This is a genomic window from Vibrio sp. 1167, from assembly GCF_033340375.1.
In the GTDB taxonomy this organism is placed as follows: Bacteria; Pseudomonadota; Gammaproteobacteria; order Enterobacterales; family Vibrionaceae; genus Vibrio; species Vibrio alginolyticus.
The window spans coordinates 1-115,343 of record NZ_JAWOWK010000010.1; the positions used below are offsets into that span (position 1 = coordinate 1).

Here is a 115,343-nt window from a genome sequence, read left to right on the forward strand (position 1 = left end):
AATACCAAAATTACATATCGGCTTATCAGAAACTTTCCAAACTAAATATTAGCCCACGAAGAGGTATAGTTTTTGGGCATGGTTGTACAGACTCAGATATCTCTTCAATTTGATCTGCTCCAGTCAGAGTGGACACTTAACTTAAGTGAATTTTCCATACTTGAAGTTATTCATGTTTTGCTACTTTAAAGTAGAAGCTCTAAGTAACTTCTGTCCAGAGACGTGCCAGAACTATCACTGCTGGCACACTTATGCCCCAAAGTTGTTTAGATTAAATACCCTACAAAATCTAGGGGCAGGCGTTTTCCCCTACCAAATCTAATCCGATTCATGAAGACTAGCATGTGTCTTTTTTGCGTGTGAATAGGCTAAAGTGTGTTCTTGGTGGAAAGTGAACCCTCCAGCTCCACCAACCGTTTGGAAGCAACATATTATCAATTAGTTAGTGCTTTTTTGAAAATGCTATATTTGTATAAGCGCTTCGTAAACGCCATGTGGGTTCATGGCGGCTCATAGTTGAAGTGCTCAGTTCTCTAATTTTAGTCAAACCATCCTCTCAATCTATCTTTACAGGGGACGGTCACTTGATGTACCCCATTAAGCATTCTCCCGCTTGCTGTTCTGAGAAATAGACTGCTAACGACTGTTTTTCATTTTTATTAGTCAAAATAGAATACTCAAAAGCTTTTTCAAGCACCACAAGCCCACGCATGTAATCAGAAATATTACTTGTTGTGGATTTCAATGTTTCCTTAGCTAAATCATAAGACATTCCCATTTGACGAAACGTCATAAAAGATTGAGCCACTTCTCCAACACCTCTACACTCTTCCAGAATATCACGGGATTCACTTACTTCTAGATTAACGCTAGACATAGCGTTCGCATTCAAAATCAAGGTACAGAATAAAAATATCGACTTTTGAAATTTCACAATATCACCACTTAATCGAAATTTATCACACCAACAACCGACCAACCTTCTTGACACCGCGGACACCTGAAATCACTCCTACCAGAAATCAAGCCATTAAGAGATTCGATTGGAATCAAATAATCACTAAATGGTAAAAATCTCACACTACTTTGTAATGTTACTAGCTCTAGGTTCTTATCTATTGTGATGTATTCAAACACTGTTTTCGGTAGCGCATCTGACTCTCGTAACCTCAAAAAAAGCTCAGCTTCCGAAAAACCAAGCGAGATGCTGCCATTGACACCACAAGCACAATTTATTCTGATAATTTCACCAGGCAAACTTATTTCCTTTATCATGAAGATAGATAGCTACATAGTAAATGCGACACTGTATTACTTTTAGTTAAATCATAATTGCCCTGAAACGTGTTTAGACAGCATTTACCTATACAAGATAAATTTAGCCAACAAGCGGTTGACCATTTGTGCAACAAGCCTTTTGCACAAATGAGCTAACGCATCTTTGCCCCATTTCGGATTAAATTATTTACTCAGTATCAGAGAGTACTCGCAGTTTTCCCTAGAATAGGTAATGTGACTAGCCATAGATGCAGGTAATACCAACTTATAGGATTTCATCGTCACCCCAATCCACTAACGAGGTGAACAATGACAAGTAAGAGTAAATAAGCCACCAGAAATTTTGATTAAGAGGTATTTAAATTGAAAAGAGATGTCGCGTTACTAGTAGCCGAAGCGCCTTGGTTTTCTTTCAAAAACAACAGAGATCAAGCGAGTGGACTCCGTTTTTTACAGGGATAAAGCAGTATGTGAACAAAAATGCTAAGAAATTACAGCGTAATATTTATTCATGTGAATATTACGATAATAACTCCTTGGGGTATGCGTTAAATCACCTAGACATGGAAGAGAACATACAAATACTTTACATCGGTGGGCAGTACTACTAGAAACTGCAATAATCAAAGAGTTCACTGAAGGGTATATTAACGAGGGTAAGTTGAACTCTAAACAAGACATTATCACTTGCTTTCATAATGCTCTTTTTCCATTTGATTTGAATATCCCTTTTGCCAATGGTGACGATGGAAGTCCTCAAACTCTTGGTGAATCAATACGTTTTTGGTCAAGACCACAAGGGAGCAGGTCATCCTGTAAACGTCACAAAAGAGTTACTTACTGGCTTGATGACTTGAGTATCGGGCAAAATCGTGAGATTTCTTTCTTAGTTTTAGGTATAAGCGAGTTTAGCTAGTTGTTAGCACATACTACTTTATTAGTTAAACAACAGGATGAAACTAACTATGCCTATTAAAAGAAGAGTTAAAAATAATCATATCAATTATGAGCATGTGGCGAAGCTGATTCTTTTGTGTTCTAAAAAACACTGTTCAGATGCTGAAGCAGGTCAAAATAGGTTCAAAGTTCGTGAAGGTCTCATCCAGAAGATAACGGGCATACCTTTATCTCATGATGACCGCTTTTCCATTATCAGAGAGTTTAATTATCTAGGCTGGCAGGTAGCCATTAACCCTGATTATTGGCTTGTATTTGCGGTGGATGAAGATCAACTATTTAAGTGGGATGAGGCTAGTTACCTGTATGGGCTGGAGCAAAGCATCAAAGCAATACAGCAGGGATATGAGCCGCAACTGGGAGAGATTTACGATTACTATCCACTTAGATCAAACCTAACTGCAAAGTTCTTAGGTTGGTCGGACGAAGATATTCAGGAAAAGCTTGTGGAAGAGGCTTTAAGGGAAGCAACAGATGAAGTTGAAGAAGAGTATGAAGAAACAGGTGATAAATCTCTTCTAGGTATCGGACAGAATGATGAAATCTGCTTAACGAACTTCACTTTTTGGGAGTATCTAGACTTCGAACTGGCTAGAAATGGACTAGTTTTCAAATCTAAATAAGACTGGCGCAGGTGTGTGGTTACTCGATAGTAGCCACTCATCCTCCAAGGAGGTTTGTGTTGTTAACCCCTCAAATACCTATCGTGATCAATACCAGTAATCTTCACAAATGCCTAGAAGATGCGAAGTTAATATCGAAAAAGGTTGGAGAGCAGAACATTCTCTTAGAGCTACAAATTTATCTTTTAAGGATAGATTTATTAATAGCCAATAGCCGTATCCAGAGTGATTGGCAAACCAATGCATTAACCCTCGATAAAATTCTTCGTAAACTTTTAGGGCTCTCAAAGCAGATAGAGTCGTTGATAGATAACCATGTTTTTTCAACTCAATATTGCCTTGATAGTGCTTTGGAACAAGTGAAGGTATTGATTACCGTAACCTGTAAAGATATAGACGGTCGGTAATATTCTTGGTGTAATTTGGTGCTTGATATGATGGTTATGTTCTAAGACAGACTGAGTGATTATATGTCACCCCGACAATTACAAAGGACTGTTTACCGTCTCTCCAGAAATGATTTGTGCAGTTTTTGGGAGTGCCCGTATCTGCTTAATCCTGATTCGTCACAATTCAGTGTGTGTTTCTTCCAACTCTTTTTAGATCACGAATTGCTTTCTCTTTATTAGCAATTCGCAGGGGCCGATCTGAAGTTATGGTATTGTTGATAATGTCAATATTATCACATTTCGTGTGTGTGAACTCGATAACGCCATATGAGGTCCTAAACTCCCCCCTTGCGTCCAGTCGTCATGATCGTAATTCGGTCAATCATCACTTGGGAAATGACACTGTATGGCAATCTGGTTAATAACTTAAAAGTGAACGGCCTACCTAGCGATTTTGGTGTTATAATATTGATAATTAGGAAAAAACTCTTCAATATTGACGCTGCGAATAGCTAAGAAGCTCAAAGCCTATTTTTCAAGCTTTGAGCTTACCTTACGATTTGCTCAGATGATGGCTACAAATTTAACTTTAATGAATACCAAAATTTTTTAAAAGGAACTAAAGATGGCAAGACATAGTGCCAATCGGGGAATACTGGTGCTGGAAAGTCCATGGGAATTGGATGATAGTGACTCTAACCGTTCAAGTGTTGTGCCTTTTATTGAAGGTGTTGCAAAATTAGCAGGGGATACAGAAGTTTACCATGCTGATTTTTATGACAAAAAGAGCTTTGAATATGCCTTAGAATGTCTTTGTAAAGTCAGGTTTTCTAACACTATTGTCTATATTGCAGCTCATGGGTACAAGAAGAAAATAGGTAATATGAAGTTAGAGGATATTCTTTTCGCTATTGGCATGAAATCAAAACAGTACAACATAACAGGGGTTATGTTCGGTTCATGTTTCGTCGGGGGGAATACTGAGTTAATCGAAGTCTTCACCGCTGCCAATAATTTACGTTGGTGTGCAGGTTATGCTTCGACATCTAACTGGCTAAGTGGCACTTTCATCGATAGTGCAATCATTGCGCAGATGATCAATTTAGAAGAAAGTGAGTTCTCTAATCGAGATACACTTGTCGAACATCTTGCTTATGCAATATCCCCTTTCTCAGACCAAATGTACATTGGTGACGATTATGAAGAGAATCCTGTAGCTTTGTCGGACTCATTGCAGTTTATCGTGCAACCTAAGGGACAGGGTTATCATCCAAAAACAGTTTCGTCGGAAGTCTTCATAGCTAAGAAACAGTATGACGTATAAGATCTCCGCCACATGACGGATTAACTCAAACTGTAGTGGATGAGTTGATTTGGCCAATAGATAAGAGGTATTTACAATACCTCAGATTATCCGCTAAATGCTAATTTAGGGAAAGCACTGACAAACTTTTGTCCAGAAGTGAGCTGTGTGGGGGCGAGTACAGGTGCATGACCAACTTATATAATCAAAACTGTCGGAGCGTGTATGAGTCAATACAGCTAATGTCAGCAAGCTCCTCCAAATCATTCGGACTCTCTTAACCGATATGAATCAAGAGTTTGAAATTCTCCTTGGGAGGGAGCTTTGATGCTTGGTCTTGCTATGTACACCAGTGCCTAGGTTAGTCCATATCCACTATTACTTAGAACTAAGATTGATTACTTCTGGTTAAACAAAGCACTACATTGAAAACGATTTTCTACGATTTCATCTGCTACCTCTTTTAAATACTCAAACCATTCGTCATTGACGATGTTAGTCACTAATACATACTCTGTATCAGCAATGCAGAGTAATTGGTTTACTAACTTAGTAAAAAAACCGTTCCCTTGCAGAGCAGGGTGCAAATCTAATCTCTCAATCTGAGCTACTTTCTGCATGGAAAAATTCATTAATAACTGGCACCACGCTTCAGAGTCAGCATTGTTTTTGCAAATAACTAATATCTCACCGTTAGGTAGAACTAATTCCTTGGTAGGTATGCTTTTTTCGTTAGCATATTTAATAATGTGAGTTTTGGTTTTATCAAATTGCGTTAGATAAGTTATGTCACTACGATAAGCAAGATGAATTACTTCCTCTCCATTGCTGTCATGAATTAGTAAGCCGAACTCCCCATTTTTTCCTTTTTCTAATGAGGAAATATATTCTTTTGTTGCAAGCTCAATTAACTGCTCAACTAGATTCTGCCCTGGAACGTTTGGAACTAGAAGTGCTGTAGATGCTTGAAGCTCATGAATAGGGGAATCTAATTTAAATGTGAATGCCATAGGTTTTTCCAAAAAGTTTAATGATGTTTATCCTTACAAGGTCTAAGCCGCTTTTGACATATAACTTGTACTCTACTCGGATGCTTGTAAGGAGAGTCTTTGAAGCATTTTCAATGCATTGTCGAAAATAAGGCTAGAGATATGTTCTGGAAAGTCATTTGGCAATCTCGTATTTAAACGGTCTATAGCTTCTGGAAGCTCGTTGTTCATATGTGCAGTGAGCGTTTCCATTACCAGTGAGCCTTTTTTGCTATATGGTTCTGTCTTGTTTATCAAACATAGTGTTGGCAAGAGCCACTTAGCGAGTGATTTGACTAACGACGTCACCGAACAAGACTGGTCTAAATTGAGTCTGATCTACTGATACATTGATATAGCGGAGATCTGGTTTGCCAGCATCATCTAGAATGATACTGTCATGTATATGTCCATGAACATTGATCTTTCCATGTAATTTCTGAGGATGTATAGGGCAGTGTGTAAACCAGGTATTTCGTTTAGATAGCATCGAGTGAATTTCATTGAAGCCATCTGCGAGCATCTTGCCGCTGACCTTCATGTTTGTACATTGATTGCCAAGTACGAGTACTTTCTTCGTACATTGAATACTTGCAACCTTCTCTAGCCAAAACGGGGTCGTTGCAATATCTCCTAGCAGGATTAACGTGTCACGACGTTGTACAAATGATGCAAGGTTATCAAATAGAATATTATGGTGCTCTTCAGGAGAATCGAATCCTGAACGATATTTCAATATAGTATCATGTCCTAGGTGTAAGTCTGCGGAGAGTACAAATCTACTCATAAGAATATTCTCAATAACGATATTATGAATAATATACACTTGAACTGTAGTATTGTTCAAATAAATATTTTTCTTTACCTTGAATATAATATATAGAAAATAATAAACACAAAGTTTTACTTTTTATTTATTAAAATAATGCACTGTATGTTTGCCTAAGTTTTTAAACCAAAATTGAGTGGCATATTTTTTTGCCAAGATTGGCAACGAAACTGCCAGTAATGGCAGAGGAAGTGTCAGGATTGGCAGTGAATGTGCCAAGTATGGCAGAAGAAATTTAGCAGAAAAAACGATTTTCTATCTTTTGTTAAGTGATTTTAAATAATGTATCCTTATATTAGAACTATAACTTTATAATAATTATAACAGTTATAACATGAAAAAATAAACAAGTAAAAACTATTTTATTGCCATAATTATCTTGGTTCAATTTAATAATCAAATTATTCGTAATTATATTTATGATTTTTATTTGATTTAATAATTAAAAATGTAAAATAAATTTGATTGTTTTTTGCACCGTTACTTTGCTGCTTAGGAGATCAATTGATGTTTTTTAATGATCTGGTGTAGCGTTGTCTGCTAAGCCCAAGCGTTCTGGCGATATCACTTAGGTTAGTTTTGCTATTCGTGGCTAGTTGTTGTTTTAACAGCTCTTTGATCAACTGGTGTTGTTCTAGATTAGCTCCATATCCAACGTCTGGGCCACGCTTAGTTTCAATGCTATTGATTCGTTCTACACATTCGAAGCGATGCAAGATCCCAATCAGTGTGGTCCAAGTATTCAACTCATTGAAAAGCGCCGAGCGTTAGGCACTCTTTATCACTCCACGCGTTTGGTTCTTTAGGATCTAAACATCTCACTATCGCGATACACCATGATGACCATTGACTAAAATCATCTGACTTGATCTGATTTATTTTTTTATAGCTCGCTGGGTAGTGTACTTTACATGTCTGAACAATGTTCTTTGATAGCGAGAGCCAGTCTCCTGCCTTCGCGCTATCTTTACAGTGGCGCAGAAATACTCGTGGATGCGGCGCATAGCCGCTGACCAGGTCATACAGTTGTCGTCCCAGATTTTTCTGTTTGTTAGGTTGTACTAGGTACTTTTCGTAAACAGTGTTGTTCTGGTTGGGCAGACGTTTCAACGCAGTGATAGCTGCGTATTTTGGCTGTTTATAAAGTTTAGTGGACTTGATGGGGTGGTGTTTTTCGCTGTAGTAGTGAGAGCGGCTGCGTAGACGCCAGCATAGTGCGCAGTATGGTAGAACACTGTTCCGAGCGGCATCAACAGCGTGTAAATACCCAGAACGACGTCGCTGAGCAATTTTACAACCTCGAGATTTGGCCTGGTTTTTTAAGTCATTGATTGCTGTTTCTATCTGTAGTCTCAACAGCATTGCGTTTTTGATCTAAGTCCATTAGTCATCATGTCAATATGGTTTGTTGCTTATTTTATATTACGAGCCAGGTGATGAGAATCTAAGATACGACTAAATAATAGAGAAATAAAGGTAATAAAATGTTTGTAAGACAAGAGCAGTTAGCTAAAGAGATCGGGGTAAGCGTAAGTACTTTGTGGCGTTGGCGTAGAAAAGGAAAAATGCCGCCCGTCGTAGCACTTAGTTCTAGAGTGGTAGGCTGGCAGAGAAAAGACATTGAGCGCTGGCTAGAAGAACAAAAATAGATTGCGACTTGTTACTGCGAGAACAGTGTTCTCGCTTAGCCCTCGTAAATATAAGTATGTCATTGTTTATATGATTAATAACACGAATAAAAAATGCTCTTGCAGGAACCTTGTTCCTGCTTTTGTCTATCTCAGGGATCCAATTTCTGCTCGAATCTTCATTAGTTGAACGGAGAACAATGTTCTCCGAAATGACGAAAGGCAGAGTCAGGTTTATCCGATTAGTGTCTGGGTATATCAGGCAAAGGCTGATAGCTTTCAAACGCTTTTGCGAGAACACTGTTCTCGCTCACATCATCAAAAACTGAAGTTTGGTCATTTAATTAATAAATAAAAATGCTCTTGCTAGAACTATGTTCTAGCTGCTTGTAATCCCAATAAATACATGATTTACCTCTTTGTATTAGACCTAGTAATTGTGCTTTAATGCACTTTGATGCTTATTTGGAGGGGTTATGGCTCGGAAGAATGATGGAATTATTTGGCATTTGATGGATGCGCCGTGGTGGGTGAGTATCTTGTTCTCAGCAGGCATTTATGTTGGTTTATCTTTCCTATTGCCAGGGTTAGCGGCTCGCAGTGATAACTTCATCTTCAATGCCATTGGGCCGAATCTTCCGCAAATGGCACCGTATTTTGCTTTTTTGTTTTTAATTCCAGCTCCAATTTCGTTCTTTAAGCAGTATCAGCGAAAGCATAATTATCTTGCGACGACATCTCAAATCAGAGCACACAAAAACACGACTCCGCTTAATTCCCTCAGTTGGATTGAATTTGAAAGCTACATTGGCGAGTACTTTAAACAGCAAGGCTACGACGTTAAACAATCTTTCTCAAAGCAGGCAGATGGAGGGGTTGATATTTGGTTAACTAAAGACGGTGAGTTGAGTCTTGTACAATGTAAGCACTGGAAAGCTAGAAAAGTCGGAGTTCAAGTCTTAAGAGAAATGTATGGTGTGATGATCGACAATCGTGCTAGCAAAATGATCATCGTAACATCGGGAGATTTTACTTCTGAAGCCATCGCCTTTGCTCAAGAGAAGCGCCTCTGGTTGGTTAATGGTAGCGAGCTAGTCCACATGATTGAAGATGGTCGCAGCTTTATGAATAAGCCTGTCATTGATGAGCCTACACCCGATCCTCATTCCAAGGTTTGCCCAAACTGCCAGTCTAGCCTTGTAATCCGTGTTGCTAAAAAAGGTCGTAATGCGGGTAAAAGTTTCTATGGTTGCTCTGCGTATCCTAAGTGTCGCTACACTTGCGACTGTTGAATGTGAGGAGGGTTCAAGCAGTCTAACCGTATAGAAGGGTGTACTCAGAACATAAAAGTTAACCTTTTAAGCCTAATTTTCAACTGAAAATGCTATTGCGAGAACATTGTTCTCGCTCAAATCATCAAAAACTAAAGTTTGCTCATTTCATTGATAAATAAAAAGCCCTCTCAGTGCAGAACTCTCTGGTGAAAAATGTGTTACCCATTATCTTTCATAAGTGGGTTTGTCAGAACCAATGGGGTAATGAACGTAAGCTCTGAAACACTTTTGCCCCATTCCTGTTTAGAATTGTTACTCTTATCATTTCTGAACAATCCCATTTGAACAAATATTACTAATACCGATATAGTGCAACTAACTACATAAAGGATGGTCACGCACGGATTATGGGTAACAGAAAAATCGCTGTATTAATTGATTCAGAAAACACTCCGCACTCAAAGCTAAACCTGATTATTGAAGAGCTTTCTAGTTTTGGGCAGATCATCGTTAAACGTGCATATGGTGATTTTTCTGCTGAGCAACTAAAAAACTGGAAGCAGCCTTTAAATGAGTTAGCTATTCAAGCCAAACAGCAATTTGCCTATACATCTGGAAAAAACTCCACGGATTCTTTAATGATTATTGATGCAATGGATCTCTTATACAGTCAACGGTTTGATGCTTTTGCTTTGATATCCAGTGATAGTGACTTTACAAGTCTTGCTACGAGGTTAAGAGAGTCAGAGATACATGTTATCGGTGTTGGAAAAGCGATGACTCCTACTTCTTTTAAAAACGCTTGTGACGACTTTGTTGCAATAGAGAACTTAAACGCTGATGTTGATCTTGAGGAAGCACAATCAAGCTCTAATCAAGACGCAGAACGCGAACTATGGCGATTAATGCATCAAGCTTGGCAGAACTATAGAGATGAATCGGGTTGGGCAAAACTAGGTGAAATTGGCAAATATTTAAAAAGATTGAAGCCAGATTTTGACCCTCGAAACTACGGCTTGAAGAAGTTATCTGACTTTTTTGATAAATATCCAACGCGCTATAGAACCCGTAACACTAAGCGCTCTGGTATGGAGTTTCAGTTGATAACAAAGGCTAGCAAACAAAAATGATTTGCAGCTTCGCTGACGTTATACGGCAATTAGGTAACTCAAAATTGCCCCTTTCCCATTTAGATTTATTACTCATAACAATTTTTGGTATCAATGTCTGACCAAATAATTTTAATGATTCGATCTGGTTCTGACTAGCTCATAATGTGAACAATTCCCTGTCTACAGGCTTGTTGGCGCTTTAGGATTTCTTTTTGTGTGTTTGTCATCATTTTGATGTGAGTAGACAAAGGGTTGTGAGATATAAATAGTCAATTCAATCCTTTAAGCGTATAAGTATTTGTGCGATTATGATTTGTTGAAGACGTGGGCTTGGTGGATAAAATGACAATTCAAACAAGAGAATCAAATATAAAAAAGATGCTTTATTCATGCTTGTTACTAGTTTTTGTAGTCGTGATGGCAATAACATTCATATTTAATGAATATCAAACTCAAAGAGAACGAATTTTACTTGGTTCTTCTCATGAACTACGTTCTAAAGTTGAGTCTAGCTTAGGCGTTTATAAAGATTTTTCAAATTACGTATTTAAAGAAATTGAGGATGACCAAGATATTTTTAGGTTGATGAGTGAAGCCTATTTTGGTGATGAGAGCATAAGAACATCTAATAGAAATTCAATATACTCGATGCTGGAAGAAAAGTATAAAACTCTTACAGATTTTAACTTTCGACAGTTACATTTTCACTTTAAAAATGGTGATAGTTTTTTACGTGTCCACAAACCTGAAAAATTTGGTGATAATTTATTCTCTATAAGAGAATCGGTAAGGATATCCAATAAAGAAAAGCGATTTGTACAGGGATTTGAAGAAGGTAGAATATATAACGGTTATCGATTCGTTTATCCAGTAGTATATAATGACATTCAGATAGGCACTTTAGAAGTATCCCTATCAATGGGTAGTATCGTCAATTTATTGTTTAATCTATATCCTGAACAAGATTTTTTCTTCTTGATGAATAAGGATGTTGTGAATTACAAAGTGTTTGATGATACGAAGAATAACTACATACATAGTAAAATAGCCAGTGATTACTATGTAGATAAAGACGTGCTAAATAAAAGCCTGAAAAACCTGAAGTTTACTGAACTTGAGGGTGATACTGAACTATTTAAAAAACAGCTTGATCCTCATATTAAAACTGGTAATACTTTTTCAAAAGAGTTCAATGTGAATGGAAAATATCTGATTGTATCTTTCTTATCAGTTGAAAATTTTAAAAGAGAGCACGTGGCCTATTTAATTTCAATATCAGAAGACGATACATTAATGCTTATGAAAAGAAACTATCTGCTGTTTAATTTTATGATATTCATAGTGTTAATCTCATTTTTTGTAATTGTTTTTCAAAGTTATCGAAATCAAAATAAACTACTTAAAATGTCAACCATAGACTTTCTAACTCAAGTGCTAAATAGAAATAAGATGGTTGAACTATTGTCACAGGAATACGTTAAAGCAAAAAGGTATAATTCCATATATACCGTAATGATGATTGATATTGACTACTTTAAAAGCATCAATGACGAGTTTGGTCATGCTGTTGGCGATGATTATCTAGTTCAGTTTAGTAAATTAATCCATAGAAACATAAGAATTAGTGACTCTTTTGCTCGTTGGGGCGGTGAGGAGTTTGTTCTATTGCTTCCCAACACAGATGAAGACAGCTCGATGCTAGTTGCCGAAAAATTGCGAAGTTTAATAGAAAAATATATTTTTTCAGGCCCTAAAAACATAACTGTAAGTATCGGTATCTCTGAGTTCCAATTAGATGACAGTAGTCTAGAAGATGCCATAGAAAGAGCTGATACAGCACTTTATCACTCGAAAGAAAATGGCAGGAACCAAGCGACACGCTGGAGTGTGATTAAGTTTTAATCTTAATCGCCTAAAATCAGACCAAATTGGCATATGACATGTGCCAATTTGATTGGATACATCATCGAGCGACCGTTCAGTGCCTGAAGTTATTAGTGCTTTTTAAATCAATGAAAACAATTACTTGGTGATACAGAAACATTGCGACCGCTACTTTTTGCTTTGTACAGAGCAGAGTCGACCTGCTCTAAATAAAACTCAATTGTACTCTACGTTAAGGAACATAACTGTATACTTCGACAGAAGTTGTGATTTGATGGGAGATGCCAATGATTTCACAAGAGATAGCGATGGTTTCAATATTCCTTCGAATTCTTTCCGCTAGCTCAAGGATTTCAAAACTAGATGCTCCAGATATGACCACTAAAACTCTTCGCCTCCCATCCTGAAAGCGAAATCACCAGAACGTCGACTAAACACATGCTTTAACACACAATGTCAGGAACCTAAGCTATGCACTAACACTGCAGACCATTTGGCATACCTGAGCTAATCTATGAATCGCTAAGTTAGTAAAATAGCTAAAACACTTTTGTCCAAAAGTGAGTCAGTGGTTTTTGGGAGTGCCAGCATCTGCCTACTCGTGATTCGTCATAATTAAGTGTGTGTTTCTGCCAACCCTCTTCAAATCTCGAATGGCAGTCTCTTTACTAGCAATCCGCAGGGGCCGATCTGAAGTTATTGTATTGCTGATAATGTCAATATCATCACGTTTCGTATGTGTGAACTCGATAACGCCGTAAGGGGTCCTAAACTCTCCTTTGCGTCCTGTTGTCATGATCGTAATTCTATCAATCATCACTTGTGAAATGACACTGTATTCTGAGAGTGCCGATTCTAGAGAGATGTAATTGTACTCTCCTCGTCGCAAGCATTTAGCAATATATTCAATGGTATAACTGCCCTTATGACGACTGTATGAGAATACATAAACACCGTTACACGTTCGCTCTATTACTCCTGCTTTTACTAAACGTGGCAGGCTTTGTTGGAATGCTGTAAGTGAATCATCAAAAAATAATCTTCTGAGATCACTCTTCCGATAAACATGTATGCCTTGCTTGTCAAACCTATGCAGGCGCTCCAATGCAGTCTTAATGTTCACTTCGATACTCATAAGTAGTCATAAAAAGTAAGTATGACATATATTTTTATCCACTTATAATTGAAGCTAAAGCATCGATAGTCGCTGATACCGTAGTGATGCCTAGCTTGTTTTTCTCGGTTAGGATCCTAACTCGGAATCTATGATGATGAATATGATTCTTTTAGGAGGGGAATAGCAGCACTAATAGCCCAGAATCCGATCTTTTTCATTTTTTTGTAGGAGTTTAACTAATTATTATTTCTCTAATTTAATAATTAAAAAATCAAACGGTTTTTATTTAATAATTAAATGTTAATGTGATTTTCAAAATAGTGGTCAAAGGTCCTTTACAAAGAGAATATTACTTGATAAATATAGTATTCATTGAATTTATCTATATATATCAAGAGGGTTGTCGATATGTCTCAAGTTTTGGTTTATTCTAAACGTAATCGTGAAATGAGTTATCTATCTACAAGAGAAGAACGTAAAAATAAGATTAATAATTTTAAAGTGGCTTACAATGAAATTTCAGATGAAGAAGCATTACGCAGAGCAAATTCTATTAATTTAGATGACAATAACAATGTTCAAAAAGTTCTTTTTAAAAGAAAAGATATTAAAGAAAGTAAAGAATGTCGAGTTCCTGGTTTATATGGTTGTAACCGTTATAAGTCAAGAAAAAATGAGACATTCAACGTGTTCTAACGTTGTTCTTTTTTTGCACAACTCTAAAGCCAGTGGACTTGTATCAGGCAAGTGATAAAAGCCTTGGAAATTCCGTAATTAAAGATGTTGGCAAGAGAATTTGCCAAGATTGGCAATCAATGTGCCAATGCTGGCATTGAAAGTGCCAGTAGTGGCAGAAGAATTCTTGTAATAAATTAAGCTTACTTTGGCTTAACCTTCACTTTTTTAAAATCTAACGTTATATTAGAATTATAACTTTATAATAGTTATAACCGTTATAATAGTTATAACATGAAAAATTAATAAAATAAAATTTATTTTTTATGTGTTAATTTTATTGCCAAGGAAAATTAATAGTAACTTTGTTTTTATTATAGATTAATTAAATTTAGAGTAATGTTTGTTGCTCACGGATATTCATTTATTTTCTAGGTTTTCTTAAGGCAAAGTTACTTTGTCAAAATTATCGACTTAAGTAGTCAACTTTAGCGAGATGTAAACATCCCAGGATAGTATCAACAAACATCCGTTTTCTGACACTAGAAGGGAGTGAGCTGTTTGCAGTCTCATAAAATAGGGTTTGGATTTTTATGATACCCAACTGATTGATGATACTAGTTGTGATACCAAAAAGGAGAGTATTGTGGAGAGTATGGGACGGACATTCGCTTATTGTCGTGTATCGACTAGCGAGCAAACTGTGTCAAATCAGATCTTAGCTATCAGAAATGCTGGCTACGATGTTCAAGAACACCGAATTGTACATGAAACAGTTTCTGGTAGTGTGCCTGCAACTGAACGATGTGAGTTCAAAATGTTGATTGAGCATAAACTAGAACCAGGGGACAAACTAGTTGTATTAAAGCTAGATCGACTAGGAAGAGATAACATCGATGTTCAGCATACGATTAGTATGCTGTTAGAGAAGGGCGTTACGCCAATATCTCTGGATCTGCCGACCGCTGATCTAAGCTCAGCGGAGGGCCGATTGATGCTGCAAATGTTCTCAGCATTTGCTGAGTTTGAGCGAAATCGAATTCGGGAGCGGACGCTAGAAGGGCAGGCTAGGGCTAAGTCTGAAGGTAAGCGGATTGGTAGACCAGAAGCACTAACCACAACTCAAAAAGTCCAAGAATGTAGGGCAAGAGGGCTGAGTCAATCTAAGACAGCAAATGCTCTTGGCATCTCGATCCCAACGGTTAAGCGCCATTGGAATAAGAAACTAACGGAAAGTGCTCAATGAGAACAATGTTCCATGATACTGAGAGGCGGAGAGCTACCAGATGTAGTTATTAGCTAAGAGGTTTAAACGATATTGCAAGAACCTTGTTCTTGCTTAGCTTATCGAATAATACCAAGTTCTCTCGCCGACATTCAGTAGAAGTCTTATCTTTTGCTAGTTTTGAATAAGCTGCTAATTGATGCATGATAACCATATCGAGAGTGAATTGCTCTTTACTCGGAACAATGTTCTTATCGCAATCTTAAAATAGTAAAGATTGGGTATTTGATTAATCAATAAAAAACTGTGGAAGAACAATGTTCCGAATGATAAGTCAGAGAACCTTTCTTTTAATAAGAGAGGCTTTCAGAGAGTAGTGCTTGTGGAGTTAATAATTAATACTCAACAACTAGCTTTCTAAAAATATAATTAATTAAAAGTCCTGAAGAGTAGTTTTGCAATTAATAATAAAAAGGCCGAGATAAACTCGACCTTTTTATCCAACGCTTAACCGCCAGTTGGCGCGGAAGTAACCATCTATTAGCGGATAAAATAGTGATACATTTACTTGTATTAAAACTAATTTTTCTTTAAGCCACCAGTGAGGTGGAAGAAATTACTTTTACTGTTAAAGATGAAGTAATATTAGTTTAAATATATCTTTAAGCCACTTTCTAGATAGAAGCTCTGCTTCTTGCTACGGGATTTAATATATTAGATTGTTTTTTCTTAATCAAGAGTTTTTTCAACTTGACTAAAAAGTTTTTTATGTATAATGAAAAACATTAAAAACTATATTGAATTAAAATTTTTTAGTTGAGTGGTTTTAATTGGTGTGTATGTATCATTAACCTATATGATCACCTAAGTTTGATACTGCGAGAACATTGTTCTCGCTAGGTTCCTAAAAGATGAAAGTTATTCAATTAAATTAGCGAATAAAAAGTCGTGAGTAGGGGGCGAGTGAAAGATTTAGAGCAATGGGCAGTGCCACCTGAGTTTTTCAAAGTGCAGTACACTCCGCTAGATCCCCATCCCAGAACGTTCTACCTCTTCATGCAGCTCTTTCCAGTCAGGACAATACTTGGCGACTAGTTTCCAAAAGTTTTTGCTATGGCTTTTTTCTACGGTATGGCATAGCTCATGAAGGATTATGTAATCCATCACCTTATTGGAAAACTCCATGCAACGAGGGTGGAACTCCAGAACATTGTTCTCGGTACAGTTAGCCCAACGTGCATCAAACTTTTTTATGTGGAAAGTTGTGGCTTGCATGCCCGTTTCCTGTTGCCAATAGCGTAAGCGAGAAGCAATTTTTTCTAAGGCTTTCTGTTTGTAGAAACGTTCTAAAGCTGGTTTGAATCGCTCACGGCTGACGAAGTGGCCTTCGGGAGAAAGAACTTTAAAACGGCTTTGGTTAAACTTTACTTCTACCGTCGATAACTCTGGCGCTGGGATCACTTCACAATAGAAAGAACGGCCACGATAAGGCGCTCGGCTACCTGTGACTATTTCTTCTTTTAACGGTCGATTGACTTCCGCTAAGCGCTCTTTAATCCATCTTGCTCTGTAACGAATCAGCTCACGTTGCTCATCCTCAGAGACACTTGGGCCTCTGAGAAGAACAGTCTTACCTCGTTCTACAGTAACGTAGTGGTGACTGAGTTTTGAGTCGAGCTTAAATTCCCACTCGATTTCAGTTGTACCGTATTGAAAAATTGGCATGTGTTTCTTTCGTCATTGATGAAGCAAAGGATCAGTTGTTCAGCATAATACTGAAAATTTCAGCAGAGTGCTGACGTGCTACTGTCATATCCCAGCCTCCAAGACCACGTAAAATCGTTCTGATTGTTTTTTTGATCTCATTATGAATATCAGTCTGCTTTTTCCATATCGGTGACAACATGACTTCAGCGATATCAGGGTGGCTAAAGATGCCTTTAGTCCATGCTAGAGCTTCAGCTTCCTCTACCTGTTTTTCCAGATAGTTGAACACGGCTCGCTCTGTTGCTGTACCCAAGCCCATTTCAGATGGCTTGGCATCTTTATCACGAACACGCTGAGCAAAAAGCTCTAGCTGTTCTAGGAATAGTGCTTGTTCAATACGTCCTTCACGTTCATCTTGGATAAGCTTTTCTAGCTCTTCTTCCAAGTCGCCAAAGAAGGCAGGATCTTTACCTTTACCCGTCTTAATGGTGTGCTTGAGTTTGTTCTTCATTATTAACGCCGCACTCCCCGCACTTTTTTGTTTGCGGAGTAGATCCATATCCGCAGCATCTAGAATTGAAATTTCACGGCCTAGCAAGCTCTTAACTTCACTTGCTTCTATATGCTCGTCGAGTATGTTTTTAAGCAGTTCAGATTCAGATGCGGTGATGCGAGCCGTATCAGCACTCTCAGGCATTTTGTTGCGCAGTTGGAGTTTTATCTCATTTAGCACTTTGAAGTAAGGCTGATATTTAGATGCGCGTTCGTCGGGTAACACGATATCTAAGCGGCTATTGAATCCAGCGAGAGCAACGAGGAAATCTTCAACAATATCTAGACGAGTATCTGGATCTAGGTAGAGTTCGGCATCCTCTTTGTAAGGTTCAGGTTGTTTCACGGGGTTGTGCTTTTTCGGAAGAATGTCTAACACTTTTGTCAAAGCAGATTGAAGGCGTGGTAACTCCGCTTCGACGTCCGTCCATACTTGATCGGGCTGTACGTCACCCCCATAAACTTTCAGCGCTTCATCTAGGTATTCAACCACACCGAAATAATCGACAATGTAGCCTGCTTTCTTGCCTTTTCGAGTTCGGTTTACACGAGCAATAGCCTGAAGCAAAGTATGTTCTTTTAGCGGTTTATCCAAATATAAAGTGCTAACAATAGGGGCATCCCAGCCAGTTAACAGCATGTCAGAAACGATGATTAACCCAATGTTGTTAAACTTGGTTTCTTCTTTGGTATTAGCGGATTCATCACCATAAGGCAGCTTAAATTCATCATTCACCAAGCTTGGGATCTTTTCAGACGGTACGGCTATCGGTGTTTGGCTTTGTTGGAGTTCCCGCTTGATACGCTCTTCGATAGTTTCAAGTTTTGAGGTTGAGCCTGATGCATAGTGAGCTTGTTGCTCACTAATACCTGTACGCTTATCTGTCATACTACCGAGAGAGATAACCACTCGGCTTTCAAAGGTCGGCAGACCTTTGTTTTTACGCTCCTGCATGATTTGGTTCAGTACGTCTTTATAGCGAACAGCCATATCACGCCCGTCACATACCAGCATGGCTTTAAAGCCGCGAGGCTTCACACTTGATAGAAAATGTTCGACGAGATAGCGAGCATTCTCCTCAATACGCCCGATAGCACCACGACGTTTTTTGAGTAACTCTTGCTTTAGCTTTTTCTTACGGGCTAAAGGCTCATTACCAAATTCATCCTCAAAAGCTTGTTTTAGCTTTCCGTCGCTACCCCATTGCGCCATACCTTCAAGATATTTAATAGGCAGCGTTGCACCATCTGCAACCGCCTCGTCGAGGCGGTAAGTATCGATGTACTCTTTACCGCCGAATGTACCCAGGGTTTCTTTATCGTCTTTAAAAAGCGGGGTGCCAGTAAATGCTATGAACTTGGCATTAGGTAAAGAAGCACGCATGAATGCAGCAAGGAATCCATACTGACTGCGGTGAGCTTCATCAACCATCACGAAAAAGTTTGGCTTGGTACTCAGAACACGAAAATCAACTTTCTCTTCGCTCACGAGTTCCCATTTGGCTTTTCTAGGATTGCCACTAGCATCGGTTTGACCGTGAAGAACATTGTTCTCCTTTAAAATCCAGCATTGTTCTTGTCCCGAATCATCCTTTCTCAAAACGCGTCTGACACGACTTTTAGAGTCTGCAATGGAATCCTCATCTTCAGACTCTTTTGCGGCCTGTATCTGCTTACCATCGCTCTCTTGAAACTTTTGAACGGTCGAAGTAAAAATGGTGCCGTAGTCATTGCTGAGCATAGCTTCTAGCCCAGCGACGGAATCTGCTTTAATCGATTCAAGGCCGACATTAGTAAAGGTATTATGGATCTGACGGTCAAGGTCAGTGCGGTCGGTAAGAATCAAAATACTTGGGTTATTGAAACCAGAAATTTCGGCTCGCATTAAACGGGCAAGTAGCGCCATCGTCAGTGATTTACCACTTCCTTGCGTATGCCAAACCACGCCGCCAAGTTCTTGGCCTAATAGCTGTGGGTCTTTACCCTGTAGACGGAGTAGCGTCTTCTCTACTGCACGCCACTGTTGGTAACGTGGCAGCTTCTTGATCATGACGCCTTTCTCGATTTCATACATAGGGTAGAAACAGACTAAACGCACAAAGCGGGAAGGCTCGAATAATGCCCACAGTAGCTTGTCTTGCTCTGTAGGTTTCTTTCCTAATTGGTTTTCTAATTCGGTAAGAACAATGTTCTCGTCAGGCTTTTTCGGATCAAATTTGTAAGTTAGATAGAACTGTTCTGACGCATAGATAGCGCCATACTTGGCTTGGCTGCGATTAATGGCGGCACAAACCATATTAAAGGCAAAGTGTTGAGTAAAAGTGCCTTGGTAGCCATCAATTTGTGCAATGCCTTTGCTGAGCTTAATTGAGCTGTTTTTACACTCAATCAAGCCAAGGGGTAAGCCATTAATGAATAACAGTAAATCGGGTTTAAAAAGTTCATCGTTAGCATTTTTGCCAACGTACTGATCAACCATATGGAATAAGTTACCCTCGGCACCCGTTTGGTTAATGAAGCGGATACTACGAGGTTGACCATTTTTGTCTTTTTGTTGCAGGTTCGATTGAAACAGAACATGCTTCCAGAACGCATGGTTAGCCAGCATTAAGTCGCTGTTATGCTCAAACCATATGTCTCTAAGCTGTTTAATCGCTTTGCTTGCTCCGTTCGGAACCTCGACCAGCCAAGGGTTAAGGGCGTGTAGTCTGTCAGTTAACACCGACTCTAGAATAACAGGCTCAGTCTTGTGTGTTTGCTCTACATCTCGACCTTTAATGTGCTGATAACCAAGAGTTTTTAACCATTCAATCGCTGGACGTTCTACCCCAACTAGCTCTGGACTCGATGATTCTGCCTGACCTGACATACCTTATTCCTTTATTTATTGTTATTCATTTTTTATTGTTCATTTAAATTACGTTTTTTGCTTTTTAGATGCCTTCGCTTGAAGGCATCATGAAGCAATCGCTAAGCGGCTTCAGTTTCCTCAACGGGAACTCGCCACTCACCTGTAAGTAGCTTCTGCATCAAGCCTTTTTTAAGTTGTTGAGTTTCAGACTTTTGTTTTGCCAATAGCGTTATCTTTTCGTCAACGGTCGATAGTACTAGAGCTATTTGCTCTTGTTCTTCTAAATTAGGGCAAGGAATCAAAATTTCTTTAATGATCTGACCATTTAAGTTTTTTTGAGAGCCTTCGTTCCCGATAGCGCGAATCTTTTCGTATTGAGAAGACAAGTAGTGATAGCAAAAATGGGGATTCAGCTTTTTGGAGCATATTATTGCGGCACAAGCTTGATTGGTTGACGCTTCAATTCCTAGCATAGCGACCCTTCCTCTAGTTTGACCTTGTCCGTACATAGCCATCAAGATAGTATCTGGCGGGAACATCTTTGCCGCGGAATTCTTTAAACCTTCATCTGTGATCTTTTGTGAAGAGTTAGTAATACAATTAAAATTCACTTCACCAGTAGTAATCCAAGGTATAGTTCCATTTTCCCAGAAACTAGCTTTTTTTCTAGACGGCGTACCTCCGCTAGTTACTTTGGCTACAGAACCAAGCTTTAGAAAGCCCCAATGCATTGGTAGCCCATTATCTTCAAACTCAGCATGCGGTTGCCAGTCCCCATTCTCGTCTTGAACACCTATACCCTCTGAAAATAGCTTTTGCATTAAGCCAGTTTTCAGCTTTTCGGTTTCTGCAATTTTCTGGTCGATAAGGTCGATTTTCTTATCAACTGTTGAAAGAACTTCCGCGATTTTTTGTTGTTCTGGATGTGGGGGGAGTAATATTGGTGTTTCTCGGACTTGCTTCAAGCTAATCTGAGGGTATGCTTGCCCCGTTAGAATACGCTCGTAATAACGATTATAACGCTCTTGTTGCAATGCCTGCGCTACGTAAGAACTAGAAACCCCATCAATCACACTTATTTTGGCAATATGTTGGTTAATATTGGCCTCTGGAATTTCATCTGGAAGAGTTGCAATGCGGCCAATATTCCCCGTAATCGTCATCAGAATATCACCTGATTTGATTTTCGAACGTCCCATCGTTACATGGGCTTTTTTCGATATGAAATTCATTCCTTTACGGTTAAATCCGTTAGCTGTAACACATTCACTTCGCAAGAAAGGAATACTATCACTACTTTCTTCTACCCACTCAAACCCATAGGTGGTTGGTGTCGCGCCTTTTGTTATGAACGTAGCAATATTCTCTAAGTTCTTTATGTCCCAATCTGATGGCTTACGAGTGATTAAATCAGTCATTGCTTTTCTCTCTTGTTAAAAGAGACATAAAAGATGAAAGTTGTTTGTCTACTTCTTTTAGTTGTAATTCAAGGCTATGCAAATTATCTAAGGTATTTTGAATGTTGATAATCTCTTCTTTCTCAGAAGTATCAATATAACGGCTGATATTGAGATTAAAGTCATTCTGCTTGATTTCAGCGATATCAACGACACGCAGGTACTTATCAATAGTGACAGCGTCAACTAGTTCCGAAAGTTTATCTTCTGTTTGCTCTTCTGTATCAACTAAAGTTTGTTTCGCTTTGTTGTACTCGGTAGAGATACGCTTAATGTCGCCTTCGCGAAGGAAGTTCATAGCCTTACCTTCCCCAAATTCAGCAGATGCATCAACGAAAATAACCTTGTTCTTCAGTGCAGCAGGTTTGTCTTTATTGATGATCAATACAGCAGCCGCAATGCCTGTGTTGAAGAAAAGTGCTGGCGGCAAACCAACTACACCTTCGATCAAGTCGCCTTTAAATTCATCGTTGCCGATAAGCATACCTTTACGAATTTTACCCTCATCACCTTCACGGAACAGTACACCGTGAGGAACGACAACGCCGATGCGACCATCATCTTTCGTTGAGGCAATCATATGCTGAACAAAGGCTAGATCTGCTTTCGTCCTCGGTGCAACGCCAAGGCCAAATCGACCATAAGGATCTTTAAGGTCAGTGCTGTATTTAACATTTCTCTCTTTGCCGTTATCACCAACTATCTTACCGCCATTCAATTCTAATGGTTCCCACCAGTTTTTGATTGAAAATGGAGGGTTGGCAATGACACGGTCGAACGTTTGAAGGCCTTCGCCATCTTTATGTAATGGGTTTACGAGAGTATCGCCGCGCTTGATGTCACCATCTAAGTTGTGCAAGAACATGTTGAGTTTGGCAATTGCCCATGTTCCTAGGTTCTTCTCCTGACCGTAAAGTTTACAGTTAGGCTTACCCATGATAGTGCCATTCTCGTAGTTTTCTTTAATGTGACGAGCTGACTCAACCAACATACCGCCACAACCACAGGTCAAATCGTAAATCTCGTGACCAGGTTGTGGGTCAATCAGCTTAACAATAAGCTCTACCACTTCGTGAGGGGTGTAGAACTCGCCACCTTTCTTGCCAGCATCATCAGCAAATTTACCAATCAAATACTCGTATGCATCACCAAGTAGGTCGGCTTTGTAGAGGTTTTTATTGCCCAGCTTGTGCTGGTTAAAATGGCGGAGTAGGCGAGTCAGTAGCTCATTGCTGAGCTTCTCTTTATCACCGAACTGAATAGCCGTGAGCACTTTTTCTAGTGATGGGTTTTGGTGTTCGATTTCAGCAAAGGCTTCATCGATGTACTCACCAATATTTTCCGTTCTTTCGATCAGCTTGTTCCAACGTGCATACACAGGAACGAACTGCTCTGGGTTATCTTCCTGAATGAGCGCCATTGCTTCTTCAGCGCTGCAACCTTCCTCTTCCATCACGGCTTCTACACGCTCGTCAAATACGTCTGAAAGACGTTTTAAGAACAGGAGACCAAAGATATAGTTTTTGAAATCTGAGCTATCTACGGTGCCACGCATGATGTTTGCGCTGCCCCAAAGCCATGTCTTTAGCTCTTCAAGGCTGATTTTTTCTACTGCGGTATTGGTTGTCATAAGAATCTCTTAAACGTTCACGGCTCGCTCAGAACCTTGGTTTGAGCGAAGAACAAAATTGTGGGCATTATAACGCAACAAGCGTTGATTGAGAGGCTTTAGATTCAGGAATTAAGCGCTGTAGTAAGGTTATGATTTGATGGGGGATACTCCCTGCTACCTTATGAGTGTCGTGGTAGCAGGGCAGTGTTGGTTGTTAAGCTGCGGACTTGGTAGTTTCAGATGGGGCTGTCTTAAAGTAAGCATAATTACGAGCGTTTTTATGCAGCTCTACTTTTGCTTTCTTGCTACTGCTACGGAATGTCCCAACTTCGAAGCCTAATGAGTTTAAGAGTCTTTTCAGGTATGACGTCGCCTTGTTTGGTTTCGCCTCTTGATGAAGAGGCTTGCTAATGTGTAAGCCATCTTTAAAAGCCCAGTTTAATACCTCTTGCTTCAAATAGCAGGCTTTTACAATCTGGCGAACATCGTCTTTGTGAATCCAAAAAGCGTCACGACCGACAGAAAACCCATACTTTCTCAAAATATTGTCATAGATGAACATCGCGGCAGAATGGTGCTTGTCTTCGATTTCCACTTTGTCACCAGAGCGATTAACGAACGGGAATGAATCAAACACACTTCGATTGGCTAAGAACTTGAAGTGGAAGTTAACGTCATCTTCTGTAACCTTCTTCACTCCGTAATCACGTTTGATCTGAAACTTAGTTAAAGAAGCGTTATCAGAAGACGTCCTTCTGTCTTTAGCCCATAACCAGGAAGCTTGTTCTTGAGTTAAATCAGGTGAGGATACAATCGCTTGCACTTCTAACTCTTTGTACGCTTTGGCTGCCAGAGTTGCACTCTTTTGAGCAAACAGTTGTGCTGTAAAAGAGGATGGGGCCGATGTAGTCATGAAACCGAGTTCTTCCAACGTTAAATGTAAATGCAAGGCTAAAGGAGCGAAGAAGCGCTTTTTAACGTTGTTGAATGCAATGTTTAACTTGTCAGTTGGTTGGACATGGAGTGTTGGTTTGTACGTCGTCTCTTTGGCATGTGGCGTAATGAAATCTTTGTATGCATCAACGGCAAACCAAATTTGTTTTGCTGTACGAAATCGACGTGCGAAATTAATCAGCTCTAAAGGTGTCAATGTCTTATCGCAGAAAACCACAACCTTGTTAGTAAAGTGCGTAGTAATTGAGAATCCTGAACTTAAGCAAGGAGATGCCATGATTGCGTTATACTTCTTAATCTCTTCGTTTGGATTCTCCAAAAAGGCTTTTTGAGCAGGCATGTCTTTATTGTGAGCGTGAATAATTAAGACCCCGTCTTTTAGTGCTTCTTCTTCACTATCTAGCTTATTAGAATCTTTATAGCCTAGTGATTGGGTAACCTGGCGAAGTGTGACGAGAGAGTCAAACAAGAACACCTTATCTTCATCAGTAAGCTGCTCTTTAAGATAAACGTTGGAGAGGTACTGGTTTTTATCTGTGATCACCGCTTTGATTGAAGAGTACGGATTTTCTTTACAATCCAACAGTGTCACTTCGTGTCTTAACTCTTTGATGTAACTCAAGCCAATATCTGAAAGATCAGCGTCACCCACAATCAATTGTGGGACATTACGAATGGCTTCTGACAAGCTTTCAAAAACGTTTTGCTTAGGTAACTGTTTACTTGGTTCAGAACATACGACAGTCGTCAGTACTTTTTCGAACTCATCAATGATAAGGATATCCGCCTGATTAAGCACCGAGCGAATATGAGATTTCCAAATGCTGTTTACAACAACCCCCATTGCATCCGCCTGTTCTAGCTCGCATAAATCTTGGTTGTAGCTGACTGCGAGATTGTCATTGCAGTATTGTTCGACCAGTGCAGTCAGGTAAGACAGGTAAACGATCTTCTTGTTTTTGCTTCGAGCCGCTTTCGCTAATGGACCAAATAGATGCTTGGTCTTCCCTGTACCTGTTGCCGCTCTTACTGCAAGAGTTTTGCTGTCGTTGATAAGCTGTGTGCACAGCGGAGAGCGCAATGAATCAACGGTGATGGTCTTAGTTTGAAGAGTCGGAGACATGAACTTTCGCACTCTATTGCGATTCTGTTCGAGTTGCTCATCAAGTGCTGATCTCAACAAGTCGATACTATGAACGCCCTGTAAATCAGATAGAAAGGTGTTAACACATGCCTCGGTTGTGCTGTTTGTCAGAGGAACAGTACGAATCAATTGCTTGGAAAGCCACTGCGATGTCTCTTTACATGGTGATAAAAAGTTGCAAAGGGTTAGATAAGTAACAGTGCTTCTAAAGTTCTCTAGGCTGTAGTAAATCCCTGTCGCGCTATCTAACATTGGAACACGACTTCCACAGTAGTTGCTTTTCATTAATCTAGCCGTTTGAGTCGGGAACAGCTTTGAATCGGCGACTAATGTAATCGTATAGCCAGCATCTAGATAATATCGGACGACATCCATCGCATTGCTTCTGTCGTTGCGTAGAGCAACGACTCGATCATCATTCGATCGATGCTGAAGACTCGGATCGAGCAGAATGAAAACCGACTTAGTTTTTGATGTTTGAAGTAGAGTGTGTTCTGTAGCTTGAGATTGCGCGATGACGTTCATTTATTCTAATTCCTGCTTGAACGTAAAAGTGCAAAATTTCTAGATAATATATATAACTAAAAAATTCTGCACTTTTACCAGCATGCTAAAGCATGCAGTAAACAATTGATTTATTTGTGCTTAGTGAGAGTTTTTAGTTATGCGGCTAGTGCATAGAGACTGTTGTCGAAAAGAGACTGTCTTTGCTCAACAAGATGAGAAACGGTTTGCTGTAGATCTTTGCCCAATGCCATGGCTGCGATAATTGCATCGACTTCATGAGATAAGAAACCAACAGAGTTTGCACCAAGTGGAATTGAAGGTGGGAATGTTCCATCATTGATTTTGCGATGGAGAGTCGCTCTTGAGAATGGAACGCGCTGTAGAACGTCAGATTTACGTACGATTTTTAGAAGAGGAGTTGTATTTACAGACATAACGATAACCTACATTAATTCATGTCTAGTACTAACTTTATATTCCAATACTTACACTGATCCACGGAAGTTTATTATCAGTGAAGGAACACCTAGATGGGACTGAAGCCTATTGGGTTACAGACTCATTCCTTAACAATTAAAGGAAGGTATTCGTATGTAATGGAATAGTGAAGACTTCAAAAAAGGCTCCGAAAGTTAAGTTAATACCAAAACAATAAACAAATAGTTAAACCGAAGTTTAACGGGAATAAGTTACGTCGCCGCGTAGCGGACTTTAAATGTCTGTTTCCTATGTAAAAATTAAATATTTAGACGCGATTTAAAATAATGTGGGTGATTCTCATCGTCAATACAAAATCACCCACATTTCGTTTATAGTGTGACTCGTGTCACTTATTTTGATGGTTTTGCAATAGTGTTAGCAGTTTTAGAAGCATCGAATATGAAGTTACTCCACCATTCCATGATCTTGCGGCGTTCTTCCAAGTATTCAGCATTGTTGTAGATGTCACGAATCGTGTTCTTGTCTACGTGTGCTAAACACAGCTCAATAGCATCTTTGTTGAAGCCCTGTTCGTTGAGCGCTGTACTGCCAATTGAGCGTATACCATGGCTCACCAACTTTCCCGCCATACCTGCACGTTTCATTGCAGCGTTGATACTTTGACTGTTCATGTGTTTGTCTGCTGAGCTAGCGCTTGGGAAAACATATTGTTGACCGAATGATATAGGCTTCATAAAGTTCAATAGCTGTAATGCAGCGTCTGAAAGAGGGATCTTATGGTCGCGTTTCATTTTCATTTTATCTCGACCAATGATCCAAAGCCTGTTTTCGAAATCTATCTCATTCCATTCGGCTCTAGCGCACTCATTTGGGCGGGTTAGCGTGTGAAGCTGAAACTCAAAGGCGCACCTAGTGGTAAGCTTGATATTTGCCAATGACATTTTTTGCATAAGAATATGTAGCTCATCAGGCTTTATCGTAAGCATGTGTTCACCTTTTGGCTTTTTGAAAGCTTTCCAGATGTTTTCGAACCGATTGAATTCAACTTTGCCGCAGTGTTGTGCATATGTCATAACTTCATTCAAGCGCTGACAGACGCGTCTTACTGTTTCTAAAGCTCCTTTCGCTTCAATAGGTCGTAATGTTTGAATCACTGTTTGAGTAAGTAATTCGTTAACAGGCATATTTCCTAAATTGGGGAAAACGTGAAGCTCAAGAGAGCGCCAAATGTCATCTGCATAATCATCTGACACATCGTGTTTCTTCACTTCAAACCATTCTTCAGCGACAGCTCTTAACGTGTGAGACTGTGCTACCTGAGCAGTAAAACGTTGGTTATCTCTGTGAGTTTTAGGATCAATGCCTTCAGCGACCTGGTGGCGCATTTCTCTTGTTTTCTCTCTCGCGGAAGCGAGAGTGATATCAGGAAATGCGCCGAGGCTGATGTTCTTGCGTTTTTTAGTTACTGGATGGATGTAGTTGAAAATCCAAAGTTTTGCGCCATTCGGCTTTATACGTAAGTACAGACCGTTGCCATCGGCAAGCGAATATTCTTTCTCTAAGGGCTTAGCTTTGGTTACTTGAGTTGATGATAAAGGCTTGATTTGCTTAGCCATTTTAATGGTTCCTTTCTGATGTAACACCAATTTGTGTTGTTATTGGTTAGTGTTACGCAGAATGTTACTAAATGACTGAGATTAAGTGAATCTCGATGAGACGCCCTGAACCACTTAAAGCTAGATATGACAAGGGTTTAGAAAAGAAAACGGGACGTCCTGAGACGTCCCGTTACTAGTGATTGGTGGAGCTGGCGGGAGTTGAACCCGCGTCCGAAAACCGTTCATCATTGGTACTACATGCTTAGTCGATCTTTAATTTCGCCATCCACCTGCGAACCGACACGCTAATGAATGACTAGCCTGAATTAAAATTCGCCGTTCATCTCTCAGGCGGGAGAATCCGGGCTAGCGCGTTTGGGTTTGATCCCTCGTTATTCCCCGTCTTACGTGCGGAAGCTAGGGCGAGAGAGCTCTTAGCAGGTTATTAAGCTGCTAGTGCGTAGTTTTCGTCGTTTGCGACTATTTTTTTGCGGTTTGTTAACGAGGCCTACCGCACCTCGGCATGCACCTCAGACTTCTGAATTCCCGTCGAATCCTAAATCAGCCCCAGGTAATATTCGCATAGTAACAGAAAAGCATTGGCTGTCCAGTACTATGCGTTTAAGTGGTCAAGATTAACGCAGCGCGCTCTTCATTACGCGTGCTTTTTCTCTTGCCCAGTCTTTTTCTTTTAGATCCGTACGTTTATCGTGCAGCTTTTTACCTTTTGCTACGCCAATTTTTAGTTTCACCCAAGAGCGAGACCAGTACAGTGAGAGGGCCGTTAATGTCATACCTTCACGGTTTACACGTCCGAATAGGTTATCCAGCTCACGACGACTCATTAGTAGTTTACGCACACGTGTAGGGTTCGCCACAACGTGTGTCGATGCCTGGTTTAAAGGAGTGATTGTCATGCCACTCACAAAGGCTTCACCGTCACGCATAAATACGTAACTTTCAGAAATATTGGCTTTACCTTGGCGAAGGGCTTTCACTTCCCAACCTTGGAGCTCCAAGCCAGCTTCGATTTCATCATCGATGAAATACTCGTGGCGAGCTTTTTTATTCAGCGCGATAGTATTGCTACCCGCTTTTTGTTTCGTTTTTTTCTTTGCCATAATAGCGTCATTATACGGGTTGGATATCGGATAGGAAATCCTTTTATTTGCGCAATCGTGGAATAAAAGTAAAATTGGCGAGTAGCTTTAAATCTGTACATGTATCGATAGGAGTATGTATGAAGCAAGTCAGCCGTTCTGCGCTTGTGTCTTTTAGCGCCGAACAGATGTTCAATCTGGTTAATGATGTTGCTAAATACCCTGAATTTCTGCCTGGTTGCTCGGGCTCTAGAATCATTGAGTCTTCGGGGAATGGTATGGTGGCTTCTGTCGATGTGGCGAAGGCTGGAATCAGCAAAACGTTTACGACTTCAAATGAGTTGATCCCCGGTCAGGCAATTATGATGAACTTGGTGGATGGCCCGTTTAAGACGTTGCGTGGTGGTTGGATTTTTACCGCGCTAGATGAGCAAGCTTGCAAGGTTGAACTAAAGCTTGAGTTTGAATTCTCAAGTAAAATGATTGAGATGGCCTTCGGTAAGATTTTTAACGAGCTTACTAGTAATATGGTAAATGCATTTACTAAACGCGCAAAACAGGTCTACGAGTGTTATGAGTATTGAGTCAGATATGATTCACGTTGAGGTTGTCTATGCTCTTCCTCATGAACAGCGTGTATTTAACTTAGTGGTAAATAATCACGCAACGGTAGAAGAGATCATTCGACAATCCGGTGTATTGGAGTTGTACCCTGAAATTGATTTGTCCAAGAACAAAGTGGGTGTGTTTAGTCGTAACGTGAAGTTAGATGCGACCGTTCGAGATCGAGATCGAATAGAGATTTATCGTCCGTTACTCGCCGATCCGAAAGAGATTCGCCGTAAACGGGCGGAGCAGGCTAAAGCCGAGGGGAGTGCAGACCCAGTCACCGGTGGCAAGCCTAGTTCTGTACGTAAAAATAAGCAGGATTAATATAAACCCAATAGCTCATGTGAGTTACTCAAAGTTTGACTAACGTGATTTCTATGTAATAAAAAACCTCCCAAACGGGAGGTTTTTTTGCAAAAGTCAGTTTACTGAATTTGCTCGTAAAATGCGTCACTTTTTGGAAAGTCACCACTGATGTCTGCGAGTGTGCCTTGGTCATTAAAGTTTACAATCAGATCTTTCTGTACTGGTTCGCCATGGCCAGGAGTATGATGATAGATGTAATACCAAGTGTTTGGATAGCCGTTTTCAATAAGCATTGGCGACCCTAATACGAAGCGAACCTGTGCTTTAGTCATCCCAAACTTTAATTTATCAACCGCACTTTGTTCTACATAGTTGCCTTGGTTGATATCAATACGATAAACCAGTCTTTCCAATACCGAACATCCTGTCAGCAATGTCATTGCTAATGGTACGGCAACTAACCACTTCTTTAATTGCATAATAATTTCTTAGTAACCTTTAAAATACTGCGCTGATAATAAACAAGCTCGACGCAGATGTAAAAAGCTATGCGTCGTATGGTAGACAATCTGACAACGAATTTTGAGTTGAGTTGCATTTATTCACCGATATTAGGCGGTAAATGTCACCACATGACGTATTAGTTAGGTGACGAAGAGCAAATTTCAATCGGAAGTAGGGTGATGGACGCTTTCAGCGGTGAGCAAAGCCTAGTGACTCGTTAGTCGGTTTTGGCGAATTCGCGTAATGCATCACCTGAAAAACGATAATACTCTTTTTCATGAATTAGTGTTGCACCAATTGAGCGGTAAAACTGACCTGCGGTAGGGTTACTACTTTCAGCTGTCCAGTCCAACCTTTGGCATCCACACTTGATCGCCAAAGATGCCAGATACTTCATTAACTTGAGACCAACCCCTTTTCCTCGAACCTTCGAAGATACGAACAGATCTTTTAAGTACATCTGCCCTGAGAGTTTTGGGGCAGGGAACATGACGGTATAAGATGCAAAGCCTACGACGTCATCATTATCGTAAACCGCAATGATATTAACACCAGAATGTTCAGAGAAGACTTGGCTCTTTAGATAATGGACCAGATCGTGTTTTGATGAAGCTTTTTCTTTGAAGTAGTAATGTTCTAACTCAATAAAAATAGGGATGAGATCTAAGCAGTTGGTTTTGTGTATTGCTCTGATATCCATATCTCATCCCTTGTTGATTTATTAAGCGGCGATAAGCAGTTCTTTTGCGTTTGCCAACGTTGAGTCGGTTATTTGACTACCACCAAGTAAGCGAGCTAATTCTGCCACACGTTGTTGTTCATCTAATGCGTGCATTTGGGTTTCGGTTTGGCCTGCTTTGGTTTGCTTAGCAACAAACATTTGTTGATGGCCGCATCCGGCAACTTGAGGGAGGTGAGTGACACACAATACTTGAGTAGATTCGCCAAGCTTGCGTAGCATTTTGCCCACTACGGCAGCTGTTGGGCCACTAATACCTACGTCCACTTCATCGAAGATTAAACTTGGTGTATCTACTTTCTGAGCGGTGATCACTTGGATAGCTAGAGAGATACGTGATAGCTCACCGCCTGACGCAACTTTTGCTATAGGTTGCAATGGTTGTCCCGGGTTGGTCGATACTAAGAAGCACACGCTGTCCATGCCAAGCGGCGATGGGTGCGTGTTGTCATTGCTAACTTCGATACTGAATACTGCTTTCTCCATGCTCAATTCGTGCATGCTTTGTGTGATCAGTTTGTTCAGTTCTTTTGCGTAACGGCTGCGTGATTTGTGCAGTTTTTCTGCTTGTGTTAGAAAGCTTTGGTACTTGTGTTCTACTTCTTGAGCAAGTTCATCTAAACGTTCATCGGAGCAATCTAACGCTTCTACTTGGGCCAGAAGATCTTGATGATGCTGGTAGAGTTCTTCTGGCATTACGTGGTGTTTACGAGCTACAGACATCACTTTAGAAAAACGTTCTTCTACATAAGCCATACGAGCTGGATCAACATCGATGCCATCTAAGTAGCTGCGTAATTCATTCTTCGTTTCTTCAAGTTGAATCATCGCTTCTGACAGCATGTTAGGTAGCTCAGATAGCTTTTCATCTAATTCGGCTAATTGAATTAGGGAGTGATTGGCCGATTGCAAAATACCAAGCGCATTGACTTCTTCACCTTCGTAAATAAGTTCGATGGCTTGCTGACAGGTAGTGGCGAGTTCACCACTGTTGGATAGTCGTTTATGCTCTTGCTCGAGCTCTGCAAATTCTTCTTCACCTAGCGATAACTCATTCAGTTCTTTGATTTGGTATTCAAGCAACTGTTTTTGCGCCTGGTTTTGCTGGCTATTTTCTTTTAGCTGCTTGAGGTTATTATCCGCCTGACGCCAATGCTGGTAAGCACTTCGTGTGCTTTTTAGTAGGTTTAAATGCCCAGCATATTGGTCGAGCATGGCCATTTGGTGCTCACTTTTCATCAATTGATGATGAGCGTGCTGCCCATGGATATTGATAAGTAGCTGCCCTAGAGATTTGAGTTGTGATAGTGGAACAGGGCTGCCATTAATGAAGGCTCTTGAGCGGCCTTCTTTTGTGATAATACGACGCAAAATACACTCACTGCCATCTAGCAGATCGTTATCTTCTAACCAACGTGTTGCATGTAAGTTGTTGTCCAATAAAAAAGCGGCGCTAACTTCGGTTTTCTCTTCACCTTGTCGCACCATGCCGGCATCGGCTCGTCCGCCTAAGCAGAGCCCTAAAGCATCGATAGCAATGGATTTACCCGCGCCTGTTTCACCTGTAATGGTGGTCATGCCCTTAGAAAGCTCGAGTTGTAAAGACTTAACAATCGCAAAATTATTAACACTTAGATGAGCCAGCATTTTATTTACCTGTATAACTGAACAATACTGTATAAGGGAACAGTATATACTGTTTCTTTATACAGTAAAGTCAGGTAGGGAAAATTTTCTTTGTAGGCTGTTTTTTTGTGATGAAGTGGGAAAAATGAGCCGATGTGATTACAACGACTCATTAAAATTGAACAGGTTACGGACGAGTTGGGTTAATCGTTAGTGGTTCTAGTGTGACGACTGCATTCACACCTGCACCAGGGTGATCCACGTATGAAGTGTCTTGCATTAGAGTGTAGTAAACGTCGACGAAGTCATCATCATTCGTGAGTACACCATCGGGGATAGTGTCGATGATCTTGTTCGTGATTTGCGGAATAATCGCGTAAGCCTGAACTTCTGGATCTGGAATCGCTTTCAATACTTCTTCGGCAACTTGAACAAGGAGTTTTGCCAATTGTTTATAGTCTGTGCCGTCATCTTGCTCCATGAGCACAATGTCTGCTGCACCCCAGCGGTAACGAGACCAGTGAATAATGATCTGATTTGGATAGTAATCTTGGTTATCGTAGTCTAAGTATGGAAGCTCCACCAAATCGAGAGTAGGTTCATCACGACTTGGATTGACGCCCGTTACGATAGCGTAGATTTCTGCCTTGCCAGAGATCCAAGGTTCTTTGTCATCGGCTAGACGGATCTTTTTCAACTGCGTGGTTTGAATTGGAGCCGCTTCGCCCACTGCGCTACTTGACAATAGCGGTGTATTTTGGCGTTGTTCATCAGCAATATATGGTTGAACTAAAGCTGGTTGACCGAGTTTTTTCATCTCAGCTTGCATAGCTTGCAAGCCTGCTTTTAGCTCTGCAGAGCTATTGTTATCAACGACAAGTACAGGTACCTCAGGGAGCTGGTAAACATCGAGTTGATGGATGTTGCCATAAACATCAAATGCTTCGATGTATTGCCAATTCTCATCATCACCACTTGGTTCAAATGCAAATAATGGCTCGACCTCGCCACTTTGCCATGCTGTTATCATGGCTTCATTTGCCAAGCGAACTTCTAACAACTGATCAGAGTATTCAGAAATACCTTTCCAGCTACGAATTTGAGTGTCAGCTTGTACAAGCTGGCGGCTGAACTCTGAGTTAGGGTTTTGCTTAACAAATGCTGATACAGACACGTTAGTCTGTTGCGGAGTAATATCTCTTCTCAGCATGGGTTCAATGGCAGCATAATTCTCACTCAATTGTTGAGCTAGGGCCCGTTTCGTCTTAGTGATATCTTCCGCTTTTGCATTGGACACACTGTTGACTTGCGTTTCCTCTGATTGGCAGCCAATAAGTGCTAATGTACTGAGAACAGACAGAATGATGGTTTTCTTCATAATATGTCCTTTATTGATTGTATGAAATAGAGTTAATACTCTATTCATGGTGAGAATATCACCGGACATAGATCATTGAATTTGCTTTTCTATCTTTTGTGTAAAGTTTGCCCACAGGATCAAAATTTATAAGCTTCTCTTTAATGATGACAAATATCGTGTCGCCTCACTACTTTGTGTCTATTTCTTGTCTAAGAAAGCCAAAAGCCAGTAGCAATTGAGCTGCTGGCTTTTTTATTGAAGTTATTACCCTGAGTAACAAGTGTTAGAACAATTTACTAGACCAGCCAAGCTTATTCCGTAAGACGTGATAGTAGCTGTAGTCTTTTGGATGGATGAGCTTTAGTACATTTGGACTTTGATAGATGTGAATTTCGTCGCCAGGGGTAACTGGAAGTGAGACTTGTCCATCACAGCTAACTTCTTGTGTTCCAAGGTTTTCTGGTGATACCACCAATTTAATTCGACGTTTTCCATCAACCACCAAAGGTCGACTCGACAATGTATGCGGGAACATTGGCACGAGTGAAATGGCATTCAAGCTAGGAGAAAGAATTGGGCCGCCGCCAGAAAGTGAATATGCCGTCGAGCCAGTCGGAGTGGAGACAATCAAACCGTCGGCCCGTAAAGAGAAGGCGAAGCTTTCATCTATGTACACTTCAAATTCAATCATATGGGCAATTTGTCCTGGGTGAAGTACGGCTTCGTTTAGCGCAGCGTTATGGCTCTTTATTTGTCCGTGGCGGTGTACTTCCGCCTCTAAAAGAAAACGCTCCTCTTCAATATACTCACCGTCGAGTACCGCTTGCAGAGACGCTTGGAAGTCGTCTGGGTTCAAGTCAGTTAAGAAGCCCAGATTTCCACGGTTCACGCCTATAACTGGTACATCAAATCGGGATAAAATTCTTGCTGCACCTAGCATGTTGCCATCGCCACCAACCACAATGGCTAGATCGGCATTTTTTCCTAGTTCAACTAAGCTAGCAAACTGACTCTGTGGGATATCATCCAGTATTGCGGCAAGGCGATCGTCAATGAATACTTTATAGCCCTCAGAGGTCAACCATTGGTACAACTCTTTATGAGTTTGAATTGCTTGTTGATCTCTTGGTTTTCCGATAATCGCGATCACGTTACATGGATTTTTCATAGCATTTCCGCATTAAAGAGGCTTGAATCAGGAATCTTCATCCCCATAATAATGGCAAGTCACCTAAATATGCGAATTTTTATGTGGTTAAAGCCCGCAAAAACGCGCATGGCTTTAAGGGCATTATGTTGAATTCTGGAGATATCATGAGCAACGAAGAAAACAAAGTTACAGAAGAAGAGCTTGATCAAATCATCGAAGAGGCTGAAAAAGTAGAAGCTGAAGCACAAGAAGTTGAAGCTGAGCTTGAAGAGCTTGGTGATGAGACAGACGCTAAGATTGCTCAACTAGAAGCGGCACTATTGTCTAGCGAGGCAAAAGTAAAAGAGCAACAAGATGCGGTGTTGCGTTCTAAAGCTGAAGTAGAAAACATGCGTCGTCGCACTGAGCAAGAGATCGATAAAGCACGTAAGTTTGCGTTGAACAAGTTTGCAGAAGAGCTGCTTCCTGTTATTGATAACCTAGAGCGTGCAATTCAAGCGGCAGATACAGAGAATGAAACTGTGAAGCCGTTCCTAGAAGGCGTTGAACTAACACATAAAACGTTTGTAGACGTTGTAGCGAAGTTTGGCTTGAAAGCAATCAACCCTGAAGGTGAAGCATTCAATCCAGAGTTCCATCAAGCGATGTCGATTCAGGAGAGCCCTGATCATGAATCAAACACTGTTATGTTTGTTATGCAAAAAGGTTACGAACTAAACGGCCGTGTGATTCGTCCGGCAATGGTAATGGTTGCTAAGTAACTTTAACTACCTGTTTTTTAAATATAAAAGCGCCCATCATTTTTGATGGGCGCTTTTTTGTTTTAAACATAAATGACTGCATCGAACTTCGTTGTATATCGATAAATGAAAATTTGATCCCCTTCATATTTTTTCCTATTGGTTAATTATTTTCCTATAGGAGATTTTCTCTCATCTCGCTGCGTGTTTATTAACGGAAAGGGCTATAAGTGATTGTAATCATTCGTTGTGTGAATATTTGTTCTGCATAGGAATGTAAATATAGTCATTTTTTCTAAAACAATGTCGTTAACAAAAATGTAAATTATCACTTTATTTTGTAACTTCGGTGTGTATGATTTGCGACTAATGCTTTAAAAGTAAGCATATATAACTACAAAAATGTAAATAGTAAACACAACATATCGGAGATTTATAATGGATAAATCGCTTTCTAGTAAGATTTTTATAGGCTTGTTTGCCGGCCTTGTGCTGGGGACAGCAATTCAGTACTTATTTAGCGGTATTGCGATTTTTGATACATACCTACTTGGAGCAGCAGAAGGTGTTGGCGGCATGTTCGTCTCACTGATCAAATTGCTTGTTGTTCCTTTAGTTTACGTTTCAATCGTATGCGGCATTGTTGACTTGAAAGACATCAGTGCATTTGGTCGTCTTGGTGGAAAAACTTTTACCCTTTACATTCTTAACACCATCATTGCGATTACGGCGGCTTTGACTGTCGGCTTGATCTTCCAGCCAGGAGCGGGCGCTAATCTAGCAGGAACGGTATCTGAGGCTGTACAGCTGACAACGACAGAGACGCCGGACATTTTCTCTTTAGTTGTTAACATTGTTCCTAGCAATCCTGTACAAGCGTTTGCTAGCGGCGACATGCTGCAAATCATCTTTATGGCAATTTTGACGGGGCTTGCAATTCAAGCTTTGGATTCTCGTGGTGGCCCAGCTATTCGCACATTCAAAATGGCAAATGAAATCATGATGAAATTGGTTGGATTAGTGATGAGTCTTGCACCATATGGTGTGTTCGCACTAATGATTCAACTAGGTGCAACGCTAAACGCCAATACATTAATGTCCGTTGCCGGTTACGTGGCTTTGGTGGTTGCGATGTTGGTGTTCTGGATCTTCTTCTTCTACCCAATGGCAGTGAGTATTGCGACAGGAACTTCTCCAAAGACTTTCCTACGTGCAACTCGTGAGCAGATTCTTTTCTCTCTATCTACCGCGAGCTCAAACGCGACTATCCCGGTAACGATGCGCACACTGACAGAAAAGCTTCAGGTCTCTAAATCGGTTGCTGGCTTCGGTGTACCACTGGGCGCAACGATGAATATGTCTGGTGTGTCTATCTATATTGCTCTAGCAACGATGTTTGTTGCGAACGCTTTTGGCCAGCCAATTAACACCGCAGACATCTTCACACTTGGCTTAACTATTCTTCTGTTATCTATTGGTGCTGGCGGCGTTCCTGGGGGCGGCGTGGTAATGGTAGGCGTTTTGCTTCACCAACTAGGTTTACCACCTGAAGGTTTAGCAATCATTGCAGCGGTCGACCGTATAAATGATATGTTCTGTACATCATCTAACGTTGTCGGCGACACGGCAGTGAACACCATTGTTGCAAAAACAGAAGGTGAGATAGGTAAAGAAGAAGGTGTTGATGCTGAGCCTGCTCAAGCGAACGCCTAATACCTTGAATAATTTATTTTAACCCTAATATTGAAGCGAGCTCTTATGAGCTCGTTTTTTATTTAGGAAGAGTCGGACATAAATAAATTTATCTGGGAAATGACGTTTTGTTGCGCTACAGCAGTGTGACGAGTTCCCAACTAATCAGAAAGAAACACATAAATTTCGAAAAAAGACGCTTTTTTTTAATTCTGCCCTTGAAAAGCATTTTGCCGCCCTTATCTATGTGGCATAGAGAAGCAAACATTGATTATTTTTGTTTGTGAGCAAGGGTTGAAACCCGATTCTCCTCCCCCCACATTGGGGTTATAACCAAACGAAAATAGAATTTATTCGGAGATAGCCAGATGGGTAAAATCATTGGTATTGACTTAGGTACTACTAACTCATGTGTTGCTGTATTAGACGGCGACAAACCACGTGTAATTGAAAACGCAGAGGGCGAACGTACTACTGCATCGGTTATTGCTTACACTGACGGTGAGACGCTAGTAGGTCAACCAGCGAAACGTCAAGCAGTAACTAACCCAGAAAACACGCTATTTGCAATTAAGCGTCTAATCGGTCGTCGTTTTGAAGACGAAGAAGTTCAGCGTGACATCGAAATCATGCCTTACAAAATCGTTAAGGCTGACAACGGTGATGCTTGGGTAGAAGCGAAAGGCCAAAAAATGGCAGCTCCTCAGGTTTCTGCTGAAGTTCTTAAGAAAATGAAGAAAACTGCTGAAGACTTCCTTGGTGAGGAAGTAACTGGCGCAGTTATCACAGTACCTGCTTACTTTAACGATGCTCAGCGTCAAGCGACAAAAGATGCTGGCCGTATCGCAGGTCTAGAAGTTAAACGTATCATCAACGAACCAACAGCAGCTGCGCTAGCTTACGGCCTTGATAAGAAAGGCGGCGATCGCACTATCGCGGTATACGACCTTGGTGGTGGTACATTCGATATTTCAATCATCGAAATCGATGAAGTTGAAGGCGAGAAAACATTCGAAGTTCTAGCAACTAACGGTGATACTCACCTAGGTGGTGAAGACTTTGATAACCGTCTAATCAACTACTTGGTTGATGAGTTCAACAAAGAGCAAGGCATCAACCTTAAGAACGACCCACTAGCAATGCAGCGTGTTAAAGAAGCAGCAGAGAAAGCGAAAATCGAGCTTTCTTCTACTTCTCAAACAGACGTAAACCTACCTTACGTTACTGCAGATGCAACTGGTCCTAAGCACATGAACATTAAAGTGACTCGTGCAAAACTAGAATCTCTAGTTGAAGACCTAGTACAACGCTCTCTTGAGCCATTAAAAGTAGCTCTAGCTGACGCTGACCTATCAGTAAACGACATCACTGACGTAATCCTAGTTGGTGGTCAGACTCGTATGCCAATGGTTCAAGCGAAAGTTGCTGAGTTCTTTGGTAAAGAAGCGCGCCGTGACGTAAACCCTGACGAAGCAGTAGCAATGGGTGCTGCAGTTCAAGGTGGTGTACTTGCTGGTGACGTTAAAGACGTACTACTACTAGACGTAACTCCACTGTCTCTAGGTATCGAGACAATGGGTGGCGTGATGACTAAGTTAGTTGAGAAGAACACAACTATCCCAACTAAAGCGAACCAAGTTTTCTCTACAGCGGAAGACAACCAGAGCGCGGTAACTATCCACGTTCTACAAGGTGAGCGTAAGCAAGCGATGTACAACAAGTCTCTAGGCCAATTTAACCTAGAAGGCATCCAGCCTGCACCACGTGGTATGCCACAAATCGAGGTTACGTTTGACCTTGATGCGGATGGTATCCTACACGTGTCTGCGAAAGACAAGCAGACTGGTAAAGAGCAGAAGATCACTATCCAAGCTTCTGGCGGTCTAAGCGATGAAGACATCGAGAAAATGGTTCAAGAAGCAGAAGCTAACAAAGAAGCGGACAAGAAGTTCGAAGAGCTAGCGACTGCACGTAACCAAGCTGACCAAATGATTCACGGTACTCGTAAGCAAGTAGAAGAAGCTGGTGAAGCGCTACCTGCAGAAGAGAAAGAGAAGATTGAAGCAGCAATTTCTGAGCTAGAAACAGCACGTAAAGGCGAAGACAAAGAAGCTATCGATGCTAAAGTTCAAGCACTAATGACTGCTTCTCAAAAGCTGATGGAAATCGCTCAACAACAAGCTCAAGCGCAGCAAGCACAAGGTGCTGACGCAGGTGCACAGTCTAAAGAAGACGACGTTGTAGATGCTGAGTTCGAAGAAGTTAAAGACGACAAGAAATAATATTTCTTAACCAGATGGCTGCATAGCCATCTGGGGTCGATAAGACTTCGTGTGCGGGCGTTTGGGGCAACTCTTACGCCCGTCTGTTTGTAAACGCTGTCTTTCTAGTTAAGTATGTTGCAGACAAGTGCACTTACCTAGAACGATACAAACACCAAGCGGTGAATCGATGCCGTTTGTAGTAATTAACTGGTGACGAAGAACATGTCAAAACGTGATTTTTACGAAGTATTAGGCGTAAGCCGTGATGCCTCAGAGCGCGATATCAAAAAGGCGTATAAGCGTCTAGCGATGAAATTCCACCCAGACCGAAACCAGGGTGATGATTCTGCGGCGGACAAGTTTAAAGAAGTAAAAGAAGCGTACGAAGTTCTGACCGACCCTCAAAAGAAAGCGGCGTACGACCAATACGGTCATGCAGCTTTTGAACAAGGCGGCGGTGGTTTCGGTGGCGGCGGCTTTGGCGGCGGCGGTGCTGATTTCGGCGACATCTTTGGCGATGTATTCGGTGACATCTTTGGTGGTGGTCGTCGTGGCGGTGGTGGCCAACGTGCCCAGCGAGGTGCTGACCTACGTTACAACATGGAATTGACGCTAGAAGAAGCGGTTCGTGGTGTAACGAAAGAGATCGAAGTACCGACACTAGTACACTGTGATACCTGTGATGGTAGTGGCGCGAAGAAAGGTTCATCTGCTGAAACATGTGGTACCTGTCATGGTCATGGTCAAGTACAGATGCGCCAGGGCTTCTTCGCAGTGCAACAAACCTGTCCTACCTGTCACGGCAAAGGTAAAATCATTAAAGACCCTTGTAATGAGTGTCATGGTCAAGGTCGTAAGCAGAAAACAAAAACACTTAACGTTAAGATCCCAGCAGGTGTTGATACTGGCGACCGTATTCGTTTATCTGGCGAAGGTGAAGCGGGAGAAATGGGAGCACCAGCGGGTGACTTGTATGTACAAGTGCACGTGAAAGAGCACCATATCTTCGAGCGTGATGGCAACAACCTATACTGTGAAGTGCCAGTAAGCTTTGCGATGGCAGCTCTAGGTGGTGAAGTTGAAGTACCAACCCTAGATGGTCGCGTAAGCCTAAAAGTGCCTTCAGAAACGCAAACAGGTCGTATGTTCCGCATGCGTGGTAAAGGTGTGAAAGGCGTTCGCGGTGGCGGTATCGGTGACTTGATTGTTAAGTTGGTTGTCGAAACACCAGTAAATCTAAGCTCACGCCAAAAAGAACTGCTCAAAGAGTTTGAAGAGTCTTGTGGTGGTGAAGCGGCAACTAAGCACAAGCCTAAATCAGAAGGCTTTTTCAACGGTGTGAAAAAGTTCTTTGATGATTTAACCAGCTAAGACGTTAGTGAAAAGCACAAATACAAAGGCCTGCTAAAATGCAGGCCTTTTTGCATCTCGGTGTTCTTCTAATTCCAGCAATCACTTGGTTCTTCGACATTTGTTGACGTTAAAGTAATCGTTTTAGCGCCAGTCAAGCACTCGTCGTCGTCTTGTCCCAGAGCCGATTTTGCTGTTGCTGTAATGGTATAGGCCGTACTTGCAGAGCTCGCAATATTGAAAGAAAATCTATCTGTGTCTGAATCGCATAGAGTGCATATGCCTCCAGAGATAATATGACTCCAGTCGTACCCACCATCATAAGATGTCTCTAGCTCTAGCTGAATTCGACTAAGATCGCTCAAGGCAACCGTCCTATGAGACTTGAGCACATGATTGGTGTAAGAAGGGTAGGCGACAGCCGCAATGATCCCGACAATCACTACAGCTACCAGTAATTCGATCAATGTCATCCCTCTCAATCCTTTTTTGTAGCCGTTACAACGAAAAATTCGAATCATCACGAGTAGTTTCCTTTTCACTTTTCCGCCTATTTTTGGCAGGTGATAGCATCTGTGCAAGATGAATTACGGCCCTTTTGCCGTTTACATAGGAATTTGGGAAATGCCTCGCGGGTTTACGTTGTTGGAGCTTCTTATTACTGTTGCTGTACTGAGTATTATATTGGCGTTTGCAGCTCCATCTTTCCAAAATGTTTTTGAAACCAACAAAATGCAGCGCTTAGCTAATGAATTGCATGGCTTTGTTATTGAAGGCAAGTCTGAAGCAGTATTACGGCGTGAAAGACTTTGGGCACACATCATCATGTCTGGGAGTTCATCTAGTGACGGAAACTGGCGTATTGATTTGACAGATAACGGAGCTGAGGGGGCTGGGACTGTGTTGTTCTCTTTATCAGGTAAGCCGTATGACGGTATTGTCGTTACACCTAGCTACGATTCAGACCAAATCAGTTTTGACGACGTTTATGGCCGACCATCATCAGGAAGCTTGAAGTTTCATCCTGTTGGTGAATCATCAAAAGTCTTAAAACTTATTTCTCACACTTTATCTGCTCGCGTGCGAGTGTGTAGTGATAGCAACAGTACAGAATATTACGGTTATTCAACTTGCTCTTAAAAGGATGATTATGTTTAAACAAAAAGGGGCAAGCCTTGTTGAGTTTATGATCGCATCGGCACTTGGGCTTATTTCTCTTGCTACAGTGGGGTCAATCTATGTGAGTGGTCAAAGGGTGATAATGGAACGGTCGAAAGAGCTAATGTTGTTACAGAACTCTGAAAGTGTTGTGCAAATGCTCAAGAGTGACATTCAGCGTGCTGGTTTTGATGGTAACGATGGCAATTCTATAAAAATATCTGGCTCATCAAACACAATTTACACTCTCGATGATGTTGATAGAGGGGTGATTGCTTATGCTTATTACATAGGTGTTTCTGGCGCTGGCGCTAGCTCTTTTCCTTTATATAAAAACGTAGCTTATGAGCAACGAGTTAGCACGCCAGAGTCGCTATTTGTTTGTGAAAAAAAACAAACAACGATATGGGATGTTGATGACGTGATTAACCTTGCAGGCACTCGCTCATGTAAAAATCTTTTTGATAAGAAAGTTATTCACGTTAATCGTTTTGACCTTACTAGTGAACTGTTAGAAAGCACTGATGCAAAAAGTGTACTGGTGACCGTTACATTGGGAACCGAATTGAAAGATGCGACTGATATTCGCACTCAGCAGTCGTTTACTGCGATGCAAAGGAACTGGCAGTAATGAAGAAACAACAAGGTGCAGTAGCGTTACTCGTTGTCAGTGTATTACTTGTCGCAGCGTTAATGATGTCGCTTGGTAGCTACAAGTCTCTTTTTTATCAGATCAAGCGTGCCAACAATCAAATTGAAGCACGACAAGAACATTGGCTTGCAGAAGGGGGATTGGAGTGTGGCTATGCGATAAATAAAGCGGATATGTCGATCGCACCAAATATGCAAGACTACTCTAGTTGTTTACAAAGTACTGTTGTCGCAACTCAATCTTTGGTGGATCCCAAATTCTACGAGCTATCTTCAAGCGTAAATAACCGAGTTGAGACCTTCAAAAGTATTGAAGTAGTTGGTAGACCAAGCGGAGCTATACAAGCCCGCTCAGATTTGAAGTTAATGGGCTCTTATCTTTTTACACCTGAATTTGTCGAGCAGGATACTTGTGTTTCTGTTCGATTTATGAAATCAGTAGTAATGGAGGGCGCTTTTGTTACTTCACACCCTTCTGGAAAAACGTGTAGTTCATCTCATATGACTAACACTGCCCGCTTAGGGTTATGCGTTTCTGGTGACGCTAACTGCGATGATTCTGGTGGCGTAAACGACTACAAAGTGAAAGTCATTGGTAACAATCAAAATTATATTGGCGACGAAAAGATGTTTGAGCATGATTTTGTTCATGACCCAAATCTTGACCCTTTTGAAGCTTTTTTTGGTTATCCTCGCTCCCAATTAACTCAAATAAAGAATGGATTTGTGGTGATTGATGGGAGTGTGGCAAGCAGCTCGTCAACAGTTAAATCTTGTGTTGATAGAATTGTTAGTTCATTTTCTGTGAGCGACAAAGTGTGGGTGGTTGGTGATTGTGACCTAGAAACTGGTATCGGAATCAGCCTCAATTCTAGCCCTAAGCTTCTTGTTATCGAGAATGGCTTATTGTCGGTTAATGGGGTTGACTCTTTTCCCGGAACTGTTTACCAATTGTTTACTTCTACAGTTAGTGACATGTCCGCAAGATGGACATCAGATGTCTCAGTCACTCCATTTATAGGAGGACTCTCTACAGACGAAATAAAGAAGCTTACTTTTTTTTCCCGTGGCGCTTTCAAGCCTGTAGGTGGATATGTTTTCGACACCCCAGGAGGGTTAAGTGTCTTTGGTGCTGCAGTTAATTTGGAGTTTGATTCAACATCTGTACCCAATGTTCACAAGAAAGTAAAATGGAAAAAGGGCTCCTGGAATGATCTCTAAACAAAAAGGTTTTAACCTTCTTGAAGTTCTAATTTCTTTTCTACTTATCGGTGTTGGGGCTCTAGGTTTAACGAAGCTAAACGTATATCTAGAACGCGAATCCGAATATGCCATAAAAAGTATTGAAGCACTTCGTCTAGCAGAAAACCAGCTCGAATGGTTCCGGACGCGTGGTGCTTCTGCGGCGATGTCTACCATCACACCTGCAAATTTTGCTTCTATTGCAACAGGCTCTTCTGTTACTGGATCTTATGTCGTCGAGTGGGAAGTTCCAGCTGCCACGGTTTCAGGAACACTGAAAACTATCACCATTACCTCTAGCTGGAAGGATAGAATCGGCGAGACGCGATCAGTTCAGCTTAAAACGATGATCTCACAATACAGTGAATTCGAAAACTAAGTTCAATTGCATACATGGGCTGAGACAAATGCGGATGTAACTCCTGTTTGATACCGGATTTGTCACGGTTAATAAATGGTTTTTGAACTGTTAATTGAGTTGATGTTCTACTGTTTTTATTATGTTTAATTGAAGTGGTGTTTTTGCAAAAAATGTCTCCAATTATGAAAAAAAATCTAGAACCTTGTGCTTTCTCCATTAGTGTTTACTAGAATACTCGTTGGATAGTAGGTCGTTATAATTATTCAAATAGGCCTTGGCACCAACATCATTCACTATGGAGTTACCATGAGTAACCAAGCTGTAAATAAGGCACCATCATCGAAGCCGAGCGGGATGGAGCGCTTTTTAAACTTTATCGAGAGGACAGGTAACAAAATTCCTGATCCTGCGATTTTGTTCTTCTGGGCATTGATCATTACTTGGGCGGCGTCAGCACTTTTGTCGAATGTATCATTCGCTCTTCCAAACCCTCGAACGGGCGAAGCTCTTACTATCACCAACTTACTTACGGGCGAAGCGCTAGCAAGTTTCCTTGCTAACATGGTGACGACGTTTACTGGCTTTGCGCCACTGGGTATCGTACTTGTCGCAATGCTAGGTGTGGGTGTTGCAGATTCTTCGGGTTTTATTACGACGGGTCTTAAGAAGATGCTGAACTTCACGCCAGCTAAGCTTCTTACTCCAATGCTTATTTTGGTTGCCATTGTATCGCATACTGCGGCAGATGCAGGCTATGTTCTGGTTATTCCTCTTGGCGGTATTATCTTCCATGCGGCAGGTCGTCACCCTTTAGCAGGTATTGCGGCAGCATTTGCAGGTGTATCTGGTGGCTTCTCTGCAAACTTTATCCCTTCAGGTATCGATCCGCTATTGGCTGGCTTTACGCAAACTGCGGCGCAGGTTCTTGATCCTGAATATGTGGTTAACCCATTAGCGAACATCTTCTTCACTGGCCTATCCTCTATCATTATTGTGGGGATTGGTTGGTACGTGACAGAGAAAATCATCGAGCCTCGTTTATCAAAAATGCCAATTGATGATGATGCGGAAACCGCGCCAAACCTAGGTTCATTTACTGAACTGGAATCAAAAGCATTCCGTTATGCAGGTTGGGCAATGATGGCGGGTATTGCTTTACTTGTTGCAGCGTTAATTCCAGAAACATCAGCACTTCGCTCGCCTGAAGGTGAAATTACAGCCTTCTCAGCACCGATAATGAAGTCTATCGTGCCGTTGATCTTTATTCTGTTTATCATTCCTGGTTACGTTTACGGTAAAGTGTCTGGAACGTTCAAGACCAGCAACGACATTATCAAAGCGATGGCTGATACTATGTCAACCATGGGCGCATACATTGTTATGTCGTTCTTCTGTGCTCAGTTCCTATCTGCATTTGCTCAGTCAAACATCGGTACGATGCTAGCGTTGTATGGCGCAGAAGGCTTAAAAGCGATGAACCTACCAGGTGAAGTGACCATCATCGGTATGATCCTTCTAACCGCATCTGTAAACCTACTTATTGGTTCGGCATCGGCAAAATGGGCTTTAATTGGTCCAATCCTAGTGCCAATGCTAATGGCGGTTGGTATCTCGCCTGAGCTGTCTCAGGCGGCTTACCGTGTGGGTGACTCTGTATCGAACATCATTTCGCCTCTAATGGTATTTTTCCCTCTTGTTGTGGTTTACTGTCAGCGTTATGTGAAGTCGGCTGGTATCGGTACGCTTGCGTCACTAATGATGCCATTCTCGATCGCAATGCTGATCGGTTGGTCTATCTTCCTAGTTGCTTATTGGATGGTAGGTATCCCGCTAGGCATTCAAGCTCCTTACACTTACACAATGTAAAAACGTGTAGGGTGTGAAAGCCGCTAATTGGCAGCCAAAAAGCGCAGGTCTTCGATCTGCGTTTTTTTGTTCTCGTAAAACGAACATCGATAGGTCTTGTAACTAGTTTTTTGGAGTTGCAGACTTTGTCCCGTGATGTGTTGCTGTAGTGAAACCGAAGTTGGTGATAAAATTCCTGACTTCAATCGTTTTTTGTTTCTTTGGAGCCTCCTTTGTCTAACCATCCGTTTTCCCCTCAAGATGAATTGTTTATGCGCAGAGCGATGGAGCTTGCTGAGCAAGCAGAAGCTGAGGGGGAAGTACCTGTTGGCGCAGTGCTTGTCAAAGATGGTGAAATTATCGCTGAGGGGTGGAATCGCTCTATTGGTACTAATGACGCTACCGCACATGCTGAGATCCAAACGCTGCGTAAAGCAGGCCAAAAGCTAGAAAATTACCGCCTTCTGGATACGACGTTATATGTAACACTTGAGCCATGCCCAATGTGTGCCGGAGCCTTATTGCATAGCCGCGTTAAGCGGGTTGTTTTTGGAGCGCCAGATTTAAAAGCTGGAGCAGCAGGAACAGTGCTTAATTTGTTTGAAAGTCAAGCCGCTTACCATTACGCCTTAATTGAAAAGGGGCTGCTAGAAGATGAGTGCCGTACTCAGCTACAAGCGTTTTTTAAGCGCCGCCGAAAGGAAATTAAAGCGAAGAAGCAAGCACAAAAAGCATTAGAAAATGGAGAGAGCGAACAAGGTAGTAGGAGTAGTGAGGGCTAGCAAACACCTACAACGTGGTAGATGTTTGCTTGGACGCACTAGTGATTGACTAAATGTACAAAAACACGATTACGTGAACTTACTTTCTTTTTCATACATGTCAGTTTACGTTTACGTCGGATAGCAGCTACTGTGTTATTTAAACGCTTTGACTGCACTCTACGTCTTCTCATATTCAAAACCTCCTGCAGACAAGACTTATACCAGTAAAGTGCGGCTCATCGATGCTTGGCAATAGGCTCGATAATCGCACTAAACATTGTATGGTTTAAACGTTCTTCATTTGACTTCTGCATTGCACAGAGCCAGCAAACAATTTCAATACGATGCTTAATAATAGGAGTGACGTTATTTCGGCAGAGTGTAGCCGAAAGCGCCGCTTCATCAAGTGAGCTAAACCATGTGGTTGTAAAGTAATCTGTTACAAAGCAATCAGTTTTACTAACGATGAAGAAAAGGCGACCAACCAAAGGAATGGTTGAGTGTGGTTGGTGTCACTCAGAATATTGGAGTCTAGATAAGTTTTCGTTAGGACTCAACAAAAATGACGAGCTTCATAGGCTCGTCATTTTTTAGTTTACCGCGGGTTTATTCTTCAATGCTTTCTTGTTCGGTGTCTTCTTCAACCGTGACGTCAGAAGCGCCAGAGACTTGTTCTACGACGGTCTCTACTGCGCCCGATATCAAAATGTCGGGGTTGAGCGGCGGAATCACTTGCAAGTCATCGCTATTCTCATCAATCGCTGGCTGTTGGCTGACATGACCAATGATGGATTGGTAGTAACGTCGAATATTTTCTACGTAATTACGCGCTTCATCGCCTCTGGCGTACCCATAGCGAGTTTGGCTGTAATAGCGCTTCTGACGCAGTAAAGGCAGCCTATCTTTTACATCGGCCCAAGCGTTCGGATCGCCACCTTGTGCTTTGGTGAGTCGTCGTGCGTCCATCATGTGGCCGTAACCAATATTGTATGAAGCTAACGCAAACCATATTTTTTCATGCTCGTTGATGCTATCAGGCACGCGACCTACAATGCGACGTAAGTACTCGACACCACCACGAACAGATTGCTCAGGGTCTAAACGGTTTGTTACCCCGACGCTTTTCGCCGTTGGCAGAGTCAGCATCATCATCCCCCTAACACCCGTTGGCGATTTTGCTGTTGGTTTCCAGTGTGACTCTTGATAAGCCAATGCTGCAATTAATCGCCAGTCGAACTCTTCGCTGTATTTTTGGAATAAAGGTGCCCATTTAGGCAATTTGTCATCCAGAGCTCGAATGAATGCGCGAGTATCAACGTAGTCAAATGCTTCAATATGACCAATGTACTTTTCTTCGAGGGTGGACAGTTCTCCTGATTGTTTGATGTTACCGAAAAACTCTATCAGCATCGCATACAAACTTTCGTCTTCAGAACGTCGAGTAAACCAAGACACTGGTTGATCTTCTGTAAGTTCAAATGCGAGCGCAAGATCGGGGTAAAGGCGTTGAGCTAGGGAAAGTTCTACCGAATCAGTCACAGTAAAACGTAACTCACCCGTCGATACGTATTTGAGTAAGTCTCTCGTGTCAGCATCACCAACAATTTCAAACTGAAGTTCTGGATACTGCTTCTTTAACGCTGTTAGGGTCGGAACATATTGCGATTGTTCAACGATCTTTAATGTTTGAGCGCCTGCATTTGTATCTTCGTCGGACTCGTCGTCTTTCGAGGCTTGGTATTCAATGAGTTGTTCGATATCACGTGGTCGAAGTTGCCCTTTTTTATATACCACTTGTTGGCTTACATAATAATAGGCAGGGCCTGGTCTAAATCGTTTGACTGCTTGTGACGTTTGATTTAAACCCGTAGCGATGATATCGATATCTCCTTTCTTAAGAGCAGGAAAAAGCTCAGCCTGGCGAAAGGCTGGTTTAATCTCGAGTTTGACGCCGAGCTGCTCCGCAAACTGACGCGCCAATTCGTAATCCAACCCTGCGGGACCATCGGGACCTATGTAGTAGGAAAGCTGATTGTTTAGCGTGCCAACACGAAGCACACCACGTTCTTGAATTTTTTCAAATTCACTTTTGGGCTCCGACTCAATCTGGCAAGCAGAGAGCAAAAGAACAGAAACTAAAATTAGAGCACTGCGCTTGAGCCGGTTGAAGTGACTTATTTGCATTAATAGGTACATCTTGGAAAATTTCTATTTGCCTTTATATCAAAGCGAGCTCATGGGGCAAAGTGAATCACACACTTATAACGTGACATTGTGTGTTTTATCGACATTTTAGTTGTAATTCAAATTTGACAAAAAAATGACGCAAACGGTTGCTTTTAGTGTTACATCACAAAAACAATTACTATATAATGCGCTCGCAATGACGAGGTGGAATCGGCATAGGTTCGACAGGGCTTATCTTAAGTGTCTGAATTTATTCCAATATCACCTTAATCAATTGCATAAGAGACCTAAGCACATGAGAATTTTGCGTGGCTCCCCAGCTCTTTCTGAGTTTCGTGTTAATAAACTACTGGAACTTTGTCGTGAACAAGATCTGCCTGTAACTGGCATTTATGCCGAGTTTATGCACTTTGCCGATCTAAAGTCAGACCTTGATGACCAAGAGTTAGAAAAACTTGAAAAGTTACTAACTTACGGCCCAACCATCGAAGAGCATGAGCCTGAAGGTCTTCTACTTCTTGTCACGCCTCGTCCTGGCACTATCTCGCCTTGGTCTTCTAAATCTACCGATATCGCTGTTAACTGTGGTCTGGATAAAGTGAAACGTCTAGAGCGTGGTACGGCTTATTATGTCGAATCTTCAGTTGTTCTATCAGAAGCTCAAGCTGACGCTGTTAAAGCGTTAATTCACGACCGCATGATGGAAAAAGTATTCACAGAATTTGAAGCCGCATCAACATTATTTACTGTTGCAGAACCTAAGCCTGTCGCACATGTTGATATCTTAGCTGGCGGTCGTCTTGCGCTTGAAGAGGCAAACGTTTCCCTTGGCTTGGCACTCGCAGAAGATGAAATTGATTACTTGGTAGAGAACTTTACTAAGCTTGGGCGTAACCCAAGCGACATTGAATTGATGATGTTTGCTCAGGCGAACTCAGAGCATTGTCGCCACAAAATTTTTAACGCAGATTGGACTATCGACGGGGTAGATCAACCTAAGTCTTTGTTCAAAATGATCAAAAACACTTTTGAAACGACACCTGACTATGTACTGTCTGCATACAAAGACAACGCAGCCGTTATGACAGGTTCTAAAGCGGGGCGTTTCTTCCCTGACCCTAAATCTCGTCAATACACGTACCACCATGAAGATACGCACATCTTGATGAAGGTAGAAACGCACAACCACCCAACGGCAATCTCTCCATGGCCGGGCGCATCGACTGGCTCAGGCGGTGAAATCCGTGACGAAGGCGCGACGGGTATCGGCGGTAAGCCAAAAGCGGGTCTGGTTGGTTTTACAACCTCTAACTTACGTATTCCTGGTTTTGAACAGCCATGGGAAACCGACTTCGGCAAGCCGGGTCGTATTGTAAATGCGTTAGACATCATGCTTGAAGGCCCTCTTGGCGGCGCGGCATTCAACAACGAATTTGGTCGTCCAAATCTATTGGGTTACTTCCGTACTTACGAAGAAAAAGTCACTTCTCATGCGGGTGAAGAAATTCGTGGTTACCACAAACCAATCATGATTGCTGGTGGTATGGGTAACATCCGCGATGAACACGTACAGAAGAAAGAGATTCCAGTGGGTGCGAGCCTAATCGTACTTGGTGGTCCGGCAATGAACATCGGTCTTGGTGGTGGTGCGGCATCTTCGATGGCATCTGGTCAGTCAGCAGAAGATCTGGACTTCGCTTCAGTACAGCGTGAAAACCCAGAGATGGAACGTCGCTGTCAGGAAGTGATCGACCGTTGTTGGCAGTTAGGTGACGACAACCCAATCGCATTTATCCACGATGTGGGTGCAGGCGGTATCTCTAACGCATTGCCTGAACTTGTCGACGACGGTGAGCGTGGCGGTAAGTTCCAATTACGCGATGTACCAAACGATGAGCCGGGCATGAGCCCACTGGAAATTTGGTGTAACGAATCACAGGAACGTTACGTTCTAGCGGTAGCGCCAGAAAACATGGAAGCATTCGACGCAATCTGTAAGCGTGAACGCGCACCGTATGCAGTGGTGGGTGTGGCGACAGAAGAGCGTCATCTAACGTTAGAAGATTCTCACTTCGACAATACGCCGATCGATATGCCAATGGATATCCTGCTTGGTAAGCCACCGAAGATGCACCGCGACGCAACCACACTAAAAGTGGAAAGCCCTGCCATTGTTCGTGATGGTATTGAGCTTAATGAAGCGGTGGATCGCGTACTTCGTCTTCCTGCTGTTGCAGAAAAAACATTCCTAATTACTATCGGTGACCGAACAGTAACGGGTCTGGTTGCTCGTGATCAAATGGTTGGTCCTTGGCAGGTACCAGTAGCAAACTGCGCAGTAACAGCGGCAAGCTACGACACTTACCATGGCGAAACAATGTCGATGGGTGAGCGCACGCCAGTGGCATTACTAGACTTTGGTGCATCGGCTCGCCTAGCGGTTGGTGAATCACTAACGAACATTGCGGCAACAGACATCGGTGATATTAAACACATTAAACTGTCTGCGAACTGGATGTCGCCAGCGGGTCACCCAGGTGAAGATGCGGGTCTTTACGAAGCAGTGAAAGCGGTTGGTGAAGAATTGTGTCCTGCTTTAGGTTTGACTATCCCAGTTGGTAAAGACTCCATGTCGATGAAAACCAAGTGGGAAGAAAACGGCGAGAGCAAAGAAGTCACTTCTCCACTGTCGTTAGTTATCACGGCATTTGGTCGTGTGGAAGACGTACGTAAGACCGTGACTCCTCAACTACGCACTGACAAAGGAAATACTTCTCTAGTTCTTGTTGACTTGGGTAATGGCAAAAACCGCTTAGGTGCGACAGCATTGGCACAAGTATACAAACAGCTGGGTGACAAACCAGCTGACGTAGATAATGCAGAGCAGCTAAAAGGCTTCTTTGATGCAATGCAAGCGTTAGTACGTGATGACAAGCTAGTGGCTTACCACGATAAAGGCGACGGCGGTCTGTTTGTTACACTGGCTGAGATGGCGTTCGCGGGTCACTGTGGCGTAAAAGCGAACATCGCAGAGCTGGGTGACGATGCGCTAGCCGTTCTATTTAACGAAGAGCTAGGTGCGGTTGTTCAAGTTAAGAATGATGATCTAGATTCAGTTCTATCTACTCTGGCGGCAAACGGCTTAGAGGCATGCTCACATGTGATTGGTTCTGTTGAAGCTTCAGACGACTTTGTTATCACTTCTGGTGATGCAGTTGTGCTTGAACGTTCACGTACCGAACTACGCGTTATCTGGGCTGAAACAACGCATAAGATGCAAAGTCTACGTGATAACCCAGCGTGTGCAGACCAAGAGCACGAAGCTAAGAAAGACAACTCTGACCCGGGTCTAAACGTTAAGCTCAGCTTCGACGTAAATGAAGACGTTGCAGCACCGTACATTGCGAAAGGTGCTAAACCTAAGATGGCAATCCTACGTGAGCAGGGCGTTAACTCCCACGTCGAAATGGCAGCAGCGTTTGACAGATCAGGCTTTGAAGCAACCGACATCCATATGAGCGATATCCTAACGGGCCAAGCGGTACTGGATGAATACCATGGCCTAGTAGCTTGTGGTGGTTTCTCTTACGGCGACGTATTAGGTGCGGGTGAAGGTTGGGCTAAGTCTATCCTGTTTAACGCACAAGCTCGTGAACAGTTCCAAGCCTTCTTCAACCGTGAAGAGACGTTCTCTTTAGGTGTATGTAACGGTTGTCAGATGCTATCAAACCTGAAAGAGCTGATCCCAGGTGCGGACTTGTGGCCACGTTTTGTGCGCAACGAATCTGAGCGTTTTGAAGCTCGCTTTAGTCTAGTTGAAGTTCAGAAATCTGACTCTGTATTCTTCGACGGAATGGCTGGTTCGCGCATGCCAATCGCGGTTTCCCACGGTGAAGGGCGTGTAGAAGTACGTGATGCAGAGCACCTAGCAGCGATTGAAGCATCAGGTACGGTTGCGGTTCGTTACGTGGATAGCCTCGGTAACCCAACACAACAATACCCGAACAACCCGAATGGTTCGCCAAACGCGATTACCGGTTTAACAACAGCAGACGGTCGCGTAACTATCATGATGCCTCACCCAGAGCGCGTATTCCGCACAGTTGCAAATTCTTGGGCTCCGGAAGGTTGGGGTGAAAATGGCGCTTGGATGCGTATGTTCCAAAATGCCCGTAAGAATATCGGTTAATTAACCAAAGGTTAATCTAGCTTAAGTAAAGCGTTGGTTGAGAGATCAGCGCTTTCTTTTTTCTTATCACTCTTTTTTCTTCGTCGCTCTTTCTAGTGACTTGGCGAAACGTTGCTTTGTTCTGCCTCTTCTTTGTCATCTATTATCTAGCGTAAAAAACTTGCAGCGTTTAGATTACTTTTATGCTCTAATACCGCGCTTACCAAGGGATGGTGTTAAACAGCTCAGCTTAGATGGAGTTATCAAGTTGACCGAATCCCTGATTGATCCCTAAATCCCTTAGGAAATGAAAGAAATGTCTAAGAATCCAAAATTTGCTATCCGCGTCACTGAAAAACGTAACGGCTGGAGCGCAGAAATCACTCGCCAAGTGACATCTCGTAAGACTGTAGTATCAAAGCGTGAAACAGGCTTTGACAGCGAAGAGAAAGCACAAGCTTGGGCTGAACAAGAACTGGCTGGGTTTATCCAAAACCAAGTGGTTCGTAACGAGCGTAAAGCAGCGCAACGTCAAGAGCGTGAAGCAGAACAACTAGCGGCAAAAGTTCGTAAAGAAGAAGCCCGCAAAGCACGTGAAACCGAAGTAGACACTGACGAAGAATAAGTTTAAATCGGTGAGATGGTGACGTTACCCATCAAACAAATAGTGAAAATGCCCTGAGTTTTGTCTCAGGGCATTTTTTATTTATATCGGCTAAAAACAATCCGATGATACGGACAGGCTAAACGTGCCGTCTTCAGGGGCTGAAAATTGTTTATTGCCAGGAAGAAGGTGAGGGTTATTAGCATAAGTGCGATGTGTCGATTTGACCTTTGCAGAATGTCTTTCCGGTAAATCAAAGTGTTGTAAGCCGTCAGATAGATCGTTTGCTTCACCGTAGTCGAAATGTGTTGCGACGTCTTTGGGCTGCTTGGCGTAACGACAGTGATCCGGCTTACCATCTTCGTGCCAAGTTAAAGAGTTAGTTTTTGCATCTAGATTCAGGTTATTTGCTGTTGGCTGTGCGTAAAAATCTTCTGAAACTTGGTGCTTGCTTTGTTCTTGTAAGTAGTCTGCAATGTTCTCAGAAGCTTGCGCTAGGCTACCTACAGGGAAGAAGCAAATCAGAAGAAGCCGTGTTTTTAGATTGTTCATAATGTGTATGCAAGCAAAAGGAAATGATAATACTGATAAATAAAACGGCGTGCAATTATGGCCATTGGATACGATATAACAGGGCAGTTAATGTCTGCCCTGCATCTTTTAGGTATGGTTAGTATTGATAAGTGAGGTGCAGTTTGACTTCGCGACCAGGCGAAGGCACGCCATTAGATAGGTATGCTTCGTAGTAACGATCGGTTAAGTTTTTCACAACCGCGCCAACGCTCAAGCCTTCGACTTGTTGTATTTCCCAAACCACGTAAGCGTTTTGTAGCGTGTATTGCTCACTTGGCGATTTCACTTTTAAATTGTTACCGCTTGCCTTGGTTTTGGTTTGCGCATCATACCAACGGACTTCCCAGCCCGTACGTAAACCAGGAATCCATTCGTAACCTAAACCCAGATTAATGTTTAATGGCGGTACATCAGGATGATCATCATCTGAACCTGTAGAGTCAGATAGGCTACCTTTGTTTTTGCCGCGAATGTAACTTGCTGAGAAATTACTGTAGAAATCTTCAATCCGGTATTGTGAAATTAGCTCAAAGCCATAGTTTTTAAAGCCATCTAGGTTTGTATTCCAGCTTTGTAACTCAGTAGTATTTTTGTCGAGGTTTTCGCCCGTTCGTATATCAACTGTGTCGCTAACATCGTTATAGAACATAGTTAACTCTGTTGCGAGGTTATCGCGAGAGTTCACCAGCCCTTCCGTTAAGTTGATAACGCTTGCTTGATAAGCATGGATACGAGACACGTCCAGATTCAAAGCAGTAGCCGTAGCGGTAGCTCGCGCATATTGCACTGAGTAGATGTTATCAACGGTTGGTGCTTTTAAAGCGTAGGCGTAGGAGGCGTTTAAACGCGTATTATTGCTCGCATCAAAGTCGATATCCAAACGTGGGCTAAAGCCTTTATGCGTCGTTTCACCGTAGTCATGTCCGGCAGCTGGATCATTATAATCCGGTGCTGCGTTCCCTTTTCCTTCACTCTTGATGTATTCGTAACGCAGAGAAGGTGTGATTGTTAGGCGGTCTGTTGCTTGATAGTGATCAGCAATGTAAGCGGCATAAATTGACTGCGTGCCAGATGGTTCGTAGTAAGGGGTGTACCAACCGTAGTTTTTCGCTTCATTACTGTCGTATGATGCGTTGAATACTAACGAGTCTCTATCGGTTTTTTGATATTGAAGCCCAGTGACTAGAGTGTGGTCTCCGAATTGCGCTTGGTTAAACACATCAACGTAATCACGCTCGTAACTCAGCCATGACTCATGACCGTAACTGCCAACAGAAACGAACATTTTCTCGAATGCTACGTCAGGGCGAACCCAATGACGATCGTTTTCGGAACGTGCCATTTTGATATTGAAATCAATATACGGGTTAGTCGGCATGTAGTGGTAAGAGATGGTCGTGGTGTTGTCCGTGTATTTGTTATCGACGGTGTAAGCGTATTGGGCTTTTTCTAATGAGCCGTATTTCTTGATATTGTATTCGGTGATGTTAGGCATTTTTCCGCGGCGGTTAGCCCAAGGTTTACGACCTTCATCTTTGTAGCGAGTGTGGCTAATTTCAAACTCGTGATCGTTGTTTTCATAACCGACCTTTACGAGCATGTTTTCTTGCTCATAACCTGAGTAATCCAGCGTTTCACCACCTCCGACTTTAATGTCATCAGAGTCTTTTACCGAGCCATTCGCTAGAAAATAAAAACCAGTATCGTTTTTACCATAGAGTGTTAGCGTGTAGGCGTTCTCATCGCCGTTGGTGTTGTATGCACTTGAGATGCGGGCACCAAAGTTTCTTTCGCCGTACAGGAGATCATCGACACTTTTGGTTTTAATGCGAATGGAGCCACCAAACTTCCCGTTGAGTGCTCGATAGTCGTGCGCGCCCTTGATAATTTCTGCTTCGCCAATTAAGAACGGATCAAAAAAGAAGGTACCGTAGCGGTATTGTTGAAAGCCAATTGGAGCGCCATCGACAAAGACGGCGATATCGCTTGGATCATCAAAACCACGAATGTTAATACGTTCGCCACCAGAACGACCGCCACCATCTATTGATGCACCGGGAACGGCATCGATCATTGAGGCAAAATTAGAGTACTGTTGCTCTTCAATCTCTGACCAATTAATGGTGGTTTGCGCAGGCTCAGCAATGGTAATAGGTTTGGCATAACGAACGCCTATGACTTCAAGCTCTTCATTTGGCGCTGTCTCGGCATATGAATAAAGAGGGAAGAGCAAAGCCAGTGAAATGAGATTTACTTTGAATGGATGACTTTTTAATCGTTTCATATTGATGATTTATAGTGTTTTTATGAAGCTCGGATTATAAGAACATTATTACGATTAATAAATGATAATGAGATTAATTATCAAATGTGTTTTTGCGATGGCTTGTAAAGTTTTTTATCCATTCGTGGAAACTGCGATGAGTATCGTTAGCTTACATAAAACAAAAAGCCCAGCATCATGGACGCTGAGCTTATTGGCTTTAAACAAGATAGTGCGAGCACTGTTGCTCCTTTTGAGCTAATCAGGCGCCTACTTGGTAGGAATTACTGAGTTTCTAACGGTATCTGTCCGGTGGTCAGCGGCTCGGCATCGAATTCAGTGAGGCCTTCAATATAGCTTTCGACTGCTTGCTCTAAAGCATTATCACCTTGGTTAAAATAGGCAAGGTGGAAAATTGCATCGCCTTCGTTCACCAATGGTAATGTTTGTTGACCGATAACCAAACCACGCTTCGGGGCTTTTAGTTCTATCTCATCATGACCAAGAGGAGAGCTAATATAAGCGAGCGTTTCCCCCTGTTCTACTTTATCTCCCAGATTAACGACAGTACGCAAAATGCCGTTACCTGACGCGCGAACCCAGCTGGTGGACTTCGCTATGATAGGCTCAGGCAGCTTTTTCCTGCTCGCACGCAACATACCAATGGCTTGCATTACGCGCCGAACCCCGAGTACACCAGCGCTTATCGAAAGTGGATCAAAACGCAATGCTTCGCCAGCTTCGTAGGTGAGCACTGGAATATCGCATTTTTCTGCTTCACTGCGTAAAGAGCCATCACGCAATGCTGAATCAACAATCACTGGCGTCGAAAATGCTTGAGCAATACGTAGAGTTTCTGGGTTGCTTAAGTTTGCGCGAATCTGTGGCAGGTTCGTGCGATGAATTGCCCCTGTGTGTAGATCCAAAATGTAGTCACAACGCTTGGCAATGTTGTTAAAGAACCCGTGTGCCATACGAGATGCAAGTGCGCCTTTTTCACTGCCAGGAAAGCAACGGTTGAGATCTCGTCGGTCGGGCAAGTAACGAGATTTATGGATGAAACCAAAAACGTTAACGATAGGTACTGCAATGACAGTGCCTTTCAGTTTTTGTGGATCCAGTTGGTTAATGATCTGACGAACGATTTCTACGCCATTAAGCTCATCACCATGGATAGCAGCATTCACCATTAACACTGGTCCTTCTTGTTTCCCATGGATGATTTCCACAGGAATAGATAAAGGCGAATGTGTATATAGCTTCGCTGCTTCAAATTCGATCTCTAATCGTTGTCCTGGTTGTATTTGATGTCCTAAGAGCTCAAACACTTTGCTTTTTTTACTTCTGGCCATAAACCATCTCTGTCAAATGCGTCACCAGCAATGTAACAATTGCTGCAAAATCGCACTAATCATTCTCATTAAGGACACGACAAATTACTTTAATCGTCATGCGTGAAATTTTGGTGTGTGTGAAGTTTTTGTTTTCAATATGATCTTTTCTATCAGTTTAATACATAACAAGACATAGAGATGAGAGCGCAATAATAGCCTTAAAAAATGTGACTGTATTAAAAATAATACTGTTCATGGAGGACAAAAAAACGGACTTTTAACCCTACTTTTTATCCGATAATATCCGCGCCGAATTTGAGGTTTCACACTTTCTAACTAGAGGTTTTGATGAAAAAGGTAATTGCTAAAATTGGTGCATTGACTGCGGTAGCAGTTTCACTTTCAGGTTGCGTAGGTAGTAATGCCGTGACAGGTTATGTCATGGGGTTTAACTTGAAAGCTGTTGACAACCGTTACGCTCGAGGTGGCCTAAATATGCTTTTAGCGCCTGTTTATGGTGTCGCGATCGCAGCGGATTATATCGTGTTTAACTCTCTAGAATTTTGGACGGGTAAGAACCCGTTAAATGGTAAGCCACATATCTTCGATACAAAGGTAGATACTTACATTGATGTCAATCACCAGTTAGATAAGTCGTTAACGACGGCACCAATCGCACCATTAGCGGATAACCGTGTCATTGAGCAGGGGCGAATGCAGCAAATCGATGAGAACACTGTTCAAATGGATATTACTTACAGTAACGGTGAAAAGGCGACACTCATGGGTGTACGCGATGGTGAGTTTGTTACTTACTACATTGATGGTGAAGTTGCTGCACAAACCTCAATGGATGAATTAGCCGCTTACGCGCAAAACCGTGTGTAGTTGGGTTCAACTAAACCAAAAAAAGGGTGCCGTATGGCACCCTTTGTCATTTTTCGTGATTGAATTATGCTTTCTCTGGAATCGCTTCTAAAAGCGCGACCATCTGATCCCAGTACAACTGAACAGTATCAATCTTCACTTTCTCATCTGGAGAGTGAGGGAATTTTATTGTTGGACCGAAAGAAACCATATCCATGTGTGGGTATGGTTCTTTAAATAGGCCACACTCAAGACCAGCATGGATGACCATGATGTTCGGCTTATGACCGTAAATGCCTTCATACATATCACGGAAAATTGCCATGATCTCGGAATCTGCATCTGGCTTCCAGCCAGGGTAAGCGCCTGAGAACTGAATTTGTGCGCCTGCTAGCTCAGTAATCGAGCGCAGCATGCTTTCCACTTGGCTACGGCCAGAGTCAATGAGAGAACGAATCAAGCAAAGCACGGTGACTTTATTTTCTTCTGTGCTGATCACACCAACGTTTAGAGAAGTTTCAACAACGCCTTCCACCTCATCACTCATACGGATTACGCCGTTTGGACAAGCGTTAAGTGCCGCAATGAATCGTTGCTGATCGGCGATTGAAAATACTTGCGCGTCAGTCGTGATCGCTTCATTAAAGGTTACGATACCTGTTTCGATTTTACCCAATTCAGTTTTAAGCAGCTCAGTGTAGTGGTTGAACAGCTCAGCAAGTTTGTCTTGGTTTTCGACAGGAAGCGCGACAGTAACAAACGCTTCGCGAGGGATTGCATTACGTAAGCTACCACCACGGAATTCGACTAAACGTAAATCAAGCTCTTGAGCATGACCGGCAAGGAAACGACCAAGTAATTTGTTGGCATTACCGCGACCTGTGTGAATGTCACAACCTGAGTGACCACCTTTTAGGCCTTTCAGCGTCAGTTGGCGTGTTACAAAACCTGCAGGCGTTGATTCTCGAGAAATATCGAAAGTCATGGTGCCATCAACGCCACCTGCACAACCCATGTAGACTTCGCCTTCTTGCTCAGAGTCTGTATTTAGAAGAATCTCACCCTCTAACCAACCAGCTTCAAGGCCAAATGCGCCAGTCATGCCTGCTTCTTCATCAATCGTCAGCAGAACTTCGAGTGGACCGTGCTTAATATCTTTAGATGCCAATACAGCAAGGCAAGAAGCCATACCAATACCGTTATCTGCACCAAGCGTCGTGCCTTTCGCAGTTACCCATTCGCCATCGATGTAAGGTTGGATTGGATCTTTGGTGAAGTCGTGTTCAGTGTCTTCGTTTTTCTGCGGCACCATGTCGATGTGTGCTTGAAGTACAACAGCCTTCTTATTCTCCATTCCTGGTGTCGCGGGCTTTTTGATGAACACGTTACCGGTTGGATCACGGCGAACGTCAAAGCCTTGCTCTGTTGCCCAGTTGATAATGTACTGTGCTAATGCTTCTTCATGTTTCGATGGATGAGGGATAGAACAAATCTTATCGAAAAACTGCCAAAGTGGAGCAGGTGATAAGGTACTGATCTCAGAATGGAACTCAGACACGGAGGACTCCTTTTGATGTGCTTTGCCAAATATATACCGTAAAAATATTATCAAGGTAGCATTAAATGCTAGACGATTTGGCCTTCAAATTGCCGTTAGCATACCACCAGATAAGGAGTACGAGTAGTCGCGATCACAAGGATTTCTCTCAGAACTGTCACAGTTTGTGAATACAATAACAAGCACTATGTGTTCTCTATCATATATTCTGAAAGTGGCTTTATTTTTTAATTCATAAAGTTGTAATTTAATTACACATAAACTTTGATAAAGGTCAATTTGTGCATTTTTTGTGATTCCAATCACTAAAATGCTTGTAATTAAATTTCTTGGTGGTATATTTGTAACCAGCTTCTGAGAGAAGAATGAAATGCTCAAAGGATGAGTCCGTTTTATCGCCTCCAAGGAACCGAGAAATCAACGAATGTTTAATTGATTTAAAAGGTGATAGTTATGAAAGGTTTACCAAGTACAATGTTCTGGAATAGCAAGTCTGTTTACACCGGTAACTTTGTATACCCAACAAGCTTTGGCTACTAAGTGAAGTCAACGCATGTGACTCGAACAGTTTGTTCACCCCTATAAATTGGAATTTTTTTTCAGTGATAGTGCTGACATGATTCACCGCCACCCAAATTGGGTGGCGTTTTTTTATCTCTATTTTCTCTTCCTGACTCACTTATTGTCATCAAAGCCTTCTTCTATTCCCCATTCTTCGGTTTTATCGACTTTTCCACCAAATCTGTTAGATACCATGTTAAAAATGGGCCTTTTTCATCTGAAAGTTTAGTACATTGCTCAGTTTTTATTCTCTTTTAGGGAACTGTGTTATCTAGGTTACCTATTGTTTTTTAAGAATATATTCCTTTGCCTACTTTGATAGGTTAGAGAATGTGTTTCATATCCAAAGAAAAAAAACGCATTAGAGTGAAGATTCTATCTAGAATTTGCTATTTGATAACTTTATAATTCCCGCCAATCGATTACGCAACCGTTTACTTTTTTACCTTTACAGGATTCGATCATGCTCGAGAGGCTTTTTAAACTCAGTGAAAATGGCACAAATGTGCGCACTGAGATCATTGCAGGTGTTACGACCTTCCTGACTATGGCTTACATTATTTTTGTAAACCCAGCGATCCTGTCGGATACCGGTATGGACCGTGGCGCCATTTTTGTCGCGACTTGTCTTGCTGCCGCAATCGGCTGTTTTATCATGGGATTTGTTGCCAATTACCCAATCGCACAGGCACCAGGAATGGGCCTGAACGCATTTTTTACTTACTCTGTTGTATTGGGAATGGGTTATACGTGGCAAGTTGCGTTGGCGGCTGTATTTGTTTCTGGCCTTCTGTTCATTCTTTTAAGCGTATTTAAGATCCGTGAGTGGATTATTAACTCGATCCCGCATTCTCTACGAACAGGTATTTCAGCTGGTATTGGTCTTTTCTTAGCGTTTATCGCATTAAAAAATGCAGGTATCGTCGTTGATAACCCAGCGACATTAGTTTCTATGGGAGAGATCACATCATTGCCATCTGTATTGGCCGCGATTGGCTTCTTTCTTACGATTGCACTGGTTCACCGTGGTGTGAAAGGTGCGGTGATGATCGCCATTCTTGGCGTTACAGCGCTTGGTCTTCTATTTGGTGATGTGCAGTGGGGCGGTATTATGTCAACGCCACCAAGCATTGCGCCAACTTTCATGCAACTGGATTTCTCTGGTTTGTTTGAAGTAGGCATGATTTCCGTCGTATTTGCTTTCCTATTTGTCGATTTATTTGACACCGCAGGTACGCTCGTTGGCGTTTCTCAAAAAGCTGGTCTAACTGATGAGAATGGCAACATCCCTCGTTTAAACAAAGCGTTACTTGCAGACTCAACAGCAACGTCAGTAGGTGCATTACTTGGTACCTCCAACACGACATCTTATATTGAAAGCGTTTCTGGTGTAGCTGCGGGTGGGCGTACTGGTCTAACAGCCGTGGTTGTTGGTGTACTCTTCCTACTTGCTCTATTGTTCTCACCACTTGCGGGTATGATCCCTGCTTATGCAACGTCAGGTGCGCTATTCTATGTGGCGATCTTGATGCTGTCTGGGCTAGTAAGCATTGATTGGCGTGACCTAACTGAAGCGTCCCCAGTTGTTGTGACTTGTTTAGTTATGCCGCTAACATTCTCGATTGCAGAAGGTATCACGTTAGGCTTTATCGCATACGCGGCGATCAAGTTATTCAGCGGTAAGGGCCGTGAAGTGTCGATGAGTGTATGGGTGATGTCAGCCATCTTCATCGTTAAATACCTCGTCGGTTAATTTCTCGAGCAAAAAGCCAGTGTGGATTTATTCACGCTGGCTTTTTCTTTTTTTACGTTGCTCACAGAAGACGGTTTTTCTGCGGAATAGGCAGAGAATTTTGATATCACCGTTGGTATTAGCGGTGTGTTTCGGTAGAATAATCGTTTGCGCAGCTTGAAATCCTCGTCTCCAAACATTTTGGAGAAGTTAGTGAGCATTCCGCTTTTGAGTGACTTCGCTAGATTTTGAGGATGCATATTTTCAAATTATTAGGTTATTACAATGAGTAAAAAATTCATTATCACTTGGGATGCAATGCAGACTTACTGCCGTGAACTGGCTGAAAAACAAATGCCAGCTGAGCAATGGAAAGGAATTTGGGCGGTAAGCCGCGGCGGTTTGGTTCCTGGCGCTATTTTGGCTCGTGAACTGGGTATTCGTTACGTTGATACAATCTGTATTTCAAGCTACGACCATGATCATCAGCGCGATATGACTGTACTAAAAGCACCTGAAGGTGATGGCGAAGGTTACCTAATCGTTGAAGACCTAGTAGACAGTGGTGATACAGCGCGCAAACTACGTGAGATGTATCCAAAAGCGAAAATGATCGCTGTGTGTGCGAAACCATCAGGCAAAGAGCTGCTGGATGATTACGTTGTAGATATTGCTCAAGACACTTGGATCGAGCAGCCTTGGGATATGTCAATCCAGTATGCTGAGCCAGTAAACCGCAAGCAAAAATAAGCGCGGTTAAAGAATATTGAGAAATGCCCCTTTATAGGGGCATTTTTTTTATTATGATATTAAATCATGCTAATAGCCTAGGGTTCTTCCTATGTCTGAAGACGTCAGTAAAAATCTTTCCGAAACTTTGTTCGTGAAACATAAGCAAGCAAAAGAAACCTCCGCGCTTACCCAGTACATGCCGACCAGTAAAAAAATACTTGATGAACGAGAAGCGCAGGGTGATCGTGCTTGGTATCGTCATTTGCGTCGCTTGCAATGGGCTTGGCAAGGATTGTCTCCGATCGAAATGGAAGGCGTACTGTCCAAAATTGCTTCATCATCTCACTCGCGAACCAATGATGATTGGTTAGACACTGTAATGGGTTATCACAGTGGTAACTGGACATTTGAGTGGATCAAGCTTGGTATGGATCATCAGAAGCGAGCAAATGAAATGCAAGGAGAAGAGGCAGCGGATGAACTCTTCACTGCTTCTTTGTGTTTTAGTATTGCAGGCTACCCACATTTAAAAAATGACAACTTGGCATCGCAAGCTCAAGTTCTGGCAAACAAAGCGTATTCTGACGGCGCAGAAAAAACTAAGTACACCATCAAGCAAATTGAAGTGCCTTACCAAAATCGCAAAATCATCGCGAACCTCCATTTACCAAGAACGGATAAACAGTTGCCTGTGGTAATGGTGAGCGCTGGTTTGGATACCCTACAAACCGACATGTGGCGTTTGTTCCGTAATCGTCTTGCACCGCGAGATATTGCGATGTTAACCGTGGACATGCCTTCGGTAGGGCATAGCTCTCATTGGCCCTTGACCGAGAATTCAAGTTGCCTACATCAAGCGGTATTGAATGAGCTTTACTCGCTACCTTGGGTTGATCATCACAAAGTGGGGTTAGTTGGGTTTCGTTTTGGTGGTAATGCAATGATCAGACTCTCTTTTGTCGAGCAGGAAAAGATCAAAGCTTGTGTCGCTCTAGGCGCACCCGTACATGATATTTTTACTTCCCCTCAGAAGTTACAAAAAATGCCGAAGATGTATTTAGATCTTTTGGCTTCCCGTTTGGGGAAAAATGCGGTTGATATTAATAGCATGGCTGGTCAGATGATGGCGTGGTCATTGAAGGTTCAGGGCTTCCTGAGCAGTCGAAAAACCAAAGTGCCTATTTTGGCTTTGAGTCTTGAAGGCGATCCAGTGTCGCCACACAGTGATAATCAACTTGTTGCTCTATTTAGCCAGTATGGTAGAGCAAAAAAAATCAGTTCCAAAACAATTACAAAAGGATATGAGCAATCCCTCGATTTAGCCATAAAGTGGCTAGAAGATGAATTATTAGGGTGACAATTCTCCTAAATTAGTTAAGAGTGATATATCTGAGCAAAAAATAAGCTCATGATAATTAAAAATAATAATCATTCTTGGGTGTTTACTTTTAACTATGAAAACGGAGATTCATATGTCAGAGACGACTCAGGGCCCGACTCACTTTCGCTTGATGTCAAAGTTGAAGGCGATAGGGCCTTACCTGCGCGAACCACAATCGCAAGAAGGGCGCTATTATTTTGATTGTTTATCTGTATGTGTAGACGACAAAAAATCGCCTGAGAAGCGTGAATTTTGGGGCTGGTGGATGGATTTGGAATCCATCGAGGGAGGCTTTACTGCTAAATATCATATTGGCAAGTACAACAAAGAAGGGCAATGGGTATCTGAAGCCCTTCCCAAAAAAGTGGTAGAGGAAGTGTATCTCACGCAGAGCACATTCCATCAAAAGCTGGTTGATACTTTAGAAGAACACTTCAAATTAGAAGTCGAATATCACACGGAGTCTTTCGATTTCGCTTAATTTGGTTGTTTTCATTTAATACCAAACAAAAAGGTGCGAAAACGCACCTTTTCTCTTGTTAATTCCCTATTTGATTGTTAAAACATCCTCTCTTTATTTGTTTTTCACTTCAGAAGACATCATGACAACGAATCAACAAAATGCAGTTGTTTCACAACCACAAACTGTCGTTGTGAAACTGGGTACAAGTGTGCTGACAGGCGGCACTCTGGCACTCGACCGTGCACACATGGTTGAGTTAGCACGCCAGTGTGCTGAGCTTAAAAAACAAGGCCATTCAATCGTAATGGTTTCGTCTGGTGCGATTGCAGCAGGCCGTGAGCATCTTGGTTACCCCGCATTGCCCAACGAGATGGCGAGTAAGCAGTTACTTGCCGCGGTGGGGCAGAGTCGCTTGATTCAAACATGGGAGTCTTTGTTTGGTATTTATGGTATCAAGATCGGCCAAATGCTACTAACCCGTGCCGATTTAGAAGATCGTGAGCGATTCCTTAACGCGCGTGACACTATTAATGCGCTCGTTGCGAACGATATTGTTCCTATCGTAAACGAAAATGATGCCGTTGCGACTAGCGAGATTAAAGTTGGCGATAACGACAACCTTTCCGCTTTGGTAGGCATTTTATGTGGTGCAGATAAGCTCTTGCTTTTAACTGACCAAAAAGGTCTGTTTACTGCTGACCCTCGTAAAGATCCGAACGCAGAGCTTATCAAGGAAGTAAAAACCATCGACGATACGCTGCGTAAAATCGCAGGTGGAAGCGGTACAACATTGGGTACTGGTGGTATGGCAACGAAGCTGCAAGCCGCAGACATCGCTCGCCGCGCAGGTATAGAGGTTATTATTGCTGCTGGTAGTGCGCCGAATGTTATCTTTGACTCTTTAAGTGCTGAACCTCAGGGCACGCGCTTCCTACCTTGCGCTGAAGCCTTAGAGAATCGTAAACGCTGGATTCTAGCGGGACCTGCGGCATCGGGCGACATCGTTATTGATGATGGTGCAGTCAATGCTGTGGTCGGCAAGGGCAGTAGCCTACTTGCTAAAGGGGTCATCAAAGTTAGTGGTGACTTCGCACGAGGCGAAGTAGCGCGTGTAACAAACGCTCACGGTAAGTTGGTGGCTCGTGGCATCAGCGCCTACTCAAGTGATGACCTAACTAAAATTACGGGTAAGCACAGTAAAGATATCATCTCTATTTTGGGTCATGATTATGGCTCTGAGGTGATTCACCGCGATGATTTGGTCGTCATTCAGGAATAGAATTAGAGGGAAGCAAAGTGGATTTAACGAATATGGGTAAAGCTGCTAAAGATGCAGCTTTCGAATTAGCGACAGCGTCAACTGCGCAAAAAAACCAAGCATTAGCCATCATTGCTGATGAGCTAGAAGCAAACTCTGCTGCTATTTTGGCGGCAAACGCTAAAGACATCGAACTTGGCCGTGAAGCGGGTTTAACCGATGCGCTGCTCGATCGCCTTTTGCTTAACGAAGAACGATTGACTGCAATTGCGAATGATGTTCGCAACGTCATTAGCCTGAACGATCCTGTAGGCAGCGAAATAGACAGTAAGGTACTGGAAAATGGGATGTCACTGTCTCGTCGTCGCGTGCCGCTTGGTGTCGTGGGCGTAATTTATGAAGCGCGTCCAAACGTAACCATTGATATCGCAGCGTTGTGCTTGAAAACCGGCAACGCAAGCATTTTACGTGGTGGCAAAGAGACCTTTTTCTCGAATATGGAATTAGTGAAGGTTATTCAGTCTGCGCTCGCAAAGGCGAACCTTCCTGCCGCTTCTGTGCAGTACATTGAAAAACCAGATCGTGAGCTTGTTTCTCAATTGCTTAAGTTGGACGATTACGTCGACATGATCATTCCACGCGGTGGTGCTGGCCTACACAAAATGTGTAAAGAAAACAGCACGATTCCGGTGATTATTGGTGGCTTTGGTATCAGCCATATCTTTGTCGACGAATCCGCTGATCTAGAGAAATCCCTGAATGTGGTTGAGAACTCTAAAGTTCAACGTCCATCTGCGTGTAACTCATTAGATACGCTGCTCGTGCATGAAAAAATTGCAGCGCAACTCCTACCAATGATCGTAGAGCGCATGAACGATAAAGTGACCTTCGTGACAGAGCCTAAGGCAAAAGCACTGATGGCTCAAGCAACACAAATTCGCGATGCTGTTGAAGGTGACTTTGATACGGAATGGTTGAGCTACACTCTTGGTGTAAAAGTTGTGTCTGATGTGAAAGATGCCATTGATCATATGCGTGTCCATAACGCGAGCCACTCAGATGCGATCATGACCAATAGTTTGGAAAACTCAGAACTGTTCATCAATTCTGTCGGTTCGGCGGCGGTTTATGTGAATGCTTCAACGCGCTTTACAGACGGTGCGCAATTTGGCCTTGGCGCAGAAGTCGCAGTATCTACACAAAAGCTACATGCACGCGGTCCGATGGGCTTAGAAGAGCTAACTAGCTACAAGTGGGTTGGTAAAGCGAACTACTTAGCACGCAGTTAACACATTCGACGAGATCTTGAGTGAAAAAGGGGCCTTTGCGCCCCTTTTTGTTTTGTCTAACATACCAATTCCGCTACACTACATGAGCTTTTATTTCGGTTTGAAAGCGTTATACCCAAATAGCTTTAATAGAGTCCGTATAACCATGAACGCGTGGTTATCCGTGATTGCTCATGAGGTTATTTTGGTATAGATATGGAGGTGATATGCATTGTCCTTTTTGTTCCGAGAACGATACCAAAGTTATTGATTCCCGCTTAGTGGCTGATGGCCATCAAGTTCGACGTCGCCGTCAGTGCTTGGCGTGTAGCGAGCGTTTCACTACGTTTGAAAGCGCAGAGTTAGTGATGCCTAAAGTGATCAAATCGAATGGCAACCGTGAACCATTTGATGAAGATAAAATGGTTGGCGGTATTCAACGCGCTTTAGAGAAACGCCCAGTGAGTGCCGATTCTATAGAGTTAGCGATCAGTATGATCAAATCACAACTGCGTGCGACGGGTGAGCGAGAGGTTCCGAGTGAAATGATTGGTAATTTAGTCATGGACCAGCTCAAAGAGCTCGATAAGGTGGCTTACATTCGTTTCGCTTCCGTTTACCGCAGCTTTGAAGATATTCGCGAGTTTGGCGAAGAGATTGCCCGCCTAGAAGACTGAGTAGCTCATGACTCAACACTCTCCTGAAAGAGCGTTTTCTGATTTAGATTTCGCCATGATGTCACGAGCTATTAAGTTAGCGAAACGTGGCATTTATACCACCGCCCCTAATCCAAATGTAGGGTGTGTCATCGTTCGTGATGAAGAAATTGTCGGTGAAGGCTATCACCATCGTGCTGGTGAGCCGCATGCCGAAGTGCACGCGATGCGCATGGCGGGTGAAAAAGCAGTTGGTGCAACCGCTTATGTGACGCTAGAACCTTGCTCTCATTACGGCCGTACACCGCCATGTGCCGAAGGGCTGATTAAAGCCAAAGTGGCACGTGTGGTTTGCGCCATGGTAGACCCAAACCCGAAAGTTGCAGGTCGCGGCATCCAGATGTTACGTGATGCCGGAATTGAAGTACAAATCGGCTTGTTAGAGCAAGATGCCCTTGCCCTTAACCCTGGTTTTATAAAGTACATGCGCACAGGCATGCCGTTTGTTCAATTAAAAATGGCAGCCAGTTTGGATGGGCAAAGCGCACTCAATAATGGTCAGAGCCAATGGATCACCTCCCCTGCGGCCCGCCAAGATGTGCAGCGTTATCGAGCGATGAGTGGTGGTATTCTCTCTACCAGCAAAACGGTGATTGATGATAATGCGTCACTCAATGTGCGTTGGGATGACTTACCTACCAGTGTTCAAGCGCAGTATTTACGAGAAGAACTTCGTCAACCAGTACGTGTAATCTTAGACCGTCAGAACCATTTAACGGGTGCGCTCAAGCTGTTCCACACCGATGGAGAGCGAGTTATTATTCGCTCTGATGGAGACTGTATCCCTCTATTGGACAGCGCTGACCAAATTGACTTATCAACGACATTAAAACGTATCTCGGATGAGCACCACATCAATCACTTATGGGTTGAAGCTGGAGCTACGCTAGCGAGTGCGATGATAAAGGCTAATCTTGTAGATGAGCTCATTGTTTACCTTGCGCCAAAACTCATGGGCAGCGATGGTCGGGGGCTTATCGGTGCTTTAGGGTTAAGCGCTATGGCTGACGTCATAGATTTAAACATTACAGACGTTCGTATGGTTGGGGTAGACATTCGCATCACCGCCACCATAAAACGTAATGAAATTAGATAAGAAATAGTATGTTTACAGGAATAGTAGAAGCAGTTGGCAAGTTAGCTGCGATTACGCCGAAGGGCGAAGACATCACCGTCACGGTTGAAACGGGTACGCTTGATATGTCAGACGTTAAGTTAGGCGATAGCATTGCGACCAATGGTGTTTGCTTAACGGTAGTTGACTTCGGAAGCCACTATTACAGTGCTGATCTGTCATTAGAAACCTTGAAGAAAACGGGGTTTGCTGAATACCAAGTAGGCGATAAGGTGAATCTAGAAAAAGCCATGTTGCCAACAACGCGATTGGGTGGACATATCGTTTCTGGCCATGTCGATGGGGTTGGTGAAATTGTCGAACGCAATTCAGTTGGCCGTGCGATAGAGTTTTGGGTTGCAATGCCTGCGGAAATTAGCAAGTACGTTGCAGAGAAAGGCTCGATTACTGTTGATGGTATTAGCCTAACCGTCAACGACTTACGTAAAAATGCTTTTAAGCTGACGATCGTTCCTCATACGAGTGAAGAAACTACGATTGACCAGTTTCAAGTGGGGCGCAAAGTCAACTTGGAAGTTGATGTACTTGCGCGTTATATGGAGCGTTTACTGCAAGGACAACAAGAAGATAAGGCCGAGTCTCGTATCACGATGGACTTTTTACAGCAAAACGGTTTTGCATAAGTCTTGGGAGTGGCTGCGTGAGGCATGCGATAAAGAGCAGACTCACAGAACACCGCGAGATTCATTGACTTGCTTAATGCAAAGCTCAAACTATTGACCTAACTAGCATTCACTGCAACGTAATTTTTCATTGCTGTCGCAATAACAAATTTAGAATAACGGGATAACAGACTATGCCAATCAGTACGCCACAAGAAATTATTGATGATATTCGCGCAGGCAAAATGGTCATCCTAATGGATGATGAAGACCGCGAGAATGAAGGTGACTTGATCATGGCTGCCGAGCATATTACGCCGGAAGCCATCAACTTTATGGCAACCTATGGCCGTGGCCTGATTTGTTTAACCATGACCAAAGATCGTTGCGAAAGTCTAGGTCTGCCACCAATGGTGCAAGACAATAATGCGCAATACACCACCAACTTTACTGTTTCGATTGAGGCAGCAGAAGGGGTAACGACGGGTATTTCAGCCGCAGATCGCGCACGTACCGTTCAAGCAGCAGTCGCGCCAAACGCTAAAGCTGCGGATTTGGTGCAGCCTGGTCACATCTTCCCTCTCGCAGCTCAAGACGGCGGTGTACTGACTCGTGCAGGTCACACTGAAGCTGGCTGTGATTTGGCTCGTCTTGCTGGTTTAGAGCCAGCATCGGTGATTGTTGAGATCTTAAATGACGACGGCACGATGGCCCGTCGCCCAGATCTAGAGATCTTTGCAGAGAAGCACGGTATTAAATTGGGCACTATTGCCGACCTAATTGAGTACCGCAATAACACTGAGACAACGATTGAACGTGTGGCAGAGTGTAAGTTACCGACAGAGTTTGGCGAGTTCACGTTAGTCACGTACAAAGACACCATTGATAACCAAGTGCACTACGCAATGTGCAAGGGCGATTTGAAAGAAAAAGTGCCACTGGTTCGCGTTCATCTTCAAGACGTTTTTACCGACTTACTACGTAGCGATCGTAATGCAGAGCGCAGCTGGACACTAGATAAGGCAATGACACGCATTGGTGAAGAAGGCGGTGTGCTGGTTGTTCTTGGCCATGAAGAATCGACCGATCTACTTATTCATCGCGTGAAGATGTTCGAAGCGCAAGACAAAGGTGAAGCCCCAACGCTTGCTAAAAAACAAGGCACGTCTCGCCGTGTTGGCGTTGGTTCACAGATTCTTGCGGATCTCGGTGTACATGATATGCGTCTTCTGTCATCGACCAACAAAAAGTACCACGCGTTAGGTGGTTTTGGTCTGAACGTTGTTGAGTACGTCTGCGAGTAACAACCGAACAATAAGTTCCTAGTCTTTGACGTGCTTAACTCGTCAATGGCTAGGAACCGGTGATTTGCCTCCAATTTCCATTAGATATTGCTCACAAATTTGTGCTAGAATCCGGCGATTCTCACTTGATGAACATATTTCACTTATAAATAGAGTTAAAGGAAAGCTTATGAAAGTGATCGAGGGTGGCTTCCCAGCGCCAAATGCAAAAATTGCTATCGTTATTTCTCGTTTCAACAGTTTTATTAACGAAAGCCTACTTTCTGGTGCGATCGATACACTAAAGCGTCACGGACAAGTAAGCGAAGACAACATCACGGTTGTGCGTTGTCCAGGTGCCGTAGAACTACCTCTAGTAGCTCAGCGTGTTGCTAAAACTGGCAAATTCGACGCTATTGTTTCTCTAGGGTCTGTTATTCGCGGTGGAACGCCTCACTTTGACTATGTTTGTAGTGAAATGAACAAAGGTCTAGCACAAGTGTCTATGGAATTCAGCATTCCAGTAGCATTTGGTGTTTTGACTGTTGATACGATCGATCAAGCGATTGAACGCGCAGGAACCAAGGCTGGTAATAAAGGTGCAGAGGCTGCACTAAGCGCACTTGAAATGATTAATGTACTATCTGAAATTGATTCCTAATGGGGGCCAGTGTGAAACCAGCCGCACGTCGTAACGCACGTCAATTCGCTCTACAGGCGATCTACTCATGGCAAATTACTAAAGAGAATGTTGCCAAGATTGAAGAACAGTTTTTGTCTGGCGACAAATACGATGAAGAAGAACTTCATGCATCTGAGCCAGCGCTTGCTGCTCCAGAGACAGACGTAGCTTACTTCCGTGAACTATTAAGCGGTGTTGTACTTAGCCACGCTGAGCTAGATAGCAAAATTCGTCCATACATCTCTCGTCCTATGCAGGATTTAGATATGATGGAACTTGCTCTTCTTCGCCTTGCTATGTACGAGATGACTCGTCGCGAAGATGTTCCTTACAAAGTTGTTATCAATGAAGCGATTGAACTTGCAAAAGTTTTCGCAGCAGAAGATAGCCACAAGTTTGTGAATGGTGTACTTGATAAAGCAGCACCTCACATTCGTAAGAAATAACGATTTCTTCAATGAAAAGGTCAGCACATGCTGACCTTTTTTGTATCAAAAGCTTTTACATCAAAAAGTAAGTGAATTATGTCTGGTGAATTTAATCTGATAGACAAGTACTTCGTCGGTCGTCAGAGCCAACGTAAAGATGTCCATCTAGCCGCTGGTGATGATTGCGCTTTGGTCAAAGCGCCAGCTAATGTTCAGATTGCGATTAGCACGGATACATTGGTAGCTGGAACGCATTTCTTAGCCGACGCGAACCCAGCATGGGTCGCACACAAAGCATTGGCTTCTAACATCAGTGATTTGGCAGCGATGGGAGCAACGCCTGCATGGGTGAGCTTTGCATTAACGATGCCCGAGCCAGATGAAGAATGGCTTGCACCTTTCTGTGATGCATTTTTCGAACTGGCTGATTACTATGGTATTCAGTTAATAGGCGGTGATACCACCAAAGGGCCATTGTGTCTGACACTTACGGTGCAAGGTTTTGTACCTGAAGACAAAGCGCTCACGCGGTCCGGCGCAAAGCCTGGGGATTGGGTATACGTAACGGGAAACCTTGGCGATGCAAAAGCTGGCTTGGATGTGATTCTAGATGACTCTCTGCGCAGCAGAGCCGGCGCGGAAGCACTAGAGCGAGCTCACTACCTTAGTTCTCCGCGTGTGCTTGCTGGACAAGCTCTTGTTGGCTTAGCCTCGTCGGCGATAGATATTTCAGATGGTTTAATCTCTGATATTAAGCACATTTTACAGCGATCTCAGGTTGGGGTGAGTATTGATGTCTCTCAGCTACCGATCTCTTCAGAATTAGTTCAGTTTTTAGATGATAAGATCAGCGCGCAGCAGTATGCTTTAGCAAGTGGCGAAGAATACGAGTTGTGTTTTACCGTGCCGGAGCAAAATCGAGGCTCGTTACAAAGCGCTTTATCTCATACTGGCTGTAAGGTCACATGTATTGGTCAAATCCGACCAAATGGAACCTTCGAGCTGCATGATAACAATCAACCACTTGATTGGGACTTAAGTGGCTTCGACCACTTTAAATGATCTGAGCTAAGCTCTAGCCAAGAGCCTGTTACTATTGAGTAACTCGCAGGCATGACGATTGAAACCAAACTAGCAGTATAGGTTTAAGGATATGACCAACCCTCTTTCTCTGATTTCATTAAAGAACCCGTGGCATCTATTGGCGACGGGTTTTGGCAGTGGATTATCCCCGTTTATCCCTGGAACAATGGGCACACTGGCGGCCGTGCCTTTCTTTTTGTTGTTGGCACAATTACCATTTACGGCGTATGTCATTGTTGTTCTGATTTCGTGTGTGATCGGCATTCAAATATGCCAAGTGACCTCTGCAGACATGAAAGTTCATGATCATGGTTCAATCGTATGGGATGAGTTTGCAGGCTTTTGGATTACGATGAGCATTGTACCTGCACTGAATATTCCACTCACTGAATGGAAGTGGTTGATTACTGGCTTCATCTTATTTCGTTTTTTCGATATGGTAAAACCTTGGCCAATTGGGTGGCTAGATAAGCGAGTTCACGGTGGGCTGGGTATTATGGTTGATGATATCGTGGCGGGAATTATGGCTGGTGTTGCCTTGTTTCTAGTCGCAAAATATGCGGGCTGGATGAATTAAACGTTGACCGTAAAAAAGGGATGCTATGAGCATCCCTTTTTACATTCTATTTTGCTAAATAATCCAAGATGGATTTTTCAATTCCTTTTGCATCGAGACCAAGCTCTTCATGCAGTTCATCTTGTGTTCCCTGATGAATAAACTCATCGGGTAAACCTAGGTTCAACACAGGTTTAATGATTTTATCTTTCATCATGAACTCAACGACACCAGCACCAGCACCACCCGCGATAACATTTTCTTCTAACGTCACGAGCACGTCATGATCTGCGGCTAATTGACGAATCAATGCCTCATCGAGCGGCTTCACAAAGCGCATATCAGCAACAGTGGCGTTAAGGTATTCTGCCGCTTCTAGCGCGTTACCCAAGAAAGTACCAAAGTTCAGAATAGCAACTTTTTCACCTTGGCGAACCATGCGCCCTTTACCGATTTCTAACGCCGTAAACTCAGTTTCGATTTCTACGCCCATGCCGCTACCACGAGGGTATCGAACCGCACTCGGGCCAGAATGCTTATGGCCAGTGTAAAGCATTTGTCGGCACTCGTTTTCGTCGCTTGGCGCCATGATCACCATGTTCGGAATACAGCGCATAAAGCTCAAATCGAACGCACCTTGGTGAGTTTGACCATCTGCGCCAACGAGACCTGCGCGGTCGATCGCAAACATCACTGGTAAGTCCATGATCGCGATGTCGTGGATCAATTGGTCATAACCACGTTGCAAGAAAGTCGAATAGATAGCAACGATTGGATGATCGCCCGCAATTGCCATGCCTGTTGCCAGTGTCACCGCGTGCTGCTCAGCAATCGCCACATCAAAGTATTGGTCTGGGTACTCTTTTGAGAAACGCACCATACCCGAGCCTTCGCGCATCGCTGGCGTAATTGCCATTAGCTTAGGATCTTGGGCCGCCATGTCACATAAAAAGTCACCGAAGATCTTTGAGTAAGTTGGCTTACCACCACTGCTCTTCGGTAAGCTATTGTTTGCCGGTGCGAACTTCGGCACTGCATGGTAGCCGATAGGATCTTTCTCGGCAGGCTCATAACCTTTGCCTTTCTTGGTCATGATGTGTAGGAATTGAGGACCTTTGAGCTCACGCATATTTTTCAGCGTTTTGACGAGTTCATTGACGTCGTGCCCATCAACCGGGCCAATGTAATTAAAGCCGAACTCTTCGAACAGAGTACCAGGCACCACCATGCCTTTTAGGTGCTCTTCCGTACGGCGAACCAACTCTTTAATAGGTGGAACACCAGACAGCACTTTCTTACCGCCTTCACGGATAGAAGTGTACAAGCTACCAGAAAGTACTTTCGCAAGGTGGTTATTCAGGGCGCCGACGTTTTCTGAAATCGACATTTCGTTGTCGTTCAAAATCACCAACATATCAGGATGAACGTCGCCAGCGTGGTTCATGGCTTCGAATGCCATGCCTGCTGTAATTGCGCCATCGCCAATCACACTGACAATTTTACGGCCTTTGCCTTCTTTTTGTGCGCTGATGGCCAAGCCAAGACCTGCACTGATAGATGTCGAAGAGTGACCGACAGACAACGTGTCATATTCACTTTCTTCACGCCAGGGGAAAGGGTGTAGACCATCCTTTTGGCGAATTGTTGGCATTTTATCGCGACGTCCGGTGAGGATTTTATGCGGGTAAGCCTGATGACCAACATCCCAAATCAATTTGTCGATAGGGGTGTTGTAAACATAATGCAGAGCGACAGTTAGCTCTACGGTGCCTAAGCCAGACGCTAAGTGTCCGCTAGATTGGCTCACTGAATTTAGCAGATACGTTCGCAGTTCATCACACAGATTTGGTAATGTTTCTTTCGGAAGAAGACGTAATTCTTCCGGTGTATTTGCTAACGCCAGTGTTGGGTACTTTGAAATATCAAGAGTCATATAAATGCGCGCTTATAGTGTTAATTTTTGCGCTCGATGACATATCGGGCGAACTCTTCGAGTAACTGAGTATTGTATGGGATAGCTTCCAATGCTTGAAGTGCTTCCTGTAACAGAGTGTGAGCTTTCTCTATGGCTCCCTCTAAACCCAGCAGGGAAGGATAAGTGCTCTTATTCAGACCTTGGTCGGAACCTTGAGGCTTACCCAGTGTTTCTGTGTCACTGATGATATCAAGAATATCGTCTTGAACCTGAAACGCCAAACCAATTGCTTTTGAGTAGCGCTCCAAATGAGGTAGAACTTCGATACCTTTCTCACCAGCAGCTAATGCACCTAATTTTACCGCACAATCAATCAGAGCTCCGGTTTTTTTACGGTGTATCTCTTCCATTTCTTCAAGAGAAACTTGGCGATTTTCCGCGCCTAAATCTAAGGCTTGCCCTACACACATGCCGCTGGCACCAGAGGAATGCGCTAAGGCTTTGATCATGCTGATGCGTTGAGCTTCAGCCGCCGGGCTTAATTGACCATCAGCAATAATAGTGAAGGCAAGAGTTTGTAGTGCGTCACCTGTCAGTATTGCGGTTGCTTCATCAAACTTAATATGACAAGTTGGTTGACCTCGACGCAGTTCATCATCGTCCATGGCTGGCAGATCATCATGAATGAGTGAGTAGGCATGTATACATTCGATAGCAGCGGCGGGGGTGTCTAAGTCTTCAGGTTTACAGCCGAGCATTTGACCTGTGATGTAAACAAGAAAAGGGCGAACGCGTTTCCCACCTAGCAAAAGGCCGTATTTCATTGCTTGAATCAATGGCTGCTCTTGATATGGAAGCTGATCGAGCCACAAATTCAATTGCTGATTGTTTCTTTGTTGAAAAGACGTCAATGTCTGTTGCATCACATTGCTCACTACTGATTGTTATTCTGAATCTGGTTTGAAGTCACTCAGTGGTGCTTCATCATCTTCACTAAGAAGAATGCTCACGCGCTGTTCGGCGTCGCTTAATTTAGTTTGGCCTGCACGAGCTAAGGCAATGCCTCGTTCAAACTTACGCAGGGCATCATCTAGAGCAAGATCGCCATTTTCTAATTGATCAACCAAGCTATCAAGCTCTTCAATGGTTGCTTCAAAGGTCATGTTTTCTGGTTTCTTGACCGCCATCTTTTTTCTGCCTTAATCAAGCCTCGGGTAAGATGCACGAAAGTTACCTTAGCCTAGTAACTTGGTCAAATTTAACCTTATATAATTGTCACAAAATTAGCGTTCAACGAGTCTAAGCGGTGAAACCCCATATTTTGGTTGAGGTTGTTAAGTGTAATTTGTGATCCATTAGCTAAGATTTTTCTAAAAATTCTGCGCGAGTTGTCGATACAGGTAATAATCCGCCCAATGGCAGTATTTGAGTATAGCGTGAGGAGTGCTTTGTGGATTTAGCAACCCTATTAGGTTTGATTGGTGGTTTTGCATTCGTCATTATGGCGATGGTGCTTGGTGGCAGCATCGGCATGTTTGTCGATGTCACGTCGATCCTTATTGTCGTTGGTGGCTCAATATTCGTCGTGTTGATGAAGTTCACAATGGGACAGTTTTTTGGTGCGACAAAGATTGCTGGCAAAGCCTTCATGTTTAAAGCGGATGAACCCGAAGACCTGATCGCAAAAATTGTGGAAATGGCCGATGCGGCGCGTAAAGGTGGTTTTCTTGCTCTTGAAGAGATGGAAATAAACAACACATTCATGCAGAAAGGCATTGATCTACTGGTTGATGGCCATGATGCCGACGTTGTGAGAGCGGCACTCAAAAAAGACATCGCGCTTACGGATGAACGACATACGCAAGGTACTGGTGTATTTCGCGCCTTTGGCGACGTTGCTCCTGCGATGGGAATGATTGGCACCTTGGTTGGTCTTGTTGCGATGCTTTCAAACATGGATGATCCAAAAGCGATTGGACCAGCAATGGCCGTTGCACTCTTGACCACATTGTATGGCGCGATCCTGTCCAATATGGTGTTTTTCCCTATTGCGGATAAGCTTTCTCTTCGTCGTGACCAAGAAACGCTAAATCGCCGTTTGATCATGGATGGCGTATTAGCGATTCAAGATGGCCAAAACCCGCGAGTGATCGATAGTTACTTGAAGAACTACCTCAATGAAGGTAAACGTGCCCTTGAGATTGACGAGTAACTTGGAGAGTCGTGATGGATGATGAAGATAACAAATGCGATTGTCCGCCACCTGGCCTCCCGTTATGGATGGGGACATTCGCAGATTTGATGTCGCTACTGATGTGTTTCTTTGTTCTTCTGCTCTCGTTTTCTGAGATGGATGTACTGAAGTTCAAACAAATTGCAGGATCAATGAAATTTGCTTTCGGTGTGCAAAATCAGCTTGAAGTGAAAGACATTCCCAAAGGTACTAGCATTATTGCCCAAGAGTTTCGACCGGGTCGGCCGGAACCAACTCCGATTGATGTCATCATGCAGCAAACCATGGACATCACTCAGCAGACGCTCGAATTTCATGAAGGGGAGTCTGATCGAGCTGGTGGCACAAAACGTGATGAAGGCAAGTTAACGGGTGGGCAATCGGCAGAAACGTCAACTCAAAACAATGAGTCTGCCGAAGCGGACATGCAACAACAGCAATCTAAAGAGATGTCGCAAGAGATGGAAACCTTGATGGAAAGCATCAAGAAAGCCTTAGAACGAGAGATTGAACAAGGCGCCATTGAAGTTGAAAATCTCGGTCAGCAGATTGTTATACGTATGCGTGAAAAAGGTGCATTCCCAGAAGGTTCGGCTTTCTTGCAGCCTAAGTTTCGTCCTTTAGTTCGTCAGATTGCAGAGCTAGTAAAAGACGTGCCAGGCATTGTTCGAGTATCTGGCCATACAGACAATCGACCGCTAGACTCGGAACTTTATCGTTCTAACTGGGATCTCTCTTCTCAGCGTGCAGTATCAGTCGCGCAAGAGATGGAGAAAGTGAGAGGCTTCTCTCATCAACGTTTGAGAGTGCGGGGTATGGCGGATACGGAGCCCTTGTTACCGAATGATTCTGATGAAAATCGTGCGCTTAACCGACGGGTTGAAATCAGCATTATGCAAGGCGAGCCTCTCTACAGTGAAGAAGTGCCAGTAATTCAATAACTAGGCTTTAGTTTTAAGTCAGTAAAGAGGTAAGAAAGCGAGCAGATTGCTCGCTTTTTTTGTTTTTCCAATCCGCTTGGGTGTATAATCTTGCGCCTTAAAAGTGAGCTCAGACTACTTTTTGTGACTGAAACGCGGTTTTACTGCGTATGAAGTATTGAAGTTGAGTGTCACTCTTTGTTGATTGCGAAACTAACCTGCGAATTAGACTATGAAATTTATTGTAAAGCCCCATCCAGAAATTTTTGTAAAAAGTGAATCTGTGCGTAAGCGCTTCACAAAGATTTTAGAGTGCAACATTCGTAACATCATTAAGAGCCGCACGGAGTCTGTCGCGGTATTTAACCGTCGTGATCACATTGAAGTGACCTCTGAGAGTAACGAATTCCACGCTGAAGTTCTTGAGGTTTTGACTCATACACCAGGCATTCACCACGTACTGGAAGTGAAGCAAACTGAATTTAAAGACTTGCACGATATCTTCGAGCAAGTGCTAGAACTCAACCGTGCTGCACTCGAAAATAAAACCTTTGTTGTACGTGCGAAGCGTCGTGGCAAGCATGACTTTACCTCTATTGAACTAGAGCGTTATGTAGGCGGTGGTTTAAATCAAGCGATTGAAAGCGCTAGTGTTAAGCTACGAAACCCAGACGTGACGATCAAGGTAGAAGTCTCGAACGACAAGCTAAACCAAGTATTGTCTCGTCATAAAGGCCTAGGTGGTTTCCCACTGGGTACGCAAGAAGACGTGTTAAGCCTGATCTCGGGTGGTTTCGATTCTGGTGTTTCAAGCTATCTTCATATCAAGCGTGGTTCAAAAGTACATTACTGCTTCTTTAACTTAGGTGGTCCAGCACACGAAATCGGCGTTAAGCAGGTTTCTCACTACCTATGGAACAAATACGGTTCTTCAGCAAAAGTACGTTTTATCTCAGTTGATTTCGAGCCTGTGGTTGCGGAAATCCTAGAGAAAGTCGATGACGGCCAAATGGGCGTGATCTTGAAGCGTATGTTTATGCGTGCAGCAGGCATGATCGCCCAGAAGATGAAGATCGAAGCATTGGTAACAGGTGAAGCGCTAGGTCAAGTATCGAGCCAAACGCTAACCAATCTACGCCACATCGATAACGTAACAGACACGCTGATTCTGCGTCCGCTTATCAACTGGGATAAAGAAGACATCATCAATCTAGCACGTGAAATCGGCACAGAAGATTTCGCAAAGACAATGCCAGAATACTGTGGTGTTATCTCTAAGAAGCCAACCGTGAAAGCGGTGAAAGGCAAGCTAGAAGCTGAAGAAGAGAAATTCGACTTTAGTATCCTTGAGCAAGTGGTTCAAGAAGCTCGCATGATGGACATTCGTGATATCGCAAAAGAGTCTGAGCAAGCCGCACCAGAAGTAGAGCAAGTTCAAGCGGTAGAAGAGCACGCGGTTGTGCTAGATATTCGTAGTCCTGAAGAGGAAGACGATAACCCACTTGAAATCGAAGGTGTGGATGTGAAACATATCCCTTTCTACAAGCTGGGTACACAGTTTGGTGACTTAGACCAGTCTAAGACATACCTACTTTACTGTGACCGCGGTGTGATGAGCCGTCTGCAAGCGCTTTACTTGCAAGAGCAAGGCTTCAGCAACGTAAAAGTTTACCGTCCATAGCTGACTGTTAAAATACGTTAAAAGGCGCAAATTGAGACATCAATTTGCGCCTTTTTTGTTTTTGATCGCGTTACAGACAACCATTACTTAGCATAATGTTGAGGCTTATCGCAAAGCCATACACTTTGTGTTGATATAACGATAATTAATCCGAAAGAAGAGTAATAAAGTGATATTGCTGCCAGATATGCGGATGAGATTTTTGATAGATAAAAAAACACCGCCTAATTTAGGCGGTGTAACAAATTTGACAGACAGGTCAAAAATAAATACAGGAAGTATATGTTTTGTCACAGGGAGTGTGGACAAAACATTATGGTAGAAATCTACCTAACTCGAAATACGAGTTTGCAAACACAACATCGCAACAACGAAGCCAATTGATTTCCAAAGAAATCAAGCCGTTCAGGCCCGTGTTGCGGGGTGAAATATAGAATTTATCTGGCTGTTCGACAACGGACATTTTATAATGTTTCAGATTAAAAAAACTAATCCTATTAGAGGTCCCATATGTCTCGCAGATTGCCTCCATTAAATTCGCTTCGAGTCTTCGAAGCGGCTGCTCGTCATCTCAGTTTTACACGAGCAGCAGAAGAGTTATTTGTTACTCAAGCCGCGGTCAGTCACCAGATTAAAGCGCTTGAAGAGTTCTTATCATTGAAGCTCTTCCGTCGACGTAATCGTTCTTTGTTGTTAACAGAAGAAGGCCAAAGTTACTTTCTCGATATCAAAGATATTTTCACCTCGATTGCGGAAGCGACAGATAAGGTGTTGGAACGTAGCGAAAAAGGGGCATTGACGATTAGCCTACCGCCGAGTTTTGCTATCCAATGGCTTGTACCTCGTTTGGCCGATTTTAATGCTCAAGAGCCCGATATCGATGTACGTATTAAAGCCGTAGATATGGATGAAGGCTCACTGACTGATGATGTTGATGTGGCGATCTACTATGGCCGTGGGAACTGGCCAGGTTTGCGAGCAGATAAATTGTACCAAGAGTTTTTGATCCCACTTTGTTCACCTTCATTACTTTTGGGTAACAAACCATTAGAATCTTTAAGTGACCTCAAATTACATACTTTGTTACACGATACTTCGCGTAAAGACTGGAAGCAGTTTGCTCGTCATTACAACATTGAAGGCATCAACGTAAACCACGGTCCTATTTTTAGTCACTCAACGATGGTGCTACAGGCTGCTGCGCACGGTCAGGGGGTCGCGCTCGGTAACAACGTACTCGCCAAACCTGAAATGGAAGCCGGACGACTCATTGCACCATTCGACGAAGTGTTGATATCCAAGAATGCATTCTATGTGGTGTGTCATGAACAGCAGGCAGATATGGGCCGAATCGCAACGTTTAGAGACTGGATGTTGGCAACCGCGAGAAAAGAACAAGAGGAAGTATTGGATGAATCACTGGATAGCTGAGGGGCCTGAAAACGGACCGCTGTTTATTTTTGCTCACGGCGCAGGTGCGGGGATGGAGCATGACTTCATGACAGCGGTCGCCAAAGGATTAGTGGAGCAAGGTATTCGTGTAGTGCGTTTTAATTTCCCTTACATGGTGAAACGTTCGGAAGATGGCAAAAAGCGTCCGCCCGATCGCGCGCCAAAGTTGCTCGAAGCATACAGCGAAGTGATCGCTCACTTTGCTTTTTCTCCCGTGGTTATTGGTGGTAAGTCAATGGGCGGTCGTATGTCGAGCTTGTTGGCTGAAAATGAGCTGGTGGCGGGCATTGCCTGTTTAGGGTTTCCATTTCACCCGCCAGGAAAGCCAGAGAAATACAAAGGCGAGCACTTAGCAACCATTGAGAAACCTACGCTGATTCTTCAAGGGGAACGAGACACCTTTGGTAAGCGTGAGGAATTCGATGATTTCGTCCTTTCGTCACAAGTAACGGTGAGCTTTTTACCTGATGGTGACCACAGCTTCAAACCGCGCAAGATCTCAGGTCATACTGAAGTGGGTAACATTGCACTCGCGATAGAGCAGTTAGCGGCGTTTATAAAAGAGGTGTACAGTGAAAAGTAAGTGGTTACTCTCATTCTCTGGTTTGTCTGGGCTGCTTTCGGTCGCTCTTGGAGCATTTGCTGCTCATGGGCTAAAAGCGACACTGGCCCCTTATTTGCTCGGTGTATTTGAGACCGGAGTTCTGTATCAATTTATTCACACGTTGGCGATTGTGTTTTGTGCCATTCTGCTTCTGCTCAATTTGGGACAAAAAGCACAAAAGTATTTTTTCATTGCGGCGATTTGCTTTATTATCGGCATCTTTTGTTTTAGCGGCAGTCTTTACGCGCTGGCGCTGACGGGCATTAAGTGGTTTGGGCCAATTACTCCTGTAGGAGGGTTGCTGTTCATGATTGGTTGGTGTCTGTTCTTTTTTGCTGCGTTCAATATCAAAGAGGTCTCCAAGTGAAACAACTAATGCTCTATTGCCGTTCTGGCTTTGAGAAAGAGTGTGCTGGTGAAATTCAGGACAAAGCGACACAGTTGGAAGTGTATGGCTTCCCTCGTGTGAAGAGAAACTCAGGTTATGTTGTCTTCGAGTGTTACCAAGATGGAGATGCCGACAAACTTGCGAGAGGTTTAGACTTTAAGTCTTTAATTTTTGCTCGACAAATGTTTGCGGTAGCAGCTGAGTTTCAATCGTTGCCAAGTGATGACCGCATTAGTCCAATTTTGAATGAACTAGCAGACATTGAAGCATTCCCTCGTTGTGGTGATTTGAGAATTGAAACGCCAGATACAAATGAAGCGAAAGAGCTACTGAAATTCTGCCGTAAGTTTACCGTCCCAATGCGTCAAGCGTTGCGCGGCAAAGGCTTAATGCTGAACAAAGATAACGCGAAAAAACCAGTACTGCACATTTGCTTTGTTGAGCCTGGCCACTGTTACGTTGGTTACTCTTACACTGACAACAACTCACAGTTCTTCATGGGTATCCCTCGCCTTAAATTCCCAGCAGACGCTCCAAGTCGTTCAACACTTAAACTGGAAGAAGCATTTCATGTCTTTATTCCACGTGAAGAGTGGGATGAGCGTTTAGCACCAGGTATGTGGGGTGTGGATTTAGGTGCATGTCCAGGCGGTTGGACGTACCAATTAGTGAAGCGCTCAATGTTCGTTCACTGCGTTGATAACGGCATGATGGCAGATAGTTTGATGGAAACTGGCCAGATCAAACACCATATGGTGGATGGCTTTAAGTTCGAACCAGACCGCAAGAACGTAACATGGATTGTTTGTGACATGGTGGAAAAGCCAGCTCGTGTTGCTCACCTGATGGGACAGTGGCTGTTAAAAGGTTGGGCAAAAGAGGCTATCTTTAACCTTAAGCTGCCAATGAAAGGGCGTTATGACGAAGTGCTGCAAGACCTTGAAAATCTGAAGCAGTTCCTCATTGATAATAAGGTAAAGTTCAAGCTACAAGCTAAACATTTGTATCATGATCGTGAAGAGATCACGATTCATATCCAATGTCTGTCGAATATTTCACCTTACTAACTTTATTCCCTGAGTCTTTTGGGGATAGTGATTAGAATAGAAAAAGCGCCTTCAAATGGCGCTTTTTTAATATCTGAGGGTTTCATGGTGTGAAACTACCATCGGGCACTACTCCGCTTTGTTTGGCCCTAAAAAGCGAATATCTTGCAAGTTAAAGCCTAGTTCTATATCGCACTTTAAAGCGGCGACGCGTTTACATAAACGAGCAGACTCAATGTGCTCATCCAATTTTTTACGGTATTTCGGTACGAGATCTTCACTAGCGTAGGCAGCTTCAATACTCTCAAACTGAGTGAGAATCTCTTTCGCTGCTTTCGGGCCAATTCCAGGTACGCCCGGAACCTGGCTAGAGCTTATCCCTGTTAATCCCCAGTAATCCGCTAGTTGACTTGGTTTTACGCCAAACTCTTTTTCGATAAATGGTTCATCTAACCAACGGTGTTGGAAATAATCACGGATTTGTAGGGTAGGGGAAAGTAACTGGCAGTAACCTTTGTCTGTGGAAACGATGGTGACTTTTTCACCATGGCTGGCCACTTTCGTTGCGAGTGTAGCAACCAAATCATCTGCTTCATCGCCTTCAGACAGCAATGAATCAATACCTTGCTCCCACCACGCTTGTTGAATCGCATCTAACCCTTGCAGTAGTGGCTGAGGCATTGGTTTTCGGTTTTGCTTATAGTCAGGGAGAATTTCAGCACGCCAACCTCTGTCTTGTTCGTGGTGATCAAAAACCGCGATGATGTGTGTCGGGTTGGCCTCTGACAGAATGCGAGTGAGGGTTCTTTGCGTTGTGGTTATGGTTCTTGCTATGTCGGTTGGATCTGGTTGTGCTGAGTGCACTCGGCGGATCAGGTTTAGGGCATCAATGATAACAAGATGAATAGACATAATGACTTAGCAATAAAAAAGGGGCGTAATGCCCCTAGTGTAACGAATGCTAGCCTGACTATCGACCACCAATTTCCGGGTGAGCGATTCGATAACACGGTTCGTAGTCTGAACCGCCAGGTAATTTCATTCGGTGCTGTTCGACAAAGTCTTTTAGCAACTTATCGAGTTTTTTCATGAGGACTGCGTCTCCATGAATGGTGAAAGGCCCTCTACGTTCTATTTCTCGAATGCCTTCAGCCTTTACGTTACCTGCCACTATGCCAGAGAAGGCTTGACGCAAGTTGGCCGCTAAAACTTGCGGTTCTTGATCTAGGCTTAAATCCAATTGTTCCATCGACTCATGAGTAGGTTCAAATGGCAGTTGGAAGTTTGGCTCAATTTTCAATGACCAGTTAAAGCTGTACGCATCGCCTTTCTCTTTTCGGTGAAGGCGTACCGAGTCCATGGAGCGTTTCATAATACGAGCGACTTCTGCCGGGTCGTCAATGATGATCTCGTAGTGCTTTTGCCCTTCCTCACCAAGTGTGTCGCGAATGAACTCATCAATAGAGCGGAAGTACTCTTCACTCTCTTTTGGTCCTGTTAATACGATAGGCATTGGTTGATCGGCGTTATCCGGGTGCATCATGATGCCAAGAATGTACAGTAGCTCTTCCGCTGTGCCCGGGCCTCCTGGGAAAATAACGATACCATGAGCCATACGGACGAAAGCTTCCAAGCGCTTTTCGATGTCGGGCATGATGACCAGTTCATTTACTATTGGGTTTGGTGGCTCGGCCGCAATAATCGAGGGCTCGGTTAAACCAAGATAACGTTGCTGAGTATAACGTTGCTTTGCGTGCCCAATCGCTGCACCTTTCATCGGCCCTTCCATTGCGCCAGGGCCGCAACCTGTACAGATGTTAAGTTCACGCAGGCCCAGTTCGTTACCCACTTCACGTGTGTACTGATACTCCACTCCATTGATAGAGTGACCACCCCAACATACGACAAGATTCGGTGCGATACCTGGAGTTAATGCTCTTGCATTACGAAGAATGCCGAATACGAGGTTCGTAATGTGAATTGGGTTAGTAAGGTTGAGCCGTTGGGCGTCTGCCAAATGCATGTTTACGTAAACGATATCACGCAATACGGAGAACAGATGCTCTTGGATACCTTTAATTATTTCGCCGTCAACAAAAGCGTGCTCTGGCGGATTAGTCAGCTCAAGCTTAATACCACGCTCACGACGCACGACGTTGACATCAAACGATTGGTATTTATCGAGCAGTTCTTTCGAGTTATCGGTATGGCTACCGGAGTTCAACACCGCTAATGTGCAATTACGGTACAGCTGATAAAGTTCACTCGAGGCTGTGTTCTTTAAGCGCTCTACTTCTAGTTGAGATAGCAAGTCCATGCTACCAGCGGGGCTTATATGGGTAATCATAACGCCTCCTTGTGTTGCATTAATTTGAGGGAAAGTACCAACTTACCTTTTTGGTGTTATACGTATGGTTTGATGAAAGGTAGTTGGCCGATTTGGTTTTATGGTTATCAACTCCCAAGCAACCTCAAGATGATACATTTGCCTTTTATAAATACATCATCTTGAAGTGACTTGGGTTTTTACAGCTTAGCAGACTAAAAGGGAAGAAATGTGATAACTCGTTGAAAATGGGTGGTTATAAAGTGTAGATTGCACCAAATTTGGTTTGTTTGCTCGCTTTTTGTACGAATTCTAGCTCCAGTTAAGCTGGTTTGTTCCACGTTTTTTAGCGTCCGCAAGCATCTTGCCAAGACGATCGAGCACATACTCTGGCGTATCGGACTCTTTGAAAGACGTCGATACAGCAGCTAAGGTAATCATGATATTTTGCTCACGGAACTTAAAGGGTAATTGGCTAATATCACGCTGGATATGCTTAATCAGATCCAGTGTGTATTCTTCAGATTGTTCCGGGACGAGTAGAATGAACTCCTCGCCACCAAAGCGAGCCACTGTTTCCGTTTCTGATACGCGCTTGTTAATAGTACGAGCGATAATCTTCAGCGCTTTATCGCCAGCCGTATAACCATAGCTATCATTCACCGCTTTGAAATTGTCTACATCAAACAGCACAACACGAAGGTTTTGCTGAGAGCGAATCCAACGGCGATACTCTAGCTCTAGTCGATCGTTAAATGCAGTGCGGTTATAAACTTTAGTCAGCGGGTCGAGCAACATACGCTGAGCTTGGTCATCTAAGCGTCGACGATAATCTTGCGTAGTTTCAAATACCGCTTCGAGTTGGTTCTTACTGTAACTTAACCGTTCTTGCAGCGCTTGCTCTCGCTCTTCCGTCATTTTCAGTCGCTCTGTCAGCGACGCCATTTTTTCGAGAAGAGGCGTGATTTCTTTTTTCACAACCGCGATATCTTGAGCTTGATTAAGTGACTTTTGGCTTAATTCAACCAAGCTGTTCATTTCTGTGTTGAGCTCTTGGCGGTGTTCAAAGTAGGTATGATGCTGGTCGACGTTCTGATGAACGGTTTTTAGGTTACTTGCGAGAGAAGTGTTCAGCTGATCAAGGAATTGGCTAGACGCCTCGCGCTCGAACTTTGTTGCTTCGACAACCAATTTCAGCGTTGAGAGCGTAAGCTCAATGAGAGACTCGGCACTCACGCCAAGGAGCAACTTAGCGCGAATATCCAGCAATCTATCGCCTGATTCTCCCTCGAAATCCAGCTCTGTAATAGTATGTTGGAGGTCGCTGGCTAAGCACTCAAGCTGAGATCTGTCGGGATTGTTTTCAAATTCACTAAGATGTAGACGTGAATTAGACGTGATGATTTTCAGAGCGCGTTCGTAAATACTCAGTAGCTTAGTGGCTTGATCAGCTTTATTGCTGGCGTGAACTTCAGAGAAACTCATCAGGTTCCGTAGTTCACGTTTTAACTGCGCAGGTAAGCCCGTGACACGTTGCAGTGTTTCACCACTGTGCTTGATTTGTTCGTCAAGGTAACCGTTCTGTTTATCCATCGTCTTCGACTGCTGTTTGAGCATCCTCTCTAATACCGCTAAACGCGGGATAAGAGTGCTGATATCTTTTTGATGTTGCAGCTCTTGTTGGATTTCAAATAGGTAGTTGGATACCTGAGTATTCGAACCCTGGCAAGCTGAAGACAATGATGCCACAACGCGTTTAAGAACTTGTTGTTCACGTTTGAATTTGAGTGAAGTATCACGATGAGTCAGTCTGAGTTGGTCAAGTTGACAACTCAGCTGATGCAGCTGCGACTGAATATCGGATTCCAAGATTCCCATGAAGTGACTACGGTTAAGTCCATGTACTACTGACAATTATCTGATAATAACAAAAAACTTTATAGCGTCATTAGTTATTACGTTCAACAGGCGTTTAATTATCCATTTTTTAATATTTTCTTGATGTCGTCCTCATTCTTGTAGGACGAATGGATCTTGATCAGGCCTTGGCTAATGGCATGTTGACAGGCAGTTCTTATGTTACCTGTTGCAAAGCTAGCAGCAGGCGCATTATCGATGGCTTTTAAGAACACCCAGTGGCTTTGCTTATCCTTCAAGCTGACTTCTCGTGCGATGTGAGTCGCAAGCAACAACAGATCGAGTAATTCCTCATCGTTAATTGCAGTGTAGGCTCGGGGTAAGAACGGATAATCGCTGATGCCCATACGAATAATACGATTGACGTTGTGTTGCTGAGCGAACTCATCCACCCAAGTCTGGAATTTTTCGAACATGACTTCGGCAGAAGCATCACGGTCAGCGTTCGGTTCTATGTAGAGTAAGTTCGCATCTGAGAAATGATAAAGACGCGACGGTTTTTCTATTTTTTCCGCAAGGAAGTCGCCAAATGCACGTTCTAGTTCTAGACCTGCCTTATAGCCGTTATGGACGTACATGCTTCGTAAGAATGGCAAATCGATCATAACAAAGCGTAGGCGATCATTAAGTGGTTCGTGGATCAATTCACCCATTTGCCATTGCTCGAAAGTTTCGCTCGACTTTTTCAATGAGCGAGACAGCTTAACGTTCAGCATACGCAAGTTACGTAAACGAGAGCGAGAGTGGGTGAAGAGGTCGTTACGCAGTTTTTCGATTTCACTTGCTTGGCGCTGCATAATGACACCGCGGCGCATAATGAACAAAAACATGACCAATACAGTAATAAACAATGCAAATGAGATTTTTTGGAATTTACGATGCTCTCTTTCCACTTGCTCTAAGCGTTCTGATTGACCGATGTAATGGATGGTTTGTTCGGCAAATTCTTTTTGCTGACGGAACGCATCTTCACTGATTTGGTTAAGCTGCTTTTGTTCTAGACGAACGAGGTTGGTGTATTTTTTATAAGCTTGCAGAGAAAGTTTGTATTCGCCTGCCTGCTCGTAACCTAACCCAAGTAAACGGTATGATTGCTGCTTAATGAAGTTGTTATTTTCAGGTGACTTTTCAGCAAGCGCTAACGCCAGCTTTGCATTAGTAATGACGTCTTTACTGTCATTTTGATGATAAGCCAGACCTGACTGAAGCAGGGCAGCCTTTGCTTCAAGCTTAGGAATATTAGTGTATTCTAAAAGCTCTTTAGAGCGGTCTAAGTACTGCTCTGCTAGCGCGTAGTTATAGAGTTGTAGGTAGGTAGCCGCCAAGCTTAAGCGAATTTTAATGATTCTATTGATGTTCTTACTGGTACTTTCATGGTCAAGCACGTTGAAGTAATGCACTAATGCAAGGTTAAACTTACCCTGATAAAAGTAGATGTCGCCCATTTGCTCTAGGACGTCCGCTAGGATCGGAGAGCTAGGGTAAGAGTCATAAAAATCTGCGGCTTGAGATAAGTATTCGATCGCTTTGTCGTACACTCGTCGCTCCTGGAAGAGCCTAGCCAAAAGGCGATTCACTTTTGCTAACCTTGCACCACTGTTACTTTCAATAGATTGCCAATAACCGTATAGCAGTTCTGACAAAGCCAAATTGTATTTCTTGCTATTGAGGTAAAACTCGCCGACGGCTGTGTAGTAGTCGATCAAGGCTAACTCAGAGCGGCTATCGTCAAGCATGGTCTTTGCTTCAGAGTACAAGTTTTCCGCTTTAATGATATCGCCACTATGTGAAGCGAGGAGTGCTCTTTGCATCACTAGTCGGTAGCGAACACTGTCGGTGCGTTGTAATACGGCATCGGCTTCATCGAGCTGTTGTTCAATTTGGTTAAGCGTGTCTTCCGCTTTTGAGTAGTTTTCGTCGTACATCCAAATCATTTGGTTGCGCATCAGCTGGAGATCTAAGTCCATGTACGGCAATTGATATTCTTGCGCTAAGCGTTCCGCTTTATTTAGGTGCTCGATAGCCGAACGAACATTACCCATGGCGTAATCTGCCTGAGCGATAATCTTGTGCGCTTCGATGGTGCTGCTTGGTGTGCGAACGCTACGATCTGTTTCGTCGCGAGACATGGCTGAAGGGCTGTCACTTTCTTTGCGTTCTGTTAGTTCACGCTGTGACAAATAGTTGGTTGCCGCTTGTTTTGCTTGTGATGGCTCTATTTCCGCCAATTGTTGTGCTTCGTTGAGTAACGCGGACGATAAAATGGTTGCATGAAGTGGCTGTACAAACAGCAAGCAAAGAAAGCCAATCAATTTGAATAGACGCGAACTGTCCCAAAACATCCTTTCGTTCCCTCGAACTGTTTTTAGATATGGCGATAACGGCGAAAAGCCTCAATTAGCCGTTTAAATGCGGGTTGAAGCCATTTGATATAGTAACATGCTTGGACAATAAAAACGTCCGGCAACCCTTTAGATTGCCGAACTTATTTCTGTTGCCTATGCGCTTACTGACGAGCCATACGGTGATTGTGAGCAGGCTTATCTTGTTCCGTTGAGCGGTAAGGGTTGATATCCAAGCCACCACGACGCGTATAGCGGGCAAATACGGTCAGTTTGCTTGGTTGGCAGTATTTCATTAGATCCGTAAAAATACGCTCTACACACTGCTCGTGGAACTCATTGTGCTCGCGGAAAGACACTAAGTAACGTAACAGCTTCTCACGTTCTATTTTTGCGCCTTGGTAGCGAATTTCTACACTGCCCCAGTCGGGTTGGTTAGTGATCAAACAGTTTGATTTCAATAGGTGGCTATGTAGCACCTCTTCAACTTGTACTTCACCTGCTGCACCTTCAAGCAAATCGGCATCGAAATCGTAACTGGTGATGTCAATGTCTTGGTCATCAATACATTCACCGTCCATTGTCACGATAGGTTGATTGGTATAGTGAGTCACTGGATTCACCTCAACCAGCACCTTTTCACCTGCGCATTCAGACAGGTCTTGTGTTAAACGCTCAGTCACTTCTTCCCAGCTTGCAAAGCGGGTTTGGTTGTAGCTGTTTAAGTACAGTTTGAAAGACTTCGATTCAATCAAGTTTGCGCTGGTGGCTGGAATGTATACTTCGCCAACGGCCACTTGTGGTAAACCTTTACTATTTAACCAAGACAGTTCATACAGCGTCCAAATGTCGTGCCCCATGAAAGGCAGAGTATCGCCTAACTGAAGGTCATCTCGGTTCAGGCTGCGAGGGACTGGTTGCAGCAAGCTTGGGTCATACTGGTTCGCATACTCGGTCGTTTTACCTAGTGTTAGGCCAGCAAGCTCTTTAGCGTCAGAATATTTGCTCATACTTTGTGGTCGTTTTCGATTAGAATGGCGAGAATTTTACTGAATCCGCTGGTCAATTGCCATCAGGCAAGTACGGCTATCTGATAAATAAGGAATGAGGAGACCTTCATGACCCAAAACGTTACTCAGGCGCTACAAGAGTTCAGCCTGCGCTACCAACAAGCTTGGCAAGCTAAGCACAATGAGTTGCCAAGCAGTGAAGAGCTTGCAGAGCTTGTTTCTCCTTGTGTCGAAGAGAAGCGTGATGGAAAGGTGCTTTGGAAAGCGGTCGCACGTGATGAAATGGCCGATTTCACCAATGTGGAAAATGCGATTGAGTTGTCACTGCAAGATGATGTTAAAGCCTTTTATGGTTCTCAATACTGCGCCGATATGGAGGCAACTTGGCAAGGTAATTCGTTGACGCTGCTGCAAGTCTGGAGCGATGATGATTTCGTGCGTCTACAAGAAAATATTCTTGGTCATTTGGTGACGCAGCGCCGCTTGAAACTTAAACCAACAGTATTTATCGCAGCGACAGGTGAGGAAATGGATGTGATTTCTATTTGTAACCTCACTGGCAATGTGATTCTAGAGCGTTTGGGCACCTCTAAACGTGATGTATTGGCAGATTCATTGGTTGAGTTCTTGAATAAGTTAGAGGCTGCCGTCTAAGTATGTATGTTGTTGAGTTGCAGTTTGAGTGTTTTGATAACACCACCGTCAGCGCGGTAGACAAAGCCATTAATGGCTTGATGGATGCTCTGCGTTACAACGGCCAAGTATTAGGTCGTGAATTTCCGATAGTGATGGGAGAAGGTGAATTTTTCGTTCGTGTTGTTTGCCCAGAACAAGACAGCTTGCATCCACGTTATCACTCAGATTTCGTCAAAGTGTGCATGAACCGTTTGTCGGATGCGTCTTTGCTTGCACCGAAAATGCGTATGCTGGGGCGTGATTTGAATTCAGAACAAGCAGCCGAAGAAGAGACACCTAGCTGGCAAGTGTTGTACACGACTTATGTTCATACGTGTTCGCCTTTGCGAAGTGGTGAAACCCTGTTGCCAATTCCTTTGTATCGTAATGAGCCAACACTTAATGGAGACCATAAAGCTGTCATTAAGTGGCAGACTGAGTGGCAAGCGTGTGATGAAATCCAAATGGCAGGGGGCTGCCGAGCGGAACATGCGGCGCTGCACGAAATTTGCGATGTGGATAGTGTGCTGTTTCGCCGAGGTTGGGACTTACGTGGCCGTATCGAATACATCACGAAGATCCCTACGTACTATTACCAGTATCGTGTCGGTGGTCAGTCGCTGGAGAGCGAGAAAGCGCGCAAGTGTCCAAAATGCGATGGCGAGTGGCTACTCGATGAGCCACTACATGACATATTTCATTTTAAGTGTGATGACTGCCGAATCGTGTCGAATATCTCTTGGGACCATCTTAAGTAGCGAATTGAAGCTACTTAAATGGGCAGATAGACAAATAGAAAGGGCTGATGTTTTCACATCAGCCCTTTTGTGTTTAGAACGTTTATGTTTAGAACGTTGTTTTCAGTCATGTTTTGAAAAGTGGGATTACCAACCTTTCACAACACCGCCTTTGAACAGCTCTTTTGCCGCTTCGTAAACTTCTTCCGTTTGGTAAGCTTTTACGAAGTTTTGTACGTTTTGCGCATTAACATTTTCTTCGCGAGCGACAATTAGGTTTACGTATGGTGAGTCTTTATCTTCAACGAACACGCCGTCACGCTCTGGCGATAGGTCGATAGAGCTTGCGTAAGTGGTGTTGATGATAGATAGCGTTACGTCATCCAGTGAACGTGGAAGCTGTGGGGCTTCTAGTTCAATGATTTCGATATTTTTAGGGTTGCCTACGATGTCACGTACTGTAGCGAGTAGACCAACGCCATCACGTAGCGTAATCAAACCTTGTTGCTCAAGAAGCAGTAGTGAGCGACCTAGGTTCGTTGGGTCGTTTGGTACTGCGATGCGTGCGCCATCTTGAATTTCATCAATTGATTTTACTTGCTTTGAGTAACCAGCAATAGGGTAAACGAATGAGTTACCCGCGATAGCCAGTTTGTAGCCGCGGTCTTTCACTTGTTGGTCTAGGTATGGTTTGTGCTGGAACGCATTCGCGTCTACTGAACCATCATCCAGAGCGGCGTTTGGTGTTACGTAATCGGTAAATGTTACTAGCTCAACGTCTAGGTTGTATTTCTCTTTTGCTACTTTAGCGGCAACTTCGGCTACTTGTGCTTCAGCACCAGCAATAACGCCAACTTTTACTTTGTTTACGTCTACTTCTTTGTCGCCGCAACCCGCTAGAGCAAGAGCAGAGGCGGCCGTTGCTACAGTCAAAAGACCTTTAAGGCTAAATTTCATCTTTATCTCCTTATAATTTGTATTTTTGATGCTTATCTGTGGTCTACACGGCGCACCACTGCGTCGCCGATAGACTGAATAATCTGTACTAGAACAATCAACATCACGACAGTCACGGCCATGATAGTTACATCGTAGCGGTGGAAACCGTAACGAATGGCTACGTCACCTAGGCCGCCGCCGCCTACCGTACCCGCCATAGCTGAGTAGCTAACGAGAGTGACCAAGGTAATCGTTACTGAGTTAACAATAGTCGGCATTGCTTCAGGTAGTAGAACTTTTGTGATGATCTGTGTTGGTGTCGCCCCCATTGACTGCGCTGCTTCCACCAAGCCTGTCGGTACTTCTAATAAAGCACCTTCAATAAGACGAGCGACAAAAGGAATGGCGCCAATAGTCAGTGGGACGATTGCTGCGGTTGTACCGATAAAGGTTCCAACTAGCATTTTTGTCACTGGAATAATCGCAACCATCAGTACGAGGAATGGCACAGAACGACCAATGTTAACGATAGCGCCTAAGCCGCTATTTAGTTTGGTGTTTTCAAGTAGGCCGCCTTTCTTAGTAATATGGAGGATTACGCCTAATGGAATACCCACAGCAAAGCCGACTAATCCGGCAACCGCAACCATGTAAAGCGTTTCCCACGTTGCACCTAAAAGTAGTTTGCTGTTTAAGCTCAGCCATTCAGAAATCGTATTAAAGGACATAACCAAGTACCTCTACTTTTACGTTGTGCTTACGCAGGTATTCAAGAGCTGCGTTGTCATCTTCTTCGTTACCAAATAGCTCTGCGACCATCATGCCGAATTTCACGCCACCAGCGTAATCAAGGTCGGAACTCAAAATACTCACATCAATATTGTATTTACGAGAAATTTGCGACATTAACGGTGCATCGACGGTTGCGCCAGTAAACTCTAAGCGAACCAACGGGTAGCTGCCATCAACACGCTCTGCTTGCAGACGAGCTTGGTAATCTTCAGGAATGGAAAGATCCAGCGTTGAGCGAATGAATTGGTGCGCTAGCTCTGTCTTAGGGTGCGCAAAAATATCGCCAACGGTGCCTTTTTCCACCAGCTCACCACCACCGATGATTGCTACTTCGTGACAGATACTTTTTACGACTTCCATTTCGTGAGTGATAAGTAAAATCGTGATGTTGAGTTTGCGGTTGATCTCTTTCAATAACTCAAGGATAGATTGAGTTGTTGCCGGGTCGAGCGCACTAGTGGCCTCATCACAAAGCAGCACGCTAGGATCGGATGCCAATGCACGAGCAATTGCCACACGCTGTTTTTGTCCGCCACTTAAGTTAGATGGGTAGCTCTCGTGTTTGTCGGCTAAGCCCACAAGCTTTAGCAACTCAGTTACTTTTGTTGTGATTTGCGATTTGTCTTTACCTGCCAGTTCTAGTGGCAGTGCTACATTATCAAACACAGTACGAGACGAAAGCAGGTTAAAGTGCTGGAAGATCATGCCAATGTTACGGCGTGTTTCGACTAGTTGTTTTTTGCTGAGTTTGGTTAGATCCACACCATCAACGATGATGGAACCAGAGGTCGGCGCTTCTAACATGTTGACACAGCGGATCAGCGTACTTTTACCAGCACCTGATGAACCGATAACACCAAAGATGGTGCCTTTGTCGATGTGTAAGTTAATGTCTTTCAGGGCAAGGATTTCCTTACTGCCTTGGTAGAACACTTTATTGACGTTTTTTATTTCTATCATGTTTCAACCTGCCCAAAGATACGGGGAACTTCGCTGTCAAAAACGGCCTTTGACAGAACTTAATGTTGAGCTTTATCTCAATTTTCAGTTGATGCTATGGGTTAAGCAGAATGAAGTCAATAGATATTTTTACGTCTAGACGTCTAAATGTATGGATGTTCTGTTTTGAAACGAAGATGTATAGATAACAAGCAGGAGGTAGACGGCGGGGCACCCTCAGATTTACCGATTCTTGCCCAACAAATCAACCGTTTTGTCGAGGCCTAGAATGAATTAGATAGTGTTGAAGTTTATAAGGTATGTAATAATCTGATTAAACCGAGTTAATAGAGAAATACGTTTTGGCAAAACCTGCTGTTTTTATCGATCGTGATGGCGTAATAAACGTTGACCACGGCTACGTTCATGACGAACATGATTTTGAGTACATTGATGGTGTATTTGAAGCGACGAAAGCGCTAAAAGATAAAGGCTACCTTCTAGTGTTAGTGACGAATCAATCGGGCATCGCACGCGGTAAATTCAGTGAAGACCGTTTCTTGTCTCTGACTCAATGGATGGATTGGAACTTTGCTGATAATGGTGTTGAGTTCGATGGTATCTATTACTGTCCACATCATCCAGAACATGGCATTGGCGAGTACAAGCAAGATTGTGAGTGCCGTAAGCCAAAACCAGGCATGTTCATTTCTGCGCGTGACTTCTTGAAGATCGACATGGAGAAATCTGTGATGATCGGCGATAAAGCTGAAGACATGATGGCAGCAGAAGCGGCAGGCGTTGGCACTAAGATTTTGGTTCGCACTGGTAAGCCAGTAACGGAACAGGGCGAAGCCATTGCAACGGTAGTATTAGATAGCATTGCAGATGTGCCTGCGTACTTAAACAAGTAATCTTCATTACTGACTGAGATAAGGGAAGCCACTGCTTCCCTTTTGTTTGATTCCTTCTTTTAATCTGAACACTTATGAGCAAAAAACTCACCATTCTTGATATCGCAAAATTGGCAGGCGTGGGCAAATCAACAGTAAGCCGTGTGCTTACTAACGATCCCAAGGTAAAACCGCAAACGCGTGAGAAGGTAGAGCAAATCATTCGTGAATCAGGCTACGTCCCATCAAAGTCGGCGCAGTCGATGCGTGGTGGCAGTCAAAAGGTTATTGGGGTTATCATCTCCCGTTTAGATTCACCATCAGAAAATCGCGCCGTTGGTACCATGCTCAATGCTTTGTATTCCGCTGGTTATGATGCGGTGATCATGGAGAGCCAATTCGATCGCGATAAAACCAATGAGCATTTGGATGTGCTTAAACGTCGCAACGTCGATGGGGTGATCGTGTTTGGCTTTACTGGATGTGATGAGCGAGCATTGGCGGAGTGGGGGAATCGTATCGTCGTGATCGCGATGGACACGCAAATGGTTTCCTCGATCAACTACGATAACCAAGGTGTGATAGACATGGCTTTGTCTCATCTTGAGCAGCAATCTTTATCTCGCATTGCTTATATTGGTGTTGACCCTGAAGACAAAACCACTGGCTTAGCTCGTCTAAATGCTTATAAAGCTTGGTGTCAACGCAAACAAATTACACCTTGTTTCCAGACGGGTAAGTTGAGCCATGAAAGTGCTTATCAGTTGGTAGACAAAGTCCTTCAATCTGACACTCAGGCCATCGTGTGCGCCAGTGACACCATCGCGTTGGGCGTGATTAAGCGTCTTCAAGAGTTAGGCCGTGAAGATGTGGTTGTGACAGGTGTTGGTGGTAATGAATTGCTCTCTTTCCTTTTCCCTAAAGTATTTAGTGTCGACCCCGGTTATACCCTTGCAGGTGAGAAGTCCGCTAACATGCTGATCAATCAATTAAATGGCGATGAGGAAGTGGTTCACTTTACTCAACAGCCTATCGTTTATTGACCCACACTAAAACGATCTGCTCTAAAATTATACTGTGATCACTCTCAATTAATGGGACTGTTCCCATTTTGTTTTTTGCCTTCGGATGGCAATATTAAAATTAAGAAATGGGAATGTTCCCATTTATAAAAACAAAATGATGAATCGAATGTATCCAATACAGGGTGGACAAAGTTATGAGTAAGATTGCGCGTAAAGACGTGGAGCGTCTTATTGAGCTGGTCGGGGGGCCGGACAATATTGCCAGTGTAAGTCACTGTTTAACTCGCTTGCGTTTTGTTCTAAATGATACGGACAAAGCAGATACGAAACAGTTAGAAGCATTACCGATGGTGAAGGGCTGTTTTACCAACGCAGGCCAGTTCCAAGTGGTTATCGGTACTGAAGTGGATGAAGTTTACAAGGTACTGATCGGACTGACGGGTAAAAGTGAAGCCAGCAAAGACGAAGCGAAGAACGCTGCTCGTCAAAACATGAATATCGTTGAGCGTGGTATTTCCCACCTTGCAGAAATCTTTGTACCACTGCTGCCTGCGATCATTACCGGTGGTCTGATTCTTGGCTTCCGTAACGTGATTGGCGACATCAAGATGTTTGATGGTCAAACGCTAACGGAAATCAGCCAGTTTTGGGCAACTGTACACTCTTTCTTATGGCTGATTGGTGAGGCGATCTTCTTCTTCCTACCAGTTGGCGTGTGTTGGTCGACAGTGAAAAAACTCGGCGGTACTCCGATTTTGGGTATCACATTGGGTGTCACGCTGGTTTCGCCACAGTTAATGAACGCCTACCTAATTGGTAAGCAAGTGCCTGAAGTATGGGACTTTGGCTTATTTGCCATCGAGAAAGTGGGCTACCAAGCGCAAGTGATTCCGGCAATGCTCGCTGGTATGGCACTGGCGTTTATTGAAACCAACTTAAAACGCATCATTCCGTCTTACCTTTACCTAGTGGTTGTGCCGTTTGTCTCTATCATCGTGTCTGTGATTCTTGCGCACTCTATCATTGGTCCATTCGGTCGTATGTTGGGTGACGGCGTTGCTTTCGCAGCAAAAGCAGCCATGACGGGTGACTTCGCTATGATTGGCTCAACCATCTTCGGCTTCCTATACGCGCCATTGGTCATTACTGGTATTCACCACACTACCAACGCGGTAGACCTTCAACTGATGCAAGAGCTAGGCGGTACGCCAATTTGGCCTCTGATTGCACTTTCAAACATTGCTCAAGCGTCTGCGGTCGTCGGCATCATTATCATCAGTAAAAAACACGGCGAGCGTGATATCTCAGTGCCTGCGGCTATCTCTGCTTACCTTGGCGTGACTGAACCGGCGATGTACGGCATCAACTTGAAATACAAGTTCCCAATGCTGAGCGCGATGATCGGTAGTGCGTGTGCTGCTGCTATTTGTGGTAGTGCGGGCGTAATGGCGAACGGTATCGGTGTGGGCGGTTTGCCGGGCATCTTGTCTATCCAACCGCAGTTCTGGGGCATTTTTGCTTTGGCTATGTTAGTCGCAATGCTGGTACCTGCTGCATTAACGTTAATTCTTTATAAGCGTGCACAAGCCAAAGGTGAGCTTGAGCCTGTAAACGCGTAATTCTATTTGAGGCAGTGACTTGGCTGCCTCCTCCTATTTTTCTTTTCAAATTTTAAGTTTCCGATTACTGGTAAGTGAGTGTTAGAAATGGCTATGACCAAGCATGATGAGAGCTGGTGGAAAACCGCAACCATCTATCAAATTTACCCAAAAAGCTTTTGTGACAGCGGCAGTAAAGGCACGGGCGACATCAAAGGGATCATTTCTAAGCTGGATTATCTTAAGCACCTTGGTGTGGATGCGATTTGGCTGACGCCGGTTTACCAATCGCCAATGATCGACAACGGTTATGACATCTCCGATTACTACTCGATCAACCCTGAGTTCGGCACGATGCAAGACTTTGATACTTTGCTAGCAGAAGCGCATCAGTTGGGTATTCGTATCATCATGGACATTGTAGTGAACCACACGTCGACAGAACACAAGTGGTTCCAATCCGCACTGGGTGATAAAAACAGCCCATACCGTGATTACTACATCTGGAAAGATCCGGTAGATGGTGCTGAACCAAACAACTGGCAATCAAAGTTTGGTGGCAACGCTTGGGCGCTGGATGAAAAAACAGGCCAGTACTATTTGCACCTTTTTGCTAAAGAGCAAGCGGACTTAAACTGGGAAAACCCAGTAGTGCGTGAAGAAGTGAAAGAAGTCATCAGCTTCTGGGCAGACAAAGGTGTCGATGGTTTCCGTCTTGACGTGATCAACCTGATTTCCAAGCAGCAAGATTTCCCAAGTGACGATATTGGTGATGGTCGTCGTTTCTACACGGATGGTCCACGTGTGCACGAATACCTTCAAGAGATTAGCGAATCTGTGTTTCAAAAATACGGCAGCGTGACGGTGGGTGAAATGTCTTCCACCACGCTAGAGCACTGCCAGCAATATTCTTCGCTAGACGGCAAAGAGCTATCCATGGTGTTCAACTTTCATCATCTGAAAGTCGATTATCCAAATGGTGAAAAATGGACCAAAGCGCCGTTTGATTTCATTCAGTTAAAACAGATCTTCAATCATTGGCAAACGGGCTTAAATGGCAAAGGGTGGGGGGCGCTGTTCTGGTGTAACCACGACCAGCCACGCGTTGTGAGCCGATTAGGTAACGACGAGCAATACCGTGTTGAATCTGCCAAGATGCTTGCGGCATCAGTGCACATGATGCAAGGCACACCTTATGTTTACCAGGGGGAAGAGATCGGCATGACCAACCCGGGTTATACCGAAATCAGCCAATATCGTGATGTTGAAAGTACTAACATGTACGACATCATGGTCAACCGTGATGGTGTATCTCATGACGATATGATGGCGATCTTGGCGCAAAAGTCGCGTGATAACTCACGTACACCAATGCAATGGAACAGTGCAAAACACGCGGGCTTTACTGAGGGCACGCCGTGGCTTGAAGTGGCGCAGAATTACTCTGAAATCAATGCTGAAGCTGCGGTTGCCGATTTAAACTCGGTGTTCTACTTTTACAAGCGTCTGATTGAACTGCGTAAACAGGTTCCAGTCATCACCGATGGTCGTTATGAAGATTTACTGCCAGAGCACAAACGTATTTTTGCTTACGCTCGTCAGAACGATAAGCAAACGCTGCTGTGTATCAATAACTACTATGCTGAAGAGGTGGAATGCGTTCTGCCAGAACGTTTTGATATGAGTAAAGCGAAAAACTTGCTATCTAACTATCAAAACTCAGCGAGCGCAGTCGCGTCAAACCATCAAGTGTTACGACCTTACGAAACTCGTATTTTATTGATAGAAGAATAAACTCGGGTGTCATCACCCCTAAGATTGATGTTCGAGATGAAGGCTTTGGTGTGCTCCCCAAAGCCTTCTTTTATTGAGATATCTATAAAAAATGCGAGCTTATTTTGTTTCAATCGCTGTTAGCTGCACTTTCTCTTCGTTGATTTGTACTTGTTGTACTTTCAGCAGTTCAATTTGTTCTATCAGACCTAAGCTCGGATTAAACCAACGTTCTGCCGAAGTGGCGAACTCCATTGAGTCCATATCATCACAGTTTAGGTTGTAGATGTTCTCTTCCATCAGGTATGCCGCTTCAATTTTCTTGCCTGAGATCGAGAACGCTTTACGCATACCAGTCTCTCGGATTTGCTGTTGCCAAACCACTTGGCAAGATGCTGTCATAGGAAGGTTTTGTACCCACTCATGATCTTCAAAACGGTCTAGAAGGTTGTGAACTGCGTAGCCTGTAAGAGTGGTTTGCAGAGACATAGTTTCTTCACCGATGTCAATATTCGGGCTTTTCTCTTTTACGTCGTCACCGTTTAGGCGGAAAATCGGACTGCTGTGCATAAGCATGGCAATAAACTGATGACCAATGAAATAAGCGTCAGTGATTTCATGGAGTGCACCATCTGATCCTGCAAAGTAAAGCGTATTGCTCTCTTCGTCGTCGTTGTACTGCTCGTCTGAATAGTAGAACTGTTCGGCGCCGTAGTTCACCAAGTCATTAACCAACTGGACCATTGCCTCGCTGTTTGGGATTTGTGCCAATGCTGCCAATATTTGCTCGCTATCCATCGCTTGGAAGCTCAGTTTCATGTCGCCTTCTGGTTGGCCATCCAAGCTAAATGCGTAGTTTAGCTGTGTGCTTGGCGTGGGAGCGAAGATTGAGTTGTGAATCGAGACGTCGAAACTTTCTTGAGGCACTTTGTTTGGATTCGCACTGCCAGAAGACGAACCTCCGCCACAGCCGTAAAGAGCCAGAGTTGCTGCTGCGATAAGCGTCATTTTGTTTAGCATGGTTTACATTCCTGATTGATAAGGCCGCTTCATGTTGGGCCGTTGCTTGAATGCGAGCATGCTAAGTTCAGCGAGAGAAAAAGGGCAAAAAACAAAAGCTAACAGGGGTTAACGAAAGCTTAATTTTATATTTAGGTCTTTGTTTTATTGGTGGTTATTTCGTTGGCCACATTAGTGCAATACTCGTTAATGAGCGCTTTCCATCGGCTTATGATTTCTTGATCGGTCACACTAACATGCAACGTTTTCCACGGTTGGAGGCAAGTCTCTTTTGATTCAGATTGAGAAAGACGCTCAAACAAGGTTTCGGAAGGTAAAACGCGCAGCAGCGCCACCAGTGATTCCATGTAGTTGAGACGGAACTGTTCAAGTTTGTTCTGCTTGTAAGCAATGTGAGACACAAAGGTATAAATCAGTGCGTTTTGGATACGTGAGTCGCCATCTGGTGTCGTTAACAGGGCTTTTGCCCTGTCTAAGTTACCTAATTTGAAATGCAATAGACCTAACCAGAGGCTCAGCTCATCTGGCAAAACATCAAACGACGATTGTACTTGAGTTAAATACGCTTCCAGCTTTTGATGTTCGTGCTCGTATAAGGCGAGATGTCTTGCCGTTGTTATAGCCGCAAACTCATCAGATTGTCGGAGAGGTTGGCTAGAAAAGGCATTCTCGAATAACATTTTTTTGTGAAGATCCGAAAGCTGCCACGTACTTGCCGAAGGTGCAGGCAGATTGAAGTATTGCGCGACATCCGAGTGCATTTGGAAAATATCCGATTGTAAGGCAGATAAACGCAGTGTGTACTCATTGCGAAACGCCAGCTTGCCCGTCGCAGGATAAATAAGGTTCATCTGCGCTTTCAAGATGCCCTGTTTTGTGCCGTCTTTTAACTCGATATTGAGCTCGTAGTCGCTGGTCTGCATGTTTCGTGCGCCAGGGAAATATGGCGTATGACCGATAGGATCAAGAAAGTAACTAGGAGCATCTTGGTTGGCGATGTCGGTGTATGGATATTCGACCTGTTGTTGCAGCAAGATGGCTTTGACCAGTATGCGGTATTTTCGCGCCTGGGAGCCGATTGAATCGACACGGTTGAGTAGTAGCTCGACTTTGGGAATCAGTAGTTGATGACGTGTTTGTTGTGTTGAGATTTCTTGGCGTTGCCATAACAAGCTTGCGAGTGTCATGCTACATACCGCAAGTATGGCACATAAGCTGTAAGCAAAAATCAGCTTGAAGTTCTTATTACTCGCCACCTGGGTTGAGATAACGCGCCGATGGTTTTTCGCTGGTGGCACTAAACGAATATTGGCAGGGTTAAGAAAGTAGCCTTTGCGGGGGTAAGTGACCAAGAGCTTAGCGGCATCGTATTCGGGTAAGTACTGCTGTAGCAGGGCACGTAAGGTGCTAATGCGGTTCGTGAGCACATTCTTAGAGATGAACTTGCTCTGCCAAATGGTTTCAATAATGGTGTCAGCAGAGAGTGGGTGGCCAACGCTTGTTAACAGCAGTTCTAATAATTCAATGGTGCGAGGTTCAAGATCAATCGCGATAGCATCTTGATGAAGGGTCTGTGTCTTCGGGTTATAGATCAGCTCTCCAATCGCAATACAACTGTGAGTCTGTTTAGCTTGTTGCAGAAAGTCGCGCATACCGTACCGATCTATTTGGAAATCGCGAAGTATTATATAGCGATTGGAGCGCGAAATCTTATAAATCGCGCTTCAATCACTATCAAAAATTTATGAACCGTAGGTCACGGAATAGCGGTACGGTTTGTGGTTCATCGCTAACACGACATTGAGTGCAAACGCCCCCAAAATTGAAAGGCCAATCACTTCTGGTGTAACAAAGAAGAATGAAGAAAACAGGATACATGCATCGATTGCCATTTGGCTTTTGCCAACTGAAATGCCAAATTTGTCTTGGATAAACAAACACAGCACGTTAAAGCCACCTAAGCTGGAGCGATGTCGGAATAGGATCAGCATACCGAGCCCCATTAAAAGCCCGCCTGCGACGGCGCAATAAACTTCATTTACCGATTCGAGCGAGATTAGCAAATAAAGATGATCGGCAAAGATAGAAACCAACGCGCCAGAAATGGCACTATTAATGGCGAAATGACGGCCGAAGCGTTTCCATGCTAGTAAGTAAAAAGGACTGTTTGCTAAAAAGTACAGCACACCAAAGGTAAAAGGTGTAAATTGGCTAACAAGCAGAGCCAATCCAGTCGTGCCTCCCGTTAGAAGGTTCGCGGATTGGAGAAAGAAAACGCCTTGAGCTACTAAAAAGGTACCCGTGAGAATCGCTATCCAGTCTTCTTTTAATGAGTGTTTTTCCATCAATGTTGCAGTCATTAGTGATAAATAAGGCGTGCATAGTAGTAAAAAGATGATCTTTTCGGTAGCTAGAGGGTAAAATTTACGGTAAACCTATGTAATTGCTGTTTTACAGGGTGTAAAGCACAAATTTGACAGGCAATAGATTGTCGTTATGCGATTGCAATGCTGGCATGATAAACATTGCTTGTCATCATGAAAAAACTGCATGAGAAAAATTGTAAATTTCTCTTTATGACCTAAATCAAATTATGTAGAATGCGCGCCATTAGGGTGACGAAAACGTTTGCGTCGGGTCATTCAACAGTTTTTTTGCAACTTTCAGTACTAATCTGAGTCAGGAGATACAGATGCTTAAGCGTGATATGAACATCGCAGATTACGATGCGGAACTGTTCGCAGCTATCCAGGAAGAAACTCTTCGCCAGGAAGAACACATTGAACTTATCGCTTCTGAAAACTACACAAGCCCACGTGTAATGGAAGCGCAAGGTTCTCAGCTAACGAACAAATACGCTGAAGGCTACCCAGGTAAGCGTTACTACGGCGGTTGTGAGTACGTAGATAAAGCTGAAGCACTAGCAATTGAGCGTGCATGCCAACTATTTGGTTGTGAGTACGCTAACGTACAGCCTCACTCAGGTTCTCAAGCAAACAGCGCAGTTTACATGGCGCTTCTTAACCCTGGCGATACAGTTTTAGGCATGAGCCTAGCACACGGTGGTCACCTAACTCACGGTTCACCAGTAAACTTCTCGGGTAAGCACTACAACGTTATCCCTTACGGTATCGATGAAGCTGGTCAAATCAACTACGACGAGATGGAACAGCTAGCACTTGAACACAAACCTAAGATGATCATCGGTGGTTTCTCTGCTTACTCGCAAATCGTTGATTGGAAACGCATGCGTGAAATCGCTGACAAAGCAGGTGCTTACTTATTTGTTGATATGGCGCACGTAGCGGGTCTTATCGCCGCCGGTGAATACCCAACACCAGTACCGCATGCTCACGTGGTAACAACAACGACGCACAAAACACTAGCAGGTCCTCGCGGTGGTCTTATCTTGTCAAATGCTGGCGAAGATATGTACAAGAAACTGAACTCAGCAGTGTTCCCTGGTGGTCAAGGTGGCCCTCTAATGCACGTTATAGCTGGTAAAGCAGTAGCGTTCAAAGAAGCGATGGAGCCAGAGTTCAAAGCTTATCAAGCTCGCGTAGTGAAAAACGCAAAAGCAATGGTTGGTCAGTTCCAAGAACGTGGCTACAAAATCGTATCTAATGGTACAGAAAACCACTTGTTCCTTGTTGACCTAATCGACAAAGATATCACTGGTAAAGACGCAGACGCGGCACTAGGTGCAGCAAACATCACTGTAAACAAGAACTCAGTACCAAATGACCCACGCAGCCCATTCGTAACGTCTGGTATTCGTGTAGGTACGCCAGCGATCACTCGCCGTGGCTTCACTGAAGAAGATGCAAAAGAGCTAGCAAACTGGATGTGTGACGTTCTAGATAACATCGGCAACGAAGAAGTTATCGAAGCGACAAAACAGAAAGTGCTAGAAATTTGTAAGCGTCTACCAGTTTACGCCTAACATTTTTTGAAAATAACTCAGGCGAACTCGTTCTATTTCTGCGATTCGGTTTGATTATTTGATTGATGAAAGGTCCTCAATTGAGGGCCTTTTTGTTTGTCTGGCGTTTGGAATGAGATATAGCGAGAGTGTGTGATAAGGGGATGGCTACCAACACTGTCCCTTTTCAATATATCCAAACCACGTCATTCCGACGAGCCTAGGCGAGATCAGGAATCTTGTTGAGGCACACTCTTTTACTCAGAGTTTCCCTAAAAATCATCAGTATTCTGAAAACAGATTCTGAATCACGCTCGTTCCTCGCTGTTCAGAATGACGGTGGTAGAATGGCTTTTTATCATCATTTGCCAGATACAAAAAAGGTTGGCACTGAGCCAACCTTTTCTCTTCAAAACAAGCTTTTCAAAACAAGCGAGAGCTTATTTAATCTCGATACCTTGAGCTTGCATATCGGCATGGTAAGAAGAGCGCACAAATGGACCACACGCTGCATGCGTGAAGCCAAGTTCTAGTGCAACTTCTTTTAGCTCGTCAAACTCTGATGGTGGAACGTAACGTTCTACTGGCAAGTGGTGACGGCTTGGCGCTAAATACTGGCCTAGAGTCAGCATCGTTACGCCGTGTGCGCGTAGATCTTTCAGTACTTCGATGATTTCTTCTTTGGTTTCACCAAGACCCATCATCAAACCAGACTTGGTCGGTACATCTGGATGCTGCTCTTTGAACTTCTTAAGGAGCTCAAGTGACCATTTGTAGTTCGCACCTGGGCGAGCTTTACGGTAAAGACGTGGCGCGGTTTCTAAGTTGTGGTTGAAGACATCTGGCGGATTGTCTTTCATTAGATCAAGCGCTACATCCATGCGACCACGGAAGTCAGGAACCAGTGTTTCAATCTTAATATGCGGGTTTAACGCACGGATCTCGCGGTTACAATCGGCAAAGTGCTGTGCACCGCCGTCACGCAGATCGTCACGGTCAACAGAAGTGATTACTACGTATTTCAGCTTCATATCGGCAATGGTTTTCGCCAGTTTTTGAGGCTCTTCTGCTTCCGGTGGTAATGGGCGGCCATGAGCAACGTCACAGAAAGGACAACGACGAGTACAAATAGCACCTAAGATCATGAAGGTTGCTGTACCGTGGTTAAAACATTCCGCTAGGTTCGGGCAAGATGCTTCTTCACATACGGAGTGAAGTTTATTCTTACGCATCGCCGCTTTGATGTCTTGAATTCGTTGGCTGTCGGCTGGTAGCTTGATCTTCATCCAATCAGGCTTACGTAGCACTTCTTTCTGCTCTGTAGGCATGTTCTTTACGGGAATCAATGCCATTTTATCGGCGTCACGATATTTAACGCCTTTTTCCATCTGGATTGGTTTGCTCATGCTTTATTACCTTGAGAAGGTGCTTCTGTGCTGAATTCTACTTGCTCATAATCGAGCAAAGTAACGAGTTCTTCTATTAATTGTTTTTCTACGGCTTCTACATTGTCTGGGCCGCCAAATTGGCTGACCTGAACCATTTCCATACCTTCATAACCACAAGGGTTAATACGCAGAAACGGTGTTAAATCCATATTTACGTTCAAGGCTAAACCATGAAACGAGCATCCTTTACGAATGCGTAAACCGAGAGAGCATATTTTCTTACCGGCAACGTAGACACCTGGTGCGTCAGGTCGCGCGGCTGAGTCAATATTGTATGCTTTTAGCGTGTTGATCACGAGGTTCTCGATTGTGGTAACGAGATCTCGTACACCTAATTTTTTACGGCGTAGGTTGATCAAGAAGTAGGCGACCAACTGACCAGGGCCATGATACGTAACCTGGCCTCCGCGATCACTTTGTACAACAGGAATATCGCCAGTGTTAATCAAGTGCTCAGCTTTACCTGCCTGTCCTTGCGTAAATACTGGGTTATGTTCTACCAACCAGACTTCATCACGGGTTTCTTCTGTGCGTTGGTCGGTGAACTCATGCATCGCCTTCCATACAGGCTCATAGTCTTGGCGGCCAAGTCGTTTTACAACAAGTTGGTGTTGCATGGGAATTCCTGTTGCTAATATATAAAGTTTTTGGATTATAAACCGGATAACCCTGATGCTCTACCGCTGCGTAACAGATTTTTAACTGAAAGCGATGTAAAGCTTCGTTATCTCTTTGATAAATAAAAAGAAAGCAGCCAAAGCTGCTTTCAAAAAAAATTTAATCTATCAAAAAATTATAGAACCATGCGTACGATGTCAATTTCACCTAACTCTTTGTACAGTGTCTCAACCTGCTCGATAGAGGTTGCAGTAATGTTGATTGACACAGAGTGGTAGTTGCCCTTAGCACTTGGTTTAACGGTCGGGCTGTAGTCACCTGGAGCATGGCGCTGAATAACTTCAAGAACAAGCTCTGGAAGTTCAGGCTTTGCATGACCCATTACCTTGTAAGTAAATGAACAAGGGAACTCAAGCAGGTCTTTTAATTTTGCATCAGAGTTGATGGTTAGCATATCGATAACTCCAGTAGATATTCGTTGCGGTGCGAAATAGTACAGTCAAATTAGGGGGAACTCAAGACGAGGAGCTCAAACTTAAAAAGCCGCCCATTCAGGCGGCTTTGCGAATAAGTTTGCTACTCTAACGTTCTTTTTAGAAGAAGCTCTTGAATAACAATACGATGTAATCCCACATGCGGCTAAATAGACTACCTTGCTCTACGGTTTCTAGTGCCATTAGTGGGTACTCGGCAATATCTTCACCATCGATCTGATAGTATAGCTTACCAACTACATCACCTTTATTAATTGGGGCTTCTAGCTCTTTTTCAAGGACGAAGCTTGCTTTTAAGTTTTTCGCTTCACCACGCGGTAGTGTTACGTAAGTATCTTGGTCAAGACCCAGTGCTACGGTGTCTTTGTTACCCATCCACACTTTTTCTTCTACGAACGTTTCACCTGCTTTGTGCGGTGCCACTGTTTCGAAGAAACGGAAGCCGTAGCTTAGCAGCTTTTTGCTTTCTGACTTACGAGCATTGGCATCTTTAGTACCCATAACGACCGCAACCAAGCGCATTTGACCTTCAGTTGCTGAACTTACTAGGCTGTAACCCGCATTACTTGTGTGACCCGTTTTGATGCCGTCAACGTTCATGCTCTTATCCCAAAGTAGACCGTTACGGTTGTATTGGGTGATGCCGTTGTAAGTAAATTTCTTCTCTGAGTACACTCGGTACTCATTTGGTACGTCACGGATAAGTGCTTTACCTAGCAGTGCCATGTCGTATGGTGTTGAGTACAATTCTGCGTTATCTAAGCCATGAACGTTGGCAAAGTGCGAGTTAGTCATACCCAATGTGTTGGCCCAAGCGTTCATTAGGTCAACAAATGCATCTTCTGAACCTGCAATATGTTCTGCCATCGCAACACAGGCATCGTTACCTGACTGGACGATGATACCTCGGTTCAGGTCACGTACTTTAACTGTTGTGCCTACTTCAATGAACATCTTTGATGAATCAGGGAAGTTTTTCGCCCACGCATTTTTACTGATGGTGACATCATCATCTTCTGAGATATTACCACGCGCTAGCTCTTGGCCGATTACATAGCTGGTCATCATCTTAGTCAGACTAGCTGGAGACAATTTTGTGTTCATCTCTTTCTCTGCCAGTACTTTACCTGAATGGTAATCCATCAGCACGTAGCCCTTCGCCGCGATTTGAGGGGCATCTGGAACAACGATAGGTGATGCAAGAGCAGATTGAGCGAAAGTTGCAGAAAGGGCAACCGAAGAAACGAGAATAGATTTCACAAACTTATTTTTATTCATGGTAATTCAAATTTTTGGGTTAACTGCAGACATCTTATCAGAATCCCTAGTTATGTAAGAGGGGGATCAAAGAGAAATTCATGACACGAGGTCATTTGGCAGTGTTGTGTTTTTTAATAAATGCAGACGAATAGCCGAGCAACTTTACTTTATCTAATGTGGCTTGCGTCAGGGAATAGTCAGTAAATGGCCCTAACAACAAGCGATAAGACTCTTTCGCACTCTCTAGGAAAGTTTCTGTATCCAATTTTTGACCAAGCTCGGTACCTAAAGTTCGCGCGCGTTCTTCATTTTTTGATGATGCCACTTGAATAACGTACCTAGGGTGCGCTTCTAATGACTTTTTATCCGTGGGCTGATTGATACTGATCACTTCAATTTCCACGTTCGCGGTGCCTGTTTTTATGACATCTAACTTGTGCGCGGCGGCATAGCTTAAATCAATGATACGGCCATCGTGAAAAGGACCTCGGTCATTAACTCGTACTATGGTGGTTTTGCCGTTGTCAGTATTGGTAACTTTTACGTAACTTGGTAACGGTAGCGTTTTATGCGCTGCCGTCATTGAGTACATGTCATAGATTTCGCCATTAGAAGTCAAATGACCTTGGAATTTTTTCCCATACCAAGATGCTCGGCCTTTTTCTTTAAAGCCTTTCGCATTGCGAACTATTTTGTAGTCTTTGCCACGTAAGTGGTAATCTTTGTTCCCACCTAGGCTGTACGGTTCATATTTAGGATGCGCATCCTCGATGTGTTCGACTGAAAGCGGTGTATCCGGTGCAACATCGGATTCGAGTTCGTAACGGCCTTCTTGTTCTTTTTGGCTAGTTGATGAACAGCCTGCCAAAATAAGAGCAGAGAAAACCAAGGAATATAAAGCGCGTTTTTGCATGTCTAGGTCGCCTTAGAGAATGCTTTTCGGTGCGTATGAATCGACATCAGAATACCAAAACCAGCCATCAAGGTTACCATTGATGTGCCGCCATAACTGATGAGTGGCAACGGTACACCTACTACAGGTAGGATGCCACTTACCATGCCAATATTTACAAAAATATACACGAAGAAGCTGAGTACAATACTGCCTGCCATCATTCGTCCAAATGCGGTTTGCGCTTGGCTGGCGAGATATAAACCTCGTCCAATAATAAATAGATAGATGGCTAAAAGGCAAAGGAAGCCAATCATACCCCATTCTTCAGCAATTACTGCAAAGATAAAGTCAGTGTGTCGTTCAGGAAGAAATTCTAGTTGTGACTGCGTACCTTGCAACCAACCTTTGCCGGAAATACCGCCGGAGCCAATCGCAATTTTACTCTGAATAATGTGGTAGCCCGCTCCTAGCGGATCAGACTCCGGGTTAAATAGAGTACGAACTCGCACTTTTTGATACTCTCGCATCAAGAAAAACCACAGAATTGGAATGAAACCACCTAATGCAATCGCAGCACCAGCAATTATTTTCCAGCTAATGCCTGCGAGGAAGATAACAAAAATACCGGAAGCCGCGATCAGGATTGAGGTACCTAAGTCAGGCTGTTTTGCAATGAGAATGGTTGGTAAGCAGACCATAATCAGTGCAACAATGAGTGTTCTTAGCGTTGGTGGGAGGGGCTGTCTACCAACATAGCGAGCTACCATTAATGGCACCGCGAGCTTCAATAGCTCTGACGGTTGAAAGCGCACAAAACCGAGGTTAAGCCAACGCTGCGCGCCTTTCGATGCTTCACCGAAAAACAGCACGCCGAAAAGCAGTATAACGCCACCAACGAACATCAAAGGTGCCAAGCTTTCGTAAGTTCGTGGAGAAAGCTGTGCAAGGACGAGCATCACAACGAGTGAAAGCACCATTCGCATGGCTTGGCGATCCATCATCAGTAAACTTTGGCCACTGGCGCTGTACATGATCACCAGGCCAAACCCCATCAGGGCCAGTATGCCAAGTAGGAGTGGTAAGTCGATATGGAAGCGTTCAAACAGGGCGCGATTTTTACCTGTAGAGGGATCCATCTTCATTACTGTTTTACCTCTTTCTTCGCATTGTTTTCAGGCTCAATTTCTTCTGGACCAAGAACGACTCGGTCAAAAATTTTCCTTACTACTGGGGCACCGTTACTAGAACCACCACCGGCATTTTCTAGTACTACAGTGACGACCACTTTAGGATCATCAAATGGTGCAAAGCCAGTAAATAACGCATGGTCACGTAAGTGCTCGGCGATCTCATCGGCGTTGTACTCTTCGTTTTCACCCAGACCGAAGACCTGTGCAGTACCTGATTTACCCGCTGTTTCATAATTCATTTTGTAGAATGAGCGACGAGCTGTTCCGCGCGTGCCATGGTTTACCCGACGCATGCCTTCTTTCGCCATATCCCAGTACTTTTTAGGCACATTCTTGATTGGTGGGTAAGTCACGTATTCTGTCGTTTGCTGCTCTTCGAAGTCGTTACCATTTTCTATCGTCGCTTTGAGCAAGTGAGGTGCGATCACTTCTCCCTCGTTTACTAATACGGAGGTTGCTTTGGCGATTTGCATTGGTGTTGCTGTCCAATATCCTTGGCCGATACCCACAGGGATCGTATCACCTTTATACCATGGGGTTTTATGGCGAGACATTTTCCAGTCACGAGTCGGCATATTCGCCTTACTTTCTTCGTAGATATCAATGCCAGTGTAATCACCAAAACCGAACATCATCATCCAATTCGAAATACGGTCAATACCCATGTCATAAGCGATTTGATAGTAGAAGGTATCAACAGACTCTTCGATCGACTTAATGATATCGACGCGCCCGTGCCCCCAACGCAACCAGTCACGAAACGGGCGTGTGTTGGAGTTTGGTATGCGCCAATAACCAGGGTCATTTCGTGTGGTGTTAGGTGTGACGACACCTTCTTGCAGCGCGGCTACCGCCATAAATGGTTTGATGGTAGACGCAGGAGGGTAAATGCCAAGTGTAGTGCGGTTGACCAAAGGACGGTTTTTATCGTTCAAAAGGGCGCGATAGTCTTTACCTGAGATTCCGTGCACGAACGAGTTAGGATCGTAGCTAGGGCTCGAAACCATAGCCAGTACGCCGTTGTCTCTAGGATCGATTACTACAGCACTGCCTCGGCGGCCGTCCAATAATTGGTGTACGTACAACTGCAAGTTGATATCAAGGTTTAAAACGATGTCTTTTCCGGGTACAGGTGGAACGTACTTTAAGGTACGAATTACTCGGCCGCGGCTGTTTACCTCGACTTCTTGATATCCGGCTGTACCGTGTAAGAGGTCTTCGTAGTATTTTTCAATACCCAGCTTACCAATGTCGCGAGTGGCTTGATAGTTTGCGTCTTTTTCTTCTCGGATCAGGCGCTGCATGTCGCGATCATTGATTCGAGAAACATACCCAATCACGTGGGTTAAGACTTCGCTGAAAGGGTAGTAGCGCTTTAAGGTCGCACTTATTTCCACACCTGGAAAGCGGTACTGATTGACGGAGAATACCGCTACTTGTTTTTCGTTCAGTTGGGTAAGCAGTGGGACCGATTTAAATCGACGAGTCCGTTTACGCTCGTGGTGGAAACGTTCAATCTGGTCTGGTGTAATTTCCAGAATAGTCTGTAATTCTTGGATGGTTGCATCAATGTCTTTAATTTTTTCTGGGGTCAGTTCTAAGTTAAAGACGGGACGGTTCTCTGCCAGTAAAACGCCATTTCGGTCATAAATTAGACCTCGGTTAGGCGCGATAGGCACTACTTTGATGCGGTTATCGTTCGAGCGGGTTTGATAGTCTTGAAACTGGTTCACCTGAATGTTGTACATGTTGGCAACCAGAGCTCCCATCAAGACAACAATGCCGATAAAAGCAACAATAGCGCGGCTGGCAAACAGACGCGCTTCGGCTTGATAATCTCGGATTTGACTGCGTCGTTTACGAATCATTAACGCTTGGCTCTAAAGTTAAACAACGATTATTCGCGATGATAAGGGTGGTTAGCGGTGATGCTCCACGCTCGGTACAAGCTTTCTGCCATTACGATACGCACTAGAGGGTGGGGTAGCGTTAAGGCAGACAATGACCAGCTTTGGTCTGCTGCAGCTTTGCATGCAGGAGCGAGTCCTTCAGGACCGCCGATTAATATTGATACATCACGGCCATCTAATTTCCAAGCTTCTAACTGCTCAGCGAGTTGAGGAGTGTCCCATTTTTTACCTGGGATATCTAACGTGACGATACGGTTGCCTTTTGGTACCGCCGCGAGCATCGCTTCTCCTTCTTTTTGCAGGATGCGAGCGATATCGGCATTCTTACCACGCTTACCAGC

98 protein-coding genes, 1 other RNA gene and 1 pseudogene (1 of these 100 running past the window's edge) are annotated in these 115,343 nt (G+C 43.5%); 52 read left to right on the forward strand and 48 right to left on the reverse strand.

Annotated elements, in window-relative coordinates:
- Positions 1–580: 580 nt before the first annotated feature.
- Positions 581–877 (reverse strand): hypothetical protein, encoded by a 297-nt coding sequence (locus tag R7Z78_RS18545; protein ID WP_318116973.1) that lies wholly within the window; start codon positions 875–877, stop codon positions 581–583.
- 1,366 nt (positions 878–2,243) lie between these two features.
- Between R7Z78_RS18545 and R7Z78_RS18550 the strand changes: the two genes are divergently transcribed.
- Both R7Z78_RS18550 and R7Z78_RS18555 read left to right on the forward strand, forming a co-directional pair.
- Positions 2,244–2,858: a hypothetical protein gene (locus tag R7Z78_RS18550; protein WP_025612720.1), complete on the forward strand. Its 615-nt coding sequence runs from the start codon at positions 2,244–2,246 to the stop codon at positions 2,856–2,858.
- Between the two features lie 59 nt (positions 2,859–2,917).
- Positions 2,918–3,265, forward strand: coding sequence for a hypothetical protein (locus R7Z78_RS18555; protein WP_169637214.1), 348 nt, complete (start codon positions 2,918–2,920; stop codon positions 3,263–3,265).
- Positions 3,266–3,431: 166 nt separating this feature from the next.
- Here the strand turns inward: R7Z78_RS18555 and R7Z78_RS18560 are convergent.
- Positions 3,432–3,654: pseudogene (locus R7Z78_RS18560) on the reverse strand (hypothetical protein); the annotation flags it as partial.
- Positions 3,655–3,872: 218 nt separating this feature from the next.
- Here R7Z78_RS18560 and R7Z78_RS18565 point away from each other — a divergent pair.
- On the forward strand, positions 3,873–4,571 hold the full coding sequence (locus R7Z78_RS18565; protein WP_025612718.1) for a hypothetical protein: 699 nt from the start codon (positions 3,873–3,875) through the stop codon (positions 4,569–4,571).
- 377 nt (positions 4,572–4,948) lie between these two features.
- Here the strand turns inward: R7Z78_RS18565 and R7Z78_RS18570 are convergent, their stop codons facing one another.
- The 3 genes from R7Z78_RS18570 to R7Z78_RS18580 all read right to left on the reverse strand — a co-directional run bounded on the left by R7Z78_RS18570 (position 4,949) and on the right by R7Z78_RS18580 (position 7,769).
- Positions 4,949–5,560 carry a hypothetical protein gene (locus tag R7Z78_RS18570; RefSeq protein WP_031858079.1) on the reverse strand — a complete coding sequence of 204 codons (612 nt, stop codon included), beginning with the start codon at positions 5,558–5,560 and terminating at the stop codon, positions 4,949–4,951.
- A 298-nt stretch (positions 5,561–5,858) separates the two neighbouring features.
- On the reverse strand, positions 5,859–6,365 hold the full coding sequence (locus tag R7Z78_RS18575; RefSeq protein ID WP_169644039.1) for a hypothetical protein: 507 nt from the start codon (positions 6,363–6,365) through the stop codon (positions 5,859–5,861).
- A gap of 789 nt (positions 6,366–7,154) precedes the next feature.
- Complete coding sequence (locus R7Z78_RS18580) at positions 7,155–7,769, reverse strand: hypothetical protein (protein WP_242531744.1); 615 nt, start codon at positions 7,767–7,769, stop codon at positions 7,155–7,157.
- Positions 7,770–7,891: 122 nt separating this feature from the next.
- Here R7Z78_RS18580 and R7Z78_RS18585 point away from each other — a divergent pair, with 122 nt between their 5' ends.
- The 4 genes from R7Z78_RS18585 to R7Z78_RS18600 all read left to right on the forward strand — a co-directional run bounded on the left by R7Z78_RS18585 (position 7,892) and on the right by R7Z78_RS18600 (position 12,323).
- Positions 7,892–8,056 carry a helix-turn-helix transcriptional regulator gene (locus tag R7Z78_RS18585; protein WP_031858077.1) on the forward strand — a complete coding sequence of 55 codons (165 nt, stop codon included), beginning with the start codon at positions 7,892–7,894 and terminating at the stop codon, positions 8,054–8,056.
- 455 nt (positions 8,057–8,511) lie between these two features.
- On the forward strand, positions 8,512–9,327 hold the full coding sequence (locus tag R7Z78_RS18590) for a restriction endonuclease (protein ID WP_032080362.1): 816 nt from the start codon (positions 8,512–8,514) through the stop codon (positions 9,325–9,327).
- A gap of 389 nt (positions 9,328–9,716) precedes the next feature.
- Positions 9,717–10,439: an NYN domain-containing protein gene (locus R7Z78_RS18595; RefSeq protein WP_025559098.1), complete on the forward strand. Its 723-nt coding sequence runs from the start codon at positions 9,717–9,719 to the stop codon at positions 10,437–10,439.
- A gap of 324 nt (positions 10,440–10,763) precedes the next feature.
- Positions 10,764–12,323, forward strand: a complete 1,560-nt coding sequence (locus R7Z78_RS18600; protein ID WP_141179868.1) for a diguanylate cyclase — start codon at positions 10,764–10,766, stop codon at positions 12,321–12,323.
- Positions 12,324–12,900: 577 nt separating this feature from the next.
- Here R7Z78_RS18600 and abiEi read toward each other — a convergent pair.
- Positions 12,901–13,440 (reverse strand): type IV toxin-antitoxin system AbiEi family antitoxin, encoded by a 540-nt coding sequence (gene abiEi, locus R7Z78_RS18605; RefSeq protein WP_031858107.1) that lies wholly within the window; start codon positions 13,438–13,440, stop codon positions 12,901–12,903.
- A gap of 390 nt (positions 13,441–13,830) precedes the next feature.
- On the opposite strand from abiEi, the gene R7Z78_RS18610 reads away from it, so the two are divergent.
- Together R7Z78_RS18610 and R7Z78_RS18615 are read left to right on the forward strand one after the other, a co-directional pair.
- Positions 13,831–14,118 carry a hypothetical protein gene (locus R7Z78_RS18610; protein WP_031858106.1) on the forward strand — a complete coding sequence of 96 codons (288 nt, stop codon included), beginning with the start codon at positions 13,831–13,833 and terminating at the stop codon, positions 14,116–14,118.
- A gap of 634 nt (positions 14,119–14,752) precedes the next feature.
- Positions 14,753–15,343 carry a recombinase family protein gene (locus R7Z78_RS18615; RefSeq protein WP_169644052.1) on the forward strand — a complete coding sequence of 197 codons (591 nt, stop codon included), beginning with the start codon at positions 14,753–14,755 and terminating at the stop codon, positions 15,341–15,343.
- A gap of 1,002 nt (positions 15,344–16,345) precedes the next feature.
- Here R7Z78_RS18615 and R7Z78_RS18620 read toward each other — a convergent pair.
- The 9 genes from R7Z78_RS18620 to smpB all read right to left on the reverse strand — a co-directional run bounded on the left by R7Z78_RS18620 (position 16,346) and on the right by smpB (position 29,266).
- Complete coding sequence (locus tag R7Z78_RS18620; RefSeq protein WP_169644040.1) at positions 16,346–17,047, reverse strand: M48 family metallopeptidase; 702 nt, start codon at positions 17,045–17,047, stop codon at positions 16,346–16,348.
- Between the two features lie 31 nt (positions 17,048–17,078).
- Positions 17,079–20,450, reverse strand: a complete 3,372-nt coding sequence (locus tag R7Z78_RS18625; protein WP_169644042.1) for a type I restriction endonuclease subunit R — start codon at positions 20,448–20,450, stop codon at positions 17,079–17,081.
- A gap of 101 nt (positions 20,451–20,551) precedes the next feature.
- The gene (locus R7Z78_RS18630; RefSeq protein WP_169644044.1) at positions 20,552–21,850 is read right to left on the reverse strand and encodes a restriction endonuclease subunit S; all 1,299 of its coding nucleotides are present in this window, start codon (positions 21,848–21,850) and stop codon (positions 20,552–20,554) included.
- Positions 21,843–23,519, reverse strand: coding sequence for a type I restriction-modification system subunit M (locus R7Z78_RS18635; protein WP_169644046.1), 1,677 nt, complete (start codon positions 23,517–23,519; stop codon positions 21,843–21,845). The genes R7Z78_RS18630 and R7Z78_RS18635 overlap by 8 nt, the downstream gene beginning before the upstream one ends.
- Positions 23,520–23,715: 196 nt before the next feature.
- Complete coding sequence (locus tag R7Z78_RS18640) at positions 23,716–26,124, reverse strand: hypothetical protein (RefSeq protein WP_276468180.1); 2,409 nt, start codon at positions 26,122–26,124, stop codon at positions 23,716–23,718.
- Positions 26,125–26,261: 137 nt separating this feature from the next.
- Positions 26,262–26,540, reverse strand: coding sequence for a helix-turn-helix transcriptional regulator (locus R7Z78_RS18645; RefSeq protein ID WP_000115789.1), 279 nt, complete (start codon positions 26,538–26,540; stop codon positions 26,262–26,264).
- A 396-nt stretch (positions 26,541–26,936) separates the two neighbouring features.
- Positions 26,937–28,163, reverse strand: coding sequence for an integrase domain-containing protein (locus tag R7Z78_RS18650; RefSeq protein ID WP_169644048.1), 1,227 nt, complete (start codon positions 28,161–28,163; stop codon positions 26,937–26,939).
- Positions 28,164–28,346: 183 nt separating this feature from the next.
- Positions 28,347–28,714: a transfer-messenger RNA gene (ssrA, locus tag R7Z78_RS18655) on the reverse strand.
- Positions 28,715–28,780: 66 nt separating this feature from the next.
- Complete coding sequence (smpB, locus tag R7Z78_RS18660; RefSeq protein ID WP_005381642.1) at positions 28,781–29,266, reverse strand: SsrA-binding protein SmpB; 486 nt, start codon at positions 29,264–29,266, stop codon at positions 28,781–28,783.
- 119 nt (positions 29,267–29,385) lie between these two features.
- On the opposite strand from smpB, the gene R7Z78_RS18665 reads away from it, so the two are divergent.
- Positions 29,386–29,829: an SRPBCC family protein gene (locus R7Z78_RS18665; protein ID WP_005381641.1), complete on the forward strand. Its 444-nt coding sequence runs from the start codon at positions 29,386–29,388 to the stop codon at positions 29,827–29,829.
- A complete protein-coding gene (locus R7Z78_RS18670) occupies positions 29,819–30,178 on the forward strand; it encodes an RnfH family protein (RefSeq protein ID WP_005381640.1) in 360 nt (119 codons plus the stop codon). The genes R7Z78_RS18665 and R7Z78_RS18670 overlap by 11 nt, the downstream gene beginning before the upstream one ends.
- Positions 30,179–30,279: 101 nt before the next feature.
- Here the strand turns inward: R7Z78_RS18670 and bamE are convergent, their stop codons facing one another.
- The 5 genes from bamE to nadK form a co-directional block, all read right to left on the reverse strand.
- Complete coding sequence (gene bamE / locus R7Z78_RS18675; RefSeq protein WP_017820585.1) at positions 30,280–30,639, reverse strand: outer membrane protein assembly factor BamE; 360 nt, start codon at positions 30,637–30,639, stop codon at positions 30,280–30,282.
- A gap of 242 nt (positions 30,640–30,881) precedes the next feature.
- On the reverse strand, positions 30,882–31,364 hold the full coding sequence (locus R7Z78_RS18680) for a GNAT family N-acetyltransferase (protein ID WP_005381636.1): 483 nt from the start codon (positions 31,362–31,364) through the stop codon (positions 30,882–30,884).
- A 21-nt stretch (positions 31,365–31,385) separates the two neighbouring features.
- A complete protein-coding gene (gene recN, locus R7Z78_RS18685) occupies positions 31,386–33,050 on the reverse strand; it encodes a DNA repair protein RecN (protein ID WP_005383750.1) in 1,665 nt (554 codons plus the stop codon).
- Positions 33,051–33,216: 166 nt separating this feature from the next.
- Positions 33,217–34,407, reverse strand: coding sequence for a DUF3103 domain-containing protein (locus tag R7Z78_RS18690; RefSeq protein WP_005383752.1), 1,191 nt, complete (start codon positions 34,405–34,407; stop codon positions 33,217–33,219).
- A gap of 265 nt (positions 34,408–34,672) precedes the next feature.
- On the reverse strand, positions 34,673–35,557 hold the full coding sequence (gene nadK / locus R7Z78_RS18695; protein ID WP_104975918.1) for an NAD(+) kinase: 885 nt from the start codon (positions 35,555–35,557) through the stop codon (positions 34,673–34,675).
- A 146-nt stretch (positions 35,558–35,703) separates the two neighbouring features.
- Between nadK and grpE the strand changes: the two genes are divergently transcribed.
- From grpE to dnaJ, 4 genes are all read left to right on the forward strand, one after another.
- The gene (gene grpE / locus R7Z78_RS18700) at positions 35,704–36,300 is read left to right on the forward strand and encodes a nucleotide exchange factor GrpE (protein WP_021034134.1); all 597 of its coding nucleotides are present in this window, start codon (positions 35,704–35,706) and stop codon (positions 36,298–36,300) included.
- A gap of 417 nt (positions 36,301–36,717) precedes the next feature.
- Positions 36,718–37,992: a dicarboxylate/amino acid:cation symporter gene (locus tag R7Z78_RS18705; protein ID WP_005381625.1), complete on the forward strand. Its 1,275-nt coding sequence runs from the start codon at positions 36,718–36,720 to the stop codon at positions 37,990–37,992.
- 347 nt (positions 37,993–38,339) lie between these two features.
- Positions 38,340–40,253, forward strand: a complete 1,914-nt coding sequence (gene dnaK, locus R7Z78_RS18710) for a molecular chaperone DnaK (protein ID WP_005381623.1) — start codon at positions 38,340–38,342, stop codon at positions 40,251–40,253.
- A gap of 204 nt (positions 40,254–40,457) precedes the next feature.
- Entirely contained in the window at positions 40,458–41,606 is a 1,149-nt protein-coding gene (gene dnaJ, locus R7Z78_RS18715) for a molecular chaperone DnaJ (RefSeq protein WP_104975919.1), read from the forward strand.
- A 68-nt stretch (positions 41,607–41,674) separates the two neighbouring features.
- Here the strand turns inward: dnaJ and R7Z78_RS18720 are convergent, their stop codons facing one another.
- Entirely contained in the window at positions 41,675–42,106 is a 432-nt protein-coding gene (locus R7Z78_RS18720; RefSeq protein ID WP_104975920.1) for a type IV pilin protein, read from the reverse strand.
- Between the two features lie 103 nt (positions 42,107–42,209).
- Between R7Z78_RS18720 and R7Z78_RS18725 the strand changes: the two genes are divergently transcribed.
- The 6 genes from R7Z78_RS18725 (at position 42,210) to tadA (ending at position 47,624) form a co-directional block, all read left to right on the forward strand.
- Complete coding sequence (locus R7Z78_RS18725; RefSeq protein ID WP_064353664.1) at positions 42,210–42,725, forward strand: GspH/FimT family pseudopilin; 516 nt, start codon at positions 42,210–42,212, stop codon at positions 42,723–42,725.
- A gap of 10 nt (positions 42,726–42,735) precedes the next feature.
- Complete coding sequence (locus R7Z78_RS18730) at positions 42,736–43,374, forward strand: PilW family protein (RefSeq protein WP_064353665.1); 639 nt, start codon at positions 42,736–42,738, stop codon at positions 43,372–43,374.
- Positions 43,374–44,615 (forward strand): hypothetical protein, encoded by a 1,242-nt coding sequence (locus R7Z78_RS18735; protein ID WP_064353666.1) that lies wholly within the window; start codon positions 43,374–43,376, stop codon positions 44,613–44,615. Before R7Z78_RS18730 ends, R7Z78_RS18735 begins: the two co-directional genes overlap by 1 nt.
- Entirely contained in the window at positions 44,605–45,015 is a 411-nt protein-coding gene (locus tag R7Z78_RS18740) for a prepilin-type N-terminal cleavage/methylation domain-containing protein (RefSeq protein ID WP_005381606.1), read from the forward strand. The genes R7Z78_RS18735 and R7Z78_RS18740 overlap by 11 nt, the downstream gene beginning before the upstream one ends.
- Before the next feature lie 288 nt (positions 45,016–45,303).
- Positions 45,304–46,863 (forward strand): AbgT family transporter, encoded by a 1,560-nt coding sequence (locus R7Z78_RS18745; RefSeq protein ID WP_064353667.1) that lies wholly within the window; start codon positions 45,304–45,306, stop codon positions 46,861–46,863.
- 212 nt (positions 46,864–47,075) lie between these two features.
- Positions 47,076–47,624 (forward strand): tRNA adenosine(34) deaminase TadA, encoded by a 549-nt coding sequence (tadA, locus tag R7Z78_RS18750; RefSeq protein WP_082240141.1) that lies wholly within the window; start codon positions 47,076–47,078, stop codon positions 47,622–47,624.
- A 588-nt stretch (positions 47,625–48,212) separates the two neighbouring features.
- Here tadA and mltF read toward each other — a convergent pair.
- On the reverse strand, positions 48,213–49,790 hold the full coding sequence (mltF, locus tag R7Z78_RS18755) for a membrane-bound lytic murein transglycosylase MltF (protein ID WP_031777268.1): 1,578 nt from the start codon (positions 49,788–49,790) through the stop codon (positions 48,213–48,215).
- A 298-nt stretch (positions 49,791–50,088) separates the two neighbouring features.
- On the opposite strand from mltF, the gene purL reads away from it, so the two are divergent.
- On the forward strand, positions 50,089–53,982 hold the full coding sequence (gene purL / locus R7Z78_RS18760) for a phosphoribosylformylglycinamidine synthase (protein WP_104975922.1): 3,894 nt from the start codon (positions 50,089–50,091) through the stop codon (positions 53,980–53,982).
- A 295-nt stretch (positions 53,983–54,277) separates the two neighbouring features.
- Entirely contained in the window at positions 54,278–54,586 is a 309-nt protein-coding gene (locus R7Z78_RS18765; RefSeq protein ID WP_025998700.1) for a DUF3622 domain-containing protein, read from the forward strand.
- 90 nt (positions 54,587–54,676) lie between these two features.
- On the opposite strand, the gene R7Z78_RS18770 is transcribed toward R7Z78_RS18765, so the two are convergent.
- The 3 genes from R7Z78_RS18770 to R7Z78_RS18780 form a co-directional block, all read right to left on the reverse strand.
- Positions 54,677–55,117, reverse strand: coding sequence for a DNA-directed RNA polymerase subunit beta (locus R7Z78_RS18770; protein ID WP_104975923.1), 441 nt, complete (start codon positions 55,115–55,117; stop codon positions 54,677–54,679).
- Between the two features lie 118 nt (positions 55,118–55,235).
- Complete coding sequence (locus R7Z78_RS18775) at positions 55,236–57,422, reverse strand: TonB-dependent receptor domain-containing protein (protein ID WP_104975924.1); 2,187 nt, start codon at positions 57,420–57,422, stop codon at positions 55,236–55,238.
- 263 nt (positions 57,423–57,685) lie between these two features.
- On the reverse strand, positions 57,686–58,753 hold the full coding sequence (locus R7Z78_RS18780) for a succinylglutamate desuccinylase/aspartoacylase family protein (protein WP_042521202.1): 1,068 nt from the start codon (positions 58,751–58,753) through the stop codon (positions 57,686–57,688).
- 330 nt (positions 58,754–59,083) lie between these two features.
- Between R7Z78_RS18780 and R7Z78_RS18785 the strand changes: the two genes are divergently transcribed.
- Positions 59,084–59,623: a DUF3332 domain-containing protein gene (locus R7Z78_RS18785; protein ID WP_104975925.1), complete on the forward strand. Its 540-nt coding sequence runs from the start codon at positions 59,084–59,086 to the stop codon at positions 59,621–59,623.
- A gap of 64 nt (positions 59,624–59,687) precedes the next feature.
- Here R7Z78_RS18785 and R7Z78_RS18790 read toward each other — a convergent pair whose 3' ends face one another.
- Positions 59,688–61,160, reverse strand: a complete 1,473-nt coding sequence (locus R7Z78_RS18790) for an aminoacyl-histidine dipeptidase (RefSeq protein WP_005381594.1) — start codon at positions 61,158–61,160, stop codon at positions 59,688–59,690.
- Between the two features lie 1,024 nt (positions 61,161–62,184).
- Here R7Z78_RS18790 and R7Z78_RS18795 point away from each other — a divergent pair.
- The 14 genes from R7Z78_RS18795 to pgpA all read left to right on the forward strand — a co-directional run bounded on the left by R7Z78_RS18795 (position 62,185) and on the right by pgpA (position 75,061).
- Complete coding sequence (locus R7Z78_RS18795) at positions 62,185–63,474, forward strand: NCS2 family permease (protein WP_005381592.1); 1,290 nt, start codon at positions 62,185–62,187, stop codon at positions 63,472–63,474.
- A gap of 264 nt (positions 63,475–63,738) precedes the next feature.
- Complete coding sequence (gene tet(34), locus R7Z78_RS18800; RefSeq protein ID WP_005381590.1) at positions 63,739–64,203, forward strand: oxytetracycline resistance phosphoribosyltransferase domain-containing protein Tet(34); 465 nt, start codon at positions 63,739–63,741, stop codon at positions 64,201–64,203.
- A gap of 91 nt (positions 64,204–64,294) precedes the next feature.
- Entirely contained in the window at positions 64,295–65,542 is a 1,248-nt protein-coding gene (frsA, locus tag R7Z78_RS18805; protein WP_005381586.1) for an esterase FrsA, read from the forward strand.
- A 115-nt stretch (positions 65,543–65,657) separates the two neighbouring features.
- On the forward strand, positions 65,658–66,047 hold the full coding sequence (gene crl / locus R7Z78_RS18810) for a sigma factor-binding protein Crl (protein WP_005381584.1): 390 nt from the start codon (positions 65,658–65,660) through the stop codon (positions 66,045–66,047).
- A 121-nt stretch (positions 66,048–66,168) separates the two neighbouring features.
- Positions 66,169–67,308: a glutamate 5-kinase gene (proB, locus tag R7Z78_RS18815; protein WP_005383771.1), complete on the forward strand. Its 1,140-nt coding sequence runs from the start codon at positions 66,169–66,171 to the stop codon at positions 67,306–67,308.
- A gap of 17 nt (positions 67,309–67,325) precedes the next feature.
- The gene (locus R7Z78_RS18820) at positions 67,326–68,576 is read left to right on the forward strand and encodes a glutamate-5-semialdehyde dehydrogenase (protein ID WP_031780851.1); all 1,251 of its coding nucleotides are present in this window, start codon (positions 67,326–67,328) and stop codon (positions 68,574–68,576) included.
- Positions 68,577–68,782: 206 nt separating this feature from the next.
- Positions 68,783–69,232, forward strand: coding sequence for a transcriptional regulator NrdR (gene nrdR, locus R7Z78_RS18825; RefSeq protein ID WP_005381578.1), 450 nt, complete (start codon positions 68,783–68,785; stop codon positions 69,230–69,232).
- A 7-nt stretch (positions 69,233–69,239) separates the two neighbouring features.
- Complete coding sequence (ribD, locus tag R7Z78_RS18830) at positions 69,240–70,367, forward strand: bifunctional diaminohydroxyphosphoribosylaminopyrimidine deaminase/5-amino-6-(5-phosphoribosylamino)uracil reductase RibD (protein WP_005383627.1); 1,128 nt, start codon at positions 69,240–69,242, stop codon at positions 70,365–70,367.
- Between the two features lie 8 nt (positions 70,368–70,375).
- Entirely contained in the window at positions 70,376–71,029 is a 654-nt protein-coding gene (locus R7Z78_RS18835; protein ID WP_005381574.1) for a riboflavin synthase, read from the forward strand.
- A 173-nt stretch (positions 71,030–71,202) separates the two neighbouring features.
- Entirely contained in the window at positions 71,203–72,312 is a 1,110-nt protein-coding gene (ribBA, locus tag R7Z78_RS18840) for a bifunctional 3,4-dihydroxy-2-butanone-4-phosphate synthase/GTP cyclohydrolase II (protein ID WP_104975927.1), read from the forward strand.
- Between the two features lie 169 nt (positions 72,313–72,481).
- Positions 72,482–72,952, forward strand: a complete 471-nt coding sequence (gene ribE, locus R7Z78_RS18845) for a 6,7-dimethyl-8-ribityllumazine synthase (RefSeq protein WP_005381572.1) — start codon at positions 72,482–72,484, stop codon at positions 72,950–72,952.
- Positions 72,952–73,419 (forward strand): transcription antitermination factor NusB, encoded by a 468-nt coding sequence (gene nusB, locus R7Z78_RS18850; protein ID WP_005381571.1) that lies wholly within the window; start codon positions 72,952–72,954, stop codon positions 73,417–73,419. The genes ribE and nusB overlap by 1 nt, the downstream gene beginning before the upstream one ends.
- 78 nt (positions 73,420–73,497) lie before the next feature.
- Positions 73,498–74,463 carry a thiamine-phosphate kinase gene (thiL, locus tag R7Z78_RS18855; protein ID WP_005381570.1) on the forward strand — a complete coding sequence of 322 codons (966 nt, stop codon included), beginning with the start codon at positions 73,498–73,500 and terminating at the stop codon, positions 74,461–74,463.
- Between the two features lie 91 nt (positions 74,464–74,554).
- The gene (gene pgpA / locus R7Z78_RS18860) at positions 74,555–75,061 is read left to right on the forward strand and encodes a phosphatidylglycerophosphatase A (protein ID WP_005381569.1); all 507 of its coding nucleotides are present in this window, start codon (positions 74,555–74,557) and stop codon (positions 75,059–75,061) included.
- A 46-nt stretch (positions 75,062–75,107) separates the two neighbouring features.
- On the opposite strand, the gene dxs is transcribed toward pgpA, so the two are convergent.
- From dxs to xseB, 3 genes are read right to left on the reverse strand one after another with little or no spacing between them, the layout of a single operon-like run.
- Entirely contained in the window at positions 75,108–76,973 is a 1,866-nt protein-coding gene (gene dxs, locus R7Z78_RS18865; protein WP_104975928.1) for a 1-deoxy-D-xylulose-5-phosphate synthase, read from the reverse strand.
- A gap of 20 nt (positions 76,974–76,993) precedes the next feature.
- Positions 76,994–77,878 carry a (2E,6E)-farnesyl diphosphate synthase gene (gene ispA / locus R7Z78_RS18870; RefSeq protein ID WP_033905843.1) on the reverse strand — a complete coding sequence of 295 codons (885 nt, stop codon included), beginning with the start codon at positions 77,876–77,878 and terminating at the stop codon, positions 76,994–76,996.
- A 21-nt stretch (positions 77,879–77,899) separates the two neighbouring features.
- Complete coding sequence (gene xseB / locus R7Z78_RS18875; protein ID WP_005381566.1) at positions 77,900–78,142, reverse strand: exodeoxyribonuclease VII small subunit; 243 nt, start codon at positions 78,140–78,142, stop codon at positions 77,900–77,902.
- Positions 78,143–78,405: 263 nt separating this feature from the next.
- Here xseB and pomA point away from each other — a divergent pair, with 263 nt between their 5' ends.
- From pomA to rlmM, 7 genes are all read left to right on the forward strand, one after another.
- Positions 78,406–79,167 carry a flagellar motor protein PomA gene (gene pomA / locus R7Z78_RS18880; RefSeq protein ID WP_005381564.1) on the forward strand — a complete coding sequence of 254 codons (762 nt, stop codon included), beginning with the start codon at positions 78,406–78,408 and terminating at the stop codon, positions 79,165–79,167.
- Between the two features lie 14 nt (positions 79,168–79,181).
- On the forward strand, positions 79,182–80,129 hold the full coding sequence (locus R7Z78_RS18885; RefSeq protein WP_033905844.1) for a flagellar motor protein MotB: 948 nt from the start codon (positions 79,182–79,184) through the stop codon (positions 80,127–80,129).
- A gap of 211 nt (positions 80,130–80,340) precedes the next feature.
- A complete protein-coding gene (gene thiI / locus R7Z78_RS18890; protein WP_005383617.1) occupies positions 80,341–81,789 on the forward strand; it encodes a tRNA uracil 4-sulfurtransferase ThiI in 1,449 nt (482 codons plus the stop codon).
- 510 nt (positions 81,790–82,299) lie between these two features.
- Positions 82,300–83,220 (forward strand): transcriptional regulator GcvA, encoded by a 921-nt coding sequence (locus tag R7Z78_RS18895; RefSeq protein WP_005383616.1) that lies wholly within the window; start codon positions 82,300–82,302, stop codon positions 83,218–83,220.
- A complete protein-coding gene (locus R7Z78_RS18900; RefSeq protein WP_104975929.1) occupies positions 83,201–83,824 on the forward strand; it encodes an alpha/beta fold hydrolase in 624 nt (207 codons plus the stop codon). Before R7Z78_RS18895 ends, R7Z78_RS18900 begins: the two co-directional genes overlap by 20 nt.
- Positions 83,814–84,212: a DUF423 domain-containing protein gene (locus tag R7Z78_RS18905; protein WP_047010151.1), complete on the forward strand. Its 399-nt coding sequence runs from the start codon at positions 83,814–83,816 to the stop codon at positions 84,210–84,212. Before R7Z78_RS18900 ends, R7Z78_RS18905 begins: the two co-directional genes overlap by 11 nt.
- Positions 84,209–85,300, forward strand: a complete 1,092-nt coding sequence (gene rlmM, locus R7Z78_RS18910; RefSeq protein WP_017820611.1) for a 23S rRNA (cytidine(2498)-2'-O)-methyltransferase RlmM — start codon at positions 84,209–84,211, stop codon at positions 85,298–85,300. The genes R7Z78_RS18905 and rlmM overlap by 4 nt, the downstream gene beginning before the upstream one ends.
- 108 nt (positions 85,301–85,408) lie before the next feature.
- Here rlmM and xni read toward each other — a convergent pair whose 3' ends face one another.
- The 5 genes from xni to queF all read right to left on the reverse strand — a co-directional run bounded on the left by xni (position 85,409) and on the right by queF (position 92,874).
- Positions 85,409–86,191 (reverse strand): flap endonuclease Xni, encoded by a 783-nt coding sequence (gene xni / locus R7Z78_RS18915; protein ID WP_047010150.1) that lies wholly within the window; start codon positions 86,189–86,191, stop codon positions 85,409–85,411.
- A gap of 58 nt (positions 86,192–86,249) precedes the next feature.
- Complete coding sequence (gene ppnN / locus R7Z78_RS18920) at positions 86,250–87,626, reverse strand: nucleotide 5'-monophosphate nucleosidase PpnN (RefSeq protein ID WP_005383611.1); 1,377 nt, start codon at positions 87,624–87,626, stop codon at positions 86,250–86,252.
- 291 nt (positions 87,627–87,917) lie between these two features.
- Positions 87,918–89,483, reverse strand: coding sequence for a sensor domain-containing diguanylate cyclase (locus tag R7Z78_RS18925; RefSeq protein ID WP_005381978.1), 1,566 nt, complete (start codon positions 89,481–89,483; stop codon positions 87,918–87,920).
- A 98-nt stretch (positions 89,484–89,581) separates the two neighbouring features.
- Complete coding sequence (locus tag R7Z78_RS18930; RefSeq protein WP_017635678.1) at positions 89,582–91,864, reverse strand: tetratricopeptide repeat protein; 2,283 nt, start codon at positions 91,862–91,864, stop codon at positions 89,582–89,584.
- Between the two features lie 164 nt (positions 91,865–92,028).
- On the reverse strand, positions 92,029–92,874 hold the full coding sequence (gene queF / locus R7Z78_RS18935; protein ID WP_104975931.1) for an NADPH-dependent 7-cyano-7-deazaguanine reductase QueF: 846 nt from the start codon (positions 92,872–92,874) through the stop codon (positions 92,029–92,031).
- A gap of 108 nt (positions 92,875–92,982) precedes the next feature.
- Between queF and syd the strand changes: the two genes are divergently transcribed.
- On the forward strand, positions 92,983–93,528 hold the full coding sequence (gene syd, locus R7Z78_RS18940; protein WP_005383606.1) for a SecY-interacting protein: 546 nt from the start codon (positions 92,983–92,985) through the stop codon (positions 93,526–93,528).
- Between the two features lie 2 nt (positions 93,529–93,530).
- Entirely contained in the window at positions 93,531–94,307 is a 777-nt protein-coding gene (locus R7Z78_RS18945; RefSeq protein WP_005383605.1) for a Zn-ribbon-containing protein, read from the forward strand.
- A gap of 126 nt (positions 94,308–94,433) precedes the next feature.
- On the opposite strand, the gene R7Z78_RS18950 is transcribed toward R7Z78_RS18945, so the two are convergent.
- Genes R7Z78_RS18950 through metN form a run of 3 tightly spaced genes read right to left on the reverse strand, consistent with a single transcriptional unit; the run spans position 94,434 to position 96,977 of the window.
- Positions 94,434–95,243 (reverse strand): MetQ/NlpA family lipoprotein, encoded by an 810-nt coding sequence (locus R7Z78_RS18950; RefSeq protein ID WP_005381966.1) that lies wholly within the window; start codon positions 95,241–95,243, stop codon positions 94,434–94,436.
- Positions 95,244–95,275: 32 nt separating this feature from the next.
- Positions 95,276–95,953, reverse strand: coding sequence for a methionine ABC transporter permease (locus R7Z78_RS18955; protein WP_005383604.1), 678 nt, complete (start codon positions 95,951–95,953; stop codon positions 95,276–95,278).
- Positions 95,943–96,977, reverse strand: a complete 1,035-nt coding sequence (gene metN / locus R7Z78_RS18960) for a methionine ABC transporter ATP-binding protein MetN (protein WP_005381962.1) — start codon at positions 96,975–96,977, stop codon at positions 95,943–95,945. Before metN ends, R7Z78_RS18955 begins: the two co-directional genes overlap by 11 nt.
- Before the next feature lie 341 nt (positions 96,978–97,318).
- On the opposite strand from metN, the gene gmhB reads away from it, so the two are divergent.
- The 4 genes from gmhB to treC all read left to right on the forward strand — a co-directional run bounded on the left by gmhB (position 97,319) and on the right by treC (position 102,266).
- Positions 97,319–97,870, forward strand: coding sequence for a D-glycero-beta-D-manno-heptose 1,7-bisphosphate 7-phosphatase (gene gmhB, locus R7Z78_RS18965; RefSeq protein ID WP_005381961.1), 552 nt, complete (start codon positions 97,319–97,321; stop codon positions 97,868–97,870).
- Positions 97,871–97,944: 74 nt separating this feature from the next.
- Complete coding sequence (gene treR / locus R7Z78_RS18970; RefSeq protein WP_033905853.1) at positions 97,945–98,892, forward strand: trehalose operon repressor TreR; 948 nt, start codon at positions 97,945–97,947, stop codon at positions 98,890–98,892.
- Positions 98,893–99,068: 176 nt separating this feature from the next.
- The gene (gene treB / locus R7Z78_RS18975; RefSeq protein WP_104975932.1) at positions 99,069–100,493 is read left to right on the forward strand and encodes a PTS trehalose transporter subunit IIBC; all 1,425 of its coding nucleotides are present in this window, start codon (positions 99,069–99,071) and stop codon (positions 100,491–100,493) included.
- An 87-nt stretch (positions 100,494–100,580) separates the two neighbouring features.
- Positions 100,581–102,266 carry an alpha,alpha-phosphotrehalase gene (treC, locus tag R7Z78_RS18980; protein WP_169644050.1) on the forward strand — a complete coding sequence of 562 codons (1,686 nt, stop codon included), beginning with the start codon at positions 100,581–100,583 and terminating at the stop codon, positions 102,264–102,266.
- A 99-nt stretch (positions 102,267–102,365) separates the two neighbouring features.
- Here the strand turns inward: treC and R7Z78_RS18985 are convergent, their stop codons facing one another.
- The 3 genes from R7Z78_RS18985 to R7Z78_RS18995 form a co-directional block, all read right to left on the reverse strand.
- A complete protein-coding gene (locus R7Z78_RS18985; protein WP_104975934.1) occupies positions 102,366–103,265 on the reverse strand; it encodes a hypothetical protein in 900 nt (299 codons plus the stop codon).
- Positions 103,266–103,396: 131 nt separating this feature from the next.
- Positions 103,397–104,917 carry a winged helix-turn-helix domain-containing protein gene (locus tag R7Z78_RS18990; RefSeq protein ID WP_104975935.1) on the reverse strand — a complete coding sequence of 507 codons (1,521 nt, stop codon included), beginning with the start codon at positions 104,915–104,917 and terminating at the stop codon, positions 103,397–103,399.
- 90 nt (positions 104,918–105,007) lie between these two features.
- Positions 105,008–105,610 (reverse strand): YitT family protein, encoded by a 603-nt coding sequence (locus R7Z78_RS18995; RefSeq protein WP_104975936.1) that lies wholly within the window; start codon positions 105,608–105,610, stop codon positions 105,008–105,010.
- A 347-nt stretch (positions 105,611–105,957) separates the two neighbouring features.
- On the opposite strand from R7Z78_RS18995, the gene glyA reads away from it, so the two are divergent.
- Positions 105,958–107,208: a serine hydroxymethyltransferase gene (gene glyA, locus R7Z78_RS19000; RefSeq protein WP_005381985.1), complete on the forward strand. Its 1,251-nt coding sequence runs from the start codon at positions 105,958–105,960 to the stop codon at positions 107,206–107,208.
- A 419-nt stretch (positions 107,209–107,627) separates the two neighbouring features.
- On the opposite strand, the gene lipA is transcribed toward glyA, so the two are convergent.
- From lipA to rlmH, 8 genes are all read right to left on the reverse strand, one after another.
- The gene (gene lipA, locus R7Z78_RS19005) at positions 107,628–108,593 is read right to left on the reverse strand and encodes a lipoyl synthase (RefSeq protein WP_005391329.1); all 966 of its coding nucleotides are present in this window, start codon (positions 108,591–108,593) and stop codon (positions 107,628–107,630) included.
- Positions 108,590–109,252 (reverse strand): lipoyl(octanoyl) transferase LipB, encoded by a 663-nt coding sequence (lipB, locus tag R7Z78_RS19010; RefSeq protein ID WP_005384137.1) that lies wholly within the window; start codon positions 109,250–109,252, stop codon positions 108,590–108,592. The genes lipA and lipB overlap by 4 nt, the downstream gene beginning before the upstream one ends.
- Positions 109,253–109,428: 176 nt before the next feature.
- Complete coding sequence (ybeD, locus tag R7Z78_RS19015; protein WP_005384135.1) at positions 109,429–109,707, reverse strand: DUF493 family protein YbeD; 279 nt, start codon at positions 109,705–109,707, stop codon at positions 109,429–109,431.
- A gap of 139 nt (positions 109,708–109,846) precedes the next feature.
- Positions 109,847–111,025 carry a serine hydrolase gene (locus R7Z78_RS19020; protein WP_005384132.1) on the reverse strand — a complete coding sequence of 393 codons (1,179 nt, stop codon included), beginning with the start codon at positions 111,023–111,025 and terminating at the stop codon, positions 109,847–109,849.
- Positions 111,026–111,116: 91 nt separating this feature from the next.
- On the reverse strand, positions 111,117–111,920 hold the full coding sequence (locus R7Z78_RS19025; protein ID WP_017635670.1) for a septal ring lytic transglycosylase RlpA family protein: 804 nt from the start codon (positions 111,918–111,920) through the stop codon (positions 111,117–111,119).
- 2 nt (positions 111,921–111,922) lie between these two features.
- Positions 111,923–113,044 (reverse strand): rod shape-determining protein RodA, encoded by a 1,122-nt coding sequence (rodA, locus tag R7Z78_RS19030; RefSeq protein ID WP_005384128.1) that lies wholly within the window; start codon positions 113,042–113,044, stop codon positions 111,923–111,925.
- The gene (gene mrdA, locus R7Z78_RS19035; RefSeq protein ID WP_005384126.1) at positions 113,044–114,960 is read right to left on the reverse strand and encodes a penicillin-binding protein 2; all 1,917 of its coding nucleotides are present in this window, start codon (positions 114,958–114,960) and stop codon (positions 113,044–113,046) included. Before mrdA ends, rodA begins: the two co-directional genes overlap by 1 nt.
- Positions 114,961–114,989: 29 nt before the next feature.
- Positions 114,990–115,343, reverse strand: partial view of a 23S rRNA (pseudouridine(1915)-N(3))-methyltransferase RlmH gene (gene rlmH, locus R7Z78_RS19040; protein WP_017821762.1) — the 3' portion only. 117 nt of this gene lie beyond the right edge of the window; the window shows 354 of its 471 coding nt (coding positions 118–471); its start codon lies beyond the right edge, outside the window; the stop codon is at positions 114,990–114,992.

Bases quoted from the DNA above. Each gene is read 5' to 3' on its own strand.
- thiI (WP_005383617.1), top strand. From the start codon at position 80,341: ATGAAATTTATTGTAAAGCCCCATCCAGAAATTTTTGTAAAAAGTGAA.
- metN (WP_005381962.1), bottom strand. From the start codon at position 96,977: ATGATAGAAATAAAAAACGTCAATAAAGTGTTCTACCAAGGCAGTAAG.
- R7Z78_RS18665 (WP_005381641.1), top strand. From the start codon at position 29,386: ATGAAGCAAGTCAGCCGTTCTGCGCTTGTGTCTTTTAGCGCCGAACAG.
- R7Z78_RS18690 (WP_005383752.1), bottom strand. From the start codon at position 34,407: ATGAAGAAAACCATCATTCTGTCTGTTCTCAGTACATTAGCACTTATT.
- R7Z78_RS18950 (WP_005381966.1), bottom strand. From the start codon at position 95,243: ATGAAATTTAGCCTTAAAGGTCTTTTGACTGTAGCAACGGCCGCCTCT.
- nusB (WP_005381571.1), top strand. From the start codon at position 72,952: ATGGGGGCCAGTGTGAAACCAGCCGCACGTCGTAACGCACGTCAATTC.
- R7Z78_RS18570 (WP_031858079.1), bottom strand. From the start codon at position 5,560: ATGGCATTCACATTTAAATTAGATTCCCCTATTCATGAGCTTCAAGCA.
- R7Z78_RS19020 (WP_005384132.1), bottom strand. From the start codon at position 111,025: ATGAATAAAAATAAGTTTGTGAAATCTATTCTCGTTTCTTCGGTTGCC.
- R7Z78_RS18885 (WP_033905844.1), top strand. From the start codon at position 79,182: ATGGATGATGAAGATAACAAATGCGATTGTCCGCCACCTGGCCTCCCG.
- R7Z78_RS18610 (WP_031858106.1), top strand. From the start codon at position 13,831: ATGTCTCAAGTTTTGGTTTATTCTAAACGTAATCGTGAAATGAGTTAT.
- R7Z78_RS18670 (WP_005381640.1), top strand. From the start codon at position 29,819: ATGAGTATTGAGTCAGATATGATTCACGTTGAGGTTGTCTATGCTCTT.
- nrdR (WP_005381578.1), top strand. From the start codon at position 68,783: ATGCATTGTCCTTTTTGTTCCGAGAACGATACCAAAGTTATTGATTCC.
- R7Z78_RS18730 (WP_064353665.1), top strand. From the start codon at position 42,736: ATGTTTAAACAAAAAGGGGCAAGCCTTGTTGAGTTTATGATCGCATCG.
- queF (WP_104975931.1), bottom strand. From the start codon at position 92,874: ATGAGCAAATATTCTGACGCTAAAGAGCTTGCTGGCCTAACACTAGGT.
- R7Z78_RS18575 (WP_169644039.1), bottom strand. From the start codon at position 6,365: ATGAGTAGATTTGTACTCTCCGCAGACTTACACCTAGGACATGATACT.
- R7Z78_RS18640 (WP_276468180.1), bottom strand. From the start codon at position 26,124: ATGAACGTCATCGCGCAATCTCAAGCTACAGAACACACTCTACTTCAA.
- smpB (WP_005381642.1), bottom strand. From the start codon at position 29,266: ATGGCAAAGAAAAAAACGAAACAAAAAGCGGGTAGCAATACTATCGCG.
- proB (WP_005383771.1), top strand. From the start codon at position 66,169: ATGACAACGAATCAACAAAATGCAGTTGTTTCACAACCACAAACTGTC.
- xni (WP_047010150.1), bottom strand. From the start codon at position 86,191: ATGTCTATTCATCTTGTTATCATTGATGCCCTAAACCTGATCCGCCGA.
- R7Z78_RS19025 (WP_017635670.1), bottom strand. From the start codon at position 111,920: ATGCAAAAACGCGCTTTATATTCCTTGGTTTTCTCTGCTCTTATTTTG.
- R7Z78_RS18985 (WP_104975934.1), bottom strand. From the start codon at position 103,265: ATGCTAAACAAAATGACGCTTATCGCAGCAGCAACTCTGGCTCTTTAC.
- thiL (WP_005381570.1), top strand. From the start codon at position 73,498: ATGTCTGGTGAATTTAATCTGATAGACAAGTACTTCGTCGGTCGTCAG.
- treC (WP_169644050.1), top strand. From the start codon at position 100,581: ATGGCTATGACCAAGCATGATGAGAGCTGGTGGAAAACCGCAACCATC.
- R7Z78_RS18600 (WP_141179868.1), top strand. From the start codon at position 10,764: ATGACAATTCAAACAAGAGAATCAAATATAAAAAAGATGCTTTATTCA.
- abiEi (WP_031858107.1), bottom strand. From the start codon at position 13,440: ATGAGTATCGAAGTGAACATTAAGACTGCATTGGAGCGCCTGCATAGG.
- crl (WP_005381584.1), top strand. From the start codon at position 65,658: ATGTCAGAGACGACTCAGGGCCCGACTCACTTTCGCTTGATGTCAAAG.
- rodA (WP_005384128.1), bottom strand. From the start codon at position 113,044: ATGAAGATGGATCCCTCTACAGGTAAAAATCGCGCCCTGTTTGAACGC.
- R7Z78_RS18650 (WP_169644048.1), bottom strand. From the start codon at position 28,163: ATGGCTAAGCAAATCAAGCCTTTATCATCAACTCAAGTAACCAAAGCT.
- R7Z78_RS18620 (WP_169644040.1), bottom strand. From the start codon at position 17,047: ATGCCAATTTTTCAATACGGTACAACTGAAATCGAGTGGGAATTTAAG.
- R7Z78_RS18595 (WP_025559098.1), top strand. From the start codon at position 9,717: ATGGGTAACAGAAAAATCGCTGTATTAATTGATTCAGAAAACACTCCG.
- R7Z78_RS18990 (WP_104975935.1), bottom strand. From the start codon at position 104,917: ATGCGCGACTTTCTGCAACAAGCTAAACAGACTCACAGTTGTATTGCG.
- glyA (WP_005381985.1), top strand. From the start codon at position 105,958: ATGCTTAAGCGTGATATGAACATCGCAGATTACGATGCGGAACTGTTC.
- R7Z78_RS18795 (WP_005381592.1), top strand. From the start codon at position 62,185: ATGCTCGAGAGGCTTTTTAAACTCAGTGAAAATGGCACAAATGTGCGC.
- mltF (WP_031777268.1), bottom strand. From the start codon at position 49,790: ATGCAAATAAGTCACTTCAACCGGCTCAAGCGCAGTGCTCTAATTTTA.
- R7Z78_RS18930 (WP_017635678.1), bottom strand. From the start codon at position 91,864: ATGTTTTGGGACAGTTCGCGTCTATTCAAATTGATTGGCTTTCTTTGC.
- R7Z78_RS18705 (WP_005381625.1), top strand. From the start codon at position 36,718: ATGGATAAATCGCTTTCTAGTAAGATTTTTATAGGCTTGTTTGCCGGC.
- R7Z78_RS18945 (WP_005383605.1), top strand. From the start codon at position 93,531: ATGTATGTTGTTGAGTTGCAGTTTGAGTGTTTTGATAACACCACCGTC.
- R7Z78_RS18545 (WP_318116973.1), bottom strand. From the start codon at position 877: ATGTCTAGCGTTAATCTAGAAGTAAGTGAATCCCGTGATATTCTGGAA.
- R7Z78_RS18785 (WP_104975925.1), top strand. From the start codon at position 59,084: ATGAAAAAGGTAATTGCTAAAATTGGTGCATTGACTGCGGTAGCAGTT.
- R7Z78_RS18625 (WP_169644042.1), bottom strand. From the start codon at position 20,450: ATGTCAGGTCAGGCAGAATCATCGAGTCCAGAGCTAGTTGGGGTAGAA.
- pgpA (WP_005381569.1), top strand. From the start codon at position 74,555: ATGACCAACCCTCTTTCTCTGATTTCATTAAAGAACCCGTGGCATCTA.
- R7Z78_RS18745 (WP_064353667.1), top strand. From the start codon at position 45,304: ATGAGTAACCAAGCTGTAAATAAGGCACCATCATCGAAGCCGAGCGGG.
- R7Z78_RS18615 (WP_169644052.1), top strand. From the start codon at position 14,753: ATGGGACGGACATTCGCTTATTGTCGTGTATCGACTAGCGAGCAAACT.
- R7Z78_RS18740 (WP_005381606.1), top strand. From the start codon at position 44,605: ATGATCTCTAAACAAAAAGGTTTTAACCTTCTTGAAGTTCTAATTTCT.
- ribE (WP_005381572.1), top strand. From the start codon at position 72,482: ATGAAAGTGATCGAGGGTGGCTTCCCAGCGCCAAATGCAAAAATTGCT.
- mrdA (WP_005384126.1), bottom strand. From the start codon at position 114,960: ATGATTCGTAAACGACGCAGTCAAATCCGAGATTATCAAGCCGAAGCG.
- R7Z78_RS18635 (WP_169644046.1), bottom strand. From the start codon at position 23,519: ATGACAACCAATACCGCAGTAGAAAAAATCAGCCTTGAAGAGCTAAAG.
- R7Z78_RS18580 (WP_242531744.1), bottom strand. From the start codon at position 7,769: ATGCTGTTGAGACTACAGATAGAAACAGCAATCAATGACTTAAAAAAC.
- R7Z78_RS18765 (WP_025998700.1), top strand. From the start codon at position 54,278: ATGTCTAAGAATCCAAAATTTGCTATCCGCGTCACTGAAAAACGTAAC.
- lipB (WP_005384137.1), bottom strand. From the start codon at position 109,252: ATGCAACACCAACTTGTTGTAAAACGACTTGGCCGCCAAGACTATGAG.
- ispA (WP_033905843.1), bottom strand. From the start codon at position 77,878: ATGCAACAGACATTGACGTCTTTTCAACAAAGAAACAATCAGCAATTG.
- purL (WP_104975922.1), top strand. From the start codon at position 50,089: ATGAGAATTTTGCGTGGCTCCCCAGCTCTTTCTGAGTTTCGTGTTAAT.
- R7Z78_RS18900 (WP_104975929.1), top strand. From the start codon at position 83,201: ATGAATCACTGGATAGCTGAGGGGCCTGAAAACGGACCGCTGTTTATT.
- R7Z78_RS18565 (WP_025612718.1), top strand. From the start codon at position 3,873: ATGGCAAGACATAGTGCCAATCGGGGAATACTGGTGCTGGAAAGTCCA.
- bamE (WP_017820585.1), bottom strand. From the start codon at position 30,639: ATGCAATTAAAGAAGTGGTTAGTTGCCGTACCATTAGCAATGACATTG.
- treR (WP_033905853.1), top strand. From the start codon at position 97,945: ATGAGCAAAAAACTCACCATTCTTGATATCGCAAAATTGGCAGGCGTG.
- R7Z78_RS18955 (WP_005383604.1), bottom strand. From the start codon at position 95,953: ATGTCCTTTAATACGATTTCTGAATGGCTGAGCTTAAACAGCAAACTA.
- R7Z78_RS18735 (WP_064353666.1), top strand. From the start codon at position 43,374: ATGAAGAAACAACAAGGTGCAGTAGCGTTACTCGTTGTCAGTGTATTA.
- R7Z78_RS18630 (WP_169644044.1), bottom strand. From the start codon at position 21,850: ATGACTGATTTAATCACTCGTAAGCCATCAGATTGGGACATAAAGAAC.
- ppnN (WP_005383611.1), bottom strand. From the start codon at position 87,626: ATGATTACCCATATAAGCCCCGCTGGTAGCATGGACTTGCTATCTCAA.
- treB (WP_104975932.1), top strand. From the start codon at position 99,069: ATGAGTAAGATTGCGCGTAAAGACGTGGAGCGTCTTATTGAGCTGGTC.
- frsA (WP_005381586.1), top strand. From the start codon at position 64,295: ATGTCTGAAGACGTCAGTAAAAATCTTTCCGAAACTTTGTTCGTGAAA.
- R7Z78_RS18995 (WP_104975936.1), bottom strand. From the start codon at position 105,610: ATGGAAAAACACTCATTAAAAGAAGACTGGATAGCGATTCTCACGGGT.
- recN (WP_005383750.1), bottom strand. From the start codon at position 33,050: ATGCTGGCTCATCTAAGTGTTAATAATTTTGCGATTGTTAAGTCTTTA.
- R7Z78_RS18645 (WP_000115789.1), bottom strand. From the start codon at position 26,540: ATGTCTGTAAATACAACTCCTCTTCTAAAAATCGTACGTAAATCTGAC.
- grpE (WP_021034134.1), top strand. From the start codon at position 35,704: ATGAGCAACGAAGAAAACAAAGTTACAGAAGAAGAGCTTGATCAAATC.
- R7Z78_RS18585 (WP_031858077.1), top strand. From the start codon at position 7,892: ATGTTTGTAAGACAAGAGCAGTTAGCTAAAGAGATCGGGGTAAGCGTA.
- R7Z78_RS18770 (WP_104975923.1), bottom strand. From the start codon at position 55,117: ATGAACAATCTAAAAACACGGCTTCTTCTGATTTGCTTCTTCCCTGTA.
- lipA (WP_005391329.1), bottom strand. From the start codon at position 108,593: ATGAGCAAACCAATCCAGATGGAAAAAGGCGTTAAATATCGTGACGCC.
- ybeD (WP_005384135.1), bottom strand. From the start codon at position 109,707: ATGCTAACCATCAACTCTGATGCAAAATTAAAAGACCTGCTTGAGTTC.
- ribD (WP_005383627.1), top strand. From the start codon at position 69,240: ATGACTCAACACTCTCCTGAAAGAGCGTTTTCTGATTTAGATTTCGCC.
- R7Z78_RS18780 (WP_042521202.1), bottom strand. From the start codon at position 58,753: ATGGCCAGAAGTAAAAAAAGCAAAGTGTTTGAGCTCTTAGGACATCAA.
- R7Z78_RS18925 (WP_005381978.1), bottom strand. From the start codon at position 89,483: ATGGGAATCTTGGAATCCGATATTCAGTCGCAGCTGCATCAGCTGAGT.
- R7Z78_RS18775 (WP_104975924.1), bottom strand. From the start codon at position 57,422: ATGAAACGATTAAAAAGTCATCCATTCAAAGTAAATCTCATTTCACTG.
- R7Z78_RS18835 (WP_005381574.1), top strand. From the start codon at position 70,376: ATGTTTACAGGAATAGTAGAAGCAGTTGGCAAGTTAGCTGCGATTACG.
- R7Z78_RS18550 (WP_025612720.1), top strand. From the start codon at position 2,244: ATGCCTATTAAAAGAAGAGTTAAAAATAATCATATCAATTATGAGCAT.
- ribBA (WP_104975927.1), top strand. From the start codon at position 71,203: ATGCCAATCAGTACGCCACAAGAAATTATTGATGATATTCGCGCAGGC.
- R7Z78_RS18720 (WP_104975920.1), bottom strand. From the start codon at position 42,106: ATGATTCGAATTTTTCGTTGTAACGGCTACAAAAAAGGATTGAGAGGG.
- xseB (WP_005381566.1), bottom strand. From the start codon at position 78,142: ATGGCGGTCAAGAAACCAGAAAACATGACCTTTGAAGCAACCATTGAA.
- syd (WP_005383606.1), top strand. From the start codon at position 92,983: ATGACCCAAAACGTTACTCAGGCGCTACAAGAGTTCAGCCTGCGCTAC.
- nadK (WP_104975918.1), bottom strand. From the start codon at position 35,557: ATGAAAAATCCATGTAACGTGATCGCGATTATCGGAAAACCAAGAGAT.
- R7Z78_RS18725 (WP_064353664.1), top strand. From the start codon at position 42,210: ATGCCTCGCGGGTTTACGTTGTTGGAGCTTCTTATTACTGTTGCTGTA.
- R7Z78_RS18680 (WP_005381636.1), bottom strand. From the start codon at position 31,364: ATGGATATCAGAGCAATACACAAAACCAACTGCTTAGATCTCATCCCT.
- dnaK (WP_005381623.1), top strand. From the start codon at position 38,340: ATGGGTAAAATCATTGGTATTGACTTAGGTACTACTAACTCATGTGTT.
- R7Z78_RS18590 (WP_032080362.1), top strand. From the start codon at position 8,512: ATGGCTCGGAAGAATGATGGAATTATTTGGCATTTGATGGATGCGCCG.
- dnaJ (WP_104975919.1), top strand. From the start codon at position 40,458: ATGTCAAAACGTGATTTTTACGAAGTATTAGGCGTAAGCCGTGATGCC.
- dxs (WP_104975928.1), bottom strand. From the start codon at position 76,973: ATGACTCTTGATATTTCAAAGTACCCAACACTGGCGTTAGCAAATACA.
- R7Z78_RS18895 (WP_005383616.1), top strand. From the start codon at position 82,300: ATGTCTCGCAGATTGCCTCCATTAAATTCGCTTCGAGTCTTCGAAGCG.